The organism is Pseudoalteromonas sp. MBR-15 (assembly GCF_053628915.1).
Window position 1 is genome coordinate 403701 of sequence record NZ_JBRJHH010000001.1, and the last position, 115343, is coordinate 519043.

The 115343-nt window shown below is 40.8% G+C and carries 106 protein-coding genes (2 of these 106 cut by a window edge); 78 read left to right on the plus strand and 28 right to left on the minus strand.

The genetic code is table 11. From position 1 onward, the window contains the following. From ACSSVW_RS01655 to asd, 20 genes are all read left to right on the plus strand, one after another. A protein-coding gene (locus ACSSVW_RS01655; protein WP_454178698.1) for a methyl-accepting chemotaxis protein crosses the window boundary here: on the plus strand, positions 1 to 1264 show its 3' portion. Its footprint begins 626 nt before the window's first position; 1264 of the gene's 1890 nt are visible here — the last part of the coding sequence; its start codon lies off the left edge, out of view; its stop codon occupies positions 1262 to 1264. A 14-nt stretch (positions 1265 to 1278) separates the two neighbouring features. Next, positions 1279 to 2358 carry a GGDEF domain-containing protein gene (locus ACSSVW_RS01660; RefSeq protein WP_454178699.1) on the plus strand — a complete coding sequence of 360 codons (1080 nt, stop codon included), beginning with the start codon at positions 1279 to 1281 and terminating at the stop codon, positions 2356 to 2358. Further along, positions 2359 to 2964 carry a DsbA family protein gene (locus tag ACSSVW_RS01665; RefSeq protein WP_454178700.1) on the plus strand — a complete coding sequence of 202 codons (606 nt, stop codon included), beginning with the start codon at positions 2359 to 2361 and terminating at the stop codon, positions 2962 to 2964. It begins immediately after the preceding gene. Between the two features lie 347 nt (positions 2965 to 3311). Then, positions 3312 to 3674, plus strand: coding sequence for a GFA family protein (locus tag ACSSVW_RS01670; protein WP_083422900.1), 363 nt, complete (start codon positions 3312 to 3314; stop codon positions 3672 to 3674). Between the two features lie 126 nt (positions 3675 to 3800). Further along, positions 3801 to 4718 carry a DUF5700 domain-containing putative Zn-dependent protease gene (locus ACSSVW_RS01675; RefSeq protein ID WP_454178701.1) on the plus strand — a complete coding sequence of 306 codons (918 nt, stop codon included), beginning with the start codon at positions 3801 to 3803 and terminating at the stop codon, positions 4716 to 4718. Between the two features lie 568 nt (positions 4719 to 5286). After that, on the plus strand, positions 5287 to 5577 hold the full coding sequence (locus tag ACSSVW_RS01680; RefSeq protein WP_421420404.1) for a hypothetical protein: 291 nt from the start codon (positions 5287 to 5289) through the stop codon (positions 5575 to 5577). A gap of 119 nt (positions 5578 to 5696) precedes the next feature. After that, a complete protein-coding gene (locus ACSSVW_RS01685) occupies positions 5697 to 6236 on the plus strand; it encodes a hypothetical protein (protein ID WP_454178702.1) in 540 nt (179 codons plus the stop codon). Between the two features lie 93 nt (positions 6237 to 6329). Continuing rightward, the gene (locus ACSSVW_RS01690) at positions 6330 to 6902 is read left to right on the plus strand and encodes a hypothetical protein (RefSeq protein ID WP_421420408.1); all 573 of its coding nucleotides are present in this window, start codon (positions 6330 to 6332) and stop codon (positions 6900 to 6902) included. Then, positions 6889 to 7272, plus strand: a complete 384-nt coding sequence (locus ACSSVW_RS01695; protein WP_421420409.1) for a hypothetical protein — start codon at positions 6889 to 6891, stop codon at positions 7270 to 7272. The genes ACSSVW_RS01690 and ACSSVW_RS01695 overlap by 14 nt, the downstream gene beginning before the upstream one ends. A gap of 247 nt (positions 7273 to 7519) precedes the next feature. Further along, a complete protein-coding gene (locus ACSSVW_RS01700) occupies positions 7520 to 8224 on the plus strand; it encodes a hypothetical protein (RefSeq protein WP_421420411.1) in 705 nt (234 codons plus the stop codon). A 496-nt stretch (positions 8225 to 8720) separates the two neighbouring features. Then, entirely contained in the window at positions 8721 to 9473 is a 753-nt protein-coding gene (locus tag ACSSVW_RS01705) for a DUF3450 domain-containing protein (protein WP_036971874.1), read from the plus strand. Between the two features lie 10 nt (positions 9474 to 9483). Next, a complete protein-coding gene (locus tag ACSSVW_RS01710) occupies positions 9484 to 10851 on the plus strand; it encodes a MotA/TolQ/ExbB proton channel family protein (RefSeq protein WP_036971873.1) in 1368 nt (455 codons plus the stop codon). Between the two features lie 3 nt (positions 10852 to 10854). After that, complete coding sequence (locus tag ACSSVW_RS01715) at positions 10855 to 11382, plus strand: MotA/TolQ/ExbB proton channel family protein (RefSeq protein ID WP_065979084.1); 528 nt, start codon at positions 10855 to 10857, stop codon at positions 11380 to 11382. 46 nt (positions 11383 to 11428) lie between these two features. Beyond that, positions 11429 to 11842, plus strand: a complete 414-nt coding sequence (locus tag ACSSVW_RS01720; protein WP_063707380.1) for an ExbD/TolR family protein — start codon at positions 11429 to 11431, stop codon at positions 11840 to 11842. A gap of 12 nt (positions 11843 to 11854) precedes the next feature. Next, positions 11855 to 12460, plus strand: a complete 606-nt coding sequence (locus tag ACSSVW_RS01725) for an energy transducer TonB (RefSeq protein ID WP_054552071.1) — start codon at positions 11855 to 11857, stop codon at positions 12458 to 12460. Between the two features lie 17 nt (positions 12461 to 12477). Continuing rightward, positions 12478 to 13785 carry a tetratricopeptide repeat protein gene (locus tag ACSSVW_RS01730; RefSeq protein WP_454178703.1) on the plus strand — a complete coding sequence of 436 codons (1308 nt, stop codon included), beginning with the start codon at positions 12478 to 12480 and terminating at the stop codon, positions 13783 to 13785. A 291-nt stretch (positions 13786 to 14076) separates the two neighbouring features. Further along, positions 14077 to 18177 (plus strand): hypothetical protein, encoded by a 4101-nt coding sequence (locus ACSSVW_RS01735; RefSeq protein ID WP_454178704.1) that lies wholly within the window; start codon positions 14077 to 14079, stop codon positions 18175 to 18177. A 66-nt stretch (positions 18178 to 18243) separates the two neighbouring features. Further along, positions 18244 to 20934, plus strand: coding sequence for a TonB-dependent receptor plug domain-containing protein (locus ACSSVW_RS01740; protein ID WP_036971859.1), 2691 nt, complete (start codon positions 18244 to 18246; stop codon positions 20932 to 20934). Positions 20935 to 21073: 139 nt separating this feature from the next. After that, positions 21074 to 21970, plus strand: a complete 897-nt coding sequence (gene yegS, locus ACSSVW_RS01745) for a lipid kinase YegS (RefSeq protein WP_454178705.1) — start codon at positions 21074 to 21076, stop codon at positions 21968 to 21970. 129 nt (positions 21971 to 22099) lie between these two features. Then, positions 22100 to 23236, plus strand: coding sequence for an aspartate-semialdehyde dehydrogenase (gene asd / locus ACSSVW_RS01750; RefSeq protein WP_118844918.1), 1137 nt, complete (start codon positions 22100 to 22102; stop codon positions 23234 to 23236). Positions 23237 to 23306: 70 nt separating this feature from the next. Here asd and fhuF read toward each other — a convergent pair whose 3' ends face one another. The 6 genes from fhuF to ACSSVW_RS01780 all read right to left on the minus strand — a co-directional run bounded on the left by fhuF (position 23307) and on the right by ACSSVW_RS01780 (position 31784). After that, positions 23307 to 24092 (minus strand): siderophore-iron reductase FhuF, encoded by a 786-nt coding sequence (fhuF, locus tag ACSSVW_RS01755; protein WP_454178706.1) that lies wholly within the window; start codon positions 24090 to 24092, stop codon positions 23307 to 23309. Positions 24093 to 24216: 124 nt separating this feature from the next. Continuing rightward, the gene (locus tag ACSSVW_RS01760; RefSeq protein WP_454178810.1) at positions 24217 to 26265 is read right to left on the minus strand and encodes a TonB-dependent siderophore receptor; all 2049 of its coding nucleotides are present in this window, start codon (positions 26263 to 26265) and stop codon (positions 24217 to 24219) included. A 144-nt stretch (positions 26266 to 26409) separates the two neighbouring features. Then, the gene (locus ACSSVW_RS01765; protein ID WP_454178707.1) at positions 26410 to 28272 is read right to left on the minus strand and encodes an IucA/IucC family protein; all 1863 of its coding nucleotides are present in this window, start codon (positions 28270 to 28272) and stop codon (positions 26410 to 26412) included. A 2-nt stretch (positions 28273 to 28274) separates the two neighbouring features. Continuing rightward, on the minus strand, positions 28275 to 28880 hold the full coding sequence (locus tag ACSSVW_RS01770; protein ID WP_454178708.1) for a GNAT family N-acetyltransferase: 606 nt from the start codon (positions 28878 to 28880) through the stop codon (positions 28275 to 28277). Then, entirely contained in the window at positions 28877 to 30214 is a 1338-nt protein-coding gene (locus ACSSVW_RS01775; RefSeq protein WP_454178709.1) for a lysine N(6)-hydroxylase/L-ornithine N(5)-oxygenase family protein, read from the minus strand. The genes ACSSVW_RS01770 and ACSSVW_RS01775 overlap by 4 nt, the downstream gene beginning before the upstream one ends. Before the next feature lie 10 nt (positions 30215 to 30224). Next, the gene (locus ACSSVW_RS01780) at positions 30225 to 31784 is read right to left on the minus strand and encodes a pyridoxal phosphate-dependent decarboxylase family protein (RefSeq protein ID WP_454178710.1); all 1560 of its coding nucleotides are present in this window, start codon (positions 31782 to 31784) and stop codon (positions 30225 to 30227) included. A gap of 313 nt (positions 31785 to 32097) precedes the next feature. Here ACSSVW_RS01780 and ACSSVW_RS01785 point away from each other — a divergent pair, with 313 nt between their 5' ends. The 4 genes from ACSSVW_RS01785 to ACSSVW_RS01800 all read left to right on the plus strand — a co-directional run bounded on the left by ACSSVW_RS01785 (position 32098) and on the right by ACSSVW_RS01800 (position 37282). Then, positions 32098 to 32709, plus strand: coding sequence for an FMN-binding negative transcriptional regulator (locus ACSSVW_RS01785; protein ID WP_454178711.1), 612 nt, complete (start codon positions 32098 to 32100; stop codon positions 32707 to 32709). 250 nt (positions 32710 to 32959) lie between these two features. Next, on the plus strand, positions 32960 to 34918 hold the full coding sequence (locus tag ACSSVW_RS01790; protein ID WP_454178712.1) for a methyl-accepting chemotaxis protein: 1959 nt from the start codon (positions 32960 to 32962) through the stop codon (positions 34916 to 34918). A 150-nt stretch (positions 34919 to 35068) separates the two neighbouring features. Continuing rightward, entirely contained in the window at positions 35069 to 36610 is a 1542-nt protein-coding gene (locus ACSSVW_RS01795) for an EAL domain-containing protein (protein ID WP_051501845.1), read from the plus strand. Positions 36611 to 36901: 291 nt separating this feature from the next. After that, positions 36902 to 37282, plus strand: a complete 381-nt coding sequence (locus ACSSVW_RS01800) for a VOC family protein (protein ID WP_454178713.1) — start codon at positions 36902 to 36904, stop codon at positions 37280 to 37282. A gap of 61 nt (positions 37283 to 37343) precedes the next feature. Here ACSSVW_RS01800 and ACSSVW_RS01805 read toward each other — a convergent pair whose 3' ends face one another. After that, positions 37344 to 38150 carry an ion transporter gene (locus ACSSVW_RS01805; RefSeq protein WP_454178811.1) on the minus strand — a complete coding sequence of 269 codons (807 nt, stop codon included), beginning with the start codon at positions 38148 to 38150 and terminating at the stop codon, positions 37344 to 37346. Positions 38151 to 38239: 89 nt separating this feature from the next. On the opposite strand from ACSSVW_RS01805, the gene ACSSVW_RS01810 reads away from it, so the two are divergent. From ACSSVW_RS01810 to ACSSVW_RS01840, 7 genes are all read left to right on the plus strand, one after another. Further along, complete coding sequence (locus ACSSVW_RS01810; RefSeq protein WP_454178714.1) at positions 38240 to 38446, plus strand: hypothetical protein; 207 nt, start codon at positions 38240 to 38242, stop codon at positions 38444 to 38446. Beyond that, complete coding sequence (locus ACSSVW_RS01815) at positions 38439 to 38711, plus strand: hypothetical protein (protein ID WP_454178715.1); 273 nt, start codon at positions 38439 to 38441, stop codon at positions 38709 to 38711. Before ACSSVW_RS01810 ends, ACSSVW_RS01815 begins: the two co-directional genes overlap by 8 nt. 2 nt (positions 38712 to 38713) lie before the next feature. Continuing rightward, complete coding sequence (locus ACSSVW_RS01820; RefSeq protein WP_454178716.1) at positions 38714 to 39163, plus strand: hypothetical protein; 450 nt, start codon at positions 38714 to 38716, stop codon at positions 39161 to 39163. A 59-nt stretch (positions 39164 to 39222) separates the two neighbouring features. Continuing rightward, positions 39223 to 39417 (plus strand): YwbE family protein, encoded by a 195-nt coding sequence (locus ACSSVW_RS01825; RefSeq protein ID WP_036971837.1) that lies wholly within the window; start codon positions 39223 to 39225, stop codon positions 39415 to 39417. Further along, positions 39414 to 39941, plus strand: a complete 528-nt coding sequence (locus ACSSVW_RS01830) for a DUF4240 domain-containing protein (protein ID WP_454178717.1) — start codon at positions 39414 to 39416, stop codon at positions 39939 to 39941. The genes ACSSVW_RS01825 and ACSSVW_RS01830 overlap by 4 nt, the downstream gene beginning before the upstream one ends. A gap of 539 nt (positions 39942 to 40480) precedes the next feature. Next, the gene (locus ACSSVW_RS01835; protein ID WP_217195047.1) at positions 40481 to 40897 is read left to right on the plus strand and encodes a DUF805 domain-containing protein; all 417 of its coding nucleotides are present in this window, start codon (positions 40481 to 40483) and stop codon (positions 40895 to 40897) included. A gap of 51 nt (positions 40898 to 40948) precedes the next feature. After that, positions 40949 to 41335 carry a DoxX-like family protein gene (locus tag ACSSVW_RS01840; RefSeq protein WP_454178718.1) on the plus strand — a complete coding sequence of 129 codons (387 nt, stop codon included), beginning with the start codon at positions 40949 to 40951 and terminating at the stop codon, positions 41333 to 41335. Between the two features lie 8 nt (positions 41336 to 41343). Here the strand turns inward: ACSSVW_RS01840 and ACSSVW_RS01845 are convergent, their stop codons facing one another. Continuing rightward, positions 41344 to 42240 carry a LysR family transcriptional regulator gene (locus tag ACSSVW_RS01845; RefSeq protein WP_065979096.1) on the minus strand — a complete coding sequence of 299 codons (897 nt, stop codon included), beginning with the start codon at positions 42238 to 42240 and terminating at the stop codon, positions 41344 to 41346. Between the two features lie 119 nt (positions 42241 to 42359). Between ACSSVW_RS01845 and hutH the strand changes: the two genes are divergently transcribed. The 5 genes from hutH (at position 42360) to ACSSVW_RS01870 (ending at position 48195) form a co-directional block, all read left to right on the plus strand. Beyond that, entirely contained in the window at positions 42360 to 43853 is a 1494-nt protein-coding gene (hutH, locus tag ACSSVW_RS01850) for a histidine ammonia-lyase (protein ID WP_065979097.1), read from the plus strand. 11 nt (positions 43854 to 43864) lie between these two features. Further along, complete coding sequence (locus ACSSVW_RS01855; RefSeq protein ID WP_230236264.1) at positions 43865 to 45865, plus strand: urocanate hydratase; 2001 nt, start codon at positions 43865 to 43867, stop codon at positions 45863 to 45865. A 317-nt stretch (positions 45866 to 46182) separates the two neighbouring features. Beyond that, on the plus strand, positions 46183 to 46593 hold the full coding sequence (locus ACSSVW_RS01860; RefSeq protein ID WP_036971822.1) for a GFA family protein: 411 nt from the start codon (positions 46183 to 46185) through the stop codon (positions 46591 to 46593). 156 nt (positions 46594 to 46749) lie between these two features. Beyond that, on the plus strand, positions 46750 to 47562 hold the full coding sequence (locus ACSSVW_RS01865) for a helix-turn-helix transcriptional regulator (RefSeq protein ID WP_454178719.1): 813 nt from the start codon (positions 46750 to 46752) through the stop codon (positions 47560 to 47562). Between the two features lie 75 nt (positions 47563 to 47637). Next, positions 47638 to 48195, plus strand: a complete 558-nt coding sequence (locus ACSSVW_RS01870) for a YbhB/YbcL family Raf kinase inhibitor-like protein (protein ID WP_454178720.1) — start codon at positions 47638 to 47640, stop codon at positions 48193 to 48195. Between the two features lie 693 nt (positions 48196 to 48888). On the opposite strand, the gene ACSSVW_RS01875 is transcribed toward ACSSVW_RS01870, so the two are convergent. Further along, positions 48889 to 49320 (minus strand): hypothetical protein, encoded by a 432-nt coding sequence (locus tag ACSSVW_RS01875; RefSeq protein WP_036972851.1) that lies wholly within the window; start codon positions 49318 to 49320, stop codon positions 48889 to 48891. 185 nt (positions 49321 to 49505) lie between these two features. Between ACSSVW_RS01875 and ACSSVW_RS01880 the strand changes: the two genes are divergently transcribed. Then, entirely contained in the window at positions 49506 to 49961 is a 456-nt protein-coding gene (locus ACSSVW_RS01880; RefSeq protein ID WP_454178721.1) for a hypothetical protein, read from the plus strand. A gap of 62 nt (positions 49962 to 50023) precedes the next feature. After that, positions 50024 to 50500 carry a mechanosensitive ion channel family protein gene (locus ACSSVW_RS01885; RefSeq protein WP_454178722.1) on the plus strand — a complete coding sequence of 159 codons (477 nt, stop codon included), beginning with the start codon at positions 50024 to 50026 and terminating at the stop codon, positions 50498 to 50500. Between the two features lie 42 nt (positions 50501 to 50542). Here ACSSVW_RS01885 and ACSSVW_RS01890 read toward each other — a convergent pair whose 3' ends face one another. The 6 genes from ACSSVW_RS01890 to ACSSVW_RS01915 all read right to left on the minus strand — a co-directional run bounded on the left by ACSSVW_RS01890 (position 50543) and on the right by ACSSVW_RS01915 (position 57285). Next, the gene (locus ACSSVW_RS01890) at positions 50543 to 50968 is read right to left on the minus strand and encodes a helix-turn-helix domain-containing protein (RefSeq protein WP_036972845.1); all 426 of its coding nucleotides are present in this window, start codon (positions 50966 to 50968) and stop codon (positions 50543 to 50545) included. A 468-nt stretch (positions 50969 to 51436) separates the two neighbouring features. Further along, on the minus strand, positions 51437 to 51901 hold the full coding sequence (gene bfr / locus ACSSVW_RS01895) for a bacterioferritin (RefSeq protein WP_036972843.1): 465 nt from the start codon (positions 51899 to 51901) through the stop codon (positions 51437 to 51439). A gap of 12 nt (positions 51902 to 51913) precedes the next feature. Then, a complete protein-coding gene (gene bfr / locus ACSSVW_RS01900; protein ID WP_036972840.1) occupies positions 51914 to 52387 on the minus strand; it encodes a bacterioferritin in 474 nt (157 codons plus the stop codon). Between the two features lie 206 nt (positions 52388 to 52593). Continuing rightward, entirely contained in the window at positions 52594 to 54729 is a 2136-nt protein-coding gene (locus ACSSVW_RS01905) for a TonB-dependent receptor (RefSeq protein ID WP_454178723.1), read from the minus strand. Between the two features lie 563 nt (positions 54730 to 55292). After that, the gene (locus ACSSVW_RS01910; RefSeq protein WP_454178724.1) at positions 55293 to 56363 is read right to left on the minus strand and encodes a PepSY-associated TM helix domain-containing protein; all 1071 of its coding nucleotides are present in this window, start codon (positions 56361 to 56363) and stop codon (positions 55293 to 55295) included. A gap of 61 nt (positions 56364 to 56424) precedes the next feature. Continuing rightward, positions 56425 to 57285 (minus strand): cation diffusion facilitator family transporter, encoded by an 861-nt coding sequence (locus ACSSVW_RS01915; protein WP_454178725.1) that lies wholly within the window; start codon positions 57283 to 57285, stop codon positions 56425 to 56427. A gap of 166 nt (positions 57286 to 57451) precedes the next feature. Here ACSSVW_RS01915 and ACSSVW_RS01920 point away from each other — a divergent pair, with 166 nt between their 5' ends. The 10 genes from ACSSVW_RS01920 (at position 57452) to ACSSVW_RS01965 (ending at position 67459) form a co-directional block, all read left to right on the plus strand. Next, positions 57452 to 57829: a hypothetical protein gene (locus ACSSVW_RS01920; RefSeq protein WP_036972834.1), complete on the plus strand. Its 378-nt coding sequence runs from the start codon at positions 57452 to 57454 to the stop codon at positions 57827 to 57829. Positions 57830 to 57905: 76 nt separating this feature from the next. Further along, entirely contained in the window at positions 57906 to 59033 is a 1128-nt protein-coding gene (locus ACSSVW_RS01925; RefSeq protein ID WP_454178726.1) for an efflux RND transporter periplasmic adaptor subunit, read from the plus strand. Between the two features lie 9 nt (positions 59034 to 59042). Continuing rightward, on the plus strand, positions 59043 to 62156 hold the full coding sequence (locus ACSSVW_RS01930) for an efflux RND transporter permease subunit (protein ID WP_454178727.1): 3114 nt from the start codon (positions 59043 to 59045) through the stop codon (positions 62154 to 62156). A 126-nt stretch (positions 62157 to 62282) separates the two neighbouring features. Further along, positions 62283 to 62780 carry a GNAT family N-acetyltransferase gene (locus ACSSVW_RS01935; protein WP_268260732.1) on the plus strand — a complete coding sequence of 166 codons (498 nt, stop codon included), beginning with the start codon at positions 62283 to 62285 and terminating at the stop codon, positions 62778 to 62780. A gap of 103 nt (positions 62781 to 62883) precedes the next feature. Beyond that, positions 62884 to 63390 (plus strand): hypothetical protein, encoded by a 507-nt coding sequence (locus ACSSVW_RS01940; protein ID WP_454178728.1) that lies wholly within the window; start codon positions 62884 to 62886, stop codon positions 63388 to 63390. Between the two features lie 15 nt (positions 63391 to 63405). Beyond that, on the plus strand, positions 63406 to 64017 hold the full coding sequence (locus ACSSVW_RS01945; protein ID WP_454178729.1) for a superoxide dismutase: 612 nt from the start codon (positions 63406 to 63408) through the stop codon (positions 64015 to 64017). A gap of 75 nt (positions 64018 to 64092) precedes the next feature. Beyond that, positions 64093 to 65442 carry a DNA-3-methyladenine glycosylase 2 family protein gene (locus ACSSVW_RS01950; RefSeq protein ID WP_304634131.1) on the plus strand — a complete coding sequence of 450 codons (1350 nt, stop codon included), beginning with the start codon at positions 64093 to 64095 and terminating at the stop codon, positions 65440 to 65442. After that, on the plus strand, positions 65439 to 65912 hold the full coding sequence (locus ACSSVW_RS01955) for a methylated-DNA--[protein]-cysteine S-methyltransferase (protein WP_118844936.1): 474 nt from the start codon (positions 65439 to 65441) through the stop codon (positions 65910 to 65912). The genes ACSSVW_RS01950 and ACSSVW_RS01955 overlap by 4 nt, the downstream gene beginning before the upstream one ends. A gap of 54 nt (positions 65913 to 65966) precedes the next feature. Next, entirely contained in the window at positions 65967 to 66809 is an 843-nt protein-coding gene (locus ACSSVW_RS01960) for a transporter substrate-binding domain-containing protein (RefSeq protein ID WP_182396585.1), read from the plus strand. A gap of 65 nt (positions 66810 to 66874) precedes the next feature. Further along, positions 66875 to 67459 carry a thymidine kinase gene (locus tag ACSSVW_RS01965; RefSeq protein ID WP_065979110.1) on the plus strand — a complete coding sequence of 195 codons (585 nt, stop codon included), beginning with the start codon at positions 66875 to 66877 and terminating at the stop codon, positions 67457 to 67459. Here ACSSVW_RS01965 and ltaE read toward each other — a convergent pair. Next, positions 67442 to 68449, minus strand: coding sequence for a low-specificity L-threonine aldolase (gene ltaE, locus ACSSVW_RS01970; RefSeq protein ID WP_065979111.1), 1008 nt, complete (start codon positions 68447 to 68449; stop codon positions 67442 to 67444). The genes ACSSVW_RS01965 and ltaE overlap by 18 nt on opposite strands. A gap of 10 nt (positions 68450 to 68459) precedes the next feature. Then, a complete protein-coding gene (rlmF, locus tag ACSSVW_RS01975) occupies positions 68460 to 69365 on the minus strand; it encodes a 23S rRNA (adenine(1618)-N(6))-methyltransferase RlmF (protein ID WP_074989116.1) in 906 nt (301 codons plus the stop codon). Between the two features lie 355 nt (positions 69366 to 69720). Between rlmF and ACSSVW_RS01980 the strand changes: the two genes are divergently transcribed. From ACSSVW_RS01980 to ACSSVW_RS01990, 3 genes are all read left to right on the plus strand, one after another. Next, the gene (locus tag ACSSVW_RS01980) at positions 69721 to 70179 is read left to right on the plus strand and encodes a hypothetical protein (RefSeq protein ID WP_454178730.1); all 459 of its coding nucleotides are present in this window, start codon (positions 69721 to 69723) and stop codon (positions 70177 to 70179) included. Positions 70180 to 70322: 143 nt separating this feature from the next. Further along, positions 70323 to 70493 carry a hypothetical protein gene (locus ACSSVW_RS01985; protein ID WP_454178731.1) on the plus strand — a complete coding sequence of 57 codons (171 nt, stop codon included), beginning with the start codon at positions 70323 to 70325 and terminating at the stop codon, positions 70491 to 70493. 294 nt (positions 70494 to 70787) lie between these two features. Beyond that, a complete protein-coding gene (locus ACSSVW_RS01990) occupies positions 70788 to 71702 on the plus strand; it encodes an alpha/beta fold hydrolase (RefSeq protein ID WP_036972821.1) in 915 nt (304 codons plus the stop codon). Here ACSSVW_RS01990 and ACSSVW_RS01995 read toward each other — a convergent pair. From ACSSVW_RS01995 to ACSSVW_RS02005, 3 genes are all read right to left on the minus strand, one after another. Beyond that, on the minus strand, positions 71623 to 73107 hold the full coding sequence (locus tag ACSSVW_RS01995; protein WP_454178732.1) for a tetratricopeptide repeat-containing sulfotransferase family protein: 1485 nt from the start codon (positions 73105 to 73107) through the stop codon (positions 71623 to 71625). The two genes, ACSSVW_RS01990 and ACSSVW_RS01995, sit on opposite strands and share 80 nt — an antisense overlap. 132 nt (positions 73108 to 73239) lie before the next feature. Next, on the minus strand, positions 73240 to 75825 hold the full coding sequence (locus tag ACSSVW_RS02000; RefSeq protein WP_182396590.1) for a TonB-dependent receptor plug domain-containing protein: 2586 nt from the start codon (positions 75823 to 75825) through the stop codon (positions 73240 to 73242). A gap of 292 nt (positions 75826 to 76117) precedes the next feature. Further along, a complete protein-coding gene (locus ACSSVW_RS02005) occupies positions 76118 to 76273 on the minus strand; it encodes an oxidoreductase-like domain-containing protein (RefSeq protein ID WP_454178733.1) in 156 nt (51 codons plus the stop codon). Positions 76274 to 76377: 104 nt separating this feature from the next. On the opposite strand from ACSSVW_RS02005, the gene ACSSVW_RS02010 reads away from it, so the two are divergent. Both ACSSVW_RS02010 and ACSSVW_RS02015 read left to right on the plus strand, forming a co-directional pair. Beyond that, entirely contained in the window at positions 76378 to 76788 is a 411-nt protein-coding gene (locus ACSSVW_RS02010) for a hypothetical protein (RefSeq protein WP_036972817.1), read from the plus strand. 88 nt (positions 76789 to 76876) lie between these two features. After that, positions 76877 to 78238: a leucyl aminopeptidase family protein gene (locus ACSSVW_RS02015; protein ID WP_065979117.1), complete on the plus strand. Its 1362-nt coding sequence runs from the start codon at positions 76877 to 76879 to the stop codon at positions 78236 to 78238. 3 nt (positions 78239 to 78241) lie between these two features. Here the strand turns inward: ACSSVW_RS02015 and gloA2 are convergent, their stop codons facing one another. Then, positions 78242 to 78628, minus strand: coding sequence for an SMU1112c/YaeR family gloxylase I-like metalloprotein (gene gloA2, locus ACSSVW_RS02020; RefSeq protein ID WP_454178812.1), 387 nt, complete (start codon positions 78626 to 78628; stop codon positions 78242 to 78244). 78 nt (positions 78629 to 78706) lie between these two features. Further along, positions 78707 to 79780 (minus strand): ketoacyl-ACP synthase III, encoded by a 1074-nt coding sequence (locus tag ACSSVW_RS02025; RefSeq protein WP_065979118.1) that lies wholly within the window; start codon positions 79778 to 79780, stop codon positions 78707 to 78709. A gap of 152 nt (positions 79781 to 79932) precedes the next feature. Here ACSSVW_RS02025 and ACSSVW_RS02030 point away from each other — a divergent pair, with 152 nt between their 5' ends. The 13 genes from ACSSVW_RS02030 (at position 79933) to ACSSVW_RS02090 (ending at position 94207) form a co-directional block, all read left to right on the plus strand. Beyond that, positions 79933 to 81240, plus strand: coding sequence for a metal-dependent hydrolase family protein (locus ACSSVW_RS02030; RefSeq protein WP_036972814.1), 1308 nt, complete (start codon positions 79933 to 79935; stop codon positions 81238 to 81240). An 11-nt stretch (positions 81241 to 81251) separates the two neighbouring features. Continuing rightward, positions 81252 to 81656 (plus strand): nuclear transport factor 2 family protein, encoded by a 405-nt coding sequence (locus ACSSVW_RS02035; RefSeq protein ID WP_036972813.1) that lies wholly within the window; start codon positions 81252 to 81254, stop codon positions 81654 to 81656. 17 nt (positions 81657 to 81673) lie between these two features. Beyond that, complete coding sequence (locus ACSSVW_RS02040) at positions 81674 to 82882, plus strand: ATP-binding protein (RefSeq protein WP_454178734.1); 1209 nt, start codon at positions 81674 to 81676, stop codon at positions 82880 to 82882. Then, the gene (locus ACSSVW_RS02045) at positions 82879 to 83412 is read left to right on the plus strand and encodes a response regulator transcription factor (protein ID WP_454178735.1); all 534 of its coding nucleotides are present in this window, start codon (positions 82879 to 82881) and stop codon (positions 83410 to 83412) included. Before ACSSVW_RS02040 ends, ACSSVW_RS02045 begins: the two co-directional genes overlap by 4 nt. Positions 83413 to 83563: 151 nt before the next feature. After that, the gene (locus tag ACSSVW_RS02050; protein ID WP_036972810.1) at positions 83564 to 83968 is read left to right on the plus strand and encodes a DUF1761 domain-containing protein; all 405 of its coding nucleotides are present in this window, start codon (positions 83564 to 83566) and stop codon (positions 83966 to 83968) included. Between the two features lie 43 nt (positions 83969 to 84011). Continuing rightward, the gene (locus ACSSVW_RS02055; protein ID WP_036972993.1) at positions 84012 to 84263 is read left to right on the plus strand and encodes a hypothetical protein; all 252 of its coding nucleotides are present in this window, start codon (positions 84012 to 84014) and stop codon (positions 84261 to 84263) included. A 152-nt stretch (positions 84264 to 84415) separates the two neighbouring features. Next, a complete protein-coding gene (locus ACSSVW_RS02060) occupies positions 84416 to 84688 on the plus strand; it encodes a CBU_0592 family membrane protein (protein ID WP_036972808.1) in 273 nt (90 codons plus the stop codon). A 204-nt stretch (positions 84689 to 84892) separates the two neighbouring features. Next, positions 84893 to 86875, plus strand: coding sequence for a TonB-dependent receptor plug domain-containing protein (locus ACSSVW_RS02065; RefSeq protein ID WP_454178736.1), 1983 nt, complete (start codon positions 84893 to 84895; stop codon positions 86873 to 86875). 22 nt (positions 86876 to 86897) lie between these two features. Continuing rightward, the gene (locus tag ACSSVW_RS02070; RefSeq protein WP_454178737.1) at positions 86898 to 88637 is read left to right on the plus strand and encodes a sensor histidine kinase; all 1740 of its coding nucleotides are present in this window, start codon (positions 86898 to 86900) and stop codon (positions 88635 to 88637) included. Beyond that, a complete protein-coding gene (locus ACSSVW_RS02075; RefSeq protein WP_454178738.1) occupies positions 88634 to 90004 on the plus strand; it encodes a sigma-54-dependent transcriptional regulator in 1371 nt (456 codons plus the stop codon). The genes ACSSVW_RS02070 and ACSSVW_RS02075 overlap by 4 nt, the downstream gene beginning before the upstream one ends. 205 nt (positions 90005 to 90209) lie before the next feature. Next, positions 90210 to 91169 carry a porin gene (locus ACSSVW_RS02080; RefSeq protein ID WP_421420525.1) on the plus strand — a complete coding sequence of 320 codons (960 nt, stop codon included), beginning with the start codon at positions 90210 to 90212 and terminating at the stop codon, positions 91167 to 91169. A gap of 57 nt (positions 91170 to 91226) precedes the next feature. After that, positions 91227 to 92657 (plus strand): SLC13 family permease, encoded by a 1431-nt coding sequence (locus ACSSVW_RS02085; RefSeq protein ID WP_227006889.1) that lies wholly within the window; start codon positions 91227 to 91229, stop codon positions 92655 to 92657. 134 nt (positions 92658 to 92791) lie between these two features. Further along, complete coding sequence (locus ACSSVW_RS02090; RefSeq protein ID WP_454178813.1) at positions 92792 to 94207, plus strand: coniferyl aldehyde dehydrogenase; 1416 nt, start codon at positions 92792 to 92794, stop codon at positions 94205 to 94207. A 19-nt stretch (positions 94208 to 94226) separates the two neighbouring features. Here the strand turns inward: ACSSVW_RS02090 and ACSSVW_RS02095 are convergent, their stop codons facing one another. Beyond that, the gene (locus ACSSVW_RS02095) at positions 94227 to 94949 is read right to left on the minus strand and encodes a tetratricopeptide repeat protein (RefSeq protein WP_036972801.1); all 723 of its coding nucleotides are present in this window, start codon (positions 94947 to 94949) and stop codon (positions 94227 to 94229) included. A 545-nt stretch (positions 94950 to 95494) separates the two neighbouring features. Between ACSSVW_RS02095 and ACSSVW_RS02100 the strand changes: the two genes are divergently transcribed. The 3 genes from ACSSVW_RS02100 (at position 95495) to ACSSVW_RS02110 (ending at position 99681) form a co-directional block, all read left to right on the plus strand. Next, positions 95495 to 96343: a DUF6279 family lipoprotein gene (locus tag ACSSVW_RS02100; protein WP_454178739.1), complete on the plus strand. Its 849-nt coding sequence runs from the start codon at positions 95495 to 95497 to the stop codon at positions 96341 to 96343. Positions 96344 to 96547: 204 nt separating this feature from the next. Beyond that, positions 96548 to 98380 (plus strand): serine hydrolase domain-containing protein, encoded by a 1833-nt coding sequence (locus tag ACSSVW_RS02105; protein WP_454178740.1) that lies wholly within the window; start codon positions 96548 to 96550, stop codon positions 98378 to 98380. A 251-nt stretch (positions 98381 to 98631) separates the two neighbouring features. Continuing rightward, positions 98632 to 99681: a GGDEF domain-containing protein gene (locus ACSSVW_RS02110; protein WP_065979125.1), complete on the plus strand. Its 1050-nt coding sequence runs from the start codon at positions 98632 to 98634 to the stop codon at positions 99679 to 99681. On the opposite strand, the gene ACSSVW_RS02115 is transcribed toward ACSSVW_RS02110, so the two are convergent. Next, positions 99678 to 100628: a LysR substrate-binding domain-containing protein gene (locus tag ACSSVW_RS02115; RefSeq protein ID WP_454178741.1), complete on the minus strand. Its 951-nt coding sequence runs from the start codon at positions 100626 to 100628 to the stop codon at positions 99678 to 99680. The two genes, ACSSVW_RS02110 and ACSSVW_RS02115, sit on opposite strands and share 4 nt — an antisense overlap. 118 nt (positions 100629 to 100746) lie before the next feature. On the opposite strand from ACSSVW_RS02115, the gene ACSSVW_RS02120 reads away from it, so the two are divergent. The 8 genes from ACSSVW_RS02120 to ACSSVW_RS02155 all read left to right on the plus strand — a co-directional run bounded on the left by ACSSVW_RS02120 (position 100747) and on the right by ACSSVW_RS02155 (position 110030). After that, positions 100747 to 101913, plus strand: a complete 1167-nt coding sequence (locus ACSSVW_RS02120) for an efflux RND transporter periplasmic adaptor subunit (protein ID WP_454178742.1) — start codon at positions 100747 to 100749, stop codon at positions 101911 to 101913. A gap of 6 nt (positions 101914 to 101919) precedes the next feature. Continuing rightward, entirely contained in the window at positions 101920 to 105066 is a 3147-nt protein-coding gene (locus ACSSVW_RS02125) for an efflux RND transporter permease subunit (protein WP_454178743.1), read from the plus strand. Further along, complete coding sequence (locus tag ACSSVW_RS02130) at positions 105059 to 106465, plus strand: TolC family protein (protein WP_454178744.1); 1407 nt, start codon at positions 105059 to 105061, stop codon at positions 106463 to 106465. The genes ACSSVW_RS02125 and ACSSVW_RS02130 overlap by 8 nt, the downstream gene beginning before the upstream one ends. Positions 106466 to 106478: 13 nt before the next feature. Beyond that, positions 106479 to 107501 (plus strand): zinc-binding dehydrogenase, encoded by a 1023-nt coding sequence (locus ACSSVW_RS02135; protein ID WP_454178745.1) that lies wholly within the window; start codon positions 106479 to 106481, stop codon positions 107499 to 107501. A 26-nt stretch (positions 107502 to 107527) separates the two neighbouring features. Further along, complete coding sequence (locus tag ACSSVW_RS02140) at positions 107528 to 107902, plus strand: thiol-disulfide oxidoreductase DCC family protein (RefSeq protein WP_454178814.1); 375 nt, start codon at positions 107528 to 107530, stop codon at positions 107900 to 107902. Positions 107903 to 107960: 58 nt separating this feature from the next. After that, on the plus strand, positions 107961 to 108593 hold the full coding sequence (locus ACSSVW_RS02145) for a lysoplasmalogenase (RefSeq protein ID WP_454178746.1): 633 nt from the start codon (positions 107961 to 107963) through the stop codon (positions 108591 to 108593). Positions 108594 to 108656: 63 nt separating this feature from the next. Continuing rightward, complete coding sequence (ppiC, locus tag ACSSVW_RS02150; RefSeq protein ID WP_054552145.1) at positions 108657 to 108935, plus strand: peptidylprolyl isomerase PpiC; 279 nt, start codon at positions 108657 to 108659, stop codon at positions 108933 to 108935. A 333-nt stretch (positions 108936 to 109268) separates the two neighbouring features. Continuing rightward, positions 109269 to 110030 carry a hypothetical protein gene (locus ACSSVW_RS02155; protein WP_454178747.1) on the plus strand — a complete coding sequence of 254 codons (762 nt, stop codon included), beginning with the start codon at positions 109269 to 109271 and terminating at the stop codon, positions 110028 to 110030. Between the two features lie 115 nt (positions 110031 to 110145). Here ACSSVW_RS02155 and ACSSVW_RS02160 read toward each other — a convergent pair whose 3' ends face one another. Together ACSSVW_RS02160 and ACSSVW_RS02165 are read right to left on the minus strand one after the other, a co-directional pair. Continuing rightward, a complete protein-coding gene (locus ACSSVW_RS02160) occupies positions 110146 to 111552 on the minus strand; it encodes a YfcC family protein (RefSeq protein ID WP_454178748.1) in 1407 nt (468 codons plus the stop codon). A gap of 161 nt (positions 111553 to 111713) precedes the next feature. Then, complete coding sequence (locus ACSSVW_RS02165) at positions 111714 to 112934, minus strand: M24 family metallopeptidase (RefSeq protein WP_454178749.1); 1221 nt, start codon at positions 112932 to 112934, stop codon at positions 111714 to 111716. Positions 112935 to 113063: 129 nt separating this feature from the next. On the opposite strand from ACSSVW_RS02165, the gene ACSSVW_RS02170 reads away from it, so the two are divergent. Next, positions 113064 to 114143, plus strand: a complete 1080-nt coding sequence (locus tag ACSSVW_RS02170) for a M24 family metallopeptidase (RefSeq protein ID WP_454178815.1) — start codon at positions 113064 to 113066, stop codon at positions 114141 to 114143. 4 nt (positions 114144 to 114147) lie between these two features. Here the strand turns inward: ACSSVW_RS02170 and ACSSVW_RS02175 are convergent, their stop codons facing one another. Together ACSSVW_RS02175 and ACSSVW_RS02180 are read right to left on the minus strand one after the other, a co-directional pair. Then, positions 114148 to 114756 carry a flavin reductase family protein gene (locus ACSSVW_RS02175; RefSeq protein WP_065979136.1) on the minus strand — a complete coding sequence of 203 codons (609 nt, stop codon included), beginning with the start codon at positions 114754 to 114756 and terminating at the stop codon, positions 114148 to 114150. An 11-nt stretch (positions 114757 to 114767) separates the two neighbouring features. Beyond that, positions 114768 to 115343, minus strand: partial view of an SDR family NAD(P)-dependent oxidoreductase gene (locus tag ACSSVW_RS02180; protein WP_454178750.1) — the 3' portion only. Its footprint extends 171 nt past the window's final position; the window shows 576 of its 747 coding nt (coding positions 172–747); its start codon lies off the right edge, out of view — the gene reads right to left on this strand; its stop codon occupies positions 114768 to 114770.

The following is a 115343-nucleotide window of genomic DNA, read 5'->3' on the forward strand; positions in this document are numbered from 1 at the left end:
CACGAAATATAATGATAAAAATATGCGTGACCTGTTTGGCAAAAATCTGTCTTTACAGTCAGAGTTTGTTGAAGTGCAAGTTGCGGGCTCAGATAAGCTAGTCTCGTTTACTAAAATAAAAGGCATAAAGAATGTTGATTGGTATTTAGGTGTGGTGATCAACGAAGAGATAGCGTATTCGTCAGTGGCGTCATTTAGAAACATGGCCGCTGTTTACATGCTTATTGGGATTGTTGCGATTGTACTGATGATGCAATTTTTATTGCGTTATTTAATGCGCCCAATGCAGCGCTTAAGCGATGCAATTAAAGACATTGCTCAAGGCGAGGGCGATTTAACACGTCGTCTTGAAATCGAGAATAATGATGAATTTGGTGAATTGAGTCATTACTTCAATGCCTTTATAGAAAAAATTCATAGCTCAATTGAACAAGTAAAAAGTACCACGGTTGAGCTGGAGCGATTAGTTGAAAGCTTAGTAAATCAAACTCAAGGCACACTCGCTATGTACGCTGATCAAACAAAGCGTACAGATAATGTGGCTACGGCAATTAATGAGTTAACTTCAAGTGCAGTCGAGATATCAAACAGTGCTAGTAATGCCTCTAAATTAGCGACAAGTGCAAATAGCCAGTCGCTGCAAAGTCAGTCTGCACTCGCGGACAACTTAAATGCAATTAATGCACTGTCACGTAATATGGAGCAAGCACAAAAAACCATTAACAGCTTAGATGCCCACACGGTCAGTATCGGCCAAGTACTCGAAGTGATTAAAGGGGTAAGCGAGCAAACAAATCTACTTGCTTTAAATGCCGCAATAGAGGCTGCCCGAGCCGGTGAAGCGGGTCGAGGGTTTGCTGTTGTCGCAGACGAAGTACGTCAGCTTGCTCATCGTACACAACAATCAACACAAGAGATCGAAGACACCATAACGCAGTTACAACAGGGCTCGGCGTCAGCAGTTGAAGTAATGACTGCCAGTATTAAAGACAGCTCGAAAAGCGTTGAACAAGCGCATATTGCGGGTGACAAAATGGCCGAGGTTACACAGGCAATCGAGTCAATAGATGAAGTAAATCACAGTGTTGCAAACGCAACAACCGAGCAAAATCATGTTATTCAAAGCTTAGATAGTGATATTCATTCAATAAGTGAGTTGTCTAACCAAGGGCAAAGTAACTTAAACAATACCCTCAATGAGTGCACTAAACTTAAAGCGCAGTTTTATGAACTTGAAAAGCTCGTTCTGAAGTTTAAAGTATAAAGGTATTCTCACTTTTGGATCAAAACTGGCTTAGTGCCATTACCTTAAAAAGTGTTGACACGGCGGACAAACAACGCCGTGCCTTCACGTTATTTACCATGGCCTTTTTTGCCATAGCATTAATTACCACATTACTCATTTTAAACTATCAGGTGTATGCCTTACCGCTTACAGTGATGCTGCTAATAAGCGATATAGCCATCGTCGGGTGTTTACTTTATTACTTTCGAACGGGAAATCTTACTGCAATCGCCTGCATTATCTTATTAATTATTATGCTGTTGTGTATCTCACTGGTGTATACCGGAGGTAAAGAAAATACAGCATTGTATTGGCTAATGTTTTATCCGGTTGTTGCCTATGTAACGCTAGGGCTTAAAGTGGGTAGTGTATTTGTGGCCATTATGTACTTAAGCACTACACTTTTGTTGTTTGGTGCTGGTGTTGGTCAGGTAAGCTATGGTCATGTTGAAATGACACGATTTTTGGCCTCGTTCACATTGGTTATTTTGTTCTCTGGGATCAGTGAATTTTTCCGTCAAAAAAGCCATCAAAAAATTGCTGATATTACCCTTATTGAAAAACGTGACGCTTTAACCGACCCACTCACTGGGCTTGCCAATCGTCGCTATATTTATGAGCATATTTGTCCACGCTTAGACTCGGATGCACAAAGTCATTTACCCATGTCGATATTGTTAATTGATCTAGATAACTTTAAATTAGTTAATGATACCTACGGCCATGATTTTGGCGATCAGGTTTTGATTGCCTTTACGTCTATGCTTTTCGATAAGCTACGCACGACCGATATAAAAGCACGCTATGGGGGAGAAGAATTTATAATTTTATTACCCAATACCGAGCTCAAAACAGCCCATCGCGTTGCTGAAAAATTATGTGCCTATGTTGCCGATAAGCGCATAGCTTATGATGTGGGAATGGCCGTGTCTATTACCTGTAGTATTGGTATCGCGAGCTTAAATCACGCCAGTCAGTTTAGTAAGGCTGTTAAGCAAGCCGATGATAATCTTTACAAGGCTAAAATAGCAGGGCGCAATACTGTTGTATCCAATAAACAAGAAGACGAGTAAATGGCCAGATTAATATATGTTTACGACCCAATGTGCAGTTGGTGTTGGGGGTACAGAGAAACGTGGTTAAAACTGCAGGCTGCGTTAACCGATAAACTCAGCATTGAGTATAAAGTAGGGGGGCTTGCACCTGATAGCGATGAGCCAATGCCCTTAGACATGCAGCAATTTTTACAGCAAACATGGCATCGAATTGAGCAGCAGCTTGGTACGAAGTTTAATCATGATTTTTGGCATACAGCTCAACCACGCCGCTCTACCTATCCAGCATGTCGTGCGGTGCTTGTTGCAAGGCAACTTGATAAAGAGCCCGAAATGCTCTATGCCATTCAAAAAGCCTACTACTTAAACGCACAAAACCCATCTGACATAAGCACCCTTGCTAATCTCGCAGAGCAAATAGGCTTAGATAAAACAGTCTTTATTAAAGATATTCAAAGTGACGCGATAAATGCGTTATTAATGGCTGAAATAAACGCAGCGCGTTCACTGCCAATCCAAGGCTTTCCTTCTTTAGTGCTCGAAAATAAAGGGGAGTACCATGTAATCCCAGTTAATTATCACGATTGGGAAGCCAGTTATCAGCAGATCCTTTCGCTTATATAGTCTCAAAGCCAGCTCTTTTGTTTTTTAAGAGGGGGGTCATTTAACGAGGGGGAGTAGGAAAATTTCATATCACTTTTTTGACTAATTATTTATTAGAGTAATCATTTATTTGAGTAATATTGAAACATTCTTCTATTGTTATGGTTTGAGCGCTTGCATAGTTAAAATAACGACCCAATCACTCGTTTTGTGAGTATGGAAAAAGAAGAGCAACCAACTTTTTATATATAGTAATTGGTTAATAACTTTGTTAATAATAAGTCTTTAAGATAATTGAGCTTCAGCGTGGTATAAAAATGACCGACTAGCTCGATATATACCTGTTAGGTATTTAGGAGAATCACGGAATGATCGAAGCAAGTTGTCATTGTGGCAACATTAAAATAGCGGTTCCTGAAATCACGGATACGGTTACAAGTTGTAATTGTTCTGCTTGCAGTAAGTATGCATCATTATGGGCTTACTTTTCACCCAAAGACGTTAAATTTACTACGATAGATAATTCTATTGCTTCATATTCTTGGGGTGATAAAACCATTGAATTCCATCACTGTAATAACTGCGGTTGTTTAACTCATTACACACCTACAGAACTTGGCAATAAAGATAAAATGGCTGTCAATTTTCGTTTAGTAAATGCAAATATTCTTAGCGCTCTTAAAATTAGATATTTTGACGGCGCAGACACATGGAAAGAAATAAAGCAGTAAATGCCTAACAAGGCATTCTAAGTTGGACAAATTGTCGTGAACTTTTTGTTCGTGTCTTGCCTATTTTAGCTAACAGCAATTTGCCGCTTAAATGGCGTTAACCTTATCAATAATATGTATTAGATTATGCGAAATTTTTATAAAACCCATCTGCTAACAACACTTTTATTTGGAGTGTTATCATTCAAAACACTTGGCCAAGACCAATCAGCTACCTACGAAATAATTAATCTTGCTGATGATTTTTATTCTGTATATCAGTCAAGCAAAACGTTATCCCCTGAAAAGAGAGCAGAGCAGTTTTCACAATATTTCACCTCTCAGTTTGAGCCTTTCTATAGTAATAAGAGCTTTGTTAAATCTATTGAAAGTTTCAGTGAGATAGAAGAGGTATACATATTAAAAAACAGAGAGTTATCTAAAAATTTAAATGGTAGCATGGACTCGTTTATTGCTACTTTTGAAGATTTTAAATCTGAAACACCAATATATATACTCCATTCGCTCGGTGGCTTTAATGGGGCAACACGTGATTTGAATGGCAAATCTTACTTAATGTTTGGTGTAGATCTGATGGCTAAATACCATAACTGGAAGAATGACACCCCATTTTTTCATCATGAGCTATTTCATGTTTACCATGAAAACTTTTTTCAATGTAATGATGAACTCTGGTGCTCGCTATGGACTGAGGGCTTAGCAACGTACGTGTCACACCAGTTGAATTCGTCTGCGAGTAATGATGAATTGATGCTAAACATACCTGAAAATATGATTAAAAATGTCCGTTCTAGACTGCGTTATTCGCTGACTGATCTTAAGGGAAAATTTTACTCGAAAAATCCTGAAACATACTCTTCATTCTTCAGTTTCAGAAAAGATGAGACAAATTTGCCATACCGCAGAGGTTATTACCTAGGCTACATTTTAGCTAAAGAAATAGGCAAAGATTACAGTTTAGAAGAGTTGGCTAAAATGGAGAAAAAGGCCGTAGAGCTATTATTACTAAAAGAACTTGATTCATTAATCGAATTGCAAGGCTAACAAATAGTTAAACTGGGTCTTAAAACAGTTTATTTTGAGTGTCTTACTATTCTAGCAAATTATTTTAAGCCCGTTAATGTTGGGTTATTGATTATAGACTCAACGCGTTCCTGACCTTTGACGAGATATATTACTCGTCTTTGCCCCTAAATGAGCTAATGTAAATGCTCTAAAGATCTGCTTTGAGCGAACTACGGGAGTTACTCAAAGCAGAGCAAGTGAGGTGCTAGGTAGTTGATTTAAATAAATTAGTTAACCAGCTTAATTGCTCAGGCTAGCAACTTTCGTACGCGTAAAAAAGATAATTGCTTATTAAGGCAAATTTAGGTGTAATGAATACATAATAAGCGCTGAGCAATGCAGGGAAAGCTTACATAACACTAGCTAAGCTGATTAAACTAGCTAGGAAACTGAGAGCCTCCCAAAGCCTATTTTTTATAAGTAAAGCCATAGCATAAACAACACCAACTCTGATACACCGAGCAGGTAACGGCTCAGTCCAAAAAGCGATTATGCAACACAAACTGCGTGTTGCATAAATACTAAAATGTTATATGCCAAGGAAAGCATGAAGTATCTATTCACAATTTTATTAAGCCTTACCCTTATTGCTTGTAGTGATGATGGATATCTCCGAGGCCAAGTTGAATCTTCGCTAGACGGTAAAACATATTTTGGTGTTATTGATAATAACGGTGGTAAATGCGGTCCTTTACTCTTAGATGGCAAACCTTGGGAATTGCTACTCGGTGAAGTAGCAGAAATAGTGCCTGGTGAGCATATTATCCATTGTGGAGCATCTATTAGTTTCGTTGTTCCCAAGGGCGTGGTTTTCAAATTTGATTACTGGGGGCCATAGGCATATAACAAACGCATTAATGAATGGACGGCTAAATCTTGGCTGACGCTCGTTCCTCGCTGATTTTAGCCAAGTTTAATCCGCCCATTATGCGGGCGTTATAACTACAAGGAAGCAATATGCAACAAAAGTACGATAAGCGACTAATTGCTGCTGATATGCTAGAAGAAGCAATAAGTAAATTTAAGACGGCAACAAGTGACTTAGATTATATCCAATCAATACTATTAGCTGGGGCATCTATAGGTATTACCAACCCGTTGCTCTCTGAAAACCAGAAGCAAACTTCCCATGAAAAGTCAGCTGAGAATGTTATACGAATACGCGAATATGGCTTGGGTCGTCAACTCAGTCCGCAAGAGCGAAAAGATGTATTTAGCGGAGCAATGAGGTTCAATAAGCAAGCTTACAATTCTTTGAAACATGCAGGTAAAGGGAAACAGCTGGCTGCATCAGATGACTTGGAGATTGAAACTGATTTTGCGGTAGAAGCCGAGGAGTTGCTTTGGGCTGCTATTGAGGATTTTAAAGGTCTACCTATTTCACCTGAATTTCTAATTGATAATGGTAAAAATGACCTTCGATTACTTATTGGGCGAAGTGACCCACTTGGCACAATACCAGAGATGTACAGTAAACCAAGAAGTAACACGCAATAGCAGTTATAACAAAGCATTTAAGACTGATTCGCAACGCTTGGCAGTTTCGCTTCGCTCACACCTTAATACGGCGTTATACATTTAGGAGAAATTATGGAAATACAATTTGGAATAGATGACGAAGTCTTTGAGCAAGAGCAAAAAGAGTTGCTCAAGAAAACTCTGAAAATCGAAGAAGCTAATGTCCAATCAGCTGTTAGCAAAATAGCGAAGGCTGCTTTGAACGAATATTTAAACATGTTGGTTGAAGGAGGAATGCCCAATCGTGCAGATGAAGCAAAGCAAGACCGCTTGCTATATCTCATTCAAAGCTACTTTGAGAATGAGCTACCAACAGAATCTCAAATATCTACGATCTTCCAGTTAACTCAGAGCCAAAGTAAAACCCTCTTGAAAAACACAGTATCAAGATTCCGGCATAAACTGGATGATGTTCTCCTTAACACAATGAAAAACGTCATCGAGTCTGCATCTCACTCGGAGCCAATCTATTTAGTTGTCATAAACTCAGACGTTGTCAAAGATGAGCTAAATATGCTCATAACTCAAAATGAACCCACATTTAAACCTATCACCAAGAAGAAAGGTAGCGCTGGACAATATGAAATTAGTGAGGACTCTCATGATCTTTTATGTAGGGAGCTAGGTTTAAATGAAGTTGAATGATGTAGTTGCTGTATCTGGTCTTTTATTAACTCTGGTGACATTTTTATTTAACTTAGCCTGGCCAAGAATCAGTGCTGCACTAGACATTGATGAAAACACCTCAGGAGGAAAGGCAAGAAAACGCGAGAGGGAATCAATAGCATATGTTGCTTGGTTAGTGGTATTCCCGATTTTTATATCGTTTTTTGCACTATTTTATGTAAACCTCCCCTCAGCTGTAGAAATAATCTCGACTAGTCAGTTAACCCTGTGGAACTTTGATGTTGATGATACTTTGTATGTCATGGTTGTTTGGGCTCTGTTAGCGTTCGTGATCTTTAACTTATTCACATTTATCAGGTTGCTTCGTAAAAAGAATCGCCTGAAATAAATGTATACAAACTGTTTAAGATTGATTCGCAACGTGTGGCATTTACCATGCGTTGCGTTTAGTGTTTAAGGTGGTATGCGGTAGCGTCGGTATTGCGTTGCTCAAGCCTTAACAGGGCGTTACTAAATAAATACTCTAACTCATTTCTGTCCAGTGATGAGTTAACATCAATCTAGCAGCATTTAAGCTTTAAAGAATTATTAAGATAGGCCGATACAAAACCATATCACTGAAACAGGGACGTGTTATGAAGGTTATTTCTGAAAATTTACCGCAGCCACTAAATAATCAAAATGTGACATTAGAATCACCCAAAGATGGGGAGGCTCTTTTAAATACTGAGCTGAAAAAGTTGGCGGATGACATATATCACAAAAGCGAGCCACCTGAACTAGAGCAAACATATAGCAAGCCACTGACAATGACCGCGAGCAAAATAGACATGACTAAAACGGTTGATGACTTTATGTATGAACTTGCTGTTGCGACTGGCGAATTATATATGCCTGGTGGGAGTGTACCGAAGGCTGTGGAAAAAATGCTTTCTCCTTACGATGCATTACTCTCAGATATAAATAATCAAGCGCCTTCATTGGCCTATAAAAATTGGGGAATATCAATAAACCAATCTGGTACTTTAGAAGCGACTGGTTCGATTACAGACCTTGAAAAAGAGTACTTAGAAGAAAAACTAAATGGTTCGGAGGAATTAGTAAGTGCTATAAAGGATTTTAAATCTAATTATTTGAAATATATCGGGCCTGAATCCCGGGGCTATGGAAGGTATGATGTTACGAATGATAATTTTGCCGATGTCTTCGATTTTAGAGAAATGCTTGAAAGCTCAAGGAGCAATGACGACTTTAAAAGGACGTGGGAGTATGAAACAAATTGGTTAAAGTTGACTGATAACATCTTGTCACAGTTAAAACGCAGCGCTGCGAGATATTAGTTACTTAAAAGGTTTATTTGGCATTGTAATTGGGCTACGCAGCGATCATTTAAAAATGTCATATTAGGCTCGCTTTAACTATCAAGTTTGGCACTGAGACATATCCAACGATTAAACCTTAATTGGTGAATAACTAACATTATTTATTTGCCTTTGTTATGTGTAATGCAAACTTATTTTTTATTGGCGAGTACCGATTAACGCATCTTTGTGCAAAAACGCGCTGCCGTGAGTTTTTCTAAAAGCTTAAATTTAATGTCATTTTTTTTAACTGAAATTTCAAAATAATTGCCCCACATGTTTATAAATGCCTAACTTATAAGGCACATCCTCGAGATTTCCCCTTTATTTTTTCCTAACATAAACGAATTGTTACAGCTGTCATATTTTTGTATTTTTTACGCAACACGCTTGTCATTTTTCATCGTTAGACTTTCGCTCATTAAAACAAACCCACTAGCAAATTAAGCTAATTTAACGAGTAAAGGTGTATGCGATGAAAGGCGTTAAACCACTGATTTTAGCAGGTATTGTAGCGGCATCTGCAGCAGTACATGCAAACGATCTAGATAAAGTAATTGATAAAAGTAGTGAGATAAACAAATCTGCTGCGCAATCACAAACTAAAATCGACAAGATTGCAGATTCAATGCAAGGTCGTTTACAACAGTTCAAAGCCCTAAACAAAGAAATTGACGGTTTAACTGTTTATAACGCACAACTTACTAAGCAATTAAATAACCAGATTGCTGAAATGGACGCGTTAAACGAGTCTATGGATCAGGTATCGGTTATCGAGCGTCAAATCACGCCGTTAATGATGCGCATGATCACAGGCCTTGACCAATTTGTTGCACTCGACGTGCCTTTCTTAACTGAAGAACGTAGCAAGCGTATTGCCTCATTAAAAGCAATGATGGACCGCGCAGACATCACATCAAGTGAAAAATTCCGCCGCTTACTGGAAGCCTACCAAGTAGAAGTTGATTACGGTCGTACTATCGAAGCGTACACCGCATTACTTGATGTTGATGGTCAAGAGCGCGAAGTTGACTTTTTACGTATCGGCCGTTTAGAGCTTATTTATTTAACACGCGACGGCAAAAAAGCAGGTAGCTGGGATAAAGAAACAAAATCGTTTGTTGAATTACCCGATTCTGCAATCAGTCAAATTAGTAAAGGTTTACGTATCGCGCGTAAGCAACTTGCCCCAGATATGTTAACACTGCCAGTCCACGCTGCTGAATAAGAGGTTTGAGATGAAATTATTAACGACAATGACAAAAATGGCCGTGTTTGCAGCTGGCCTTGGTTTTGCGGGTAGTAGCTTTGCTGCTGAGCCAATGGATTTAGACTCATTACTAAAAACATTAGAGCAAGGTAAAGCACAACAAAGCGCTGAGAATAAACAACGTGAACAAGCGTTCATGGCGCGCCAAAACGAACAAGTGCAAATGCTTAAAGATACACAAGCAAAGCGTAATGCCATGCTTAACGAGTCGGAGCGTTTAGAAACGCAGTTTGAAGAAAATGAAGTAAAACTAGCTAACTTAACCGAGACACTTTCAAACCGTATGGGTTCACTTAAAGAGCTATTCGGTGTGTTACAGCAAGTTGCGGGTGACTCAAGCAACAAATTCATGACATCTGTTGTATCTGCTGAGCTACCTGGTCGTAGTAACTTTATGGATGAGCTTGCTCAAAAAATGGGGTCAACGTCGAAGCTTGCTTCAATCGATGATATTGAAAAAGTATGGTTTGAATTACAACGCGAAATGACTGAGCAAGGTAAAGTATCTCGCTTTACGACGGATGTTATTGTTGAAGGTGGCAGCAAAGCACAAAAAGAAGTGGTGCGTGTTGGTGCATTTAACTTAATCGCGGATGGTAAATACCTAGAGTACACGCCAGCGACCAACACAATCAGCCAGCTTACTCGCCAACCAAGCAGCCGATACACTGCAACAGCATCGGATCTTCAACAAGCTAACTCAGGTGTTGTGCCGTTTGCACTTGACCCAACAGGTGGTTCAATCTTAGGTCTTTTAGTTCAAGCTCCAGACACCGAAGAGCAAGTTCACCAAGGTGGTACTGTCGGTTACATCATTTTAGGTGTTGGTTTAATTGCCTTATTAATCGCACTTGAGCGTTTTGTATCACTGATGATTATGGGTGGCAAAATCCGTCGTCAGCTTAAAGACACGGTTGCACGTGATGACAACCCACTTGGCCGTGTAATGAAAGTGAAAGATCAATATCCAAATGTAGCGTACGACACACTTGAGCTTAAATTAAGCGAAGCAATCATTCGTGAAATGCCAAAAATTACCCGTAACCTAACGCTCATTAAGATTATTTCTGTGGTAGCTCCGTTATTGGGTCTACTTGGTACGGTAACCGGTATGATTAATACCTTCCAGGCTATTACTTTGTTCGGTACAGGTGACCCTAAACTAATGGCTGGTGGTATTTCTCAGGCACTTGTAACAACAGTACTGGGTCTGGTTGTGGCTATTCCAACGGTATTTTTATACACACTTCTTAACACGCGCTCTAAAAACATGCTGTTAATTTTACAAGAGCAAAGCGCAGGTATCATTGCAGAGCGAAGCGAGAAAGGAGCGTAAATCATGGTGCTATTGATTGATGCAATCAATGCTCTACGTGATTTCCTCGACACGGGTGGCCAAGTTCTCTTGGTCATCGGGGTCCTCATCTTCGCGATGTGGTTATTGATACTTGAGCGTTTTATGTATTTCTTTGGTGGCTTTAAACGCTACAAGAAAGACGTAAAAAGCACTTGGAACAATCGAGCAGAGCGTAACAGTTGGAACGCAGAGCAAATTCGCCAAGCGATGATTTCACGCGCTGGCATGCAACTAAATAATAACCTTGCGCTAATCAACGTAATGGTTGCGTTATGTCCACTTTTAGGTCTGTTAGGTACTGTTACCGGCATGATCGAAGTATTTGATGTAATGGCAATCACAGGCACAGGCAGTGCGCGTTCGATGGCGTCAGGGGTGTCTAAAGCCACTATCCCAACAATGGCGGGCATGGTGGGTGCACTTTCAGGGGTGTTTGCATCAACGTATTTACAACGTCGAGCAAAACGCGAAGTGCAATTACTTGAAGACAATATGGTCTTAGACCACTAAATGAATTTTAGGGTGATGTAAAACACCACCCACTAGGAGACAAATAATGAGAGCGCCACTAGGTAACTTATTTCAAGAAGACGATGCAGAAGAAATCAACATGACACCAATGCTAGACGTTGTTTTTATCATGCTTATTTTCTTCATCGTAACAGCATCATTCGTAAAAGAAGCCGGTATTGATGTTAACCGCCCTGAAGCGGCAACCGCTGTGAAAAAAGAGCGTGCCAACATTTTAGTTGCTATTTCAGACAAGGGTGAAATTTGGATTAACAAACGCCAAGTAGATATCCGTGCGGTACAAGCAAATATCGAGCGCTTAAAAGCTGAAAACCCTCAAGGTAGCGTGGTTATTCAAGCTGATAAAAAAGCCACAACCGATGTACTGATTAAAGTTATGGATGCATCGCGAGCTGCAGGCGCATTTGATGTGTCGATTGCTGCGCAAGAAGCATCATAAGGAATGTGAGCGATGCGTTATATAGTTGCATTAATCATCGCTGGTATCGTGACTGTTATGCTGTTTTTAGGCATGCAGGCGCTGATCACCGGCGGTGAAGGGGCCATGTCTGAGCCCGTAAAAGGGAACGTACTTGATTTTGTTCGTCTTAAAAAAGAAGAGACAGTGCAAAAGAAAGAGCGCAAACCACAAAAGCCACCAACGCCAAAAGAGCCACCACCGCCAATGGAATCACCGCAAATGCAAAACAGTGATCCCAATGCAAGCAATGCAAACTTTGACTTTGGTGCAAGCGTTGAAGCAGACGTTAACCTAGCTGGCGGCCTGGCACTTGAATCAAGCGACGGTGAATACTTACCCATAGTAAAGGTAGCGCCTGTATATCCGCGCCGAGCTTTATCGCGTGGTATCGAAGGTTATGTAATTGTTGAGTTTACAGTAACCAAGCAAGGCACCGTGCGTGACCCTAAAGTGATTAAAGCGGAACCTGAGTCACTGTTTGACCGCGCTGCAATGGATGCTGCACTTAAATTTAAATATAAACCGCGCGTTGTTAACGGTGAAGCCGTTGAAGTAGCGGGCGTACAGAACAAAATTTCTTTCCAGATTAACGGTTAGAGAAGAGGAATGCGATTATGAAACCTTTAAAAGTTGCCGTGATTTGCGCGGCTGCTTTCACAAGCAGCCTTGTAGTACCAAGCGTTGTTAGTATGTTACCAGGGGTAACATTGGCTACAGCTTATGCCGAAGATCAAAAAACCAAACGCGTACCTGCACTGCGTGAAAAAGTGTATAGCCAATTGGCGCGTGCTCAAAAGCTGGCTGATGATGGTGATGCAAAAGCGGGTCTTGCTGCCTTAGATAGCATAAAAGAGCGTTCATCAAGTATGAACTCGTATGAAATTGCTATGATGCATAATTTCTACGGCTTTATTTACTACAACGAAAACGATCTTGGTAAAGCAATTTCGTCGTTCGAAAAAGTAGTGGCAGAAGAAGAAATCCCTGAAACATTGCGCGTAAGCACCACGTTTAGTTTAGCGCAATTAGCGATGGCAAATAGTGACTACGATAAAGTAATTACGTATTTGGAACAGTGGGAGAAAATCAATGATAAGCCAAAAACAGATGCGTATTACGTATTAAAATCTCAAGCCTATTATCAGCTTAAAGATTATCAAAAAGGCATTGAAAACATTAACCTTGCTATTGCAGAAGCCGACAGCAAAGGTGAAATGCCAAAAGAAAACTGGCTAATTTTACAACGTGCTATGTACTACTCTCTCAATCAATCTGACAAAGTGGTTGAAGTGCTAGAGCGATTAGTGAAGCTATACAATAAACCTGAGTACTGGGTTCAATTAGGTGGTATGTATGGTGAAACAGGCGCAGAGAAAAAGCAGTTAGCAGTGTTAGAAGCCGCGTATCAGCAAGGCTTTTTAAAGTCTAAATCTGATTTACGCCAATTATCACAAGTGTATTTATACAACGGCCTTGCTTATAAAGCGGCGAATGTGATGAGTAAAGCCATGAAAGACGGTGTCGTTGAACAATCTGCTAAAAACTATGCTTTTGTTGCAGAAGCCATGGTGCAAGCAAAGGAAGACGAAAAATCATTGCCGTATTTTGCTAAAGCTGCTGACTTAGTGCCGCACGGTCAGTACGACCAGCGTATCGCAGAGGTGAGCATTAACCTTGAAAAATACGACGAAGCAGCAGATGCAGCCCGTAAAGCACTTGATAAAGGCGGCTTAGAGTTTGAATCGAATGTGTATGTAGCCTTAGGAATGGCGCAGTACAATTTACAAAACTTTGATGCCTCTATTTTAGCGTTTGAGCAAGCGGAAAAGCACAAAAAGTCACAGCGTTTAGCTGAGCAATGGATCAAGTACGTGAAGCGTGAAAAAGTACACGCCGAAACGTTACGTACCGCATTGCTCTAATTTGTATTCAACAGGCAAGCGTACAAAATAACTTAATTATAATCGCAACACCAAAGCTGCCTTCGGGCGGCTTTTTTCCGTTGTTTAATTTAAGTTAACCCTCTAATTTTAAAGTCAATTACATTGTCATTTTATGTTTATTAAAATGTAACCACTTTGTCATACAGCTCCCGTAAGGTAGTCGCAGTTTAAAACTCAAGTGACCCAAAAGCATTACTTTACAGTGCTTTTTGGTGACTTGAGTTTATGCGCTAACACAATAATTAAATATCTATCTTAACGGAGTGAACAATGAAATTATCTGACTTATTTAAAGTTAGTCTGGTAGCTGCTGCAGTTTCTTTAGCTGGTTGTGGTGGTGATTTAGTCGTTAAAGAAGGCGACACCACTGTAAATGAAGGCGATAACATCACTAATATCATCGATAACGGTGGTGACAATGGTGATAACGGCGGCGATCAGTCAGGCCGTGATGATTCTCAAAATGCGACAACAGGTTTTCCAACTGACATCGAAAATGCCTTAACACAAGGGTTAGCGACAGATGTTTCTTCAGAATTCCCAACGATCACTGATAAGCCTGTTTACCGTTTGAAAGCAGATACTACTTTTACTGCAGATGTAACGTTAACAAATGACGCTCACTGGATTTTAAATGGTCGCACAGCGGTTGGTAACGATCGTGCAGATAATGCTGTTCTTTATATCCAACAAGGTACTACATTAATTGGCGAATCGGGTGATGATTTCTTAGTTGTTCGTCGTGGTTCACAAATCGAATCGGTAGGTACTGTAAGCCAGCCAATCACAATGACTTCGATTCAAGATGTGACTAATGTTGAAACGTCTATCGGTCAGTGGGGTGGTTTAGTTCTTCTTGGTAATGCACCAGCAAACTCATGTGGTGACCAAGAAGGCGAAGCAACGGCAGACGAACTTGCAAACTGTGGTGTTGCAGCAGAAGGTGATGCAGGCCAGTTCGGTGGTAACGTTGCAGATGATAACTCTGGTACATTGAAATACTTAGTTGTTAAACATGCAGGTAAAACACTGGGTAATGGTGACGAATTAAACGGTATTTCATTTGCCGGTGTTGGTTCTGCAACTACTGTTGATTACATTCAAGTACACGAAAACTTAGATGATGGTATTGAGTTCTTTGGTGGTACAGTAAACGTAAGCAACGTGGTACTTACAAGCATAGGTGATGACTCACTAGATTGGTCATTTGGTTGGACTGGTACTGCGAAAAACGTATACATTCAACAAGCTGCGAACTTAGGTGACAACGCGATTGAAGCGGATAACTCTGAATTTGATTCAGACGCTACACCACTGACTAACCCTACAATTGAAAACGTAACAATCGTGGGTGCTGAAGGTAACAATGGCATTCGTCTACGTGCAGGTACTGCAGGTATGCTTAAAAACGTTTTCATTACAGGCCCTGCAACGTATGAAAACTGTTTACGTGTTGGTTCTGATTCAGTTCCTCGCGCTGAAGATGGTTCACTCACTATCACTAACTCTATTGTTGCTTGTCAAACACCTGCTAATAATTTCGGTAGTGAAACCATTAATGGTGGTACTGTAAAAGCATGGTTTGAAGGCCAAGATGGTAACCAAACTCTAACACCCGCTGATTTAATGCTAGATGATAATGGTTATATGCCTTTAGCTGGTTCACCATTATTAGCAAATGGTCAAATCGGTGCATTTAGCGCAACAAACAACTGGATGGAAGGTTGGACTGTTGCTATCAATGGTGGCTTCCCAACTGATATCGAAAATGCAATGGCGCAAGGTCTTGCGACAGACGTTTCATCTGAATTCCCACAAATCACTGACAAGCCTGTTTATCGTTTAGCTGAAGATGCAACATTCACAGCAGATGTAACATTAACAAATGACGCTCACTGGATCTTAAACGGTCGTACAGCAGTGGGTGGTGACCGTACTGATAGCGCAACATTATATGTTCAAGCAGGTACTACATTAATCGGTGAAACAGGTGATGACTTCTTAGTTGTTCGCCGTGGTTCGCAAATTAACGCTAATGGTAATGCAACAGCACCAATCACTATGACATCTATCCAAGATATGACAGGTGCAGAAACAGGCATCGGTCAATGGGGTGGTTTAGTATTACTTGGTAATGCACCGGCTAACTCATGTGGTGACCAACAAGGCGAAACAACAGCTGAAGAGCTCGCAAACTGTGGTGTTGCAGCTGAAGGTGATGCAGGTCAATTTGGTGGTGACGATGCAGAAGACAACTCGGGTGTTGTTCGTTATGTTGTTGTTAAACACGCAGGTAAAACATTAGGTAATGGCGATGAGCTAAATGGTATTTCATTCGCGGGTGTTGGTTCTAAAACAAAAGTTGAATATATCCAAGTTCACCAAAACCTTGATGATGGTATCGAGTTCTTCGGTGGTACTGTAAACGTTCGTAACGTTGTACTAACTGATATTGGTGATGACGCGTTTGACTGGTCATTTGGTTGGACAGGTCGTGCACAAAACGTATATATCCAACAATCATCAGTTGAAGGTGACAATGCAATCGAAGCTGATAACTCAGAATTCGATTCAAACGCTACACCACTAACTAAGCCATTACTTTCAAACGTAACGATTGTTGGTGCTGACGGTAAAAATGGTGTTCGTCTTCGCGCAGGTACAGCGGGTGTTATCCGTAACATGGTTATCACAGGCCCAGAAGGTTACAAAAATTGTTTACGTGTAGGTTCTGACTCTGTTGCAAATGCTGAGTCTGGTGAGCTTTCTATCGAAAACTCAGTGGTAGCATGTAGTGCAGAGAATAACTTCGGTACTGAAGCAATTGGTTCTGGTAATGTTCAATCTTGGTTCGAAGGTCAAACAGGTAACCAAACACTTACTGCAGCGACACTAAACCTTGCTACAGATGGTTTCACACCTAAATCTAGCTCGCCGCTATTAGGTGCAGGTGTTGATGCGTCAGAGCTTGACCCATTCTTCACTAAAACAAGCTATATTGGTGCATTTGACGGTGACAATAACTGGATGGACGGTTGGACAGTTGCTGTTAACCCTAGCTTTCCAGCAGATATCACAAATGCAATGGAGCAAGGTCTAGCGACTGATGTTTCAGCAAGCTTCCCACAAATTACCGATAAGCCAGTTTATCAGCTAGCACAAGATGTTGTTTTCACATCTGACGTAACTCTAACTAACGATGCTCACTGGATCCTTAAAGGCCGCACAGCAGTGGGTGGTGACCGCACTGATAGCGCAACTCTTTATGTTCAATTTGGTACAACGCTAATCGGTGAAAGCGGTGATGACTTCTTAGTTGTTCGTCGTGACTCTAAGATTGAAGCGGTAGGTACTGCAACTCAACCAATCGTGATGACATCAATCCAAGATATGACAGGCGCTGAAACAGGCATTGGTCAATGGGGTGGTGTGGTACTTCTTGGTAACGCACCAGCTAACTCTTGTGGTGACCAAGTGGGTGAAACAACAGCCGATGAACTAGCAAACTGTGGTGTTGCTGCAGAAGGTGATGCTGGTCAATTCGGTGGTAACCAACCAGAAGATAACTCAGGTACACTTAAGTATGTTGTTGTAAAACAAGCAGGTAAAACACTAGGTAACGGTGATGAGCTTAACGGTATTTCACTTGCAGGTGTTGGTAGCCAAACTGAACTTGATTATATTCACGTTCACGAAAACCTTGATGACGGTGTTGAGTTCTTCGGTGGTACTGCAAGCATCAGCCACTTAGTACTGACAAACATCGGTGATGACTCGCTAGATTGGTCATTCGGTTGGACTGGTAATGCACAATACGTATTGATCAAGCAGTCTTCTTCAGAAGGTGATAATGCAATTGAAGCTGATAACTCAGAGTTTGACTCAAATGCATCACCTTTAACTACACCTACTATCTCTAACGTAACTATCATCGGTGCAGATGGTGTAAACGGTATCCGTTTACGTGCAGGTGCTGCGGGTATGCTGAAAAACGTAGTAGTAACAGGTGGTGAAGGTTATAAAAACTGCTTACGAGTGGGTGCAGATTCAGCTCCTCGCGCTGAAGATGGTTCACTTACTATTAGCCACTCAGTAGTTGCATGTACAGCAGATAATAACTTCTCAAGCCAAGCGATTGGTTCGGGTAATGTTCAATCTTGGTTCGAAGGCCAAGAAGGTAACTCTATCATGGACGCAGCTATGTTAGGTCTTAGCGACAACGGTTATCAACCAAGTGCAGAATCAGCACTACTTGGTAGTGGTTTCGATTCTTCAAGCCTAAATAGCTTCTTCGATAAAGTAGATTACATCGGTGCAATGGACGCGCAAACAGACTGGACAGCAGGTTGGGTAAAAGTAGGTCTTAACTAAGCCCTTCTAATCCATGGTCGGGGGAATACCCCGGCCAGCTTCTAGTTTTGTTTTCGGAGTATAATAATGAAATCTTTTACCCCCTCTAAACTTGTGCGTTCAAAGATAAATCATGCAGTGCTTGCAGCATTAGTAGGCTTATCGATGAATACTGCCTACGCAGCGGATGAAGCACAAGAAATTGAAGAAGTGGTTGCTGTAGGACAGCGTTTAAAAGGGAGTGCTGGCGCGGTTCTTCAAGAGCGTCAAAATCAAGCGTTTGTTGCTGATATCATGGGTGCAGAGCAAATCTCTCGTACTGGTGATGGCGATGCTGCATCGGCACTTCGTCGTGTAACAGGTTTGACACTGGTTGATGGCAAGTTCATTTATGTTCGTGGTTTAGGTGAGCGATATTCGAGTACTCAGCTCAATAGTATGTATGTGCCAAGTCCAGATCCAACTCGCTCTGTTGTACCGCTTGACTTATTCCCATCAGATATTATTGAAAGTTTAAGCGTTCAAAAATCGTTTTCACCCGATATGCCTGCGCATTTTGGTGGTGGTAACGTAAATATTAGAACAAAATCAATCCCGACTGATTTTTTGTTTAAAGTCGACATTGGTACTTCTTACAACACCAATAACAGTGATACGGGCTACTTTTATGAAGGTGGCGATGATGACTGGATGGGCCGTGATGATGGAACTCGTGCGTTACCTACTGAAATAATTAATGCCTTTTATGGCACTGGCCTAGAAGGTGATATCAATACAACATTGGCTGAGCGCCAAGCATTGATGTCGTCACTTGATTGGAATATTTCGGCAACAGAAAAAGACGTTGACCCTGAAATGAGCTTTTCAGTTTCGCTAGGCGATCGCTTTGAAAGTGAAATGGGTACATTTGGTGTACTTGCCGCTGTTTCTTACGAAAATGAGTGGGAAGTAGCACAAGAAAAAAGTGGTACTAACCTTGGCAGCTTAGGTTGTGAAGACAAGTGTTTTGCTCAGTATTACGATGGCACATCAACTGAGCAAAATGTGCGTTGGAGTGGTACATTCAATATTGGTTATGAGTTTAATTCAAACCATAAAATTGAGATGACAAACATTGCACTGCATGACATGCGTGACCGTGTTCGTAATCGTAATTTCTATGATGCCAACGAAACTGAAGAAGGTGTTCGTGACCTTCGTCGCGTTGATGTTGTGTACGAAGAGCGTGAAATGTTCTCTAGCCAATTAAAAGGCACACACAACTTTATCGACTTTAACAACTTGTTTGTTGATTGGTATGCCGGTACCAGCCGTGCAAACCGTGATGCACCAGGTGGTGTAGACGCTGTTTTCCAACGTAACTACGACGATGGTTCGTTTGTTTCTGAGCAATTACAAGATGTTTCAGCTACTAACGTAACCCGTGAATTCCAAGTTCTTCATGACGAAGTTGATACTTGGGGTTGGAACATGGGCATGCCATTTTATGGTGAAGGCTATGAGCTTGAGCTAAAAGTGGGTGGCGATTTCTCAGAGAAAACACGTACTGCAAATAATACGACATTTGGTATTACGCACCGTGGTATTGCTGATGATTTTACCTATGGCTCACGTTTGGATGAAATTTTTGCTTACGATAACATCAACAATGATGCTTTTTACGCAAGTTCAACCGGTTCTGGCATTTTTGATGACAGAACTACAGACGGTGATAAATACAGTGCGGCGCATAAGTTAGATGCTTATTACTTTATGGCTGATTATTTCATCAATAATACTTGGCGTATTACTGGTGGTGTTCGCTGGGAAGACTTTGCCCAAGTATCGGTTCCTTTTAAGGCTCACAGTAATTTATTTGATGCGACAACAGAAGAGCTAGCTGAAGTTGCGATCAAAGAAGATGATTTTTATCCATCTTTAGCTGTGACTTATATTATGGATGAAGAAATGCAATTTCGTTTAAATCTAAGCGAAACAACCATTCGTCCAGATATGCGTGATGTAAGCTCAACGTTCTTCGTTGATCCGTTAACGGAATTCCTAGTTCGTGGTTCACCGACATTACAAAGCTCAAAACTTAAAAATGCAGATTTCCGTTTTGAATGGTATATGGCATCGGGTAATAACTTATCAGTTGCATTGTTCTACAAAGACATTACAAACCCTATCGAAATGGTAGAGCTTGCAGGTGTAGGTGGTGCTGCGCCACAACTATTAACTGCAAACGCTGAATCGGGTGAGTTAACGGGTATTGAAGTTGATTTCTTGACTGATTTTAGTTTTATCAGTGCCGATTGGTCGAGTGTGTTCTTGTCGGGTAACGTTACGCTATCTGACTCAAGTGTGAAACTAGGTATTGATGATTCTGACGGCGTTGATTCGTTGTTTGAGCAGCAATTAAAAGATGCACTTGATGCTGATACCGTGTCTAACATTGTCACTAATGATGAGCGCCGTTTAGTAGGGCATTCTGAGTGGGTAGCAAACTTGCAGATGGGTTATGACTCTGCTGATGGTTTCCACTCGACATCACTAGTATATAACGTGTTTGGTCCGCGTATTATTGTACCGGGTACTCGCGGTAATGAAGATGCAGAAGAGAAGCCATTCCATTCGCTTGATTTAGTTTATTCTTACTTCCCGAACTTTAACACGAAAGTGAAGTTCAAAATTGAAAACATCCTTGGTCAAGATAAAGAAATTGAGCAAGAAGGTTTATCACTTTGGAAGAAAGAAGAAGGCACTAAGTTTAGCTTAGGCTTCAGCTACGAGTTTTAACTAAACTCCCCAAGGAAGGATACAATAATAAATCCTAACATTGATTTAGCCCTGCAATAGCAGGGCTTTTTTGTATCCGTATTGAGTAAACAGCATTGCATGTTATGGTAGAGCTTAGTTGTCATAACAGGGATTAAGAATGAGCCTACGATTAATTTTAAATGGTAAAAAAGCAGGCAATGAGCAATTACGCGAAGCTGTCTCTAAATTTCGACAAACAACCCCGTTAGAGGTTCGAGTAACCTATGAAGGAGGCGATGTTGAGCGACTGATTAACGAGGCAAATAAAGAGGGCGTAAAACGGGTTATTGTTGCTGGTGGTGACGGCACGGTCAACGAAGCTGTGAACGCCTTAATGAAAATTGAGCAATCTCAAAGACCAGTACTTGCCATACTCCCAATGGGGACGGCAAATGACTTTGCTTGCTCTGCAAACATTCCGGCTGAATACTTGTCGGCGCTCACGTTGGCTTTTGAGGGACATACTCAAGAAGTGGATGTTGTTGAAGTCGATAAACGATTTTTTATTAATGTTGCCAGTGCAGGCTTTGGGGCAAAAATTACCGCCACCACACCGCCAGCACTTAAAAATTTGCTTGGCGGCGGTGCATATACACTCGCTGGGCTTGTTCAAGCACTGAGCTTTGTTCCTTACAGTGGTCAACTTTCTTTGCCCGATGGTCAGCACAGTTCCGGTGAGATTATTGCCGCTGCCGTGTGTAATGGCCGACAAGCCGGTGGCGGGCAGTTACTCGCACCCGATGCGTATATTAATGATGGTATGGTTGATCTTGTTGCTTTCACCTCATTTGCAATTTCAGATGTGCCTGCGGTTATCGAAGAGTTAAGCAACTACCCCAATTCTTCACAAAAGTGGGTGAAACGCTATCAAGTGCCTTGGCTTGAATGGCAAACGCAAACTAAAATGCCAATTAACCTCGATGGCGAGCCAATTACCTCAAAACAACAAACATTTAAAGTCTGTGCTAATGCAGTAAACCTTGTATTGCCAACAGACTGCCCATTAATTAAATAAAATAATATGAAATAATTTTAAGTTCCATTATCTGCGCTGGTTTTGTGCCATTCACAATGCTAGATTAGCTCTGTAAAAATTAAACTCTTACGCAATGGATTTTAATTTTTAACAGCTTAGGTACTTGGAATGAATCAAACAGTGGAACAAACAATGAAAAAAGTAGGATTAGTCGGTTGGCGGGGCATGGTTGGCTCTGTGTTATTGGATCGTATGCAGCAAGAAAATGATTTTTCTCAAATCGACACGACTTTTTTCACCACCTCACAAACCGGTCAATTAGGCCCTGATATTGCGGGCCCAGCAAAACCACTTCTTGATGCAAACGACATTACTGCGCTTTCGCAAATGGATATTATCGTTACCTGCCAAGGCGGCGATTACACAAAAGCCGTTTACCCGCAGTTACGCGAGTCTGGTTGGCAAGGTTATTGGATTGATGCTGCGTCGGCACTGCGTATGAGTGACGACAGTATTATCGTGCTTGACCCTGTAAACAAAGATGTGATTGAACAAGGGTTAGAGCAGGGGGTTAAAACCTATGTTGGCGGCAACTGCACTGTATCACTTATGTTACTCGCGCTTGGTGGATTATTTGAGCAAGACTTGATTGAATGGGTCAGCCCAATGACATATCAAGCGGCTTCAGGCGCCGGTGCTCGCAACATGAAAGAGTTAATTGCACAAATGGGCGCAATTCACGAAACGGTTGCTGACAAACTGGCTGATCCTAATGCCGCTATTCTTGAAATTGACAAATTAGTCACCGAAAAAATTGCATCAAGCGATTTACCACAAGACCAATTTGGCGTGCCTTTAGCGGGTAGCCTTATCCCTTGGATTGATGTGCCAATGCCAAGCGGTCAAAGTAAAGAAGAGTGGAAAGCGCAAGTCGAAGCCAATAAAATTTTGGGCACCAGCAAGCAGCCTGTCCCGGTTGATGGCTTGTGTGTTCGTATTGGCGCAATGCGATGCCACTCGCAAGCAATGACCATTAAATTGCGTAAAGATATCAGCGTAGAAAAAATCGAAGAAATTCTGGCGTCTCACAATGAATGGGTCAAAGTTATTCCAAACGACCGAGACATTACAGCAACAGACCTAACACCTGTTAAAGTGACTGGCACGTTGTCTATTCCGGTAGGCCGTATTCGTAAATTAGCTATGGGCCCAGAATATATCAGTGCATTTACGGTTGGTGACCAACTGTTATGGGGTGCTGCTGAACCACTTCGTCGTATGCTACGCATAATTGTTGATGGCTAAATGAGGCTATGTTTGAGCAAAAAACGTTGCTCAAAACATTCTATTCTATAAAGGCTCTGTTACAGAGCCTTCACATCATTGTTTTACAGACCTTGCGTTTATTTTTGTTTAATGGGCAAATAGTACACATTGGAGTGCTAGGTAATTTATGCCGTAAACAGCACATAATACGCGGGTACTCACTGTTTTTAAGTCTAATTTTACGACATAAAGGGTGTGGCAAAGTAGAGTCTTTAGCGAGTAATAATACGTCTTTACTAAATAACTGGGTTAGTAAATTAAGTTTACATTCTTCTGCTAGTGGCATTTCTGATAAATACCAATAAAAACAGTACGCAACATGACTATAAAATAGCTTTTCTGACACTGGCGACAGCTTACTTAGTTGTTTTATAATAGGCGTTATCAGCTTAATAAGTAACCGTTCTAGTAAGGTGATGGGTAACTCAGCTGGGATCGGAGTCTGTTCTTTTTTAAGTACTAAATAGAAGCATTCTACTCGTGCCGTTTGATGATAAGTCCAATGCCAGTTTTTAAGGTTCATTGCAGCATGCAATACATTCGTTTGGCTTTTTAATGCGTACTCTAATAGTGGCGGAAGTAAAAAGCCGAAAAACCATTGGCTCCACATAGAATGTAAAGCGCTAAGGTCGATTGGTTCTTGCTGCTGTCGTTGATAGCTCTTGGAAAAAGTAACGAGCGCTTCTGTATAAAACGGTCTATTTAATCGTTGTGATAATGGTTGGCAGTTTTTGGGGAGAGGTTGATGTTGCTCAATAATTTTAAAATGCTGGCCATAAAATGGAGCTTGCCGCTCCAGTAAAGAGTTTAGCTCAGTGCTATCGTGTAACGCCATGTATGTTTGTGCTTTCATTGTGATGAGGTGGAAGTATCTTCATTAAATTGGGTCTTTTAATGTGTATTTTATGCCGCCTCATACCGAGGCAGCATAATAGCAATTCGCGATAATCTCGAGTTACTTAAAAACTATATTGAGCAGTGATGCTAAAGTTTCGTGGTGCGCCATATTGATATTGGTTATAAAACCCTAATTGGCTGTAATAACGTTTATCAAATGCGTTGTCCAAGTTAGCGCGCAATGTTAGTTGATCGTTTACATTGTATCTTGCCATTAATCGAACAAGCCCATAACTTTGCTGACTAACCTCCACTGAGCTTCTATCTGGCTTAGTGACATCTCTGCGGATCTCACTTTGCCAATTAATGCCAGCACCCAGTTGTAGACCATTTACCAAACCATCTAATTCATAGGTAGTGAAGAGTTTTACTTGATGTTTTGGGCTGGTGGTCGTTACTTTTTCACCATCTGGGTCTTCTGTTTCAAATTGACTATAACCAAAAGAGACATTCCATTGTTGATTGATTGCCCCATTGGCTTCAAATTCGAATCCTTGCGTTTTGGTGCCATCAATGCCGCGGTATATAGGAACCGTTGTCCCTGGTAATGTTTCTCCCGTTGTTTCACCAACGTTATCTTGACGGATCTCAAACACCGAGAGTGAGGTGTCTAACGCTTCTTCAAATAAGCTGGCTTTAATACCTGCTTCATAGTTTTTTCCTTTAACAGGATCTAGGTAACTGCCATCAGCTTGCACTCTACTTTGTGGTGTAAATATATCTGTGTAATTGGCATACAGTGATACATTTTGCCCAATAGTATAGGTGGCGCCGACATAGCTGGTAAACTCATTATCAACTTCGTAATCATGAACGGTGCCAAAATTGTCTTGGTCAGTTTCCCAATTATCAATACGCCCACCTATTACCATAGAAAGTGCGTCGGTTAACTCAATATCGGAAGCTAGGTATATTGCTTGTTGCTTTGTTTCCCCCCATGAGCCATACAGAACTTCATCGCTCCATCTAGGGGTTGGATATGTAAAATCTTTATCTCTAAAATCGCCTAGAGGGGGAGCTTCATCTAAAGAGCCGTAATATGGATTAGCAAATTCTTGTTTCTGTTGGTTTGCGCCAATTAGAATTTGTTGTGAGCGATCAAAGAGGGTAAAGCGACCCGTTAATTTTAAGTCGAATGTATTTTGGGTTCGATTACCATCAATAAATGCCAGTGAGCCAGGTATCATCCCTTCGTTGGTGATTGGGTCTGGGTTACCTGTAGCCCATAACACATCATATTCTAAATCGTTATCGCCATAGATGTAGCTTGCTTTGAGCTGCCAGTCATTACTAAAGTTATGTTCAATCGTGGCAAAGCTATTCAACGCTTTGGTTTTAGATGACGCCCAGCGTGGGGCAGTTGATGTATGATGGCTATAGTTAGTTCTATTACCTTGGTTGTCGAATAACGGTAATCCGCCTGACATAGAGCCTTCGGGTTTGGTATCTTGATAGTCAGCACCTAACGTCAGTAGTGTATTACGGCCTATATCTGCTTCGATAATACCGTAAAGTGTTTGTCTTTGCTGCTCGTAACGATGCTGATAACTTTCACGATCTTGATACGCTACGACCACTCGACCCCGAACGCTTGCATCTTGATTTAAGCCTCCCGATAAGTCAAAAATACCGCGCAACTGTTGCCATGAACCTGTACTTAGGCTTACGCTTGCTTGAAATTTTTCTGTCGGTCGTTTACGAACTAAATTGATAGCAGCCGACGGGCTTCCGGCTCCCAACATCAAACCTGTTGCACCACGAACAACTTCTATGCGCTGATAAATTGCGCTATCCATCAAGTTGTCACCATAGTTAAAGCGTGTATCGTAGGTTGTTGCCACACCGTCATACAAAATACTGCTTACGCCAATACCGCGGGCACTGACTGAGTAGCGGTCGTTGTCAGAAGGGCGGGTATTAATCCCTGTTACGCTGTTCATCACTTCAATAACTGAGTTTAGTTGTTGATCTTTTATGGCTTGCTCAGTCACGACTGTGGTTGATTGTGGTGTTTCCAGAAATGATAATTCTAAACCCGTTGCGGTACTCATTTGCTCAACTTTATAGCCTTGAGCACTGTTTTGTTCACCAACGACTGTGAGTACTTCCATATCGTGATGCTTTTTTTGCTCGGCCTGTAAAGATTGGCTAAATATCGCTAAACAAGAAAGTGCGACAGGCGTGAGTTTAAAGTAGTTAGTCTTTTTCATTTTTATCCGTAGTCCTATTACGTATATAAATAGTGAGGCCTATACTTAGGCCATTGTTGTGTCATGCAGAAAGTCATGACTGGTAGCAAAATCATGCAGTGGGTTTTTGATATCCCCAGCAAAACGGAGATTTTTCTCTCTATCTTCAAGGTCAATCATCTGCTGATTATTATTCAATTGAATGCGGTTCAAGCAGGTACGCGTAAAGCGAGCCTTAAATAAGTTGTAACGTGTATATTTTTCGGAAAATTGCGGGTTTTCATGCTGATACTGATAAACTTTTTCAGCGACTAATTGCCAAAAATTATGTTCAGTTAAACAATTTTGCGCATCAAGCTGTGGTGCGATAAAGCGGAAAATACAGTCGAAAATATCAAGCAGTATATAGTTTAATTTCATGTCCTCTTCTAGGCTCACAGCTAAGTCAGCGACATGACCCGGTAAAGGTGAATTGCCGTTTAGTATCGCGACTTCTTCTCCAATATCTTTCATCAAAATAGTAACAGGTTGGTGTTCTTCTAAAACGAGGATCAGGTTTTCACCATGGGGCATAAACACTAAATCATACGCAAAAAACGCATGTAACAGAGGTTGTAAATAAAGATCCAGCAATTTGCACACCCACTCACTTGCAGTGAGTTGAGAGGTATTAATGAGTTCAACCAGTAAGCTATTTTGTTGGCTGTCTTGATGTAGCAAGGCGGCTAATGTCAGAAGTTGTTGGTTTTCTTTAACTAACGGTTCTCCCTGAAACGTTAAACTGAAAGGGCTTTCTCGCCAAAGTGCACTGAGCATTTTTTTATAAGGCGTGTCTTTTTCTAAAGCTTGCTCGTAATATTTATGGTGATAACCAATTGCTACGGTCTCTCTTAAAACGACAAAGCGGTTTTTAGCGAAGTATGGGTCGCTGTTCACAAGCTCAGCAACAAAGGTGTTTATTTCGGGCGTTCGGCTCATGTAATAAGGAGATAATCCGCGCATAAAGCCCATGTTCAATATAGACAACGCCGTTTTCACATAGCAACGCTTGTTGTTATCTAAGTTGAAGAATGTACGAATTGACTGTTGTACCTGATAGTCATCTTCACTGTGACCAAGGTAAATAAGTTGCTTACGAGCAAGATCGGCAGCAAAAATTCGGCTAATTTTTTCACGCCATTGCCAAGGATGCACAGGCATAAAGTAGTAGTCCTCAGCTTTTTTACCATGCTCTGCAATTATTTTGTTAAAAGCTGCAACTTGTTTGCTGCCTAATTCGCTTTCGATAAAACGCTCGTAATTAAGCTCTTCAATCATTGCTAGGCTTGTGTTTACACGCGCAACAGCTAACCAGGCTAATTTCATTGGCTGACCACTTTCAGGTGTAAAAGCGTGGCAGTCATCCATATCAAAGCCAATACGTCCATTGTTAGCAACAAATACAGGGTGGCCTTCGGTCATGGCCGCTTCTATTTGTTGATAATCGCAATTTACCAGCTCTGAAACGGGTTTATTTTGGTAACGCAATTTAAATGCTTTACTGTATAAAGTGCTGGTGATTTCCTCTAAATAAGTTGGTAATAGGCTATCGGTAATACTTAAGCGATCTTTTAGGGCAATAATGAGCGTTACTGCATCTAAATCTTGGACAATGCCATCTAGTTTGCAGACTATTGATTCTGGCTGAATATGTAGGTGATCTAGTTGATAGTGGCGGGCACTAAAGTCATAACTTAACAGTCCTTGATTGCTTTCTAATAATAACTGAAATTGCTGTACTGTTTGTTTTTTATCTTCTTTTGCAGCAATAGGTTTTATTAGTTTTTCATGGCTAAACTCACACAGTATTTTGGCGACTAAATGTTGATTAGCACCTTGCCATAAAGATTCAGATAAATGTTGAGGGAATGAGCTTTTAATGATTTCCATAATTAATCTCCTTGTGTTGTAGCTGCTTCAAAGCTTGCTAGGTAAGCAAAACCTAGCCATGCATCTTTGTTTGTAAGGCGAACGATATGACTGCTCTGAATACCTATTTTTTTATTTAGCTTATGTATTTTTTGATTGTTAATATCGGGTTCGACCACTAATCGAGTAAAACCTAATTTAGATAAGATGAGTTTTGCTGTTGCTGTAATAGCACGCCGACTAAAACCACTTTGCGGGGTGATTACGGGGGCAAGTAAAAGGTGCATCCCACAATCACCAGGGTGGTTTTCAAAATGTTCACCGATTTCGTCAAACTGCGGGTCATACAACTCAATAAAAAAAGCAGGGGTCGCATCTTGGTAAGCTATAAGCGCGAGTTTATGAGGTGCAGGAGCAAGCTCACTTTGGCGTTGCTCTGCATTCATGTTTTGCATTCCCCAAAAATGGGCATAATCTTGAGCAAGCCAGTTATTTAACAAGGAAAAGTGCTTTTGTGCTTGGTAAATGTAAAAACGAAAGCCATCAATAACGAAGGCATCCGTGTTTATTATTGTTTGGCACTGGCTAGCGAAACTTTTGCTGACCTTTGCGTGGTTACAACTGCTCACATAGCCTCCTGTGACACTGAAGTCGTTTTACTACGTGAAGACGTTGAGATTTCTTTTTTTGGGATGCCAAACCGCTGGAACGCAATGCGTTCTTCAATACTATAAGGCGCTTTACCTAATACTTGTTTTAATATAATGGCATTGCGATAACACACCATTCCGAGATCTGGCACTGTTAATCCATGGCTGTTGAGGCCTAGGTTTTGTGCAAAAATACGACACTGCTCATCAATGTTATAGTTACGTTTTACTTGTAACTCGCCGTTCTCATCGACGTTTAATTTATGACGTAACGGTTCAATGAAGGTGGGTAACTGATATTGATAGCCTGTCGCCATTACAAGTGCATTAGTGTTAAAACTAAAATCTTGCTCTAGCTCGTTATGTAAGCATGAGAGGGCAAGTTTTTGGCCTTCTTGCTCAATGTTCGTTAATGAGGTGTTCGTTAAAAGCTCGGCTGAGAAATCGCAATTTAGTTTCTTTTGATAGAGCAAATCGTAAATATCGTTAATGAGCTCTGAATTAATTCCTTTATAAAGCGACTTTTGCGAGTGGATAAGTTGTTGTCGCTTCGCACTTGGTAAGTTATGGAAGTAATCAATATACTCAGGGGATGTCATTTCGAGAGTAAGCTTGGTGTACTCTAAAGGAAAAAACCGCGGTGAACGCGTCAACCAGCGTAATTGGTAGCCAAATTTATCAATATCTAGCAGTAAATCATGGAAAATCTCTGCTGCACTCTGACCACTGCCAACAATAGTAATGTCAGATTTGCTTTGTAACATTGCTTTGTTATTAAGGTACTGTGAAGAGTGAGTTACATGCTTATCGGTCGGGCAAAATTCAGGTAGCCAAGGTTGAGTACCGGTACCAAGCACTAAGTGTTTACAATAAAAATCTTGTACTTTACTAGTCACCTTATCTTTGCCAGAGACTCGATAACAGTCGAGGTGTTGCTCGTATTCGATATTTTCTACGTGATAATTAAACTTAAGATTATTTAACTGGCGACACACCCACTGACAATACTGATTATATTCTTGGCGCAGTAAAAAGAAGTTTTCGCGAATATAAAACGAATACAATTTACCAGTCTGCTTAGCAAAATTTAAGTAACTAAATTGACTTGTCGGATCGGCCATTGTCACTAAATCTGACATAAAAGGGGTTTGCAGACTCGCAGAGTCTAATAACATACCTGGATGCCAATCGAATTTAGGGCGACTGTCAACAAATAGAGTCTTCAAGCCTGAAAGTGGCGAAGAAAGCGCTGCTAAGCTTAAATTAAAAGGGCCTACACCTATTCCGATTAAATCATAAATTTCAGGTTTCATTGTCATTTCCTTAAGCTGTGCACAATTGTTTACTTTTGCAGTCGACCACATATTGTTCGCCAATTTTGCAAATTTCATTCAATACGTCGTCTATGCTGTCTATCGATGCGTGAGGGTTCAATAAAGTGAATTTTAAATACTGAATATTGTTCACTTTTGTTGCTGCAATCATGGCACGGCTACTCTGAGCTAAGGTCGCGCGAATAGTGCGGTTGCATTTATCAAGCTGAGTTTGGCTCAAGACGTTATCGTTAAATCGAAATACGAGTGTAGTGAGTGATGGAGCTTGCGCAGCGTGTAACAGGTTATAACGAGTTAAGCGTTGGTATACCTGTTGTGTTTTTTCAAGCAAGGTATCGAACATGGCACCAATCGCATCAGGCCCTTCTGTTCTTAAGCTTAACCAGAGCTTTAACGCATCGAATCGGCGCGTTGTTTGTAAGCTTTTGTTTATTAAATCAGGAACGCCGGCTTGTGCTTGTGCCTTTGGATTGAGGTAATCGGCATGGTAAGTTAGAAAACGCAATAACCGCTTGTCTTTAACCAATAGGGCAGAGCAGCATACTGGCTGGAAAAACGTTTTGTGAAAATCAATACTTACAGAGTCAGCTAAATCAATGCCTAACAAACGTTCGTTATGGCGTTGTGATACTAACAAAGCGCCGCCATAAGCCGCATCTACATGTAAATAGCAGTTATGCTTTTTACATAAATGAGCAATGCTTGCTATAGGGTCTATTGCACCAAAATCTGTTGTACCAGCCGTGGCGATTACCGCAATTGGTAATAAATTTGCTATTTGGAGTTCATTTAAAGTGTTTTCGAGGCTATGGGTGTCAATACAGCGATTTTCATCACACGCGACACTGATGACAGCATCATGACCAAGGCCCAATAATGCAGCTGCTTTTTGAATACTAAAATGGCTATACTCAGAGCAAAGAATTCGATAACGATGTGCATTGCTGCTTAAGCCGGAGGTAATATTTGTATGGCTTTGTGGTTCTAATTTGCCTGCCAACTCACGTGCAAGTAATAATGCCATTAAATTTGACTGGGTTCCTCCAGTGGTAAACACGCCGTCTGCGCTCTCATCGTAACCGATTCTTTGGCATGTCCAATCAATCACTTTTTGTTCTATAAGTGTAGCGCCTGCACTTTGATCCCATGTTTCAACAGCCGTGTTTATCGAAGTGCTAAACAACTCAGCCAGCAGAGATGTAAGCATTACTGGGCAATTTAGGTGGGCAAGATAATCTGGATGATGAAAGTATATTGCGTGTTTTAAATAAAGGTGATCTAGCTCTTCTAGGACTTGATTTATGTCATTCAAAGGCGTGTTTAGATCAATGGCTGCAAATTCTTCTTGTAACTGTGCAGGTTGTATACCGCTGGTAGGAGAATTAACTTTTTTAATTCGCTCGCTTAGAATGCTTATACCCAATTGCATTAACTGTGAGTAATCCTGCATTGGCGAAACACCAAAAAGCGGGGCATCAGTTTGTTTGGTTTTAGTTTGATAGTTAGAATCATTAATCCATTGATATTGCGGCGGTTTAAAATTTTCCATACGTATATCCTTTAACATTGATTTAGTAACCAAGAGACAAGAAGAGCTATCCTCTCGTCTCTAATTAATTAAAATCCGCAACACCCTGTACCGATAAATAGGAAAGTATCATTTATTAAATATTAATGCAAATGGTTATCATTTGTGATTGGTTTAGGTTGAAGGTCTTTTGATTTGTTTATTTTTCGGGCGGATTAAAGAACATGGCATTATTTGTCATTTAAGTAGCGAGTAAAGGCTAGTAGAAAATTCTTTATCAATTACAATGATAGGCGCAAACAATCGGAGCAATTTTAATGATGTGAGGAAAGTAATGCACACACCCAGCAAGTGGAAAATGACACCGGAGCGAGTCTCACAATTTATAAAAACCTATAGCTTTGCGCTGATGGTAGACAGTGAATTTGAAGCCACACATTTGCCTTTAGTATACAAAGCTGATGAGGGGGAATTGGGTACCTTGTATGGTCATGTATCACGGGCAAATCGTCATGGTAAGGGCTTAGATAAAACCCGCGTATTAGTGGTTTTTAGTGGTCCTCATAGCTATATATCTCCAACCTGGTATGCAGAAAAACCCGCTGTGTCGACGTGGAACTATGCTGCGGTCCATGTTCAAGGTGAGGTTGAATATCTTGATGATGAGAATACCTTAGCCTGCTTAGATGAGTTAATTTGCCAGTATGAACCGAGTATTTTACACGATACCGACTTGCTACCTGTTGATTACCAAGCAAAACTACTGCGCGGTATTGTCGGAGTTAAAATCAATGTTCAGTCAATACAAGCAAAAGAAAAACTTGGCCAACACAAGTCAGCAGCGGATCAACAAGGTGTTGTTGCAGGGTTACAAGCTGATACACACCCAGATGCACAGGCTTTATTGCGCTATATGCTTAAACACGAAATTGGAATAGGCAGCTAATTTGCGTCCTGCAAAAGTTGCCAATTGGTTGGAAGGTCATTAGCGCTTGGTTTGTTAAATATTTGTTTCATTACTAGAGGTAAAGCTAGTCTACAATGTATATCTGTCAACCTATTGTCATATCATAAATAAATTAAAGACTTGAACGACTTGCCTACCCAACTTTGTGCCTAATAAATTTCCAACTATTTATTTGCTCAATTGCAACCACCTCACTATATTTTCGTAAGTACTTAGTTGGAAGTCTACAATGAACATCTCAAAAAAATTAAAACTCTCCTTTGCATCAGCAATTGCACTTCCCTTAATCATTATTTCTCTATTAGTTATTACTGAAATACGCCAACAGGCGCTAGACAACTTTGCTCAATTGAGTGTGCGTGAAGCGCGGCAAGTAGATAACGGTATCAGTTTATTTTTCGCTGAAATTGAAAAAAATGTTGATTACTTGGCGTCTCATTCTGCGACTTTAAATGCAAAAACCGACGTAATGACGCATATGCAATCATCAAATCCAGTCAAGCTAGATCACCAGAATGGCAGTTTGGTAGAGCAAACAGTGTTTAACTTGTTTGATCACTTTGCTACAACGCACCCAGGCCTTGCATACATTTATATGGGGAACGAGCAAGGTGGTTATGTTCAATGGCCAGCAAGTGAAGTACCCGCTAATTACGATCCGAGAGTAAGGCCTTGGTACAAAACTGCAAAAGCCGCTAACGGTGAAACATTAAGAACGCATGCCTATTATTGGGCTGCTGATGATATGGTAATAGTGTCAACTGTTAAGGCTATCAAAGAAAATGGCAACTTAATTGGTGTACAAGGCATGGATGTTTCACTGCAAGGTCTAACAGATATTATTGCGAACATTAAATTGGGTGAGACTGGCTACTTAATGCTGATAGAAGACAGCGGCAATGTTTTGGTCGATGTCAAAAATGCGGATTATCGTTTTAAACAGCTAAACGAAATCAATGGCGGTAAATACCGGGAGCTTGCTAACAACGATCGCGGCCAGTTTGAAATTGAAATAAATGGCAAAGATTATTTAGCAAATATTTACACTTCGCAAAAGCTTGGTTGGAAGTTCGTTGCTTTAGTCGAAAAATCTGAAGTAATGAGCGCAGCTAACACAATCACAATTACTATACTTGTTATTAGTACGGTGCTGATTGCTGTGTTTATTCTAGTGGCAAGTTATATTTCTAAACTTATTTCAGCCCCCATTGTTGAAGTGAGTGATGGGTTGACAGAAATATCACAAGGCGGCGGTGATTTAACGAAGCGGCTTGTTATTAAAACGCGAGATGAAACAGCAAAATTAGCGAATAGCTTTAATTTGTTTTTGAATTTAATTTCAGAGTTAGTGACGCAAATAAATGATTGTTCTCAAAATGTGAGTGAAACATCAGCGAACACTTCGTCACAAGCCTCACAACTATCTGATTCTACAACACAGCAACAACAAGCTCTTGAAATGGCTGCGACTGCAATTAATGAAATGGCTGCGACTGCCAATGAGGTCTCCGCAAGTTGTGCGAATGCAGCAGAGCTTGCAACGCAAACACAGCATGCTTCTGAGCTTGGACAAAATGTCATTTCAGAAACTGTAGAGAGTGTTGTGTCGCTTTCTACTGTGATAACAAAAGCGACTCAAGATATCACTCAGCTTGATGCTGAAAGTGAAAATATCATGTCGATTCTCAGTGTCATAAGAGGCATTGCTGAGCAAACAAACTTATTAGCACTGAATGCTGCAATAGAGGCTGCTCGAGCGGGCGATCACGGTCGTGGATTTGCTGTGGTTGCTGATGAGGTTCGTGCGCTGTCGCAAAGAACGTCTGAGTCAACGGAGGAAATAGCAACCCAACTTAGTACGCTTCGCAAAATGTCTGACCAAGTATCTAAAGAAATGGCTGCAAGTTTAAACCGCACTCATAAAACTGTTGAGCTTGCACATTCTGCGCAACAGCAGTTTAGCGAGATCACATCGTCTATTGTCAATATTAGTGACCTTAACACACAAATAGCGACTGCAGCCGAGGAGCAGCAGCATGTAGCAGAAGACATAAACCGCAATGTTGTCGAAATTAAAAATGCGGCAGACGATGTAAGTGACATTGCACAGAGTGCGCGTCAAAATGGTGAAAGACTTAATCAGCTGTCTCATTTACTTACAGACTTAGTGGGTAAATTTAAGGTATGAGGTGCAACAGCCTAATGTTGTCTTTTCTAATTCATCTCGGGGTTTAGTAGGTAGTTACACTTACTCTGTTTCCATTTTATTACTTTTTATTGATTTGGTAATACATAAAGGCTAATTTGAGGTTTAGACTGTAAAGCGTATAAGTTAAATATGACGAGAAAAACACTAAAATCAGCTCAAAATAATCAAGCACTCTATATTATTTGTTTAATGCTTTTTCTCGTTGTTGCTTTTCACCTTCTGGTTAGTTATCTGCAAGTCAGCTATCAAAAGGAATTTTCGCAATCTTTGTTATCAAAAGCTGAAGACATATCAAGCGATTTAGGCTCTTCTATTCAGGAGGCTTCATCATTATCTCCTCTTGAGTGTGATGCTCAGACAATCAATGAGTTGCGCATTATTCTTTCTAAACATGAATATACGCATGACTTAGGTTTGATTTTTAATAATAAAGTTAATTGCTCAGCAAATTGGGGACTTCTTGCTGATTCAACGCCACTTGACGGTGTTTTGTATCATTCTCCATCGGGCTACTATTTTGCTTCTCAAGTTGCGAATATTTTTCCTGTTGCAGCGAAATATGACATTACAAATAAAGGGAGTGTAATTGCTTTTACAATTAATGCCCCTTTTAAAAACTTTGATCAATTAAATAAAAATTTTTCATATAAAATTATTTCAAAGAATAGAAAATACACCTTTCATAACTATGCGGCACACTACCAGTTTAAAACAGATACACTGCTTAAACCGCAAGTGGTAGAAACTTGTAGCACTCAATTCCAATACTGCATTGAGACATACAATAACCGGCCTGGTTTACTGTATTTCCCTTTTTACATTTCTGCTCTATTAATCGGTTTAATTGGGTTTATTAGCTTTTTAATTGCTTATTCAATTTGTTCATACTTAGATAAAAGCCACTCAATGGAATTTAGGTTTCGTAAAGCCATTGAAAACGAAGAATTATATTTGGAGTATCAGCCAATACTCGAGCTAAAAAGTAACAAAATTATTGGTGTAGAAAGTTTGATAAGGTGGAAAGATTCTGTTTACGGTAATGTTTCGCCAGAGCTTTTTTTAGGTATTGCAGAGCAGCTAAGTTTGTATCCAACTCTTGCGTATAACTCGGTCAAAAAAGCGCTTAATGAACTTTCTCCTGTTTTACGTGCTGATTCTGATTTCAGCGTGGCAATCAACATTAACGCTTATGAAATTCAAACAAAAGAGTATTTAGATTATTTATATGATTTATGCACTGAAAATAAAATAAAACCACAGCAAATCAAAATTGAAATCACCGAGCGAATAGAGCTTCCATTGGACGAATTGTCATGTTTTGCTTCAAAAGCTAAAACATACGGCTTCTCTATTTCTCTTGATGATTTTGGAACAGGAGTTTCAAACCTAGTGTGGTTAACCGAAATCAATTTTGATGTGATCAAAATAGACAAGGTTTTCACTCAATCAATATCTGATGAGTTGAAGCAAGAAATGTTGTTAGCCATTATGTCATTAATAACAAACCTAAACCGCACTGTTATTTTTGAGGGGGTTGAGACAGTTGAAGAATATAACTTTATTAAAAATTACAATGACGACTATCAGGTTCAAGGTCAAGGTTGGTACTTTTACAAGTCGTTGCCTTTAACTGAGTTATTGCATGTATTAGGCCAGCAAGGTGGCGATTAAAATACGTATAAAAATACATATAATCATCATTGCCCTTGTTGGTTATCACTTATGGCGGCTGCACGGCCCTTTTTGTATAAACAAAAATAGAACGTTTATTCAGTTTTAAATGGCAAGGGGAAACCCTTTGAGCAGTGCATGATGCCTTACAGTATGACTCACAGTTGCCCACTCGAATATGCAAGCTGTGAGCTTATCAGTTATTTAATACGTTATTCACGCTTATCTTTTGCTTATTTAATTATTCGGGATATGCTGGCACAACGAAATCTAATTAATCAGAAGTAGCAAATGAAGCTTAATCAAGTCACGTTACCTGTAAAAAATATGAATGAGGCAGTGGCTTTTTATTTAACTCTTGGTTTTATTCAAATTGTAGATACACCTCACTACGCGCGTTTTCAATGTACCAATGGAGACGCGACATTTTCGCTGTCGTTAGAAAGCGAGGACTTTAAGAGTCATGCTGTTATCTATTTTGAAGAAGAACATCTTGATGCTCTTTACACGAGCCTTGTTAAAAAGGGGATTACTTTTGAACAACCGCCAACAGCGCAGCGCTACTTATGGACAGAAGCTATTTTGAAAGACCCTTCAGGTAACAAAATCAAACTGTATTGGGCAGGTGAAAACCGCTTGAATCCACCATGGAAAGTGGAAAAACGTGGATAAAATAAAGGCGCTAGGTTTTGTACTCTAGCGCCTTATAACTAAAAACTATTAAACAAAAAAGTTATTTTCTTTCTTTAAGTAATTGTTTTAGCTCTGCCATTTCAGCTTGTAATTGAATAATTTGGCCTTTTGTGGCGGGCATGTCATCGTCGCTCGTTTGTTCTTCACGTGCATTACGGTGCTCTTCAGACATAACTTCTAATATGGCACCGACCATCATGTTTAAGAACACGAATGCAGTTAAGAATATAAACGTTAAGTAGAAAATCCAGCTTAGTTTATACACCGCCATGGTTTCATACATTACGTCGGTCCAGTCTTCAAAGGTGGCAATACGAAATAGAGTTAGCATTGAAATTGACACATCGCCCCACAATACAGGGTTAATATCGGCAAATAACATGCTACCCATTGCGGCATATATGTAGAAGATAACGAACATTAACAAGGCGATATAGCCCATTTGCGGTATGGCTTTTAATAGCGAATTAACCAACAATCGCAGCTCTGGGATCATCGACACTAATCGCAATACGCGGAAAATACGTAACAGCCTTGCGATGAAAATAGTTGACCCCGCAGCAGGGTAAAGGCTTCCGACGACGATGATAAAATCGAAAATATTCCAGCCTTTTGTAAAAAAGTCTTTTATGCCACGGCTGGCAATAAAGCGGATCACAAGCTCAATCAGAAAGAAGACAGTGATCCCCATGTCCATCCAGTGCAAGGCAATTTCTGCGGTTGGATGTAACGAGTACGTGTGCGCGCCAACAGTTAACGCCGAAATAACAATGACCGCGATAACAAATGATTGAAAAATTTTACTTTTATCGATACGCTGAAACAGCTCTTGTAACTGCGACAACATCATAGATGACCCTTTGGTAATAAGATTTTAAACCCACGCAATATACAGTAAAACACAGTGCCAATGTATAACTTAAGAAAGGAAATTTAATGTTTTTTAACGCTTTAAAGTTTGTGGCTTTAGCAGCCTTATTCGTTATGCTGAGTGCATGTAGCTCTGATGCACGGTATCACGAAATTCAATCGGCCCGTTTAAATGAATGCAATTACTTAGCAGATAAAGAGTATCACGAGTGTGTAAAACGCCAAGAAGACGGTTACGAAGAATTTAAAAAACAACAAGTTGAAAATGACTAAAACCGAAAAACGCCTTGATAAAGCCATTCGTGTTGCGTTAACTCACGCGTGTGAGCAAGCTAAAGAGACAGTCAGTGAGTTTTTATGGCTAACTCATACCGCTGACTTAAAAAAACTGCCTCAATCACTTAAAATAAAGTGTTTTTTCAATACGTTGCCAATTAACGAAAATCAAAAGCAACTGATAGTAAACTTAATTATTAATGAACTTAATACGATAGATATAACTATAAACGCGAAGGCAATTTCATTTTTAAAGGAATAAATATGTTTTTGAATTTAACGGCGAAGCACATGTTATCTTTGAATTCAGCACTGTCTGTGTTGTTTTTAGGCGTGGGTGTTTATGGCATACTGTCTGACGACGCGTTGCCGTTTCCATCATTTAGCGCTTTTGTTGCTGCCGTTTTTTTTGCTCTGCAAGCCGTTCGCTCAACAGATAAATTTGCTGCAAAAACCGCACTGAGTAATACGCTAATTGCAACAAATACTCACCTTAAAGTAACGCAGTTTTATTACAGCTCGAAAGAGCAGTTGCTTGAATTAAACCGAATTACTGAGTTTAAAGTCGCCGATAATTACTTAGCGGTCATTCTGGATAAAAATGGTCAAGGCTATGATTTTCAAATTAAAGGAAAATCAGACGCTATAATCGAAAGACTTAACGATATCATTCCCCATCAAGCGCTTAAAAACACGTCAATCACACGGGTTTAGTTTGGTAACTGCGCCACAAATAGCTATAATCGGCAAAAATTAATGAAAGAGACTTTGCTATGGCAGTGCCTACGCGTTCACAAATTTCTATTGGTTGTGAAGTGAATATTGTATTAAAGCAAGATCAACGAACAGGTCAGTTAACCCAAGGTGTGGTATCACGTATTTTGACAAAATCACCTAACCATCCACACGGCATAAAAGTGCAGTTAGACGATGGTCAAGTAGGTCGTGTAAAAGAGATTTTATCATGAGTGTGTTAACAGAAGCTGAGTTTTGGCAGTTAGTTACCGCAGAAGATAAAACCGCGGAGCCTGAGTCTGTATGTAATGCATTAAAAGAAAAGCTAACTGACTTATCTGATGAACAGCTGATGGAATTTGATAAGCAGTTTAGTCTTCGCATGCGTAAAGCCTACACATGGGACTTATTCGGTGCTGCCTTTGTAATGGCAGGTTGTAACGACGATTACGGATTTTCAGAGTTTTTATGTTGGCTGATTTCACGTGGCGAGCAGGTATTTATAAATGCCCTTGAAAACCCGGATTCAATCGCTGACTGTACACCGGTTTATCATTTAAATGAGCAACCTTACCCTTATTTAGATGAGTATGATCTTATCGCAGGTATGCTGTACGAAGAGCGAAATGATGATGAACTGCCGTTTATTCCGTCGGGGCTTGAACAGCCAAAAGGCAAGCGCTTTAAAGATAAAGCCAAGTTTTTAAAACAAACCTACCCAAATCTATACGCCAAATACTGGCAACAACCAAGTTAATATAAAGCACCGTTCAGGTGCTTTTTAATGCTTCACATTTTATTGTTTCAAAGGTCACTTGCTTTTACTCCAACGCTTCAATAAGTTATTAAGTATTCGTAATAAAGAGATTGCTGCTGTGCGACAAGCGTTTATTGAGCTGAAAAAGTAGTTAGTTGAGAAACGAGTTAGCACCGGTGCTTACGCTATTGGTACTTTGCCAAAGTGTGAAGGTTATTGTATTTACGATGCTAAAACCCACTTTGAGGTTTTTTACTTTGAAAGAGGCTTAAAGTTTCAGCAAAAAACATTTATCGATGTTGAAGATGCTGTGGCATATTTTAAGGCAGAGTTAGTTTTAGACCCATTTTCGAAACGTTAATTAAATACCGTGCCTGCGGTAAAAGCTAAGAGCGAATAGCTAGTTGTAATTTTTTAGTACCTAAATAACCTAAATTTATGTTATGTTATTCGCGCTGAGTCTCGCTTAGTTAATGATTATAAATCAGCAGGGTAACCGTCGTGTTAGTTTGCTAAAACACAATTCAAAGGAAATGACAGTGTCAGAAAATGTTTATCAAGCCCCAGAATCAAACCTTGTTTCAACCTCTACAGAATCAACAACGTTAAGCATAAAAGAAATTTTATTCTCTTTTAGTGGTCGAATTCCGCGTAAAACGTATTGGTATGCGTTCTTAGGAGTAGTGGCTGCTACGTTTGTGATTATGTTTATTGCTGCACTACTTTCTGGTGCTAGTGAATCGGCCATAATGGTTATTTCGTTCATTATGTACATTCCCCTAATGTGGGTTTCACTCGCGATTCAAGTAAAACGTTGGCATGACCGTAATAAGTCAGGTTGGTGGGTCTTAATTGGTTTTATTCCGTTGATTGGACCAATTTGGGCACTCATTGAGAATGGCTTTTTAGCCGGTGATGAAACAGAAAACCGTTTTGGTAAGCCAACTGTTTTATAAGTCTTTGCAGTGTGCTCTAATGGCTAGAGCACACATAATTCAGCCTTTACGATGAACCATTTAACGACACTTCAAATTGCCCGCTTTATTATCAGCTTTAGTTGGTTTTACCATGGGTTGATGCCAAAACTTGTGCATATTTCGCCTCTTGAGCAGCAGATGACAGGTAGTTTTGGTTTTAATCCTGAAATTTCAAGTTTGATTACACGTGCAGCAGGTGTTGGTGAAATCATCTTTGCTGTGCTTTTTTTTATTTTCTATCGCTCTATTTTAATCAATGTATTAAACATATTGGCGCTAATTGGCTTAATGTTATTTGTTGCCATTTTACAGCCCTCGCTTTTAATTGAAGCCTTTAATCCGGTAACCACAAACCTCGCAATTATCGCGTTTAGTGTTGTATTAATAAATGAGCTTAAAGGTACTCAACGTCAGTAATATTGTTATTAAGCTGTATAACAGTGTTTTATTTCTTCAATCATGGCGTTTGCAAGTGGCGAATTAGCGTTTGTTTTTGAGGTGATCAACACCACCGGAATATCATAATGGTACTTGGCTGGTTGAATAGCCTTAAACATACCTTTATCTACCCAAAACTGCGCATAGTGATCGGGTAAATAACCAATAAACTCACCCGATAGAATCAAGTGGGCAATGCCTTCATCGTGATACGCCACCGCACTGTTTTGATAATTCAAACCGTCGTTACGGCTTTCTTTATCGCGCATATAGTTACTTGTGATTACTTCAGCTTCTTTTATTAGTTTATTAATGTGCCCGTCTTCGCAATCAAATAATGGGTGGCCTTTCGCACAATATAAAAAGTTGGTTTCGTTATGCAGGGGAGTGTAGTGTAAACCGCGAATATGATGGCGGCTCACGCCAATGCCAACGAGTGAGCGGCCATTAGCTACCGATGTTTCGACTTCTCGGGCTTCACATACATTAATATCAAACTGAATATTGTTACTCTTTCTTTTTAGTGTGGCTATGACGCGGGGGATCACACAGCGTGGGTCACTCACCATGGTATCTATCATGGCGATGCTTAAACGCCCCGATAACTCATTTTTAGAACTGGCGACTGTATTGGCGAATGCTTCACATTGTTGTAAAAGCTCAATTGAAGCTTGATAAGTAATGGCGCCAGCATCGGTAATTTCAAACCCACTGCGGCCACGCTTACATAATTTAATGCCAAGCCTAACTTCTAAATCTGATAAATGAGCACTGATAGTTGAGCGGCCAATATTTAATCGCGACTCAGCCGCCGACAGCCCCCCACACTCTACAATTGCTACAAAAACGCGCAATAAGCGCAGGTCTACATCATGAACTTGCATGGTGATTCTTATAGTTCGATAAATCTGGAATGAATAACGATAATTATGCATTTGTAAAACATCTAGAGCAAGTTAGCATTGCATTAAATAAAACTAATCCTGTTCTTTAGGAGTTATAAATGACATTTAAGTACGGTATTGACCAGTTAACGTTAGACAGCGTTAATGCTATTGCAGCGGGTACGTTACAGGCAGAGCTTTGCCAAGAAGCGATTGATAAAATTAATAAAAGCCGCCAAAACGTAGATAAAATGGCTGCCTCTGATAAAGCCATTTATGGCATTAACACAGGTTTTGGCCCGTTATGTGATACGCAAATATCTCCAGAAGAAACTAACCTGTTACAAAAGAACTTATTAATCACTCATGCTGTCGGCGTGGGTGAGCCCATTGCTAAACCTATTTCAAAGCTAATGCTTATCACTAAAGTGCACGCACTAAGCCAAGGTTATTCAGGTATTCGTTTAGCGGTTGTAGAGCGCATGCTTAAGTTTATTGAGCTTGATATTATCCCGGTTGTGCCAGAACAAGGCTCAGTGGGCGCATCAGGCGATTTAGCTCCGTTATCACACTTATTTTTACCCTTATTAGGCGAAGGTGAGTTTTGGATTGATGGTGATATTAAGCCGGCTGCAGAAGTACTCAAAGAGCATGGTTTAGAGCCAATGGAGTTACATGCTAAAGAAGGCTTAGCGCTTATCAATGGCACACAATTTATTTTATCGCATGCGATCACGGCACTCACAAAAATGGGTTACTTACTAGACCTTGCCGATATTGCAGGGGCGATGAGTATCGAAGGTATGCAGGGTAGCCAATCACCGTTTCGTGAAGAGCTTCATGCAATTCGTGCCTTTAAAGGCAATGTTGAAGTGGCAGCGCGTATGCGTCGCTTTTTCGAAGGCTCTGAAAACATGGCGTCACACACTAATTGTGACCGTGTTCAAGACCCATATTCATTGCGTTGTATTCCACAAGTGCATGGTGCTTCGCGCAACGCATACAACCACTTAAAAGAACTTGCTGAAACAGAAATGAACTCAGTAACTGATAACCCAATAGTTATCAGCGAAGAAGAGGCTATTTCGGGTGGCGGTTTCCACGGTCAACCCCTTGCTATGGTATTAGATTACGCTTCAATTGCGGCGGCTGAGCTTGGTAATATTGCTGACCGTCGTTGTTATTTATTACTTGAGGGTTTACACGGTTTACCGCGCTTATTAACCTCATCTGGTGGTTTGAACTCAGGCATGATGATCCCACAATACGTGACAGCGGCATTGGTAACAGAAAACAAATCACTGTGTTTCCCACCATCAGCAGACAGTGTGCCAACATCAATGGGCCAAGAAGACCACGTATCAATGGGCAGTATCTCGGGTCGTAAACTAAACCAGATTTTAGGTAACCTTGATAAAATTTTTGCAATTGAGCTGATGTATGCAGCACAAGCAATCGAATTTAGACGCCCTAATAAGTGCTCAGATATCATAGAAGAAAACGTTGCAATTATTCGCAACAAAGTGGCTAAGTTAGAAGAAGATCGTTTACTTAAGCCTGATATTGATGCCATGGTTACACTGGTTAAATCGCAAGCGTTTAAAGTAAACTAAGGGAGCAGATAATGACTTTCCAAGAACAAATTAAACAAGGGATCCCACGCGTTTTACCTGAGCCTAAAGCTTATCCAAGCGATGCTAACCGCGCCCCAAAACGTAAAGACATTTTATCAGCAGATGAAAAGCAATTGGCTATTCGTAATGCATTGCGTTATTTCCCGAAAGAGTGGCACCAAGAGCTCGCCACTGAATTTGCACAAGAGCTAAAGCAATTTGGTCGCATTTATATGTATCGCTTTAAGCCTAATTATGAACTTAAAGCACGTTCAATTAGCGATTACCCAGCAAAGTGTGAACAAGCTGCCGCGATTATGCTTATGATCGATAATAACCTCGATCCTGCGGTTGCACAGCATCCAGAAGAGCTGATCACTTATGGTGGTAACGGTGCGGTATTCCAAAACTGGGCTCAGTACTTATTAACCATGAAGTACTTAAGCGAGATGGAAGAAGACCAAACGCTTCACATGTACTCAGGTCATCCGATGGGGTTATTCCCGTCTTCGGTTGAAGCACCGCGTGTTGTTGTTACCAACGGTATGATGATCCCGAACTATTCAAAACCTGATGATTGGGAAAAATTCAATGCACTGGGTGTAACGCAATATGGTCAAATGACCGCTGGTTCATTCATGTACATTGGCCCGCAAGGTATCGTTCACGGTACAACTATTACGGTGATGAATGCGTTCCGTAAAGTACTTGAAAAAGGCGAGTCACCAAAAGGTAAAATTTTCTTAACTGCTGGCTTAGGCGGCATGAGTGGTGCGCAGCCAAAAGCGGGTAATATTGCAAACTGTATTACAGTGTGTGCAGAGGTGAACCCGAAAGCGGCTACAAAACGTCACCAACAAGGTTGGGTTGATGAGCTAATCGATAACATGCCAGAACTTGTTGAACGCGTTCGCAGCGCGCAACAAAACGAAGAAGTAGTTTCAATTGCGTTCATTGGTAATATCGTTGATGTCTGGGAAAGCTTCTTAGCTGAAGATATTTTTGTTCACTTAGGCTCAGACCAAACATCACTGCATAACCCGTGGTCAGGCGGTTATTACCCAGTAGATATCAGCTACGAAGAATCAAACCGTTTAATTCGTGAAGAACCAGATGTATTTAAAGAAAAAGTACAAGCGACGCTTAAACGCCATGCTGATGCTATAAACAAACACACAGCAAAAGGCACATATTTCTTCGATTACGGTAATGCATTCTTGCTTGAGGCATCTCGTGCTGGTGGCGATGTGATGGCTGAAAATGGTATTGATTTTAAATACCCATCGTATGTACAAGATATCCTTGGTCCAATGTGTTTTGACTATGGTTTTGGTCCATTCCGTTGGGTATGTACCTCTGGTAAGCCAGAAGATTTAGATAAAACCGATGCCATTGCTGCACAAGTCCTTGAAAAAATCATGGCTGAGTCACCAGAAGAAATTCAGCAGCAAATGCAAGACAACATCACTTGGATTAAAGACGCGAAGCAAAACAAACTTGTTGTTGGCTCGCAAGCGCGTATCTTGTATGCGGATGCACAAGGCCGCGCAGATATTGCCAAAGCTTTTAACGATGCAATAAATCGTGGAGAAATTGGTCCTGTAGTTCTTGGCCGCGACCACCATGACGTAAGTGGTACTGATTCACCATTCCGTGAAACATCAAACATTTATGATGGTAGCCGCTTCACAGCCGACATGGCCATTCATAACGTGATTGGTGATGGTTTCCGTGGTGCAACATGGGTATCAATCCATAATGGTGGCGGTGTAGGTTGGGGTGAAGTGATCAACGGTGGCTTTGGTATGCTACTTGATGGCTCTGAAGCCGCTGAACGTCGTTTAAAATCAATGTTACTGTTTGATGTAAATAACGGTATTGCGCGTCGTAGTTGGGCGCGTAACGAAGAAGCCAACTTTGCGATTAAGCGTGAAATGGCACGTACACCAAAACTGAAGGTGACGTTATCGAATAACGTTGATGACGAGATTTTATCGAACTTAGATTTTTAAGTTGTGTCAATTCAAAAAGGCCATGTTGCACGCGTAACATGGCCTTTTTTATTTTTAAACTGAACGTGTTGTATCTTTCTCGTATGGAAACAGAAGCGTAATAAATTTTAACTTATTCATAAGTTATTAATTAAAATGAATTATATGGTAGGGCTTAGTGAAATTAAGGTGGGTTCCTATTACTAAATATAACATGAAGGTTGTTGAATCTATCAGCCTAGTACATTCAGGCATAATTCGTTTTACTTGTTATTACCATTTAGGCGCATTGTTGAACTCTTTATCTCGGGTTATGCTGAATCAAAAAGGAGGTGACTATGAGTAAAATATTAACGGGTGGCTGTTGCTGCGGTGAAGTAAGTTTTCAGGTAACTGACAATTTTAAGCGTTTTTTCTTTTGCCATTGCGAGCAATGCCGTAAATTATCAGGTACTGCGCATGCTGCAAATTTATTTACCTCACCCGATGCCATCGAATGGCTGAAAGGTGAGCATAATATTACACGTTTTAACTACCCTGGCCGCGCGTTGTCACGTGCATTTTGTAAAACCTGTGGCTCTGCACTGCCATTTGAATCACAAGATAGCAGCTATCTTTTGGTGCCAGCTGGTAGCTTAAACGAAGAGCCAAGCAAAGAGCTCGACGCACAAATATTCTGCGAAGAGCAAACCGAATGGCATAAAAATGGGTTAAATGGTAAAAAGCTGATTGGCTTTGGTCGAGATTAAGCTCATTTGATAAATATATAAAAGCATGTTTACAGGTAAATAGTAAAGTTAGCGAGCTTAAAGGAAATAGCTTGTAGGCAGCGTCTTAACGCCGAATTTTTATCTTAATGGCTGACGCTGTGCCTACGGGTATAAGGAAATAAAACACTTCAAATTATGAATGAATTAATAGAGATAGGTTTAAACACTGTAAAGCAACATCACTCTTTACCATTTTCGGTTTACTGTGCTAACGATGAACAGCATATTGTTAATGTGCCTATCGCTAACCCGTTACTCGTGGTTGTGCTATCTGGCTGCAAAAAGCTGATTGATACAGATGAACTTGATTGTAATGCTGGCAACTTTGTTTTTATGGCAAATACTCCGCATGTAGCGATGCGGAATATCCCGCAAAACGCAGGTTATATCGCTTTATTGATTGAGTTTGATTATGCTGATTTTGCGTGTTTGAAGTATCAAACCGGACCAAAGAAAAAATTTATAACAGGGCACGTCGATTCATTACTTAAAATGTCTTTAAAACAATTTATTGAATGGGCTGCATTAACGCCGCCGGACTTATGGCCAATAAGAAGGCAAGAGCTGTTGCAAATACTATTTTCACAGGGCTTTAAAGACTTAGGTTCAATTATCGAGCCGCCAACACTCACTCATAAAGTACATACTATCATCGCCAGTGATTTAACATGTGATTGGGATGCAAATAGTATTGCTGCAACTTTAGCAATGAGTGAATCAACACTCAGACGAAAGTTAACCGCAGAAGACAGCAATTTTCAGCTAATTAAAGACAAAGCGCGTTTAAGTCACGGACTACACTTGATCCAAAGTAGCTCAGAATCAATAGGTGCTATTGCGCAGCAATGTGGTTTTTCGTCGCAATCTAGATTCACGGATAAATTTAAACTCTTGTTTAATACGACTCCAACCGCACTTCGTAAAACAATATTGAGCGAAGCAGGCTAATAATTGACAGTTTTGGTACTAATTTGATCTATCTTTGCTAGCTATTATGATTATTCTTAATAACTGGAGAATATTATGAAATTATCAACATTGAAAATTGTCACCCCTTTGTTTCTGCTATGTTTATCTGGCATGACATTCGCTGAGTCACTAACCCTAACAAGTAAAGATATTGCTCATGGTGATTTTATGAGTCGTGCGCAAGAGTTTAAAGGGTTTGGTTGTGATGGCGAGAACCTATCACCACAACTTGCTTGGCAAAATGCTCCTCAAGGCACAGAAGCATTCGCATTGACGGTTTATGACCCAGATGCCCCTACAGGCAGTGGTTGGTGGCATTGGCAAGTTGTGAATATTCCTAAATCTGTATCAAGTTTAGCGAGCGGTGCGGGCAGTGCTGACAAAAACGCGATGCCGAAAGGGAGTGTGCAAATAACAAATGATTATGGTTTCAAAGGGTTCGGTGGTGCTTGCCCTCCTGAAGGACATGGAGCTCACCGATATCAATTTACACTGCATGCATTATCACAAAAGATTGAGCTGCCAGAAAACGCATCAGGTGCATTAGCAGGGTATATGATTAATGCCTATTCGCTTGGTTCTGCAACAATTGAGGCGCTTTATAAGCGTTAATTTACAATGTATTGGAGCACAAGATTAAAGTTGCTAGCTACAAGTGAAAAGCTTGTAGGCGGCGTTTTAACGCCGAACATTTAAGGTTCACGGCTGAAGCCGTTCCTACGCAGTTGAGTGTGTAGGTCGGGCTTTAGCGCGATTTATGAGAATAGAGTGCGACACTATGCAGGCTGCTATAAGTATGTAGGCCGCTATAAGTGGTGACCTACAAAGCAGAACACTTTCGATGTAGGAGGCGTTTTAACGCCGAACATTTAAGGTCCACGGCTGAAGCCGTTCCTACGGAGTTGGTGTGTAGCTCGGGCTTTTGCTCAGTTTATGAGAATAGAGTGCGACACTATGTAGGCCGCTGTAAGTGGCGGCGACCTACACAGAAGAACACTTTCGATGTAGGAGGCGTTTTAACGCCGAATTTTTAAAGTTCACGGCTGAAGCCGTTCCTACGGAGTTGGTGTGTAGGCCGGGCTTTAGCGCGATTTATGAGAATAGAGTGCGACACTTTGTAGGCAGCTATAAGTATGTAGGCTGCTATAAGTATATAGGCCGCTGTAAGTGGCGGCGACCTACAAAGCAGAACACTTTCGATGTAGGAGGCGTTTTAACGCCGAATTTTTAAGGTTCACGGCTGAAGCCGTTCCTACATGAAAGCTTACATGTACTCGTTCGAACATGGTTGTCTCGCAAGTTGCACTAATCTTCTTTATTTGCCTTTTTCGCTAGAATTTCAACTTGTGCTTTATCTGTTACACCCGCCATGCTTAGTGCGGCACTGCCAACTGATTCGTAATTAAGCTCTATTTTATCAAGCTTAGCGTCGTTTTTATCGGGCAGACTTAAGCTTCGTGACGACATGCCTTTACTGAGAACACCTAAATTGTCGAACACTTTTTCTTCGCCGTCATTCATGATCACCTTAATACTTTTAAGGTTAACGGTGCCATGCGTGCATTTGACTTTTATATGACTATATCGGCTTTTAGTTAAAGGATTAACAGTGTCGGTTTCACTTTTAAAGCTGACCTTTTTTTCAGCAATTGATTTCCAATCATCGTCGCCTGCAACGCTCTGCAAGCTAAATAAACCGAAGAATAACGCAATAGAAAGTAACTTGATTAGTTTCATTAGAATCCCTCCAAAAATTATTATCACTCAAAGATATAGCACATATTTATTTAAAGTGCCTCCGGTTCATCTATAAAGTAGAGCTATTTTTGATTTTAATTCGTATGAAGCAATACAGTTATATTTTCACCAACCTTACACAGCATGCTATGCTTGTTTAGTGTGCATAAGCTTATGGATTTTCAATGAGATATTACTATTGTTTAGTGTTGTTCCTGTTCTCAAATTCACTTTTAGCAAGTGCGTTACTTGATGTTAAACCCAGTAATAAAACACAGTTTTTGTCATTGATAAAAGCGAAGCAGGGGGACTATGCTCTTGTATCTGGCAGTGATGAAGTATGCAAAAGTGCACCGTTTTCTTTGGTTAAACAGCCCACACAAGGCTTCACTTTAGGAAGCCTAATAGACTTTAGTGATTTACATAACGGTACACAAACGAAGAAAATTCCTGATTTTTGCATCGTCACATCGAAACTCAAGTATTTCGTTAATGGCATAGTAAGAACTAATCGCTACAGTCGCTGTAATGATGAAAATGACGAAGGGACGACAGTTGAAGATTTGCGCTTTGAGGATAACGATAAAATCACCTATACACTCAGCCAGCCTGCGGTTAGTTGTGTATTTGAAAAGCAATAATATGTTTTCTGGTAGGTTATTTAAGCCTATTATAGGCTTTTTGGCTGGAGCTAATTTACTCGATGACTAATCAATTCATTCAGGCATTTTTGGTGTTGGCTGTTTGTTTTATCGCTAGTTTGATTATTGACCGTGCGATAAAGCAGTTTCAACGTCGTTTTGACTCAACAGCACTTGAAACCTTCCGACTGATTTCGAACTCGCAGCGCGCTATTTTACTTTTTGTTGGCATTGTACTGGCTCTTTCTAAGTTAGGCTTCGATGTGGCTGCATTGGTTGCTGGGCTTGGTTTAACAGGTTTTGCACTTGGTTTTGCGCTAAAAGACGCAATTTCTAATTTGGTTGCTGGTGTGATGATTGTCCTTTATAAGCCGGTAAAACTTGGCAATTATATCGAAGTGAGTAATTCAAAAGGCACCGTAGTCGATTTAAATCTTCGTTATATAACTATTAAAGGTGAAGGGGCGATTCATTTAATTCCTAACTCATTAATTTTAAGCAATAAAGTATCTATCATTGAGCAAAAAGACGCTTCATAAATAAACGCACCCATTACTTGGTGCGTAATATATCCTAAGTTTCTAAGCGGCGCTGTTAAGTCGCTTTTCTTTTGAACAATCACATCCTTGTTTAACCCGCTGTTTGTATCTATCAACTCTGTATACCGAGGGGGCTAAGCCAAACTGGCGTTTAAAGGCATTACAGAATGTCGCAGAATTACTAAATCCGCAGGATAGCGCAACTGCTTTGATAGACACTTTTTCCTCACAAAGCATGTTGCAAGCCAGAGTCAGTCTTTTCTTGGCAATGTAATCGCTATAAGTGGTGTTGAGATATCGTTTGAAATCCCGTTCTAACTTTTTCCTGTTAGGGTAATTAAGCGCCTCAGACAGCCAATTCATACTCATTTTATTACCTGCTTTAATACCTGTGTCGATTGTTTGATCTATACATTCCTTAAAATATTCACAAGAAGAAATGACTGCTCGCTTAGTTAAATCATTCATTATTAAACCTAGCTAATTATTCGAAGGGTGAATGTATCCTTTAAAGTGGTGTGCAATACCAATGTGCCGACATACTTGCTCATCTTGAGGGAGTAAATCTGATGATCACCGCGTTAAATATGTCTTATCCATGATTAAATAAATACAAGAAGTAGAGCAAGTTAATCGCAATCGTTGTGAACGCTAAACAACATAATCATTGCGTTTATAAGCAATATGTTATGTTACAAACTCGCTCGATTAATTAAGTAAATTGATATTTTACGTCTAAAGCTCAGTGTCTTTATTGGATACAAGCTAATGTTAATAAAAATCATTATCAAGTTCACTGTTAAGCAGCTTTAAATTGCGACAAACCCAGTGATATCAGAATTTTCTGATAGGATTGCTTTAAATATATGCAACGATTTAGTTAGGGGGGGCTTAAGCAGAAAAAAGCAGCCGAGGCTGCTTTTTGATAGTTGCAAATTACATTTGAGATTGCAGGTAATTCTCAAGCCCTGCGGTTTTGATTAACTGTTGCTGTGTTTCAAGCCAGTCAATTTGCTCTTCTTGCTCATTTAAGATGTGATCAAGCGCTTCACGGCTGATGTAATCTTTTTTCTCTTCAGCAAGTTTAATTGCAGCTTTAAGATCAGGGAGTGAATCAAGCTCGAAGCTCATGTTTGCTTCAATCATTTCTTCAGAGTTTTCACCAATACGCAGACGACCAAGGTCTTGTAGATTTGGTAATCCTTCTAAAAACAAAATACGCTCAATTAAACGGTCGGCGTTTTTCATTTTTTGGATAGACACTTTATAGTCAGCTTTGTCTAATTTTGAAAAGCCAAAATCTTTAAACATACGCGCATGTAAAAAATATTGATTAATACCCACTAACTCATTTGCTAGTACTTTGTTTAGTGCAGCAATAACGCTTTTATCGCCTTTCATACGTGTAAACCTCTATTCGCCCATTTGAGATTGATGGTAGTTCTGGCTACCAATTTTGTCGATTAAACCAAGCTGCTGCTCTAACCAATAAACATGATCTTCTTCAGTATCGAATAATAGTTTTTCAAGTACTTCACGCGATTGATAGTCTTTTTCTTGCTCACAAATAGCAATGGCTTCTTTAACACAATCAACCACTTCAAGTTCAAGAGTGAGATCGTTTTGCATCATGCTTTTAACGTCGGTACCAATTAATAAATCACGACGCTTGGTCATGTTTGGTACGCCTTCTAAAAATAGAATACGTTTGATTAACCAGTCAGCGTGATCTTTCTCTTCTTCCATTTCGTGGTTAAGGCGTTCGTACAGCTTGTTAAGGCCCCAATCATCGTACATACGTGAATGGATAAAGTATTGATCTATAGCGGCTAATTCGTTTGCGAGTAGTTTATTAAAACTATCAATGACTTTCTGGTTACCTTTCATCGTGCTGTCCTCAAAATTCAAGTTGCGATAATTGTAGTATATAAAAATAAGATTGCAAACTTTTTCCTTGTAAATCAGTTGTTTACTATTGATTGTGATTCTCGTTTAAGTTTGCGTTAATGGTTGATAAATGAACAATTTATCGTTTTTATTTAAAAATAAAAAAGCCCTTACGAAGAAGGGCTTAGTGTTTTATTAAGCGGCTGTTAAAAGCGATATGTCGCCCCTAATGTCACTGTTGTACCTAGGCCTTTTATGTTGTAACCACCGTACGTGTATGATTGCGCACGAGCAGGGTAGTAATCGTTATTAAATAGATTTTCAACACCCATGAAGGCTTGCCAGTTATGTGTAAACTTATAGCGGCCGCTCAAGTTGACAATATTGTAACTGCTAATTGGACCTTGATCGCCCACATAATCACCGTCTGCATTAGGTTCAAAGCGCTTACGCGAGCCAACATACAAGTAACTTGCGCTTAATGACAGTTCGTCGTTAGGCGTCCAGTTTAAATTCGCAGTTCCTTTTGGTGGGCTAATTTGACGAGAACCCAGGTAAATATCGTCTTCAGTGTTTTTGCCTTCTACATAGCTGTAGGTTGCAACTAGCTTTAAGGTTGGGCTAATTGTGTAGTCAACAAGCGTTTCGTAACCCCAAATTTCTTGTGGTGCCCGAACGGGCTCATACACTCCGGTTGTCTCATTAAAACTGTTGGTCGTCCCAAACTCCGATGTACTTCGGTAGGCTGCAAATTCAAAACGAACATCATCAAACTGTGAGGTAAAACCAATTTCATAGTTGTCGATGATAGACGCTTCGGTTTGAATTAAACCAATATCATTAACGGTGGCTGCGCGTAACAAGCGGCCAATATCTGAAATGTCAGAACCTTGTGAGTAATTCGCAAAGGGGCTGAAGGCCGCTAGCAAATTATATTTAATACCCACGTTATAGGTTGTTGCGTCATAGTCAATGGTGTCGCCTTTTACACTCAGCGGCACCGAACATTGTGTTGCAGAGCGACAAAGTTTTAATGTTTCGTAGTCATCGACGCTTAAGTCAATGCTTTCTTGACGCACACCGGCTTTAACAACTAAGTCGTTATTGATAACCCATTTAGTCTGTAAAAAGCCTGCAACACTGTTCATGTCCATTTCGGGGACCCAAATGCGGCCATCAACAAGGGGTTGTGATGTCACATCGTTTAAAGCATCTAAACCATAGATAAAGGTTGCTTCAATATTGTCAAAATCAATCAGGGTATTAAATGTCGCACGTGCGCCTTTTTTCTCTGAGCTGATTATTGACTGACCACCATCGTAGCCCTCATCTGGGTTCGCAAGGTTTGGCGAATAGAAGAATATGTTTTCGATATCCTGCATGTAGAGGTCGAGGGTCATTTGGGTATTATCAAACAAGGCGTAATCAGTGTATTTCAAGGTAATATTTTCGTTGCCTTCAGGGCCTTGTGGTTTACCTCGTTTTTGCAACTCTTTTGGCACATGTATCGCGTAGGTTTTTTCGCCATTGTTAATATTACCAACGACATCACCGAGATCTGTTTTTTGCTGAGAACTGAAAAAGTTATAGCTAAATTGCAGTTGTTTCTGATCGTCAAAATCATACCCCAGTTTAGTGAAGTAGTTTTCGGTTACGGCATCAGACAAACCATATTGCAAGCCCAAAATGTCGCCTTCGGCGTCACGTTGTACCCCGTTTTCTTCATAACTGGCAGTAAATAAGTAGCTTAATTTATCAGCGCGGCCATTAATAGCTGCTGAGAGGCGTGCGCCTGTACTTTCTTCTAGTTTTACGGCACTAAAACGTGATGATAGGCTAATTTCACCTTCGGTTTCACCCTCACTTTGCGCTTGCTTGGTAATATAGTTAATTATACCGCCAGAAGCCCCATTGCCATAAATAGAGGTGGCGCCTTTAATAACTTCTATACGGGCTATTGCACTTGGATCAAGCGTTTTTATTCCTAAAGAGCCATTACGCAGAGGTGTTGATTGTGGAACGCCGTCAATCATAACAAGAGGGGCGCGACCACGTAAACTTTGGCCTGTATTGCTTGAACTGCCTGTGTCAGGTGCAAGTCCGGGTACCATTTGTGACAGCAAACTTTGTAATTCTGGATTTACCTTTAAGTGCTCTTCAATTTCTCGTTGATTAATTATAGTTACAGAAGCAGGTACTTCATCAATGCTCTCAAAAACACGGCTACCAGAAACGACAACGTGCTCCATCTCTTCTGCTGTGAGTTTTTTATTGAGTGCATCATCAGCAAATGATTGGCTACTTATCACCAGTGCAATAAGGCTAAGCGATGTTTTTAACATGTTTGTCCTTGTTAAAAAAAGATAAATGAAATGAGTTATGGGGCGGCAGTGTAAATGTAAAGAACTGTAAAGGCAAGCTTAATGATAACTATTTGCAATAGTGTTGGCGGTTTAATCTCTACGATGTATGTAACATATTAGCGATAGAGCTTGTCGAATTAACGCGTATGTTGTCAATTGCTGCAATGAATTAAAGGGTCGTTTTAAGTCATTAGAGAGTAGTATTGGCTTGAATAGATTTACCTTGAATTAACTTACTTGGTGCCGCTGTATTTCTAAGCGGCACCCAAATAAGTAATAAAACAATAGAGGTAGTCATAACTACAATTTGGTCCACTGTTTTGGCCCACTCTTTCTTTTGTATTGTTGGTATTAAAACCTATTTTTCACATGAATCAATAATACTGGGTATGTTGAACTATCATGCTTTGCCCGAGAATATGAGCCATTCAAGGTGGCTAAATACAGTAGTATAATTAGCCAATGTAAACACTTCTTTTTGCTAAAAGCAGTGATATGCTCGGGGGTTCATGTTTTATCAGTTTAAGTTTAATTACGCGTTATTATCTAAAGTGGCGTTTGTACCAAAAGTAAAAACCCGACACAGTAAAAAATAAAGGTGACAGGGCAAACACAAGCCACAGTAACTGCACAATAGGTCCCGCAAAATCGCCAATATGGAATTTGTATTTAAAGTGCCATGTTTGTGTTGTCCACGAGCTTTTGCTGGCGTCGTAACTCGCGACGATATTGGCTGTATACGGGTTGGCCCATACCCAGCTATAGGCATGGCTTTCACCTGGGTTTTCGATGCGAAAACCAATGTTGTCAGTCGGTTTTTTAGGTAAATAAATTCTAAACAGTTTTCCTTCAGGAAAAACAGTGAGTGCATTGTTATAGGCTTTTTGTACTTGATAAGGTGTTGTTTCTGAAGAGGGCAGCACGTCAGGTGGTTTAGGTCTGTCTTCAACCGTGCCTTGCATTACAAACTCTAATACCGCTTTAGTTTCTGTCTTCCAGTTAAACGCCATGCCTGTGTATGCTATTAAAATAAGTGGCAGCAATAAATAGACGCCCAGCACAGTATGAAGTTGGTACATTAATACTCTAAATTTGGCTTTTGGTTTTATAGCTAGTCGCTTTAAACGGTTTTTAGGTTTAATCCAAATGTAAAACCCTAGTAATATTTCTAAAATAAGAATAAGCGCGCATAGTGAAACCCAGTTCCTTAAAGGGTGGTTTTTGTCGCCATCTTCGTAAAGCAACCAACGATGTAGCGCCATGGTAAATCCATACACCGTGCTGTAATAATCGTATTCGTATAAAATATCACCGGTGTAAGGGTTAACGCTCACATAACGATTATTGGCAAGTTGTAGTTGCCAAGCAAGATCATCACGCGCCTCAGGCATTAATAAAGTAACAGGTTGTTTAGTTGTGTTTGATACGCGTGCTATTAGTGGGTCAAAAGCGAGCGGTGAAGCTTGTGGAGTCACCGTCCATTTATCACTTTGTGTAAGGTACTGAATATCTTTTGCGTAAATAAGTAATGCGCCTGTTAAACTCAAGCAAATCAAAAAAAGGCCGCTTACTAAGGCAAGGAGTAAGTGCGTACGGCGTAACCACAACTTCAAGAGGTGTTCCTTTACTTTGTTTTAAATACAAAGGTAAATTGTAAATGATAACAAGTAACATTTACACTAAAACTTGCTCAATAGTACACGCCTTAATAGCAAACTTATCCTGTAAAAATTGACGAATTTCATTGTTGTCGATTGTTTGGTGGGCACAAAACTTTAGTTCGCAATGCACGGTGTGTTCATCAAGCTGCCATGCTTTTATGTATTCAATATTTGAAATAGGAAATGCGCTTATCAGTTGTTCAGATACATGTGTTGATTCGCAGTGACTTGGTGCAACTTGCATTAAAATTTTACTGCTGGCTATTAAGAGCAATACGCCGTGGTATATCACATACACAGAGATAAGAATGGTCGCAATAAGATCGACAATATACCACTGATATAAAATGATCAGAGAGCCGGCAATAATAACGACGACAGAAGCCATAGCATCTGAAAGATTATGAATAAACGCAGCACGAATATTCATACTTTGATTAGCGCCAGCACGGTAGGTAAGGAATGCCGTTACTAGGTCAATAATCAGGGCTAACCCTGCAACCCAAATAACGATCCAGCCATCGATGGGTTCTGGATTTAGGTAACTTTTTATTGCTTCAATGACTAAGTAGCCACCAATTACAATTAAACTCAGGCTATTAAAAAGCGTGGCTAATATTTCGGCGCGTTTATAACCATATTGATATCGATTATTTGCTGGTTTAGCCCCAATTTTGCGTGCTATTAACGCAATAAATAATGATGATGCGTCACTTAAATTGTGCAGTGCATCAGCAATGAGCGATAGGCTTCCAGAAATGAGCCCCCCCACAATTTGTGCAAATGTAAGTAACACATTAATTAATACAGCAAGTAATAATTGCTGTGTACTTTTGCTTTCTGCATCGTGATGGTGGTGATGTCCGTGTCCCATAAGCATACCTAGTTGCTGATTTCTTTATTTTTATATCATGTGAGCATCGCTTTTAAAACACTCGTTAGCAGTATGCATGTATGGGGTGTTTCGTGTTTAGGTTTTACTGTTCAAATAAGTACTAATTTGTTAAGTTAACGCCGTTGTACCAATTATTAGGTGTTACGTGAAAGCAGCATTTGTTATTTTGATTAGTGTGTTATTGCTCCAGCCGTTGCTGGATAGCTTTGACGTGGCTGATCATAATGTTGCATTTAATCACACCTCAGCCCTGCTTTTAGAAGAGCTGGATCTTGAAGCCCACTGCGCAGCTAATGGCGATCATCAACAGCATCAATCTGAACATGCCGAGCTTGCTAAACAGTTATCTGACTCCGCCGAAAAAGGCCATTGTCATGTGTGTCACAGTCCTGCATTTGTTGATTCATTTACCCTTTCTGAACCCGTTTCAGTTTATTTTGCAAAAATTGAACTGTTAGAGCTTAATTTTAAGTCGGCAGATCTAACACCACTTCATCGCCCCCCAATCGCCTCTCTTACTTAACACTTTATTCCCTTGTCTTTGGGATTATTTTTTAAGGCAAGCTTGGGCTTAGCCTATTTTAAGTAAGAGAAAAATTATGTATTTAAGAAATTTTATGCGCTACGCATTGTCGTGCGTATGCTTTATATATGTCGCAAACAGTTTTGCGTCAGAGCAACTGCATGACCATCAAGAAAATGCACAAACACCACACATTAACGAAGTAACCTTAACGCCACAGCAACAGCAATTAGCGAATATTAAGGTCGAACGCCTTGCACTCAAAACACACAGCCAAACCGTGTATGCACCGGGTGAAGTTAAAGCCAATGGCTATGCCAGTTATGTGGTTGCCCCTCGTGTTGATTCTATTGTTGTAAAACGCCACGCTTTACTGGGACAGCATGTTAATAAAGGTGAGCCCTTGGTAACCTTGTTTAGTGGAGAAGTGGCAAGCCGACAAACCGAATTTAGGTTAGCCGAAGCTGAGTGGCAGCGGGTGAGTAAAATGACCCGTGGTACGGTGAGCGAAAAGCAGCTGCTTACTGCTAAAGCCGAGTACGAAGTGGCATACAGTCGCCTTGTCGCGTTTGGATTGTCTAAACACGCAATAGAACAAACACTGACTATCTCGCCTGAAAAACTCGGTGAATATACCTTATTTGCACTTACTTCGGGTGCTGTACTCACCGATAATTTTTCACAAGGTCAACGTGTCGATTCAGGTATTGAATTAATGCTCATTGCAGATGAATCTGCGCTGTGGGTAGAAGCGCAACTTTCCTCAAATCAAGACCGCACGATTGCCAATGGCTCTGTTGCAACGATGCAGGTAAATGGCAACCGTTACCACGCTAAAGTTATTCAAGAGGCGCACACTATTGATGAGCAAACACGCTCACGGACAGTGCGGCTTGAAGTGAAAAATACCCAGCACAGCTTACATCCGGGCATGTTTGCAGATGTGTATTTTCACTTTACAACAGAGCAAGCTGTGCTTGCGGTTCCCGAAAACGCGTTAACACGCAGTGCCGATGGTGATTGGCAAGTTTTTGTGGTTGATGATGATGGTGGGTTTATTGCCAAAGAGGTGAGCGTAGGTCGAAATTTAGCACAATACCGTGAAATATCAGGTATTGAGCAGGGGGTTAACGTTGTTACTCAAGGCGCATTCTTTGTTGCTTCACAGCTCGCAAAAGGCGGGTTTGATCCGCATAACCATTAGAGGTGCCGCATGTTTAATTTATTAATCGAGTCGGTGATAAAAAACCGTTTCATCGTGCTATTAGCTTTACTTGCGACTATTGCTCTGGGTGCATTAATGGTTCCAAAACTGAACTTAGATGCGTTTCCTGATGTGACAAATGTGCAGGTAGCTGTTAACACCGAAGCTCCTGGTCTTGGAGCAGAAGAAGTCGAGCAACTTATCACATACCCAATAGAAGCGGTAATGTACGCATTACCTGACGTTGAACAAGTGCGATCGATTTCAAAAACAGGTTTGTCGGGCGTGACGGTGGTGTTTAAAGAAGGCGTTGATATCTATTTTGCGCGGCAGTTAGTGTTTGAGCGCTTACAATCTGCTAAAGAGCTAATCCCTAACGGACTTGGCATGCCTACCATGGGGCCTAATACCTCTGGTCTTGGGCAAGTTTATCAATACTTACTTGAAGCAAAGCCCGATGCTGACATTGATAGCATGGCGCTGCGAAGCCTAAATGACTGGGTGGTTAAATTATTACTATTACCCATAGATGGTGTTACTGATATTTTATCGTTTGGTGGCGAAGTAAAACAGTATCACGTTAACCTCAACCCTAACAAATTACTTGCCTATGACCTAAGCCAACAAGATGTAAGCAATGCATTGCAAGCAAACAACAGGAATGTTGGCGGTTGGTATATGAACCGCGGTCAAGAGCAATTAGTTATTCGTGGCACTGGCTGGTTTTCGACCGGTGATAAAGGCCTGAGTGAAATTGCGCAAACCCCCATCAAAACGATTGATGGCACCGTAATTAAAGTCACTGATGTTGCAGACGTACAGCTTGGGAGTGAAATACGCCAAGGGGCAGTAACCTTATCGACTCGTGATGAAAATGGTGATGTTGTTAACCGAGGCGAAGTTGTAACTGGCGTGGTATTAAAAAGGATTGGTGCAAATACGAAGCAGACCATCGATGGTATTAACGAGCGTATTACAATGATCAACCGCGCGCTGCCTGAGGGCGTCAAATTCACGCCTATTTATAACCAAGCGGCACTTATTAGCCACGCGGTACAAACCGTTATAGATGCATTATTACTTGCATTTGTATTTATAATCATAGTGTTAGCGCTATTCTTGTTAGACTTAAGAGCAACATTCTTGGTTTTGCTGTCCATTCCAATTTCAATCGGCTTAGCGCTCAGTATTATGGCTTGGTTAGGTCTGTCGGCCAATTTAATGTCATTGGGTGGCATTGCTGTGGCTATTGGTATGCTGGTGGATGGCTCTGTTGTTATGGTTGAAAACATTTTTCGTCATCTAGGACTAAAACATAATCAGGGTAAATCAAGCCGTGAGCTGGTTGCTGTTGCAGCAAAAGAAGTTGCTCGGCCAGTTTTCTTTGCGTCATTGATTATTTTAACGGTATTTTTGCCTTTATTCAGCTTTGAAGGCGTCGAGGCAAAGCTGTTCCAGCCTATGGCCGTCAGTATCATGTTAGCGATAGTAAGTGCCATGATTGTTGCCTTAGTCGTTGTGCCTGCGCTAAGCGTGTACTTATTTGCTAAAGGTGTATCAGTTAAACACAGCAAGCTGCTACAACCCATTGAAAAGTTGTATCAACGAGCGTTACGACAGGCGTTACAAGCAAAACGGCTGGTGCTTGCTATTGCAGCTTTGTTATTGGTTACAGCCGCAATTTTACTTCCAAGGTTGGGGACTGAGTTTGTGCCCGAACTTGAAGAAGGTACGATTAATTTGCGGGTAACGCTTGCACCATCAGCCAGTCTTGAAACGGCAATCTCAGTGGCACCTAAGCTGGAAGCCATGTTACTTGAATTTGCAGAAGTCGATTATGCACTTAGTCGGATTGGTCGAGCAGAAGTCGGTGGCGATCCTGAACCTGTTAACAACATAGAGATATACATTGGTCTTAAATCTCGCGAGCAATGGATAAATGCTAAAACACGTGTTGAACTCCAGCAGTTAATGGAAGAAAAACTTGAGCAGTTTCCTGGGCTCTTATTTAACTTTTCGCAACCCATCGCCACCCGTGTTGATGAACTTTTATCGGGTGTAAAAGCACAGTTAGCAATCAAGTTGTTTGGTAGTGATTTAGCGGTGTTAAGTGAAAAAGGTCAGCAAATTGAGCAGCTAGTTAAGCAAATACCCGGTGCTAAAGATGTGGCCATGGAGCAAATGGGCGGTGAGGCACAGTTAATTGTGAAACCTAACCGCTTAGCGTTATCGCGTTTTGGATTATCGGTTACTGATTTAATGGAGGTTGTACAGCACGGAATTGGTGGACAAAGTGCAGGGCAAATTATCAATGCTAACGAGCGTTACGATATCTATGTTCGCATAGCAGAAAATTACCGGCAGAACCCGCGTGTAATTGCAGACCTTCGTTTACAGACCCCTTCGGGGGCGATTGTGAGAGTAGGTGATGTGGCTCAGGTAGCGATTGAATCGGGAGCATCCCAAGTACGCCGTGATGATGTACAAAGGCGCGTAGTTGTACAAGCGAATGTGCAAGGACGTGATATGGGATCTGTTGTTGCTGACATTCGCGCAATAATAGAGGATAAATTACAGCTACCGAGTGGTTACAGTGTTGCTATAGGTGGTCAGTTTGAAAACCAACAACGGGCACAGCAACGTTTAATGATTGTTGTGCCAGCGGCATTGTTACTGATTGCGCTATTACTTTATTTTGCATTTGGCAATGTATCGCAAGTATTACTTATTTTAGTGAATGTCCCTTTAGCGGTAATAGGGGGGATTGTGGCTCTGTTTGTATCTGGGCAATATTTGTCGGTACCAAGCTCTGTTGGTTTTATTACTTTGTTTGGTGTTGCGGTATTGAATGGTGTGGTCATGGTAGAAAGTATTAATCATCGCCTTAAGGGCAAAGACGAAGTAGATGACGCGGTGTTTGATGGGGCAACCTCAAGGTTACGACCAGTGTTAATGACCGCATTAACTTCAATGTTAGGGCTTATACCCATGCTATTGAGCACGGGAATAGGGGCTGAAATACAAAAGCCACTGGCAACAGTGATTGTTGGCGGTTTGGTCAGCGCAACATTTTTGACCTTATTTGTCCTACCTGTTCTTTATAAGTCGATGAGTAATAAATAACTGCCTAAGTGGCTTATTTACAGAGGGGCGTAATTGCCCCTTTTTTAGTACTGAGTAATTCTGTAAAGGGCGTTTACACAACACGTAAGCCCTTATAAAATGGGCGCTATAATAATGAAGTAACAAATGGAACAGACCGTGAGCAATCAAATTTCAATTCGTCCTGCAGTACCGAGCGACGCAGCAACTATCCTACATTTCATCAATGAACTAGCTATCTACGAAAAAGAACCAGATGCAGTAAAGACTGATGAGAATGCTATTTTAAAAACTTTATTTAGTGAAGGTGCAACCGCTCACAGTGTTATTTGTTTAGAAGGTGACACAGCCATTGGTTTTGCCGTTTATTTTTATAATTATTCTACGTGGCTTGGTAAAAACGGTTTGTATTTAGAAGACTTATACGTCAGTGCTGATAGCCGTGGTAAAGGTGCAGGTAAAAAAATTATGCAATACCTTGCGAAACAAGCGTTAGAAAAAGACTGCGGTCGATTTGAGTGGGTAGTACTTGATTGGAATAAACCAGCGATTGATTTTTATGACAGCATTGGTGCTAAACCACAAAATGAATGGATCATTTATCGACTAACAGGGCAAGAGTTGATCGATTTTGCGAATCAGTAATATCACCAAATCACACAAATACTAAATATAAATAAAAATCATTTGCATTTAGAGCTTTGTCTGTGTAGTTTTAATACACAGGTTTTAAGTGCAGGTGATTTTTATGACACACACAACACATCTCTCGGCCTTAGGTGCTCCAGTTATTGATGATGCATTAGCACCTTGGCAAAACGCTATTTATAACGGGAATCTGGCTTTTGAGTCTGGCGAATTAATCATTGCTCGCGATCACTACACGCAGGCAAGTGGTTGTGCAGAAACATTACTCACGCAATTTGCGAACTTACCATTAACCCCCACGGTTATTGACACATTAGAGCATTGTATTGCGGCCTTTGTAGTGGCGACTTTAAACCTTGCAGATACCTTTAAAGTTATGCAAAAACCTGAGCAAGCCTGTAGTTGGCTTTGCTATGCTCATCAACGGCTTAGTCATCTTTTAATGCACCCAGAGCAGCAAGTTCGCACACACGTATTACATCATCATCACAAAACGTATTTTGAGCTGGTGAAGTTTGCGAAAATGTCATCGGCATTTCCAACCCTCATCAATCGTATAAATCAGCTATTAGCTGAGCATCCCCACAAAACGCAGTTATTACATTAACGATAAGGAATCAGTATGCCTTTTACATTACCCGATTTAGCTTATGACTATGATGCACTCGAGCCTAATATTGATGCAAAAACCATGGAAATCCATCATACATTGCACCACCAAACTTATATTAATAAGGCGAATGCTGCCTTAGAAGGGAGTCATTATAGCGAGCAAGATGCCGAAACACTGTTGCGAACGATTGCTACAATGCCCGAGTCATTACAAAAGGCGGTGCAAGAGCATGTTGGCGGGCACCATAATCACTCATTATTTTGGCAAGTGATGACACCGAATGGGGTTGGCAAACCAAGCGGTGAATTACATACAGCGATCGTTGAAGCATTTGGCAGTTTTGATGAGTTTAAAAAGCAGTTTACTGATGCCGCTGTCAGCCGCTTTGGAAGTGGCTGGGCATGGTTATGTGTTGACGAAAATAATCAACTCGTTGTTGAAAGTAGTTTAAATCAAGACAGCCCGCTGATGCATAACCATACGCCGATTTTGGCTCTCGATGTGTGGGAGCATGCCTATTACTTAAAATATCAAAACCGCCGACCAGAATACATCGCTGCATTTTATAAAGTGATTAATTGGCCCGAAGTTGAGCGACGTTATTTAGCTGCGATTAAATAGTTAAGGTCCGAAACTGGCTAGTCAAAAAAATATATTCGGTTAAGCTATCGGTATTAGCTGATTACGAGAATCATTATGACTAGCCAACAATGGCGTACAGCAAGGCAAAGCCGTGATGCCCGATTTGATGGGGTATTTTTTGTCGCGGTAAAAAGTACCGGTATATATTGTCGGCCAATTTGTCCGGCACCGACAGCGCAAGAGAAAAATGTTGAATACTATCAGTACGCGCATTTAGCGGCACAGGATGGGTTTCGCCCTTGTATTCGGTGTCGACCAGATAGCGCACCGAATAGCCCCGCGTGGTTAGGAACTAAAACCACGGCGCTAAGAGCAAAGCAACTTATTGACAAAGGCGAGGCATATGATTGTGAAGTGCTGGCCGATAGATTAGGTGTGTCGAGTCGTTATTTGCGCCGTTTGTTTAATCAGCACTTTGGTCTTTCAATCACACAATATCGCTTATTCAATCAGTGTAATTTTGCTAAGCAGCTGTTACAAGAAACTGATTTATCGGTTGCTGACATCGCTTTTGCATCTGGTTTTAATAGTATTCGCCGTTTTAACGACGCATTTTTAAAGCAGCTTAATATTGCACCATCAAAATTGCGAAAAACCGATAAAAAACCAAGTGCAACGTTAAATTTAACCTTGGCGTTTCGTCCTCCTTATAACTGGCAGGCTTTACACGGGTTTTTACAGCGCCGCTTAATTAAAGGTCTCGAATGGCTTAGCGAAACAAGCTATGGGCGCACATTTAAAGACTCGCATTGCCAAGGGCAATTTACTGCTCAATTTGTTGAACAAAAAAATCATTTTAAAGTCACGATAGATATTGATAACACCCGCTATTTACAACAAGTGATCCATAACATTCGTCGTGTACTTGATTTAGATGCTGATACGCACACGATTGAAGCCCATTTAAATGCCGAACTTAATAATGCCATGCCATTGACACAAGGCTTACGCTTACCGGGTATTTGGTCGGATTTTGAAGCGGGTATTCGCGCAGTCTTGGGTCAACAAGTGAGTGTGACTGCTGCGCACAACTTGGTAACTAAGCTGGTCGCTGAGTTTAATCAAGCGAGTGATACCGTGTTTTTTCCATCTCCAGAATGGCTTGCCAATTCAGAATTGAGCTTTTTTAAAATGCCTCAATCACGCAAAGACGCTTTAAACCGGTTAAGTGCGTATTGTCATCAACATCCTGATAATCAAGAGCTTGATAATTGGCTGTCACTAAAAGGGATTGGCCCATGGACAGTTAATTACGCTAAGCTGCGAGGTCAAAGTAACCCTGATATTTTACTTGCCGGTGACTTAGGCATTAAAAAGGCTTTAGCAGAGGTCGGTGAATTTGATAGTGAGCGCTGTGCACCTTTCCGTTCTTATTTAACATTTCAACTATGGCAACAATTATGAAAACGCAACAAGTTATTATGCCAAGCCCACTTGGCGATATTACCATTCAAAGCTCCTCAAAGGGCGTCAGTTATGTAGGTTTTTATCCTGTTGTTGCCATGCAAACTGAAACCGTTAACGAGCATACACTAACCCCGATTTTAATATGCATGAGCGAGCTTAACGAATACTTCAAGGGCGAACGTACACATTTTAGTGTGCCGCTTGACACACAAGGGACGGCGTTTCAGCAATCAGTGTGGCGTGCGCTAATGGGGGTTGAATTTGGTAAAACCAAGAGTTACCTAGATATAGCACAGGCTATTAATAACCCAAAAGCGGTGCGTGCCGTGGGCGCAGCCAATGGTAAGAACCCAATTAGTATCATAGTGCCATGTCATCGGGTAATTGGTGCAAGCGGAAAACTAACGGGGTATGCCGGTGGACTAGACCGTAAAGAATGGCTACTTAAACACGAAGGAATTTTGTAATAATCCTGTTTTTACTTCTACACTGTTATCAGTTAACTAAATTCGTAGTTTATTATGACAGTGACGTTGTTTTTTATTAGATTTTTACTTGTTCTTTTTATCGTACTTTCTCTGCATTGTCAGGCGAATAGTAGTGCGCCATTGCCCATGACCTTATGTTATGCAGACCACACACAAGCACCTCTGTTTGTTGGTGCTAAACATGAAATACCCCTTGTTGAACCTACGGCACAATTAGCGGCGCTTGCTAAACTTGATAATGCACTTGAATCCGTGACTTTTAAGTTTGTAAAAATGCCATGGTCGCAGTGCATTACAGCGATTAAGCAGGGTCGAGTCGATGCATTTATAGCGGGATTTAGTCCACAAAAATCCCGTTATGCTGTATTTCCGGTTACTGATAAAGGTGTACCGATTGCTAAATTTGCCTTTGCAAGAATGAGCCAATGCTTAATTGGAAGTCGTCGCTTTCATACCAAATGGCAATCTCGTGAAGTGTTACAATCAAAGGCATTTTCTTTGGCCGTTGCAAATGGGCTTTTTGTGGGAGAAGCGGCCAGCGAAGAGGCGTTTTTTATTGAACACACGTTTACTCAGCAGCAGGCTATAGAGCGTGTATCAGAGGGGCGAGCCGATGCGGCTTTAGTGCTCTGCCAAATCGAAAATAATAAACTTGATTTATCGGTATACCATCGACAGAAGCTGGCACCTGTCTATCCACCTTTAAATACGGTGACAGCGTACTTGGCTTTTTCAAATGAGTTTTATGTTAAGCATCAGAATGAGGCGGTTGTTATTTGGCAGCAACTTTTAAAGCAGAATATCCCATTGACCTTTGCAAAACAGATGCAAAACTCCCCTCATTTAGAGATGAGCAGCTACGGCGCAAAAGAGTAAGGTAATAGATGATGTTATTGCACGATTAGGGTAGCATATTGCGACTTTAAATTTTGGGCAACATCATGGCACAGCTGTACTTTTATTATTCTGCAATGAATGCGGGTAAATCAACCACACTTTTACAATCGGCTTTTAACTACCGCGAACGTGGTATGGAACCAGTGATTTTAACCGCTGCGATTGATGACAGAGCGGGCGTTGGCAAAGTATCGTCACGGATAGGTTTACAAGCTGATGCACATATTTTTGATGCCGACAAAGATGTATTTGAGCTAATCAAATCGTTGAACGATCAGAAAAAGCGTCATTGTATTTTAGTTGATGAGTGTCAGTTTTTATCTAAATTGCAAGTGATGCAATTAACCGATGTGGTCGATGAACTGGGCATTCCTGTTCTTTGTTATGGTCTTCGTAATGATTTTAGAGGTGAGTTATTTAGTGGCTCGCAGTATCTTTTAGCGTGGGCGGATAAGCTTATTGAGCTAAAAACCGTATGCCATTGCGGTCGTAAAGCAAACCACGTTTTACGCACCGATGAGCAGGGCAATGCGATTGCTGATGGTAATCAAGTCGAAATTGGCGGCAACGACCGATATGTATCGGTGTGCCGCAAACATTATAAAGCCGCGTTAAATCTCTGCCGCTAAAGCATCAATAAAGCAGTTAATATCGTGCTTAGTGACCCCTAAATGCGTCACTAAGCGAAGTGGTTTGCCTGCTGAAAAAAGTATATTTTTCTCTTTTAGCTTATTAGCAACAGCTTTTAAATCAATAGCTTCATCGACATTTGCGTACACAATGTTGGTATCGATTTGAAAAGGTGTGGTATCAAAGCCTGATAATGAATTTAATTTTTCAGCGAGATAAGCCGCATTATCGTGATCGTCACTTAGTCGGGTGACGTGATTCTCAAGCGCATATTGCCCCGCTGCGGCAAGCATACCCGCTTGGCGCATACCACCACCAAGCACTTTACGCCAGCGGCGAGCTTTATCAATGAGTGCTTTGTTACCCAATAATAATGAACCCACAGGGGCGCCTAATCCTTTTGATAGACAAATAGACACTGAATCAAAGTATTGGGTGATTTCAGTAATATCGACACCTAACTTAACTGCTGCGTTATACACTCGCGCACCATCAAGGTGAAGTGCAAGGTTGTGTTTATTAACACATTCTCTTGCTTGTTCAAGGTAACTTAATGGCAGTACTTTGCCTCCAATGGTGTTTTCAAGGCTGAGTAGTTTCGTTTTTGCAAAGTGAAAGTCATCCGCTTTAATAGCTGCAACCACCTTGTTTAAATCAATGGTGCCATCGGCGTTATTTTCAATCGGTTGTGGTTGAATCGACCCAAGTACGGCGGCACCGCCACCTTCAAACTTATAGTTATGTGCTTGTTGGCCACAAATGTACTCATCACCACGTTCGCAATGCGCCATTAAAGCAAGTAAATTTGCTTGCGTACCAGAGCTGCAAAAAAGCGCACTTTCGAACCCATGTCGCTCAGCAGCAACGTGTTCTAATTGGTTAACGCTTGGGTCATCACCGTAAACATCATCACCAACGGCAGCATTATTCATGATTGCACGCATATCGGCTGTAGGTTGAGTGACTGTGTCTGAACGAAAGTCGATCATGTTATTACCCTTATACAAGTTGGTTAAGAATGGCTTCGCGGTCTGCTTGGTCAAAGTAACTCCAAGCGATAAAGCGGCTTATTTTTTGGCCTTGTGCCATTTTTATTGTTTTAACGTCTTTGACATCAAGCGATGCGAGTTGTTTTTTGAGTTGTGGGAGTGTTTCTGACTTTGATACTAAAGACGTAAACCAAATACACTGCTCACTGAACTCTTGGCTTTCGGTGATCATTTTACTGATGAACTCGCGCTCGCCACCTTCACACCAAAGTTCGTTTTCTCTGCCCCCAAAGTTGAGTTCTTTTTTAGGGGTTTTATTTAAATTTTTCCACTTACGCTGTGAACCTGTTTGTGCCTGCTGTTCATTGGCATGAAATGGCGGGTTACATAAGGTTAAGTGGAACACATCTTTATCAGTGATAACGCCTGTAAACATTTTATTGCTGTTATCTTGTTGCTTTACTGATATTTTTAAACGATTAAATTGCGCAATTTGCTTGGCAATTTTAACGGATAAGGTATCGATATCAGACCCTGTAAAATGCCAGCCATACTCATGTTGACCAATTAACGGGTAGATCAAATTTGCACCTGTGCCAATATCCAGCACTTTAACTTGCTTACCTGTAGGGATTCTACCTTGGTTATCACTGGCTAATAAGTCTGCTAGATGATGAATATAATCAACCCGACCGGGTACAGGAGGACACAGATAATTGTCGGGCAAATCCCAAAAATCAATTTTGTAGTGGCTTTTTAATAATGCTTGATTAAGGGTTTTCACTGCCATTGCATCTGAAAAATCGAGAGTCTCACTGCCGGTTGGGCTTTGTGTTATAAACTGAGAAAGAGCCGGAGTATCTTTACATAATAAAGTAAAGTCGTAGCCATTGAGGTGGCGATTTCGCGGATGCATTAAATAAACCTATCTGTTAGCAATGTTCAGTACAGATTGTATCAAATTAATCATTACAAAGTGTTGTTTTTAGGTTTTTTTAAACAGGCAGGGTGGTCAGAAATTTTATTGGTTTCTGTTAGCATAAAATGACTAAAAACCAATTTTCATGCATTTAACTTTCTGATTTTAAACGTTAACTGAATTCAGGAAGGTAAGCTAAGTGATAAAGTCATGTGTGTTCTTAAATGCAGTTTATCTGTTTGATAATCGAGGTAAAGTAATCTTTTCATTAATACGAGTCATAAAACGGCTATGAATAATAATTCAAAGCTGGTAAATTTTAATTTCAACTAACTGAAAAGTAATAAAAATAATGATAAAAAAAATACTTAAAGGAATGGGTATAACGCTCTTAGTTATAATTTGCTTGTTTGTAATCCTAGCGGTTTGGACTTCATTTAAAGCCTCAGGATATAAAGAAACAGCGATACCTTATTTAACCCCGGCATTAACTGAAATATCTAAATGGGACGCACAAACATTAAAAAGTTACATGACCCCAACCTCAATTGAGGGTGTTGCAGATGACGACTTGTCAAAAATTATTCGAGCTTTTTCGAAATTAGGCGATTTGAAAGAACTCGGTGAGTATCAATTTATTAATGTCAGCACTAAAGCTGTAACAGGCGATGGATCAGGTACTTTTGTTACTTATAAAATCCCAGCTTCTTTTGAAAATGGTGAAGCACAAATAACAGTGACTTTAAAAGAAGAGGGTGAATCGTTTTCCATTTATCATTTCAATATAAATTCAATGGCAATGATTGAATGATAATTAAAGGTAAACTATAACCGCTGCGAGTAATTAAAGCTTGCGGCTGGTTTGTGCAGAGGGAAAGTGAATTGTTTGCTTGTCTCTTTATGTGTAATATTTAGGTACTAATGTATTGAGTGATCATTTTCAAAGGAGTGTTTATGTCTAAATTTAAAAAGGTTCTTATAGCCTTGGCAATATTGGTAGGGCTTGGGGCCATTGCTAAACAATATAATGAGCAAAATCACATGGAAATGGCCATAGAGCAATGTGGCGACAAAGACAGTATCGCACGGGTGGACTCTAAGGGTTTCGAGTGTAAAAAAACATAGCAAGGAAATCACTTTTCACAGTTGGTTTTCATCCTGAGCTGCATGTTTAGGCAACTGTGAAAAAACGATAATAAGGGAGTTGTCCATGTCCGCTTATCGTCTTTAAGCATGCAACTCAACTCAATTTCATTTGGTTCATTCCGTTATATTTTTATTAAAACTCCCGCTCTTCCGTTTACAAAGTCTTGTTGTATTTAAGGGCTACTTACTTGATCACATCATGCTTGCTTTGCTAGTAATACTGACGTAACGTATTGCTGGTACGATGAGTTTATAATAATAAAAAGGTCAACCGTGACATTAAAACAACAGTCTGTATTTATAAAATTAGCTGAAAATCAAACCCTCCATATGCGCCGTATTTGTAAAACTGATGCAACCGGGCCTGCGGTGTTTTTTATGCATGGTGCAGTCGAGAATGGCAAAATTTTTTACACTCACAGCAATAAAGGTTTGGCACCGTTTTTAGCTGAACAGGGTTATGTGTGCTACGTGGCTGATTTACGGGGCCGTGGTGAAAGTAAACCTGCCATATCAAAATATGCGAGCTACGGGCAAACCGAAGCCATATTAGAAGACATCCCCGCTTTTTTAGCAAAAATAGAACAACTTGAAGGTGCACCTGCACGTTATTGGGTTGCCCATTCATGGGGTGGGGTATTAATGAATAGCGTATTTGCGCGCTTTCCTAATCTAATTAATGATGTAAGGGCTTGTGCGTATTTTGGATCAAAGCGCACGCTTTATAATCATCACCCAAGCAAATACATCCAAGGTAATTTAATTTGGTATGGTTTAGCACCTTTAATGGCGAGAAAACACGGGTTTGTGCCTGCTAAAAAATTGAAATGGGGAAGTGACGATGAAACGCGTAAGTCCCATTATCAAAGTATGCAATGGGCTAAGCGCAAGCCCTGGGTAGACTCAGATGACGGCTTTGACTATGCAAAAGCGCTGCAAGATATAGCTCTGCCCCCTATTTTTCATGTGGCGGGTATAAAAGATAAGGCGCTTTGCCAACCGATTGACATTGAAAAGTTCATGGCTGAGTCAGGTGTAGGTGTGCAAACAATGACGATTTACGGTCGAAAATATGGTCACAAGGTGAATTATGACCATATTAATATGCTTACTCACCCTGAGGCGCGCCACGATCAGTTTGCTGATCTTCTTGAGTGGTTTTCGGCTCATTCACAAGGCGATTCATAGCCGTTTCGTAACGCTTATATTTATCTTTAGCTTTGTCAGTTAATGGTTGTCTGACTGCTGCTTTACTCAGTGTTGCGACTGGCTTATTCGACTTGTAAAACTCTAAAAAGCGATTGCTGTAATTAACGCCTAAAAATTCACACAGATCACTCAACGTTTGTTCAGGTTCTGTGACGAGTTGCTCATATTGTAAGTCAAAAAGTGCATCGGGCATTACGCTATGCCAGTGCGACATAAGTTGCTGATATAAATCGTAATACTGCTTAAATTCAGTCAATGAGCAAAAGTAGGGCTCATTTTCTGCAAAGTAATTACTAAATACTGACCACGCAACAGCCTGATAATCACGTTGTATATTTATAAATTTTGCGTTTGGAAATAATAGATAGATTAATCCAAGTGATTGATAATTTGCTGGCAGCTTATTGATCATATACGGGCGTACATGGGGAGATTGCTTTAATCTTTCTATATAGATATTGCGCGCCGTACTGATCAGCTTTTGATCCAGTTTAGATAGGCACTCGGGGTAAGGTAATTGAGTTTGCTGCTCAATATACGCAACAACCTGATTGCTGATACTGGCATCTTCTCCTAGGCTTGCAAAACTTTCGTGACTAACTAGCATTTGTTCAAGCAAAGTAGAGCCACTTCGTGGCATGCCGATAATAAAAACAGGGGTGATCGTGCCCGTAAAACGTTTATCGCGTGAATCAATTAACGTTGCATCACTTTGGCTGATGATTTGCTGATAAAAAGGGGCGAGTTCATTGGTTTTAAACGTAGTCAGTTGTGACTGCAGTTTATTAGCGAGGGTGGAGTAATTAAATGCTTGCTCGGTATCATCTAATAAATCATAGCTTTTACCTAATGCGTAGTAGCAGACCATTTTTAAACGTAAGTTATTGGTGAGTGTTAAAAAGTGATGCAGTTCATTGAGGTAGTTTTGCTCGTGATTAAAGCGAGAAAATTGCACAAGCTCAAAAAGTATATAGGCCTTAACTGGGTAATCACCCATGGCGAGCGCTTGTTGTAAAATACCATAGGCTTTGTCGAGTTCACCATAGGTTAAATAGTGTTGAGCTAAAAAGTAGTGAGGCTCTGGGTTATGACTTGCGATTGACTTTGCATATTCAAGCACAGTGAGCGCGTCTTGAGGTGAATGCACGCCATTAAACGCATCGGCAAGTGCATGCAACGGCTCAAGCAGATAGGGCAGCCTTTCACACGCGCGCTGCAATAGATATACAGCAGCATCATAGCGCTCTAATCGAAGTGCGATTCTGCCTAAACCAAACAATGCTTCACCATTTTCAGGGTTCGCATCTAACAAGGCTTTAAAATGAAACTCAGCTTCTTTTAGTTTGTTTTCAGCAAGTAATTGATTGGCTTTTTCTAGCAGCATAGCATCGATAAGAATTTATTATTTTTATTCACTATAAAACGAAAAAGGCGAAATGTCTTTCGCCTTTTTAAATCACTATAAATACCCAAGGTATGTGGGTTGTAATGCCACAACCCTCACAATAGCGCAGTTCTAGAACGTGTAAGTTGCTTTCACGTAATAGAAACCACCATTAATCCCATAAGGTGATGTCTCGTAGTATTTGCCACCCCAGTTATTGTTAGGGATGCCTGTACTGTCGAAGAAATCAAGTTTTTCAGCTTCTTGATCAAATAGGTTTTGTGCACCTACCGAGAAACTAATTGACTCAGTTAAGAAGTAGGTAACCTCTGCATCCAGTGTAATAGCTGCGTCAGCTGTTTTAGCTGTTGCATCATAATCAACGTGAACACCTTGGTATTCGCCATAGTAATTTACACGTGTGAAAGCAGAGAAATCTTCCCATTGTTGTGCCCAGCTTAATGTAGCACGGTGATTAGGCAAATCGTTTTCTAAACGGCTTACTTTAAACTCACCTGTAATTGGGCTTGACTTAGTAACTTCAGTATCATTCCAGTTGTACGCTAAACTAAATGTTGAGCTTCCGCCAAGTAGTTCAGTTGAATAGTTAGCAACTAAATCAATACCTTGAGTTGTTGTATCAAAGTCATTAGTGAAAAAGCTTACTTGCGCTAAGTTTTGTACGTTGGGTACACCCGCAGCTTCAAGAGTATCTTTGTCTGCTTGGCTTAGCTCAATTTTATCTGATTGACTGATTCGGTCATCTACTTGAATGTTGTAGTAGTCTACAGTTAAGAATAAGTCACCTAAGGTCCATACGGCACCAAATGTGTAGCTTTGTGATTCTTCAGGTTCAAGCTCGGTACCCCCTAATTGCACTGCAATCGGGTTAGTGGGTGGTAAAAGTGCTGAGTCTACTAATACACCGCTACTTAAGTTTGTTTGCACGTTACTTACATTCGCTTGTCCGACCGTTGGCGCACGGAAACCTGTACTGATTGAACCACGAATATTTAGATCTTCTGTTAAATGGTATTGACCCGTTAACTTATAGTTAGTGGTTGAACCAAATGTGTCATAGTCTTCATAACGAAGTGCTAAGCCCACTAAGAAATCTTCTGTAAAGGGGGCTTCTACGTCTACATACGCTGCGTAGTTACGGCGAGTATACTCACCGGCATCAGACGGTTTGAAACCAGGGAAGCCGTTTGAGCCGATACCAAAGCCTTGCTCTGTTAGTGGACCCGCTGTAAAGGAAGCAACATCACCTGACACAACGGTGAACGTTTCTTCGTGCCATTCAAGACCACCTGCAACGTTTACGTCGTATGCTAAGCCAAAATCATAACCTTTAGATAAATCAGCGTTAAAGTTTTTCTCTAACTGTGAGTATTTACCAGGGCTAAAGTCGCGTGGACTATCAGGACCAAGTGACGCGTTAATTGTATCGTAGATGAAGTAACGAGATTCGTTATAACCTACCGTACCACTTAAATCATAGTAAGCACCATTAAGGAAACCACTGGTTATTTCACCTTTGGTACCAATTGTCAGTGCTGTATCTGTGATATTCCCACCAAAGTTTGGTGTGAAACCACCTGGTAAAATTTCATTGAATGCAAAACAGTCTGGGTTATTTGCCACACCGCTAATGTAGTCAGGGTTATCTAACACATTGTCATCAATCTTTATGTTGGTTGGGCAGTTACCGCTCATATCACCCGTTAAATCACCAACAAGTAAGGTTTCGCCGCCGTCATTTGAATAAACACCAGGGCGAGTATGCGGGTTACGATAATAGAAACCACCACGTACATCTCGCTCAGAATAGTTACCAAACATGTAAAAATCTGACGTATTACTTAATTGAAGACCAATGTTACCGAAGATTGAAATGTCATCATTAACCTCTGGTGCACCCCATACTTGTGCTAGTGGCGACACGTCTGGTACACCCGCAGCAGATAACGCAGCTGCGTCAGGGCGTTGAACTGAACGACTTGTTGCGTCAGCTGTTTTGTATTGGAAACTTAAATTTGCAAAGCCACTGTCTGTAAATGGAAGGCCCACATTACCAGAGATTTGTGTTGTATCTCCATCTCCTTCGTAGTATTCGCCTTGGCGGATTTCAAACGAGCCACCCTCAGACGCATCTTTTAATACGAAGTTCATTACACCTGCGATGGCATCAGAACCATACTGTGCCGCTGCACCATCACGTAAAACTTCAACTTGTTTCAGCGCGATACTTGGGATCACAGAGATATCTGCACCTTGTGCACCATCGTTAATGCCGCCACCAAGGAAGGCAATTACAGAAGCACGATGACGACGTTTACCATTAACAAGCACTAATGTACTGTCAGCAGGAAGGCCACGTAAATTTGCTGGGCGAACCAGTGATGCAGCATCACTAATCGGGTTTTGGTGTACGTTAAAAGAAGGAACTGAGCCTTTTAAAAGCTCAAGCATATCAGTATTACCAGCTTTAGTAAGTTCTTCGCCGCCTATGATATCAATAGGAACAGGTGAGTCACCGATAGAACGCGGCGCTGAACGAGTACCAACTACTGCGATTTTTTCAACATTTTTGTTAACTTTAGTCTCTTCGGTTGACTCATCTGCAGCAACCACAGAACCCGACACAAACAGACCCGCTGTTGTCGTGGCTAAAGCAAACTTAACAGCTTGTTGTAGCATATTATTTCTTAATTTCATTCTGACTTCCCCAGTTAGAATAGTTATGATTATGCCACCAAATAGGTATTTTAATTTGGTGTAACTAACTTATACCTACTGTTAATTTGATTTGCAAATTGTTAATAAGACGTTTTATTTTGAGTGTTTTTGTCGTATTTTTTGCATTTTTAAGGGATATGTCACTGAAAACGCATGTGATAAATTATTCGTTGTTTTCTTAAAGGAGGTCAGAATTTATTGTTGAAGCTAAAAAAAATTAAAATTAGTGATTGTTTGTTCGTATTTTGCACTAAAACTGAGTTGGAACGGTTTAATTATTTTGCTTTGATTCGTTTTTTAATTGCCACTGTCGTAATTTCTCACGATATTCATCCCAAACACACGGGCAACAACTACCGCCTCCACAACATTCGTCAGGCGCAGGCTTTTGTGGCTTAGGTTCATTTAAGTGGCGATCTTGGCACATTTAAAAAATAAAACGAGTTAAGAAAAGTGTGCGAAGGGTAAAGCAAAATCTACTATAAGTAAATTATGCTTTGTGAAGTGAGATGCTTATGTGAAAATAACCGAATGCGATTATATAAAGTTATTCATCGGGCCCCATTTCGAGTGGCTAAAATTACCAAAAAGCGTCAGCAATTACGCTTTAAGCGCGCTATGGTGGCACTTAAAATCGCACTTGCCCAAGAAAAGCAAGAAACCAAAGAAATGCTGCAAATCTATAGACGTTATACACAAGGCCACGCAACTAAAGAAGAGCTGCATACGGCCAATGAACAATTTTTAGATATTCTAAAAGGGATTGGGCTGGGTGTGTTTGCTGTATTGCCTTTTGCACCCATTACGATTCCGCTAGTTGTAAAACTAGGGCAGTGGGTTGGTGTTGATGTTCTTCCGAGTTCATTCAATATCAATAAGTCACTTAAAGAGATAGATCAGCAAGTTGCAAAAGAAGAAGCCGAAGAAAAAGATCACAAGTAAGCTGCGTTTATCAATCTGATTTCGCCTATACCCTTTAGCTCAAGTTATTGGTATGCTTAATTACCTTTTCTTTATATTGAGTCGTTTAATGAGTTCATTAATTCGTCATTCTTCTACGGGTATTCCGCTCTCTTTCATTGAAAAAACGCATTTAGCATCGTGGTTATCTGAACAGCCGCAAGCTTTGCAAAACTGGTTAAGTAATTGCGACTTTAAAAACAAGGGGCTTGCGCTCGTAGCTGACAGTGAATCTGGTGATTTGGTTCATGTGTATTGCCTTGTAAACGATATTAACGATTTTTGGCTTGCAGGTGACTTGTCGACTAAATTGCCGGCTGGTTGTTACCAAATTCAGGGTGACAGTGCCTTTGTCGAACAGGTTGCACTTGGCTTTATGTTAGGTGGTTATGAGTTTAGTGAATATAAAGAAAAACCATCGCCACGAGCACAACTTGCTATCAGTGATGAAAGCCTTGCCAAGCGCTTGACTGAATTCGCAAGCGCAATAAATTTAGTACGCGATCTCGTAAATACACCTGCAGCCGATATGATGCCACAACATTTATCACAAGTGATGGCTGACTTAGCTGATAATTTTGATGGTGAGTTTAGTGAATGGGTTGGCGATGAGTTGCTTGAGCAAAATTATCCCACAATTCACATGGTTGGCCGTGCAAGTGAAAACAAACCACGTTTGTTAGACTTACGCTGGGGCGCAAAAGATGCCCCTCAAATTACCCTTGTGGGTAAAGGGGTGTGCTTTGACTCGGGCGGTTTAGACTTAAAACCAAGCTCGGGCATGCGCAACATGAAAAAAGACATGGGGGGCGCAGCTCATGTCATTGGCTTAGCGCAGCTAATTATGGCAGCGAACTTGCCGATACGTTTACGTGTTTTGGTTCCTGCTGTAGAAAATGCTGTATCGCGTAATGCATTCAGACCGGGTGATGTTATTAAAACCCGAAAAGGTATCACTGTTGAAATTGATAACACGGATGCCGAGGGGCGTTTAGTGTTATGTGATGCGTTAGCAGAAGCACAAAACGACAATCCCGATCTTATTATTGACTTTGCAACGCTTACAGGAGCGTGTCGTATTGCGCTTGGTACTGAACTGCCAGGCTTTTTTGCGAACGATAACGAGGTAGCCAGTAAGTTGATGAGCGCCGGAGAAAAGTGCTTTGATCCCGTTTGGCAGTTGCCTTTATTCAGTCAATACAAAGCGTTATTAAAGAGTGATGTGGCTGATATTGCGAACTGTGCATCAACCCCATTTGGTGGAGCTATCACTGCTGCACTTTACTTAAAAGAGTTTATCGAACCGACTACGCCTTGGGTTCACTTTGACGTTATGGCGTGGAACTTACGCCCATTGCCTGGTCGTCCTGTGGGAGGGGAAGCACTCGGTATTCGTGCTGTATTTAATTACCTACAAGACCGTTTTCAATAAGTGTTATATTTGATACAACTCTAACGGTAAATCATCGGGATCAGCAAAAAACGTAAATTGCTTCCCGGTGATTTCATCGACACGAATATCTTCCACATCTACACCTTGTTGTTCTAAGTACTGTTTAGCTTCCGTTATATTGGCCACTTTAAAAGCTAAATGGCGCAGTCCTTGTGCTTCAGGATAACTTGGTCTTGTGGGCGCATTTACAAATGAAAACAATTCTATTTGACTGCCGTCTGGCAGTGCAAGGTCTAGCTTGTAAGAATCACGTTCTTTTCGGTACTGCTCATGGATAATTGGCAATTTTAAAATTTCAGTGTAAAAGTGTTTTGAATGCTCATAATCACTATAAATAATCGCTACATGGTGAACACCTAATAATCCGATTGTTTTCATATATCAACAGTATCCTTGAAACAAAAAAGCGCGGACAATTGCCGCGCTTAATTCACAATATATAGCTTGTTATTCAGCCGCTTTACATGCTGCAACAGCCGGCGCAACAAGTTCTAAGCCTGTTTTATCGCAGGGTGGAAGGCTTGCGTCTGAAATTGAGATAGGCGTTACGCGCTCGCCCCATTTAATGTAGCTTGCAGCCCACGTTAAACCGGCACCAAATGCCGCAGACATAATATTCGAGTTTGGTTTTATAAGGCCTTGCTCAACAGCTTCGCAAATCGCAATTGCAATTGTTGCAGCTGATGTATTGCCGTAATCAGCAATGTTGACCATTACTTTTTCGTCAGCCACCTTTAAGCGCTGCTGAATAGCTTGAATAATGCGTAAGTTTGCTTGGTGCGGAACAAGTACATCGATGTCATCAAGTTTTAACTGCGCTTGATTAAGCACATCATCACACGCTTCGCTCATTCCTTTAACGGCACGTTTGAAGATTTCACGGCCTTCAAATAATAAGTTAGACGGGCCAATTGGCGCGTACTTATTAAGATCGCTACCAAAATTTTCGATATGCAAAATATCACGATCTTCGCTATCACAGCCTGTTTTAGTTGCCAATAAACCAGATGGAGTATCAGACGCTTCTAATACAACAGCGCCCGCACCATCACCAAATAATACTGCACTGTCACGACGTTCCCAATTGATGTACCAGGTCATGCGCTCTGCTGCGATAACCACCGCTTTTTTGATCATACCAGCACGAATTTGTGCAGTAGCTGCTTGTAGTGCGTATAAAAAGCCTGAACATGCCGCGTTTGTATCCATTGCTGCTGCACCCACCGCACCAATATTCTTTTGTACAAGTGAGGCTGTATTAGCCACCATTGTTGAGGGGGTACATGTTGCGAGTAAAACAAGATCAATGTCTTTCCCATCAACACCTGCGCATGCAAGTGCGTGTTTTGCAGCGACAGTTGCTAAATCAGCAGTGCTAACGTGGCTTACACGACGAGACTTAATACCCGTGCGCGTTGTGATCCATTCATCGTTAGTATCAACGATATTGCTGATTTCGTCGTTGCTAATGCTTGCTGGTGGTATACATTTACCCCAGCCAGTGATTTGGGCATAAGACATAATGTGTTCTCTTTATGTGGTCAGACTTGTTAAAATTTTGCCGAAGTTATATCAAAATTCACTTGTTAAGACTAGCGTAACACACTGCTATGTCGCAAATAATGGCTTTTACTCGGTATTTAAGTTAAACCTAGTATAAAAATGAGGCGAATATGAAAAAAATAAATCTAAAAATAGGCACCTTATCGGTACTGGTTTCTTTGTGCACATTTTCAGTGAATGCTGACACGTTGCTGATCCATGCAGGGAAAATGTTGGTCGGCGTTGAGCAAGCTGTAAAACAACAACAAACCATCGTGATCGAAAACGATAAAATTACAGCAATTGAAGCTGGTTATTTAACTAAAGAGCAATTAAATCTTACAGATGCAACGATTATTGATTTAAAAAATCAGATGGTGCTACCCGGTTTAATCGATATGCATGTGCACTTAACATTTGAACGAGATACTAAGCGAAACCCCCATCAGTGGTTAACTGAGTATGAAGCGGATGATGCACTGCGTTCACTCAAGTATTTAAAGCGCACAGTCGACGCAGGTTTTACCTCAGTGCGTGACTTAGGTAGCCGTTATCAAGTTATTTTTCCATTAAAGCGTGCAATTGAGCGGGGTGATATACCTGGGCCAAGAATTTTTGCGGCAGGCGATATGATTACCCCAACGGGAGGGCATGCCGATATGCACGGGTACCGCCGTGATGTTAGCCAAGCCATTGGCGGTGGGTTAGGCGTGTGTAATGGCGCTGATGATTGTACTCGAGCCGTAAGAGATGTAATAAAAAGTGGGGCCGATGTCATTAAAATCACTGCCACGGGTGGGGTGTTGAGTAATACAGCTGCCGGTGTTAATCAGCAGTTTACCGATGATGAACTTACTGCAATCGTTAATACGGCTCATCATTTAGGTCGCCCAGTTACTGCACATGCACATGGCACAGAAGGTATCAAAGCGGCTTTACGAGCGGGTGTAGACTCAATTGAACATGGCTCTTTTTTAGATAAAGACACTGTGAAGCTATTTAAGAAACAAGATGCGTATTTAATCCCAACATTACTCGCAGGTGCTACAGTCAAACAAGAAGTATTAGAAAACCCCAACATGCCAAAAGCAATTGCTGATAAAGTTGAGTTTGTGGCTCCAAAAATGGAGGCATCGTTTAAATTAGCGTTAAAAAATAAGGTTAAAATAGCATTTGGAACAGATTCAGGCGTATCAAAGCATGGTGATAATGCAAAAGAGTTTGAGCTACTTGTTAATTATGGCATGACACCAAAAGAAGCAATAAAATCAGCCACTGTCGAGGCCGCTAAATTATTAGGGCAAAGCGAGCACCTTGGTGACTTGAGTGTTGGTAAACAAGCAGATATTATCAGTGTTAATATGAATGTACTTGATAACATTAGTGAACTTAGAAATGTACGCTTTGTTATGAAAGGCGGAGACGTGCTCAAACAGTAAGGGTAACTACGATGAGCGGTAAAATTAAAGCAACGTTATTTAATCAGCTCATTGAGGCTGAAAGGCAATTGCTAGAACCTGAGATCCGTCAGTCTGCAGATGCACTCGATGCGTTGCTCGATGATGACTTTATTGAAATTTCAGCTAATGGCACGTCGTTTAATAAGTTTCAGGTTTTAACACGTTTACCGACTGAAGTCGTTCCTCAGTTTTATAATCAACACTTTAAAGGGCGGATGCTGAGTGATGAGATTGCCCAATTGAGTTATCAAGCTGCTTTTAGGCGTTCCGCCCGTGCTGAGTTTAATTATTCAATTCGCATGTCGCTATGGCGCTTTAATGGTCAACAATGGCAAATGGTGTTTCATCAAGGAACACCTTGCGCTCCCTTTACTATTTCTATGGATGACGATTAAGTCTCTTAACGCTTTTTATGCAAACTGATCCGGCGATTAGTCGCTTACTTACTTTAAGAAGTGCAGCTATTGCTGTGCAATTTTTTGCTGTTGTTTCGGTATATTTTTTATTTGATTATCAAGTTGCCATCTTCCCTTTAGTGGCTGTGATTAGTGTAGAAGCACTGTTCCAATTGCTCAGTATTTTAGCGTATCGCAAAGTGAACCACGCGAAACCGATTGCCGTGTTGATGCAGTTGACTGCTGATATCTTATTTTTATCAATATTGTTGTCTTTGAGTGGGGGCGCCACGAACGCATTTGTGTCGCTGTTACTTTTACCAATTATGATTGCTGCCGTGTCGGTTAATGGTAAAGGATTAGCTTATATAGCCGGGCTTGCTATCGCGGCGTATAGCTATTTGCTGTTTAAAATGCCTGATCACAGTATGCATCAAATCGACATGACTCATCACTTTATTGGGATGTGGGTTAACTTCGTGATAAGTGTGATTGTAATTGCATTTATAATCGGTGCGCTAAATCGGACGATTAAAGCACGCGATGCCACTATAGCAAGAGGCCGAGAGCAGCAGCTCAGGCACGAGCAATTGTTAACATTAGATGGTGCAGCTGCACAAATTACCCATCAGTTAGCAAGTCCTATAGCAAACCTGCAATTTCTTTATGAAGAGCTTAAAGAGCAGCAAGCTGACGACCCCATTATACAAGAAATGGCCAAGCCATTGGAGCAGTGCAATGAGCAACTAGCGCATTTTAGAGCGCTATCATCTGCGCTTAGAACAGGTAAAACGCAAACAATAATACCGGTCGATGTGCTGCAAAAAGAAATAGCAGATGCTGCATTATTACATCATCCAGAACACACGCTTGAATGGTTAAATGAACCACCTAAATGCACTATTCTGAGTGATGCAATGTTATTACCCGCTATTTTGAATTTGCTACAAAATGCAGTATTAGCAAACAATCAGCAGCACTCTCACATAGAAGCTAGTTGGCAGTTTAACGCGGATTCGGTTTCTTTATCTTTACGTGATTTTGGTCAAGGTTTAAGTGAGCAACAAATGGCAGTATTAGGGGGTCAACTTATGCCGAGTCAACATGGTATGGGGATGGCAGTAATGCTTTCTAATGTGACTTTGGAACGCTTAGAAGGCTCACTTACAGTGAGTAATCATAAAGAGCAGGGGGCTGTAGCTACGATCACCCTGAAAGTGGTATGAATTTATTAATAATCGAAGACGACATTAATCTAGCCAACACGCTAGCCAGACGCTTTACAAAACATGGTTTTTGTTGTCAGCTTGCCCACAGTTGTCAGCAAGCAATTGACATTTGTAGTGCTTTTTCACCCAGTCATTTTTTAGTCGATTTAAAGTTAAAAGATGAAAATGGCTTAACGTTAATAAAGCCAATGCGCCAGCAATTTCCGCGTTCACGTATTATCCTGCTAACAGGCTTTGCAAGTATTGCCAGTGCGGTTGAAGCGATTCGTCTCGGTGCAGATGATTATTTACCCAAACCCGTCGATTTTGTATCGTTACTGAGAACATTACTTGAGGGCAGTGAGGCAGAGCAATCTACTCATACTCTGCCGCAAACACAAATAATGTCGCCAGAACGACTCGAATGGGAACATATTCAACACGTATTGCATCGTAATCATGGCAATATATCTGAAACAGCAAGGCAGTTGAACATGCACAGGCGAACCTTACAACGTAAACTTCAAAAGAAACCCGCTCAGCAATAAAGATGATATTTAAGTATTGTTAAATTAAGTCACACAACACAAAAAAGGTATTTAGTATTAGAACGAAATACCACTCGTCACATTTGATTTGCTGCATTGGGATTCCTTAACTAAAGTCAAATTAACCCTATTGGTTGTATGAGTCTGGTGTATGGATTTTTCTCAACTGAATTTTTTTGCCGTATTTCTTGCTGCGCTTGCTTCTTTTCTTCTTGGGGCTGTTTGGTATTCTCCGTGGTTTTTTAAACGCATTTGGATGGAGAGCTGCGGTTTAACAGAGCTTGATCTTCAGCAAATCAATCATGTCATGGTGTTTGGTGGCAGTTTTGTGCTGTGCCTATTAATTGCTTTAAGTTTATCTTTATTTATTGGTAGCAATGTTAATGTAGGCGTTGCCGTAGGCACAGGGTTTATAATCGGTTTATGTTGGGTAAGTTGCGCACTTGGCATTGGTTATATTTTTGAGCAACGACCCCTTAAATTGTTTTTAGTGAACGCTGGCTATTCTATTTTACAGTTCTCTTTAACGGGTTTGGTTTTGGGGCTTTGGCCATAGACATGGTAGCATGCGTTTTTTAATCGCGTTTAGTGTGGAGTTTATGGCTAAACCCAATAAAAAAGGCCCGACGAAAACCGTTGATATATTTTGTAGTCAGTGCAAGTGCCAATTATTTAAATACCGCAAAGGCGGCAAAGGTGCATTAGTTAAGTGCTTTGTTGAACGTATAAGCCAAAATTTTACAGCACAGACGGGGGTTTGCCCGCAGTGCCATCGTCATTTTGCCCGCGAAACAATGATAAGAGGCACACCCGCATTAAAAATTATTGGCGGTAAAGTGACGCATAAGTAGCTTATACATAGAATGCGGACATTTATCCTCGTTTAAGTTATCTGCTTTGATACCATTGTTCGGTTTGCTGTTTCAATGAATGAAAACAACCCTCCCCATGGATTGGGCCAGTTGTTTGGGTATAAACAAATGAACAATATGGATTCACGTACGTGATAGCACTTTTATTTGATATTATTGGTATGACGGGTACTTTCTTGGTAGTAGGTGCCTTTTTCATGTTACAACTAAATAAAGCATCCCCGACAGGGCTTGTGTATAACATGATGAACTTAACTGGCGCGGTGCTGCTGTTAATTAGTTTGTGTTATAACTTTAACTTGGCCAGCTTTGTCATTGAAATATTTTGGATTGCGGCATCATTGATTGGCTTATACAAATATCTTAAAACTAAGCGCAGTGAGCGTGTTAAGCAGTTTAGCTAATTGAGACGTTAAACTAATGAGACAGTAGCCCATAACTATAAAGTACATGGGCTTTTTTATTACACCAAGTACAGAGCGTCAAAGACTGTATAAAATTAAGTGAATTGGTATAAAAAGATTGCAAGCTTACCCATCTTTTGTATTAATAGTGTAAACAGAGTGTTGCAGTGCAACATTTAATCATTATTACGGGTGTCTCGCAGCATGAAGTTTTTACTATGTTCAACACTTTTTTTAATCGCAAATTCTCCAACAGCGCTATTCGGCGCTGAAGCTTCTGAAGATGAAGATTTATTTTCATTAAGTTTTGAAGATTTACTCGATGTACACGTTGATATTGCGAGTAAAACAGCGGAAACCCTGTCATCAGTTCCTTCAACAATGAGCGTGTTTAGCCGTCAGCAAATTCAAGCGCTCGGAGTTGATAATGCGTATGAAGTGATGAATTTTGTTGCGGGTATGCAATCAACCCGCGGTGATTGGGTAGGGGCTGTGCCTAAAGATCATGCCCGAGGAGTGTACCTAGATAGTGGTAATGTGTTGGTGATGATCAATGGTGAGCGCGTCAATGAATCATCATTTGGTAAGGCTTCTGTCTACATGCCTTACATACCCATTGAGGTAATAGAAAAAATAGAGTTTATTCGTGGGCCGGGCTCTGCTTTATACGGTAGTAACGCCTTTTTAGGTGTGATGAATATTGTCACGACAAAAGAGCGTAATGCATTACAGGCTGTAGCAGGCAACAATGGTCGTTACGGAGCAACAGCACAGTTTTATAAGCATTTTAGTGACACGGTGTCGGCGTATGCGACGTTATCATACGAAAGTAAATCGGGTGAACGCTACCCACAAGACGTAAAAGACCCTCTAAAAGCGGTGTATATTGAGGCAGGGTTAGATTATAAAAAACTTTCACTTCATACACGTTACAATGAAACGCAACTTGATGAGTTTTTAAATCTTGCCGGTTATTCTAAACAAAACCAACACACCAGTGATAATACGTTTATAGGCATTAAATATAATTGGCTTAATACCGATAAATTCAAGCTAGATAGTCATTACTCTTACAGTAAACATGCAATATCAACGGCTGGGTTGATTGCTGAATTTGACGATATGCCAGACTTTTTATTAGGGCCCGATTGGCAAACCTCTGACAGTAAATTTTCAACGGAATTAAGTTATCAGTTTGATAATCAATGGCAATTAGCTGCAGGCGTTGAATATGCTGAGGCAAAGCAGCAAAAAGCCGATGTACGTACTAACTATTATGATAGTGACTCACAACAAGTTATCCTCGCGCCTGCTTATTATCAAAATGGGATTGTACGTATTAAAGATTTTCCTTTATTTGCGTCATTAAAGTATACCTTTGAAACGGTGAGTGCTTACGGGCAATTAAAGATTCCATTTTCTGACTCGTTCACGTTCTTTATAGGGGCACGCTATGATGATGTTAAAGATATCGACAGTAAATTATCACCTCGATTAGCAAGCATTTACGAAATTAATCAGTCACATACATTAAAGCTTCAATATGGCGAATCGTTCAGAACACCGGTGACGAATGAACTTTTTTCTAATGACTCTGTGACAAAAGGTAATCCATCATTACAATCTGAGTCAGTTAAAACCACTGAACTTGTTTGGCACTATCAAAACGCGACACTTCAAACAAATGCGGTACTTTTCTATAATGAACTTAATGACTTTATTGAGACTGTGCCCTTTCAAGGCAGTGACACACTGTTCACTTTTGAAAACTCACTCAACACTGATAACCATGGTTTAGAGCTGGATGCTACATGGCAATATAATAAAAAATTTGCGCTTATGGGAACCTATACACACTATTTCCATGAGCCGATAAATGCCAGTTTTAAACGCTTTGCCAGCTTAGTAACCCGTTATAACTTAAACGATAGTTGGCAGCTAAGCCTAAACATTTTATGGCGTGACCAAGTGAATGCGGCTTTATTAAACGGTGATGAGTTTAACCAATCGGCTTACAGTTTATTAGGAGGCACGGTTAAATGGCAATTGAATACGCATAGTCATTTAATGTTTAAAGCTGAAAACGTATTGGGTAAAAACTATAACGTGTTTGATCCACGTGTTGAGAATGGCTCTGTCGCTGGTACAACAGAAGAATTATCGCTACACTACCAAATCAATTTCTAGCAGTGTCGTGTTTAAGGTCTGAATGTCATCATTAAGTAAAAAGTTAGTTGCGGCAGGTGCTGTTTTAATTTTGCTGCTTGTATTGGTTTTTTACATTGGTCGACAACACGATTACACAAAAGCCAGTCAATTAAGCCGTGTGCAAGCGGTGCAATTAAGTCACTATTTTTCAAGTGAACTTGAACGGTTTCAAACGATCCCTGCCTTAGTGAGTGCTAATGATTTAGTAAAAACGTTTGTAACTAACCAAGGTGTTGGTGAACAAGCCGTCAATTATTATCTTGAAGATATCCAGCGTGCAAGTGGTGCATCAGATGTTTATTTAATGGACTTATCTGGCTCTGTTGTGGCCAGTAGTAATTGGCAAGTCGATTACACCTTTCTTGGCAGTAACTTTGCGTTTAGGCCGTATTTTTATTTAGCGAAAAAAGGTGAAAAAGTTGCTTACTTTGCACTAGGAATGCGCTCAAGTGAGCGGGGTATATACTTCTCTGAACCGGTTATTGCAGACGGTAAAGTTATTGCCGTCGTGACATTAAAAGTGAATGCAAAAAAGTTTGAGCAAGACAGGCAATTGCTAAATGCGTCAGACAGTACGCACTTTCATATTTCTCTTGAAGACAGTGTTATCGTGATGTCTGATGTGCAAAGCTGGCGTTTAAATTCGTTAAAAGCGCTTAGCGAAAAGCAAATGGAAACGCTTGTAAGTTCAAGGCGATACCTATCACATACGCCAAGTTTATTAGCTTATACTTCTAGGCCTTTAAGTGATAATACGGCTGAGCAAACCATCGAAATAAATAATAAGCGAGTGCGATTTATTAGCGCGTTCGAAACCATCGATATTATTAATGCGAAGGCCAGCGTGCTGGTAGATATAAGCGGTTTAGAAGTTGCACAAATACCACGTTTACTGTGGTTTAGTGTGTTTTATATGATAGTTGTCGTGCTCATACACATGAGTATGGTTCGTTTTGCGGGTTATAAAAAACTCTTATTTTCAAGACACAGTCTTGAGCAAGAAGTGATAGAGCGTACGCATGCACTCGAAAAAGCGCAAAAGGCACTTGTCCAAGCTGCTAAGCTGGCTACGATAGGCCAGTTAAGTGCGGGTATTAATCATGAAATAAACCAGCCATTAAGTGCGATGAACACTTATTTAGTCAGTGCAAAGCGACTGCTTATGAAAGGCAATATTGAACAAGCATCAGAAAACCTCGTATTGGTGCAATCGCTCATTGAGCGTGTGCATAAGATCGTTGCTCAACTTAAGCATTTTAGTAAGCCTGCACAAACGCAACTGCGTGAACAGAGCTTATCGCGGATGCTTAAAAATGCATTAATGATCGCCAGTGCTCAATTAAAGCAAGATGATATTGATGTTAAAACAGCCGACATCTCAGAACTTATCACGGTATGGGTCGACAGTGTAAAGTTTGAACAAGTATTAGTGAATGTAATCACCAATGCCAGCCAAGCGATGGCTGAATGTGAAAAACGCGAATTGAGTTTTGAGCTTGAATTATTTGACGACAGAGTGAAGTTTTCGATACTAGACACAGGCCCAGGCATTGACCAACATGCATTAGGCAGTATTTTTGAGCCATTTTACAGTACCAAAACCAGCAATGGTTTGGGGTTAGGGCTGTCTATTTCCCGACAAATTATCGACTCATTCAATGGTCGATTAAGTGCCCATAACCGCCCTGAAGGGGGCGCACAGTTTATTATTACACTACAAAGCAATAAGGAAACCTCATGAGTTTAGTTGCCAATGCCTGCCAACAGGTGATCGTTATTGATGATGAAGCGGTGATCCGTGATTCATTAAAGCAACTGCTCGAGATTGAAGGCTATCAGGTGCAATGCTTTAGCGAACCAACGGCGGCGTTATCTAAACTAAGTCGTCGTTTTGAGGGGATTGTATTAAGCGATATTAATATGCCTAAGATGGATGGTTTAACCTTTTTAGAACAAGTTAAGGCATTTGATAGTGAACTACCGGTTATTTTTCTAACGGGCTTTGCAGACGTGTCTGTTGCAGTAAAAGCCATGCAATTAGGGGCTTATGACTTATTTGAAAAGCCGCTAACTGAGCAGCTATTAGATTGCATTGCGCGAGCATGCGATAAACGCGCGTTGGTGATGGAAAACCGTGCATTGAAAATTGCTGTCGAAAAAACATCAGCACCAGGTGTGCGAATTTTGGGTGAAACCGAACAAATGCAGCAGATGATGCATTTACTCAATGCCGTGATTGATACGCCAGCAGATGTATTAATTGAAGGCGAAACAGGCACCGGAAAAGAGCTAGTTGCTCGCTACCTCCACGACCAAAGTAATCGTTCATCAGCAAATTTTGTTGCCATAAATTGTGGCGCAATTCCTGAGCAGTTAATTGAGAGTGAGTTATTTGGTGCAGCCAGTGGCGCGTACACGGGGGCAACACAATCACGACAAGGTAAGTTTGAATTTGCTAAAGGGGGAACGGTATTTTTAGATGAAATAGAATCGACCCCAGCAAGTTTGCAGGTTAAGTTATTACGCGTGCTTGAAGAGCGAAAAGTTACTCCCGTTGGTGACAATCATGCTGTTGATCTTGATGTGCGTATTGTTGCAGCAACCAAGGTTGATTTACTTTCTTTAGTCGAAGCGGGTGAGTTTAGAGCCGATCTTTATTATCGACTGAACCTCGTTAAAGTGAGTATCCCTGCGTTACGTGATCGTAAAGCTGATATACCGTTGCTGTTTAAACATTTTAGCTCCATTGCGGCGACTCGATTCCATAAACCACCTGCAACACTGAATAGCGAAGCTAAACAACGTTTGTTAGCCTACGATTGGCCTGGGAACGTGCGTGAACTTAGAAACCAAGCAGAACGCGCTGTTTTGTTGGGCTCTGACTTAGCATTTGCCACTAATAATGATAGTAACAACGAAATCCAACTCGCCCAAGATCTCAGTCTCGCTGAAAAAATGAGTTTTTATGAGCAGTCACTGATTGAAGAAGCACTTGAGCGAAACAATGGCAGTATTAAAAATACCATGCAAACCCTGCAAATCGCCCGTAAAACACTCTATGACAAAATGAGTAAGTACGGTATTAATCGTGAAATGTTCAAGGATTAAGCAATCACAAAGTGGGTGTGGGTGGATTAAGTGACATCGCATCTTAAAAAATGTGTGGAAATCCGCACATAAAAACAATGCCAATAAATTGATTTAATCATAACTATATGTATTTTAAGTTTTTTAAATTTATTGTGTGAGTTGGCAATTAACTTGCCTCTAGTGTTAGGAACAACAATTTGAACCTAATATAAAGGGGCGCATAATGACAACAATAGTAACTTATACAAAAACTCGCGTTGCAGCGGGTATAATTTTAGCGTGTTTTGCAGGCTCATCTATGGCTGCTGATTACGCTGTATATGGAAAAGCCGAAGTTCAAATAGCCAACACCGATACTGGTGTGATGCGCTATGCTGATGAAGGTACGCAAATTGATGCACCTTTTTCTCGTATAGGCATCAAGGGCAGTCATAAACTCACTGAATCATTAAAAGCTGTGTTCAAATACGAAGTACAAGTAAAAGGCTTTGAACACGATGATACTAATGAGCCATTCTCAGCACGTAATACATATTTAGGCTTAGCGGGCGATTTTGGTGAAGTCGTCGTTGGTCGTAATGACACGCGCTTTAAATATTCAGAAGGCAAACTTGACGGTTTTAACGAAACACAAGCTGATATTGCGCAGTTGATCCCAGGGCAAGACCGGATTGGCGACACCATTACCTATAGCTCTAAAACATATGCGGGTGCTTCATTAGCGTTAACATACGCGCCAAAAGACGATAGCAGTAATGATGAGTCAGGGTTTGCTGCAACCGTTATTTATGGTGACCGTGCATTAAAATCAGCTAATTATTATGTTGCAATCAGTCATGTTGATGCCCTTAATAAATTAACGGCAAGTCGCGTTGTCGCAGCGTGGAAACACGAAAATCTTCAGTTAGCCGGTTTAATTCAACGTAGTGAATCAACAGACGGGACTAAAGAAGGCAATGGTTATGCTGTAAGTGCAAGCTATGCAATTGATAAATGGGTCCCTAAATTACAATACGTAAAAGACGACTCTAAAATTCGCCATGCTGAAGAAGGTAAACAATGGACAGCAGGTGTTGACTATGTATTTGATAAACAAACAACTGCATACTTATTCTATACTGATTTAGACCTTGATATTGAATCAGATAACAGCATTGCACTTGGCCTTAAGTACAAGTTTTAAGGAGTCGGTATGTCATTAGTTAATCAAACAAAAGACGGCACAGAGCAACGTCCGTTGATGACCACTGTGATGCTTTTATTGGGTCCATTAGTGATGCTATTAACATGCTTAATAGACCCACCAGCAGGGATGAGTGAACCCGCACTTAGAACAGCAGGCCTTGCATTTTGGATGGCATCTTGGTGGGTGAGTGAGGTTGTGCCAATTCCAGCTACTTCATTATTACCACTGGTTATATCACCTCTTGCTGGTATTGCAGCAATCAAAGGGGTTGCAGCACCGTATGCTCACCCTTTGATCTTTTTATTCTTGGGCGGTTTTTTAATTTCTATCGCGATGGAGCGTTGGGGGCTACATAAACGTATAGCACTTAATACAATGCTTCGTGCGGGAACGAAACCTAGCCTACAAATTTTAGCGATGATGTTGGTGACGGCATTTTTATCAATGTGGATGTCAAATACAGCCACTGCGGTGATGATGCTACCGATTGCTATGTCGATCACGATGTTAGTAAAGCAATCTAATCCTGATAACGACCAATTTGGCAAAGCATTATTACTATCTATCGCGTATGGTGCGAGCATTGGTGGTATTGCCACATTGATTGGTACTCCGCCAAATGCATTAATGGCAGCGTACTTATCAGATAGCTATAAAATTGATATTGGTTTTGCACAGTGGATGAAAGTAGGTGTCCCGCTTGCAACAGTTATGCTTATTTTATGCTGGGTATGGTTAACTAAGTTTGCTTATAAAGTGGATACACCGTGCGCGCAAGATGCGAGCCAAGATACTAAATCATTATTTTCAACCCAGCTTAAAGAGCTTGGCGTAATGCAGCGTGCTGAAAAAGGCGTGGCAATAGTGTTTGTACTTGCTGCAGTGTGTTGGATTTTCAGACCGTTATTGGCTGACTCAACAGGGTTAAAAATATCGGATACAGGCATTGCGATTGCTGCTGCTTTACTGCTGTTTGTGTTACCAGCTAATAAAGGGGATGGCGAGCGTATTCTCGATTGGGAAAGTGCAGCAAAAGTGCCCTGGGGCGTGTTATTACTGTTCGGGGGTGGTTTAACACTTGCTGCGCAAATTAAATCATCAGGCTTAGCAGAGTACATCGCTCACATGATTGAAGGTGCAAGTGTGATTCCGTTAGTACTGAGTGTCTTGGCTGTTGCAACATTGATTACTTTCTTAACTGAGATCACAAGTAATACCGCAACTGCCGCTGGTTTCTTACCGCTATTAGGTCCGGTTGCTGAATCTGTATTTGGAACGCCTTTAGTGTGGGTTATTCCTGCAGCGATTGCATGTAGCTGCGCATTCATGATGCCTGTTGCAACCCCTCCTAATGCCATTGTGTTTGGGTCGGGGCAAATTCAAATGCGTGACATGATCCGATCAGGCTTTGCACTTAATATCATTGCGATTGCGATGATTACGCTAATTACAATGACCATCGCGGCCGCTGTGTTTGGTTTTTAAGATACATTTATAATATCCAACCTATTCCAACCAACAACAGCGCTCACCCTGAGCGCTGTTTTTTTACTTCTATGAAAGTTGCGGCGGTTATTATTGATCGCTATAGTTGAATTTGTCGCTATTCAAGAGATCACATTTTGACAGATATTCAAAGACTTCTACATTCTCAATTCCAGCAACTCAATCGTACTTTTTTGGCTGAACCTTATTTGCCAATCGAGCAGCGTATTAGCATTTTAAAACAGATAAAAAATAGCCTGATTACTAACGAGCAAGCCCTTGTTGCGGCGACGAGTAAAGATTTTGGATATCGCACTGCTTTTGACACCGTACTGGGTGATTTATTACCGACAGTAAAACTCATCAGTGACACAATAAAACGGCTGCCCAAGTGGGCTCGCAATGAGTCGCGTGGTGTGGGTATTAGTTTGTGGCCCTCTAAGGCTCATATTAATTATCAGCCAAAAGGTGTTGTCGGTGTTATTGCGCCGTGGAATTATCCTATACAGCTCGCACTGGTTCCTGTCATTACCGCATTAGCGGCAGGTAATCGAGTGATGCTAAAAGTCAGCGAATTTACACCCCATACCAATGAGATTATAAAGGATATATTTTCTGGTGAGTTAGCATCGCATTGCCATATTGTTGAAGGGCAGAGCGAGGTTGCTGCGGCGTTTAGTGAACTGCCTTTTGCACACATATTATTTACAGGCTCCACAACAGTAGGTCGTAAGGTGATGCAGGCAGCGAGTCAGCATTTAACACCGGTTACTTTAGAACTTGGCGGTAAATCACCGGTTGTGATTCTTGACGATGTGAATATAAAATCAGTGGCGAAAACATTGCTGTTTGGCAAGCTAAATAATGCAGGGCAAATTTGTGTTGCACCTGATTATGTATTCGTACCAAAAAAACATGAGCATCAATTACTGCAGCAGCTATGTGAGCTCTATAAACAGCATTTTAAAGACGGCGTTGAGGGAAAAAACCTAACTTCAATCGTCTCTGACTCTCAATATCAGCGTTTAAAATCATATTTAGTGGATGCTGAAGATAAAGGGGCTCAGATTTTTAAGCCGCTTGAAGAGAATCAATATGACGATTTAAAACATCGTTTGGGTTTGCATATATTGACGCAAGTTAATGATGCGATGAACGTGATGCAAAATGAAATATTTGGCCCATTACTGCCGATAATGAGCTATGAATCATTGCAACAGGTTATTGACTATATAAATAGTCACCCTCATCCCTTAGCATTGTATATTTTTGGCCACGATAAAGAGAGGATTTCGTTTGTGAGTCAGTCGATTCGCAGTGGCACTTTGGCAATAAATGATGTGTTGATGCAAGTGACCGCAGATCAGCTTCCTTTTGGTGGGATTGGTGAATCAGGAATGGGTCACTACCATGGAATAGAAGGGTTTAAAACTTTTAGTCATGCCAGAAATACGTTGGTATCTGGTAAATTTAATCCAAGAACACAGCTATTGCTTAAGCAAAATAAATTGCTTATTACGCTATTAAAATGGATGTACTTGCGTCGATAGACGCAAGTACTCCGTGTCATTATAAACGACCGTCAGGGGCGTACAATCCCGCTTGTATTTTTGCGTAAATAGCGTCGGCTTTTTCTTTTGCAGCTTCAACTTCTGCTGGCATCATGTTTCGCTCGTCAAGTTTACGACTATGACTGGCATCCATATTGCCATTGTATTCAGCAATCGTGTTCCAAATATATGACTTTTCAAGGTTTTTTGGAACGCCCAAACCATCATAATACATTAACGCCATATTATACTGCGCAAGCGTAAAGTTATTTGCAGCAGCCTTTTGATACCAGCTCATTGCTGTGCGGTAGTCCTGTAAAACACCTTCACCATTGGCATACATAACACCCAAATTATATTGTGCTGCAGGGTGGTTTTTTTGCGCTGCCATTTCGTAAAGTGATATTGCTTTCTCTTTGTCTAGTTTTACCCCTTTACCTTCTTGGTAAAGTACACCAAGTGCAAACATTGAATCTGCGTGAACTTGCTTAACGGCTTTTTGGTAAAGCTCTGCTGCTTTACGGTAATCACGCTGAACACCGAACCCACCTTCGTACATTTTAGCTAATTCATAAATAGCGGGTGCATAGCCACGATCTGCAAGGTAATTAAATTCTTGAAGTGCTTCTTCAAAACGTCCTTCATTCGCTGCGAGTTGAGCATCTTCTAGGCTTGCATTGGCAAACGGTGAAAGAAGTAACACGCTGCTTAGCAATAGTGATTTTAAATTAGGCTTGATCATAGTCTGCCTCCAAATGTGTGTTTAAATATCAATAATTAGGGTATTGATAAAAGCCTTGCCGTATCAGCAAATGGGCAAAACATATTGTTAGTTTAGACCCAACTACTGCAAATGCCTAATTTATAGACACCGACACGCTTAGTAATTAACAAGTAGGCTTAAGATACAGATTTTAATAGAAAAACTAAAGAAATAAAAAAAGCCCAGAGTGGGCTTTTTGAGGTCATATCTACCGTCACCGATATGAGCAATGTAGCAAGTAAAGTGTAACGTTTTATGTCGGTGCTCGGGTCGAGGAAGCAACCATCATTCAAGAGTTACGTCTTGAACAAACTTGGTGGAACAGCATCAAACCCTTGTAGGTATTGAAACTGCGGTATAAAAAGTTTAGCGAACCAAGTTGTTGATAACGATTATTACTTAGGTTTAACTGTTCGTCAATAGTTAAATGAGAATTAATTTCATTAAAATGCAGGCATTGCATATTTACACTCTCTATCAACTTGCTAAAGTAATTAGACAGGAACAGGATTTTACAAATACAAATGAAAAAAATAGCAAAGTACCTAATTGCACTTAGCATATTGCTTGGCATTGCAGGATGTTCACCTAGCTTTACCTATAACAACCTTGGCTGGTTGTCTGGGTTTTGGATAGACGACTATGTGGACCTGAATAGCGACCAAGCAGATAAGTTTAAACACATAGTCCAAACTAGCCGTGATTGGCACAGAGAAACGCAATTGCCTTTGTACAAGCGTGATCTCGAACATTTAAAATCATTACTTGATAAAAATGTTAGTCATGATGAATTAAAAACCCATTTCTTAGCTGCAAAACAGCATTGGCAAACATTAGTGACAAAACTTGAACCTGAGTTAATTGCATTAGCAAATACCTTGTCTTACAAGCAGCGTGTTGAGTTTGTGGCTGCGTTACAAGAGAACATTAACGATGAATATGAAGAGCATGAACAAAAAACGCCAGCAGAACATGATAAAGCGCGTTTAGACGACAACCTTGATACCTATAAAGAGTGGCTTGGTACAAAGTTATCAACTGAACAAAAAACATTGGTTGTCGATTTCACTCATCAGCGTGTCGATACTTTTTTGCTCTGGATGCAGTACAAACAAAAACGTTTAGATGCACTTAAAACGTTATTTTTACAAGAAACCAAGCCCGCCGATTTTGATCAACAACTTGCGGTTATTATTAACGACCGAATTGCGTTCATGAGCCAAGCACTTATTAACGCTGACGACAAAAATTTAGAGAATTACGTGAAACTATTGTTAGCACTTAAATCCACATTAACAGAAAAACAGAAAAAAAATGTACGCAATGAATTTAATGATCTGATCGAAGAAGTGACAGCGTTGATCAATGATTAGTTTTTTATTTTCGTCAAATTTTAGCCGTATTACGTGTTGAGAATGAAAGCGTAATATACGTCCAATACCTAAAAATAGGCGCATTATATGTGCCTACTACGCGCATATAATCGTGTCATCTTATTACCCGCTAATTCTAAGGTCAGAAGTGGCTTTTTTAGTGTGAAAAACAAAAACAATAAGATCATATTAAAAAGGAAAAAAATGAATAAACTTTATCAAAGGATACCTATCAGTGGCGTTATTTTGTTAATAATGTCATTTTCGGTGCTATCTAATGAGCCTAATACTAATAACTCTCTTCATCGAAAAATTGAAAACGCCATTAATAATGAGGGGTTAGTGGGCGTTGTTTGGTCAACGACCACACCTGAAAAAATCACCATAGGTGCATCAGGACTTGCAGAGGCGAAAAACCGTAAACCACTTACTGCGCAAAGCAAAGTTCAGACGGCCTCTATTGTTAAAACGTTAATAGCGACAGGAATCCTTCGCTTAGTAACTGAGGGAAAGCTTACGCTTGATACACCTGTTGCAGAAATTCTGCCAAGTATTAACTTTGATAATCAGTGGTCATCACGTGATCCTGTGCGTGTAAGACACTTACTCGACCACACATCTGGACTTGATGATGCACGGCTTTGGCAGATTATGTCTATGAATGCACAGCCGAAAGCCATGCTTAAAGTTGGCTTATCGCAAAATTCACTGTTAGTGCGAAGTCGACCGGGTAGTCGACTTTCATATTCAAATATCGGTTATACATTGGCAGGCATGGTTATTGAGCAAGTCACAGGTCAAAATTACGAAGATTATCTAGATCAACATCTCTTACAGCCATTAGAAATGTACAGCAGTACTTTTAATTTTGTATCCCAAGTAGGCCCATATAAAGATCCTGCGCTGGCGATGGGGCATTTTGAAAATGGCGTATCGCAAGCCGCGTTGCCAATGTATCTTCGCCCAGCGGGGCAGTTCACTACATCAGCTTATGACATGGCCTTGTTTGCTAAGTTTCTGATGGGCAATGGTAAAATAGGTGACAACGTTTTTATTCACCACGAGTTACTTAAAGCAATGGCCACACCAACGACAACAGACGCTGTATCTGCAGGGTTAATCGACGTAGGTTATGGGCTCGGATTAAGTAATAGAGACAGGCACAATGTTGTTGGTAAGTGCCATAGTGGCTCGACGATAGGCTATAAAGCAAACTTCTGTCTTTTTCCTGAGCAACAAAAGGCTTTTTTCATTGCGTTTAATGCAGATGTAGAAACTGCCAATTATAAACAGTTCGATAATCTCCTAATTGAAGCATTAAACATAAATAAAAAGAGGCCAACAACACAGGCTCAGGCTCCCGCTAACATACATGATTGGCAGGGGATATATGTACTGGCCCCTAGTCGATTTGAAAGCTTTGCTTATTTGGATTACGTGCTGCATTTTGTAACCGTAAGTTGGAATGAACAGGCATTGGTGTTTTCACCTTTTCAAAGCGCGACTAAATATTTACACCCCGTTGGAGGAAACCTATTTCGTGCTGAAGATAAGGTGCGAACTTCGCATGTACTCGTTACTCTAGATGATGGAAGACGAGGTATCAGTTATGGTTTTAGAACATATCAACAGCTAAGTGTTTTGCAAATTGTGCCTATTTGGCTGAGCGTAATAGCGGGTTTAAGTGGCCTCGTGTGGATTATTATGTACGGTGTTGTGTGTACGCTTAAACGACAATTAAGCTATTCATCGATGATGTTTGTGCCATTCCTCTCAACGCTGCTCCTGTTTTTGCCGGTTCCTTTTTTCTTTGGACAATCTTTTATGGCATTAGGCGATATGACACTAGCAAGTCTAATACTGACGGTCGTGACTGCTTTGCTACCGATTGCGATGATATTTGGGTTATGGCGCTCATTTTATTCAACTCATACCCCAGTGCTTAAGCTGTTAAACAGGTTTGCTCTGTTTTGTGTTTTACAGTGGTGTTGTGTGTTGGCGATATGGGGGTTAATGCCCATTCGCTTATGGGGTTAAATATGCCCCTAAAATACAGGAAGTAAGTAGTGATTGCTCTGTGTAACAGCAGAGCAATACCTTTATTTTGAACTGAATATTTAAGCCGGTTCTGTTATTAGCGTGTGCTACTAATCCAAAGAGATACTGTGTAGTAATAATAGGGATGTAGTGTAAAGAGCTTACCTTAACGCTGTTCACTGTTAATAAAATGTTCCTAATTAATTTGTTTCACGCTAAAATCAAGTAATCATAACAAAGCGAGAAACTTGATGGATATTGGTGCGCTGAGAGGCACTCAGGCTTTACGAAATAACGTTCTTAAATGGATGAGCTTTTGTTTGGGCGTACTTGCAACAATATTCGCTTTTTATAATTTACTCTATAACGACTTTGCTGTGCTTGGCATACTCGAAGTTTTCTTTGCCGTTTTTTGTTTCCACACCTACTTTTACACACGACAACACTACGGCCATCTGTGGCAATCGCTTACTCTGTGCGTTTTTTTGAGTCTGCTTGTTGTTATTGGTACGCATTTTGGTGATATTAAAAACCTGCTATTTATTTGGACGTGCGCTCTGCCCATTTTGTATTATTTGTTATTAGGCAAGCGATATGGGCTATTTTTCTCGTTTGGAATAGCCATCATCCAAGGCATTACATTACTCAGTAAAGAGACCTTAGTACCGTTAAACTCTGTTAATTCGTTACTCAACCTCTCGTTTGTCTATATCAGCATTTGGGCTGTGTCGCACAGTTTTGAAAATAGCCGTGCAGAATATGGAAAGCGTCTTGAAAATTTAGCCTTGTTAGACCCTCTCACAGGGGCTGGCAATCGACTCGCAATGACTCATTATTTCGAAGTTGAGCTGACTCATAAAAATGGTTTGTTTATGTTAATGCTTGACCTTGATTACTTTAAAAAAATTAATGATCAGTACGGTCATGAAGTAGGCGATAGAGTGTTAATAGAGGTCACCAGTTTCTTTAGGCAACGGCTTAATAAAGGCTATGTGTTTCGTATTGGTGGCGAAGAATTTGCTATCTTTTTACCTGCAAGTGACCCACAGAGTGCGTTTGAATTTGCGGATATGTTGCGTGAGCAATTAGCCACAATTGACTACCAAATAGATGAGCACACAATTAATGTAACCATTAGCATTGGTGTTGCGTGTTATATGCCAAAACAAACCCTTAAAAACTTTATAAAACGGGCTGATGACGCCTTATATCAGGCAAAACAGCAAGGACGTAATCGTGTTGTTACAGCCTATGAGTTAAATATTACTCAACTGTTTTGCGATACAGATAAAGCAAGCTAAGTACTTTTTTGATACATGGCATCGTAATTAGGGATATTTGCTTCCCAAATGGGGATATCTTTACCTATGTATTCACGCATCGCATCAAAAAATAAGCGTGTTCTGACTGGCAGATCTCTGTGCGGATACACAGCATACACCGCACTGTAATCAAGTAATTCAATGTTGGTCAAAATAGGCACTAAATCACCTCGCTTTACTTCATTTTCAAGTATAAAGGCAGGAGCGAGCACGTACGCGTTTCCTGAAATAGCCTTCATAAGAAGTACTTCTGCGTCATTAGCCCTGAATACACTTTTAATATTTTGCTCGATAATATCGCCATTAGCATTGCGATAACGAATACCACTTATACGCTTACTTGGACTGGTGTAGCTGGCTGCTGGCAGTTCTTTTAAATCTTCTACACATGTTGGCATACCGTAGGTTTCAATAAACTCAGGCGAGGCTAAGAGCAACATCCGGTTACGTGCAATTTTACGCGCGATGAACGAGGAGTCTTTTGGTTCGCCAACACGAAACGCAAGATCGTAACCCTCAGACACTAAATCAATTAATCTGTCGTCTAGACGAAGTTCCACTTCTACTTGCGGAAAACGTTTTTGAAAGTCGTTAATGACCGGTTGAATGTAGCGTTTGCCAAGAATACTTGAGGAAGTGATTTTAAGGGTTCCTCGCGGTTCTTGGTGATAGTTTTCAGCTAGTAGCACTGTTTCATTTAAGAGATCTCTGAGTTCAGCGGCTTTTTTGATCATTTCAGCCCCTGCTGCAGTTAATGAAAACGAGCGCGTGGTTCTATTAAGCAAGCGAACGCCTAACTCGTCTTCGAGGCGGCTAATTTGTTTAGAAATAACGGAGCGGTCGATGTTTCTCGATTCAGCGGCTTTTGCAAACGAGCCTCGCTCTATTACCTCAAGTAGCATTAACAGGCGGCTGGTGGTATCCATAGCAGTTCCTAAAACATTATTGATGCCATTTTGGCATTAAAGAATTTAGAAATCTATCATTTTTGTCATCTAATTAGTGCCGTAACATTGTCTCCAATCTATAAACAGGAGAGTCGTGATGAACAAATCTATTCTTGCAGTGGCAGTGGCCATTGCGAGCTTAACGCTTGCAGGGTGTGGCACAGAAGCCAACCAAGCAGCGCAGCAACAGCATTTACAACCTATTGATGTAGCAGAAGTACTCGTTAAGCCAGTACAAAATTGGCACACCTATACAACACGTTTAGAAGCACCGCAAGAAGTTGCGCTCATGCCACGTGTTTCGGGTGTGATCGATAAAATTAACTTTAAAGAAGGTGACAGCGTTAAAGAAGGCGATTTGCTTTTCACGCTTGATGCACGCCCTTTTGCTGCGGTGGTTGATAGCTTAAAAGCGCAAATTGAAAGCGCCAAGGCAGCACTTGAGCAAGCTAAAAGTGAAGCAAAACGAGCTGAGCGCTTAACAGAACGTAAAGCTATTTCAATTGAGCAAGCAGAGTCTCGTAAATCAACCCTTAGACAACGCGAAGCGCAATTGCTAGCTCTTCAGGCAGAACTGAGTGCAGCTAAGCTTGATTTAGCATTTACCCAAGTTCGTTCACCCATTGATGGCGTAGTATCGCGAGCAAATATCACCAAAGGTAACAACGTACTTGCCGGTCAAAGTGTGTTAACACGCATTGTTTCAAACCAGCAAATGTATGCTTACTTTGATATTGATGAGCGCACGTGGAATCAGTCATTTGCTGATGTTACAGCGCAAAGCGAACAAGCGGTCGTGATGCAAAAAGTGGGCGAAACGAGCTTTAACTTTGATGGCAAAATCAATTTTATTGATAATCAAATTAACGAAACTACCGGTACTCTTCGCGTTCGTGCCGTGTTTGAAAACGATGAGCAACAACTGCGTGCGGGGTCATTTGCTCGTATTAAGCTTGCAGCCAATAAAGTAAGTGAAAAAGTTATCGTGCCAGAGCGTGCAATTGGTACAGATTTAAAGAACCGTTTTGTACTCACTGTGGGTGAAGGCAATGTTCTTGAATATAAATTAGTGACGGTGGGCGAGCGTTACGGCAGCCTACGCGCGATTACATCAGGCTTAAATGAAAGTGATGTGATAGCCGTCAATGGCCCTGCTCGTGTAGGTCCTGGTATGCCTATCTCACCAAACACCGTCACCATTAACAGCGACGGAATAGCATTCACTCTTTCAAATAATCAATCAGATTTAGTCGCGAAAAAGTAGGGCAAAATGAAATTTTCACACTTTTTTATTCAGCGACCCATCTTTGCTGCGATGCTGTCGCTTATATTTCTTATCGCAGGGGCCATCTCGTTATTTCAATTGCCAGTGAGTGAGTATCCAGAAGTGGTGCCGCCAACAGTTGTTGTGACGGCAAGTTACCCAGGTGCAAACCCAACGGTGATTGCTGAAACAGTGGCGACTCCGCTTGAGCAAGAAATCAATGGTACCGAAAACATGTTGTATATGTTTTCACAAGCAACCAGTGATGGCCGCATGACATTAACGGTAACGTTTGCGTTAGGCACTGATTTAGACCGTGCACAAGTACAAGTGCAAAATCGTGTAAACAGTGCACTACCGCGATTACCACAAGAAGTTCAGCGTTTAGGTGTCGTAGCCGAAAAATCATCACCCGATTTAACCATGGTGGTGCATTTATACTCGCCTGAAAAAACGCACGATACGACCTACTTAGCGAACTATGCCGACTTGTATATCAAAGATCAAATTGCACGTCTTCCTGGTGTGGGTGACGTACGTATGTTCGGTGGTGGCCAATACTCGATGCGCGTTTGGCTAAATCCAGATGCGCTATCGGCACGCGAATTAACGGCAATGGATGTAGTAAATGCATTGCGTGCGCAAAACCAACAGGTTGCTGCGGGTAGCTTGGGTGCACAACCTACGTCGAAAAGTAACCAATTCCAAATTCTAATGAATGTAAAAGGGCGCTTAAGCTCACAAGAAGAATTTGAAAATGTGATCATTAAAGTCGGTGAACAAGGTCAGCTAACACGCCTAAGTGATGTTGCACGCCTTGAGCTTGGCCAAGATACGTATGCACTAAGAGCGATGCTAGATGGTCAACCAGCCCTTGCTATGCCCGTATTCCAACGCCCCGGTTCTAATGCGATTGAGCTTTCTGATCAAGTGCGTGAAACCATGAAGGTGTTAGCTAAAGACTTTCCATCAGGAGTAGAATACGACATTGTTTATGACCCCACTATTTTTGTACGCGGTTCGATTGATGCTGTAATTAAAACGCTTTTAGAAGCAATCGCGTTAGTTGTTATTGTTGTGGTGGTGTTTTTACAAACATGGCGTGCATCGGTTATCCCACTGATTGCTGTGCCAGTATCTTTGATTGGTACGTTTGCGGTAATGCAATGGTTAGGCGTGTCTATTAATACCTTGTCGTTATTTGGGCTCGTGCTCGCAATTGGTATTGTTGTCGATGATGCCATTGTTGTGGTTGAAAACGTTGAACGAAATATCGAACAGGGCTTATCACCACTAGAAGCAACTCGTGTTGCGATGACAGAAGTAACCGGGCCAATTATCGCTATTGCGTTAGTATTGTGCGCGGTATTTATTCCTACGGCTTTTATTACGGGTTTATCGGGTCAGTTTTATAAGCAATTTGCACTCACTATTACTATTTCGACGGTTATCTCAGCATTTAACTCGTTAACATTATCGCCTGCGTTATCGGCGTTATTATTAAAAGGTCATGATGCAAAACCAGACCGTTTAACTAAGTTATTAAACCGCCTATTTGGCAACTGGCTATTTAAACCCTTTAACCGCGTGTTTGATAAAGGCGCAAATGGCTACGAAAAACTGGTGCAAAAGCTTATTCGTATGAGTGTGATTGTATTAGTTGCTTATGTTGCGCTTGTGGGTGGCACCGTTAAATTGTTTGATGCTGTTCCGGGTGGCTTTATTCCACAGCAAGACAAGCAATATTTAGTGGCTGTTGCACAGTTACCTGATGCGGCAAGCTTAGACAGAACCCAAGAAGTCGTGCAAGAAATGGAAAAAATTGCACTACAAGTCCCCGGTGTTGCAAACACTGTGTCGTTTCCTGGTTTATCTGTAAATGGTTTCACCAATAGCCCAAATAGCGGCATTGTGTTTACTCCGCTTGCACCTTTTGAAGAGCGTCAAGACCCGAGTATGTCTGCAATGGCGATAGCGGCGCAGTTAAATCAAAAATTTGCCGCTATTGATGAAGCGTTTGTCGCGGTGTTCCCGCCACCGCCAATTCAAGGTTTAGGGACTACTGGCGGCTTTAAACTGCAAATTGAAGACCGTGCTAACAAAGGCTTTGAAGTGCTCTTTAACAGTTTACAAGCAACCATTACTAAAGCGCAGCAAGACCCCGCATTAATGGGACTTTACTCTAGCTTTAGAATTCAAGTGCCACAAATGGATATCGACATTGACCGAGAGCAAGCGCTTATCCAAGGCATTCCTCTTGATGAAGTATTTAATGCCTTACAAGTCTATTTAGGTTCTGTGTATGTGAATGACTTTAACTTGTTTGGTCGTACTTATCAGGTAAATGCGCAAGCTGATGCTGATTACCGTCAAGATCCAGAGCAAATTTTGAATCTAAAAGTACGTAACCGTATGGGTAAGATGGTGCCATTAGGTTCTGTATTAACGGTCACACCAACAACAGGCCCAGATCGTGTGATGCACTATAACGGTTATCCTACAGCTGAACTAAATGGTAGCCCAGCACCAGGTTATAGCTCAGGCCAAGCACAGCAAGCTATTGAAGCAATCCTTGCAGACACACTTCCCAATGGGATTGAGTTTGAATGGACAGAAGTAACCTATCAGCAAATATTAGCGGGTAACACTATGGTGTATGTTTTCCCACTTGTTGTATTGCTTGTATTCATGGTACTTGCGGCGCAGTACGAGAGCTTGAGATTACCTCTGGCTATTATTCTGATTGTGCCTATGACTATTTTCTCGGCCTTGTTAGGAGTGTGGTTTGTGGGTGATGACAACAATATCTTCACACAAATCGCACTAATCGTACTGGTTGCGCTAGCAAGTAAAAACGCCATTTTAATGGTTGAGTTTGCACGAGATCAGCATAAAACGGGAATGTCTCATCTTGAAGCCATTATTAAAGCATGTCGCTTACGGCTTCGCCCAATTCTAATGACATCAATTGCTTTTACGGCAGGTGTTGTACCACTAGTTCTTGCCACTGGGGCAGGTGCTGAGATGCGTCATGCTATGGGTAACGCGGTATTCTCAGGCATGATTGGTGTAACCGTGTTTGGCTTATTGTTTACCCCGGTGTTTTATATGTTAGTAACGAAAAAATCGCAGAAGGAGCAACACGATGCATAAGCCTCTTGATGCAATCTTTAAAAAAGGCAAACTTGTAAGTGCAATGCTGTTAGCTGGTGTATTGGCAGGCTGCGCACAAAGCGTAGACATACAAGAGCAGCAAGTTAGCCTGACACAATTTGTCAGTGATACACAAATTGGTGCACAAAACGAAGGTGCGAGCGAGAATAACTGGTGGCGTCGTTTAGATTCAGCGCAGTTAGACAATTTAGTGACTGATGCATTAGCAATGAATCACGACTTAAAAACCAGCCAACTTCAACTTGATGCAGCCATAGCTCGTTTAGGTGCAGCCCGCGCGGATTATTATCCGCAGGGCAGCCTAAGCGTAATCGCAGAACGCAGTAGCTTAGATGGCGCTATTACGCGCCAATCAAACGCGGGTGTTAATGTAAATTGGCAGCTTGACTTATTTGGTCGAATTACAGCTTTAGTGGATGCTGCGAATGCTGGCGCACTAAATCAAGCCGAGCAGTTAAGGGCATTGCAGGTTGAAGTGGTTTCAGCGGTAGTGCAAGGCTATGTAAGCTATCAAGGTAATGTGCAAAAGCAAGCGATTATTGAGATGCAAATCGAGGCGTTAGAGCAAAGTATTGATGTGCTGAGAGCGAGAGTTGAAGAGGGCGTTGCCAATGAGTTGGACCTTAATCGTACCCTTGCTCAGTTAAAGCAGCAACAAGCGCTTATTCCTGAGCTTAGTTACTTGCAATATCGCGACTTAGCAACCCTTGCGGTGCTAACTGGCCGACTTGCAAGCGACATAACGCTGATTGAAGAGCCTGAATTATTGAGCCGCGATTTTAGCGTGTCGTTTTTTAAAGCGAGTGAAGCAATGGCACTCAGACCAGATATTACCAGTGCCTTGTATCAGTTCAGTCAAGCTTATTCACTCAGTGTTGCAGCCTCTAAAGCGCTTCTGCCTGATATTAGCCTGGCAGGGTTTGCAGGTGTGGTGAGTTTAACCAATAATGGTTTAGACGATACCGTGCAACAATGGCAAGTGACGCCAAAAGTTGAATGGTCATTACTCAGCTATCCTGCATTATTGGCTCAACGAGACGCACAACAATTTTTAAGCGAAGCGGCTTACAGCGACTATCAAAGTAAAGTACTAAAAGCGATAAGCGAAAGTGAACTTACCTTGCAACGCTTAGTCAAACAACAGCAACAACTTGATTTTGCTAATCAGCGTTTTAATTATGCGAATAAAGCATTTGAACAAGCTCATGCTATGTATGAAGAAGGACAAATTCCTTACTTAGAGTTGTTAGATGCGAGACAGGATGTTTTAATAGCGCAAGAAAATGCCGTTGATTCAACTATTGCATCTGTCCAGGCCAAGGTAAGCGCATATAACGTGTTTAACGGTCGTTGGAGCTTTGAACTTAACAATCTTTAACCCAGAGTATTAAATGTCACATATTCAACAAACTACAGATCTTCCGTCAACAATGCGCGCGCTAGCAGTGGTTGAGCCCAATGACGCTATTACGTTATCTGAGCTTTCTGTGCCAGTACCGAGTCCTGAAGGGAACGAACTTTTGATTAAAGTTGAATATGTGGGCTTAAACCATGTTGATGCCAATTTTGCAAAACAAGGTTTTTGTAAATGGCATTACCCGCATGTATTAGGCCATGATGCTGTTGGGGTGGTTGTTCAGGCAAATAAAGGTGTATTCCCTGGTGTTGGTGCACGCGTTGTATGGCACGCCAGTCTTGGCGACCAAGGTGTGTTATCTGAATACACAACGGTGCCAAACTATGCTGTATCGGTTGTGCCAGATAACGTATCACCTGCAGACGCTGCAACCTTACCTTGTTCAGGTATGACGGCATTAATTGCCCTTGATAAGTTGCAACTGAGCGAAGGGGATTCACTGTTTATTGATGCTGGTGCTGGCGGGGTTGGCCAATTTGCTATTCAATTTGCTAAGCAACGTGGTGCAACGGTGTTTACCACCGCCAGCAAACACAATCATAAGTTACTTAAGCAATTAGGTGCAGATGTCGTGTTTGATTATAAAGACCCTAAACTTGAAGATAAAATTCGTCGTGAACTAGGGCCGCAAGGCTTTGATGCTGTGCTTGATTGTATTGGTGGCGATACTACCATTCGTAACGTTGAGCTAATGCGCTTTTGTGGCCATATTGCATGCTTAAACGAACTCCCGAAATTCGAACAAGAACTGATGTTCAGACGCGCACCTAATATTGGTATTGTGTCGCTTGGTGGGGCTTGGCTTGCTAATAGCTTATGTGCACAGCAAAAGCTAAGTTTTATGGGCAATTTATTACTCGATAATGCAGCGCGTGGTGAGATAAAACTGCCACAAATCCATGCCGTTGACTTTAGTGCCCACGCGGTTTCTGATGCACTGAATAAACAACTTGCTGGTGGCTTCACTGGGAAACAAGTTGTGCAAATAAGCGGTTAAACTTGCATACTCACTGCCCAGTCATTTTGTTTGATGGTCAGTGTAATCTGTGCCATTTTTGTGTTCGTTTTATTCTTCGCTTTGATAAACAGATAACCTTTAAGTTATGCCCAATGCAAAGCGATAAAGGTGAGCGTTTATTAAAAGCGCATGAAGTAAAAGATCCACTTTCCTCAATGTTAGTGATTGATAAAAACCAGCTATATAAACAAAGTGATGCTGTGTTATTTATCGCAAATGAATTAGGGTTTCCATTCTCAATTGTAAAAGTGTTTTATCTGCTCCCAAAGGGATTTCGCGATCGTATTTATGATTGGGTAGGTCGTAACCGCTATCGTATTCTTGGTAAACAAACTCAGTGTAAGTTACTGAGTGAAAAACAAAAGCAGCATTTTTTATAAACATTTAAAGTAAATTTTGCTATTCTCTTTATTGGGAACAAATAAAAATAATAAGAATATGAACATTCTCTTTCTAATCCTTTGCACCTTTTACATTGCTTTACTGCTATTTATACCTGCATTATCTCAACCCTCTATGGCGGTATTTAAAGCATTACCAATCGGTGTGTTGATTGTGATGGTTTTAAAAGCACGCAATCAGATACAAAATCGCATTTTGATCACGCTATTATTAGCACTTAGCTTTTCGGCACTCGGTGATGTGCTACTAGCCCTTGATACAGGGCAGCTTTTTATAGGCGGTTTAGCGGCATTCTTTGTAAGTCATGCTTTTTATATCATTACCATGTTACCAATTAAACACTGGCGAATAGAAGTCGTATTACTTTATCTCTTTTTTGCAATCATCGTTTTTTGCTTATTCTATCCAAACCTGAATGACATACTCATTCCCGTGCTTTTCTATATGTTGGTGCTCACCATAATGGCAAGCCTTACTTGGATGACGGATAAATCGAACGGTTTTTTAGTCTTAGGTGGGGCAGTGTTTGTTGTATCAGACTCTATTCTTGGCCTTAATCGTTTTTATTTCGAAATTGTGCATGCAGATATCGCAATCATGTGTAGTTATTATTTAGCGCAATTTTGTTTGATTAAAGGGTTCTTACCAGCAATAAGCAAACAGAAATAGCCGCAGTGGCTCAGTTTAGTTTGTCGTGATAAAATATCTGCGTTTTAATTTTCGAGATACCCCATGGCCAATACAGCACATGCATTGCATATTTTAGTTAAACATAAAGAGCAAGCTGAAGATATCATTAAGCAACTTAAAAAAGGGGCTAAGTTCCAAACCCTCGCTAAAAAATATTCAACGTGTCCGTCAGGTAAAAAAGGCGGGGATTTAGGCGAATTTAGACGCGGGCAAATGGTACCGCAGTTTGACAAAGTTGCATTTAGCGGCGAAATCCTTGAACCGCATTTAGTGAAAACCCGCTTTGGTTGGCATGTAATTAAAGTATTGTACCGAACTTGATTCCTAATAAGAACGCCTCCTGCTGTGAGGCAAACTAATTTATATTCAATTTTTAGACATTACTTTAACGTAATTGAGCATTCCATTATCTGGAACTAGTTATAAAGTAAACTTTTTTAATATTTAAGTTTACATTTTGATTGGTCAGACTTCTTCAAATGTCCTTCGAAATAGTGCTTTTAGGTTAATAGCGACTAACGTTAATCGGTCGGTAGAGATAAATCCATCCCTACAATGTTGTGTATTTTAATCCACTAGAATGTGGCTTATGAAGTTTTATGTAAATTTGGATATACCTCTAACGCGATCGCGATCATTAAATGGAGGTATATTATGAATAGTCAATCAAGATTAAAATTAGCCATTTTGGCTGCGAGTACTTTACTCGTTACTCAATTACATGCAGAACCATCCGGAAAAGGTAATGGAGAAACACCAAACGGTGTTCCTTTCAAGCATCTTCAAGAGCAAATAGAGCAAAATAAAGCTGAGTTAGATGCTTTAGCAGCAAGCACAGGCGCATCCATCGCAAGTATTGAAGCTGATATAATGCTTATTCAACAAGATATTAGTGATTTAGCTGCGCGTATAACAGCGAATGAGAATGATATTGCGGCTTTACAAAGTGATGTCGAGGCGAATGCTACACAAATTTCAGCTTTAGAAGCTGAAACTGCAGCACTTCAATCTGACTTAGATAACTTAGAAGCAAGCTTAGCATCTAAACAAGATGTCTTAGATGGCTCTTGCCCTGTTAATTCATCGCTTAGGGTAATTTATCCTGACGGAAGCTTTATTTGCGAACTAGATACGAGCGATACGTTGCAAAGCATACTGATTAGATTTGGCGGATATGTACCTGTTAGCTCGGTTTTTAGTGTGATGAGACGAGCAGTCTCAGGCAATTGCCCTTCAGGCTATTTTGTAGTGAGTGGTGGTCCTGAAATAAGGTATTTAGGTACTGGGCGTAATGTGAATATTTCAAGTAGCAAGATAATAGGCATATCAAGTTGGGAGGTTAATTTCTCAAGGGCTTATGGCAATAGTACTAACTTAGTACGTGTTAAAACAATGTGTTTAAGAAGGTTTAATTAATACAAAAATGAATCAAAGCTAACATAACAAGTCGGTTAATATGAGCAAAAAAAAAAGCGCCAAAGGCGCTTTTTTTATGGCCACATTTTATAACCAAACTTTATACCGAAATAAGTTAGTTTATTTGTGGCTGTACATCTAGCCCATAACCAAACATAACTGCGAGTACCAGTACTATTGATGCGGCAGCCATTAGTTTGATAAGCAGTGGTAAACAAAATCTAAACCAATGGCCGTAGGGTACGCCAGCCATACCTAAAATACCCATAAGTACGGCATTTGTAGGAATGATCATATTTGAGAACCCATCACCAAATTGGTAAGCAAGTACTGCAACCTGGCGTGGCACACCGACTAAATCTCCTAGTGGTGCCATTAGTGGCATCGTGACATAAGCTTGACCAGAACCTGATGGAATAAATGTATTTAATACAGTTTGAATCACTAACATGCCAATCGCTGATATTTCGGCAGATACATAAGACAGCGGTAACGACATGCCATGCACTAAACTATGCAGAATCTGACCATCCTCTAAAATCAGCGCAATACCCCTTGCAACACCAATCAAAATTGCGGTTGTTACTAGGTCTGACACCCCCTCAATAAATTTATTGGCCGCTTCATCAGCAGATAACTTGCCTAAAATGGCTACAACGACACCCCATGCGATAAAAACACCACCTAGCTCATATAAATACCATCCTTTTGATGCGATACCCCAAACAGCAATCGCAAGGGTAATAATAAAACTACCTAAAATAAGTTTATGGCGAAGAGCAAGTGTTGGGTAACTTGCAGCCGTTTGATTTTCAAGCGGGCAAGGTACACCTATCATCATCGACTTAGACGGATCATTGGCCACCATTTTGGTGTATTTCCAAACATGATGAAAACCGATAAGAACAAATGGAATGAAGATGGCTAAACGTAACCATAGGCCAGAGTAAACAGGAATACCTGCAATTTGTTGCGCTATTAATACGGTGAAGGGGTTAAATGCCGATACACCATACCCAATACCATAGCCTGCGACTATCATACCGACTGCGGTCATCGCATCGAGGCGCATTGCTTTACAAAGCGCAACTAAAATAATAACAAACGGAATGTACTCACCTGCTGTACCAATACTGCTCGATGCAAGTGCAAAGCAAAATACCACCATAAATATTAAACGCTGTGGTTTTTCACCGTGGCGCTCAAGTAAGCGACCGATTAGTGCATCAACAGTACCTGTTGCGCGTGCTATGGCTAATACACCCCCGACGATTAATACAAAGAAAATTACATCTTGTGCCGCTGCAAAAGCGCGAGGAATTGCTTGTAATAAATCCCAAGGAGTTAAATAGTGACGTTCTGATACTGTTTGATAAGTACCCGCAACGACCATTTCTCGGCCTGAGTCACTGAGTGTTGTGCTGAAGAAACCCTGTGGTACGAGCCATGTTGCGATTAAAGCAATGACCATCATACTGAGTAGTAAAATTAGCGTGTGGGGAACTTTAAAATGCAAACCCATTTATTCTCCATAATATTTTTATAGGTAAAATTCTTGAAATAATACCATGGCTTAGACAAAAAAGGTGACCGAAAAGTAAGCGTATTGTGAACTAATGTAATATGTGAAGTGCATAAAGACAGGGAAAGAGACAGGCCACAATACAGTGGCCTGAATAAAACTTATTTACCTAAGCCAAACGGGTCATCAATGCTGTGTGCTGGTTCTGTAAACCAACATGGGCCCGATTCCGTCATGTAAAAGTGATCTTCTAATCGAATACCAAATTCGTCAGGAACAACAATCATTGGCTCGTTACTAAAGCACATACCCTTAGCAAGTTTAGTTGTATTACCCCCAACTAAATAAGGCCATTCATGAATATCTAAACCAATGCCATGACCTGTTCTGTGAGGACATCCTGGTGTTTGATAGTCTGGACCCATACCATTAGCTGAGAGATATTGCCGTACAGCATCATCGACCGAGCCGCAACTAGCACCAATTTTAGCGGCGTTGAATGCAGCTAATTGTGCATTTTTTTCATGTTGCCAGAACTCACGTTGGCGTGCAGTTGCATCTCCAAAGACATAAGTACGTGTAATATCAGATAAGTAATCATGTACTTTACAACCTGTATCAATCAACACCACATCCCCTTTTTTAAGGGTTTGTGGATTCTTTACACCATGCGGAAATGAAGACGCTACACCAAATAATACAATGCAGAAATAGTTTCCTGGTGCGCCTACTTTTTGGTGTGCTTTTTTAATAAAGGCTTCGACTTCGGTGGTTGTTATCCCTTCGTAGAGCATACTTGCAGTGGCTTTATGAACTTCAAGAGTCATATCCATAGCACGTTGCATAAGAGCAAGCTCATTCGCTGATTTATGCATACGGCAATGCGCTGTAACACATTGGGCATTAATGATGTTGTAATGGCTATTGGCTTTATTTATCCCATCATAAATAAAGAATTGCGCACTTTCATCTATACCAATCGTAGCATTTTTATCGATACCCATTTCACACAGTACATCAACACACAATTGATACGGGTTTTCATGTTCTTGCCAGCCGCGTATTGGGCCGTCAATCACCATAAAATCATTTAAACTACCAATTTCAAAATAAGGGGCGATGTATTCAACATTGCCTTTCGCAGGTAAAATAGCGCCAACTAAACGTTCACTTGCATACCAACGCATTCCAGTAAAATAAGCAAGGTTGGTTCCTGCATTCAGATAAATTGCGTCTATATTATTGGCTTGCATATAGGCTTGCGCTGCGCTGATGCGGGCTAAAAATTCATTACTTTGTATCGGGGTTAAATCTGTTGTCATATCTGATAAAGAAGCTAAAGCTTGCTCTGGTGACTGAATACCGATGCCATATGTTGTCATTGTTTACTCCTTGGTTTTTTCACATTGTGACCTGAGTGCGTAACTGGATGCAAATTCACTGCGACTAATCGCATCTAATTCGTTTTTAAATCGAGTGCTGCTAGCATGCGCAAAAAATAAGGAGTGATGATGCAAGCAAACTACCTACAAAGACAAGCTGAATTTAAAGCCCGACTTGAACAGCAAGGCTATAGCGCCATGTTAGTTCTTGGTCATGAAAATATTCGTTACTTAAGTGGTTTTAGTGGCAATGCCGCCTACGCATTGATCACAAAGAACGACTGTATACTGATAACCGATTATCGCTACCATCAGCGTGCTATTGCAGAGACTTCGGGGTTTGATGTGGTGTGCCGCGACCGTGATACTGAAAGTCTTGGTGACTGCATCAACCGTCATTTAGCTGCTAAAAGTCATATTGCGTTTGATGCAAGTTATATCACAGTTGCAGTATGGCAAGATGTAGAAAAAGCGCTAAGTAATCACACCTTAGCCCCGGTTACTGGTCTTATAGAACAGCAAAGACGTGTTAAAGATGCTTGGGAAGTTGAGCAGATTAAAGCGGCTGCAGCTATCGCGGATCAGGCTTTGGCAGAGACTTTACCTTACTTCAAAGAAGGGGTTACTGAGCGTGATTTAGCCTTAGAACTTGAATACCGAATGCAAAAGCTAGGATCCGAAGGCATGTCTTTTGCTACTATTATGCTATTTGCTGAACGAACAGCGCTGCCGCATGGTAATCCGTCTTCACAGGTGTTAAAACACGGCGACTTTATCACCCTTGATTTTGGGGCTGTGGTGAACGGCTACCGCTCCGATATGACACGAAGCTATATACTAGGTGAGGCATCTGATAAACAAATATCGATTTACAAAGCTGTCGAAGAAGCGCAACAAGCATCACTTGCGCTTGTTAAGCCCGGTATCAACTGTTTGGCGTTAAATGCGGCATCACAGCAAGTATTGGATGATGCAGGATATGGAGAGTATGCAGGTAAAGGTCTCGGGCATGGGCTAGGGCTTTTCTTACATGAAGTGCCTTTTATTAATACCTTGACTGATTACACCCTTGAGGTTGGTAATGTGATAACCATAGAACCTGGCATTTATATACCAGGTTATGGTGGGGTGCGTTTAGAAGACGATATCGTCGTTACTGACACAGGTTACGAAGTATTAACGCACGCACCCAAGCCATTTATTATCTAAGCCACTATTTTTTAGCGTACGCTAAGCGGGCAAGTCGTTCAGTCGTGTGATAACTGTCGAGCCCGCTTACTGCGACGGTCTCTAACGATTCGATATCGACAAACCCATCGTTGTCTATACTGTGCTCATCAAGGTGAATCGCAGTAATTTCACCAATAATGAGTTCGGTGCCATTGATTTCAAGGTGGTGGTGCTCTTTTAACTCAACGCCATATTTAAGCCGGCTGTCTTTCACGTAAGGGGCTTTGAAGTCAGCGAGATATTCTGCTTCTAAACCCGTCGCAATAAACTCAGATTCCGCTTTATCATAGCGTGCAGATGTTTGGTGTGCCTGTTGATAAATTGTTTTATTAACGTGGTTAATCGTATAAAACCCCGTTTCTAAAATGTTTTCTAATGTATGTCTAGGCACAGAATGTGGACGGATTATCATGCCTACCAACGGCGGGTGTGCGCCTAAATGAAACACTGAGCTGACAATGGCTAAATTTGTATGCCCTTGATTATCTTGTGTGCCAATTAAATTAGCACTTTTGAACCCAGATAAACTATTAATGAAATGGGCTCGGTATCGACTGTCTAAATTTTCAATGGTGTTTTTTGAAAAGTACATAATTTTCCTTGTTACCAATCAATGGTTTTTCCCTGCCAATCAATGTAAGCAGGATTATCTAACTGAGATAAAAAATGAGTATCTGCAACAAACTTATAAAGCTGCTTAGCAACAAATTCTGGAGTAAAAAGCTTATCTGCTGGGACATTGGCTTGAAAAGGTTTAGATAAAGGTGTGTCTGTTGTACCAGGATGAAAGAGCACACAGTGGTTATGTTGAAAACGACGTTTAATCTCAATCGCAGCCGATTTAAACAGCATGTTAAGTGCAGCCTTTGAGGCACGATAACTGTACCAGCCACCCAGTTTATTATCAGAAATGCTGCCGACACGGGCACTCAGTGCACAGATAACACTCGGGGTTTTACGGTTAAGCAAAGGTACAAAAGCATTAACGCAAGCAATCGGTAATAAAGCATTCGTTTTCATGCTGTCGATGAAGTGTGCCTGCGATATGTCTGATAATTTACGCTCTGGAGCATGATCCGAATTATGCAGCATGCCATTGAATATCATCAGTTGCGACAACGGAGTGTCGTAGCGTGCAAGCTCAGTTGCCACAGCGGCTAAACTGGCATCACTGTAATC

Bases quoted from the DNA above. Each gene is read 5' to 3' on its own strand.
- ACSSVW_RS01665 (WP_454178700.1), top strand. From the start codon at position 2,359: ATGGCCAGATTAATATATGTTTACGACCCAATGTGCAGTTGGTGTTGG.
- ACSSVW_RS01670 (WP_083422900.1), top strand. From the start codon at position 3,312: ATGATCGAAGCAAGTTGTCATTGTGGCAACATTAAAATAGCGGTTCCT.
- ACSSVW_RS01675 (WP_454178701.1), top strand. From the start codon at position 3,801: ATGCGAAATTTTTATAAAACCCATCTGCTAACAACACTTTTATTTGGA.
- ACSSVW_RS01680 (WP_421420404.1), top strand. From the start codon at position 5,287: ATGAAGTATCTATTCACAATTTTATTAAGCCTTACCCTTATTGCTTGT.
- ACSSVW_RS01685 (WP_454178702.1), top strand. From the start codon at position 5,697: ATGCAACAAAAGTACGATAAGCGACTAATTGCTGCTGATATGCTAGAA.
- ACSSVW_RS01690 (WP_421420408.1), top strand. From the start codon at position 6,330: ATGGAAATACAATTTGGAATAGATGACGAAGTCTTTGAGCAAGAGCAA.
- ACSSVW_RS01695 (WP_421420409.1), top strand. From the start codon at position 6,889: ATGAAGTTGAATGATGTAGTTGCTGTATCTGGTCTTTTATTAACTCTG.
- ACSSVW_RS01700 (WP_421420411.1), top strand. From the start codon at position 7,520: ATGAAGGTTATTTCTGAAAATTTACCGCAGCCACTAAATAATCAAAAT.
- ACSSVW_RS01705 (WP_036971874.1), top strand. From the start codon at position 8,721: ATGAAAGGCGTTAAACCACTGATTTTAGCAGGTATTGTAGCGGCATCT.
- ACSSVW_RS01710 (WP_036971873.1), top strand. From the start codon at position 9,484: ATGAAATTATTAACGACAATGACAAAAATGGCCGTGTTTGCAGCTGGC.
- ACSSVW_RS01715 (WP_065979084.1), top strand. From the start codon at position 10,855: ATGGTGCTATTGATTGATGCAATCAATGCTCTACGTGATTTCCTCGAC.
- ACSSVW_RS01720 (WP_063707380.1), top strand. From the start codon at position 11,429: ATGAGAGCGCCACTAGGTAACTTATTTCAAGAAGACGATGCAGAAGAA.
- ACSSVW_RS01725 (WP_054552071.1), top strand. From the start codon at position 11,855: ATGCGTTATATAGTTGCATTAATCATCGCTGGTATCGTGACTGTTATG.
- ACSSVW_RS01730 (WP_454178703.1), top strand. From the start codon at position 12,478: ATGAAACCTTTAAAAGTTGCCGTGATTTGCGCGGCTGCTTTCACAAGC.
- ACSSVW_RS01735 (WP_454178704.1), top strand. From the start codon at position 14,077: ATGAAATTATCTGACTTATTTAAAGTTAGTCTGGTAGCTGCTGCAGTT.
- ACSSVW_RS01740 (WP_036971859.1), top strand. From the start codon at position 18,244: ATGAAATCTTTTACCCCCTCTAAACTTGTGCGTTCAAAGATAAATCAT.
- yegS (WP_454178705.1), top strand. From the start codon at position 21,074: ATGAGCCTACGATTAATTTTAAATGGTAAAAAAGCAGGCAATGAGCAA.
- asd (WP_118844918.1), top strand. From the start codon at position 22,100: ATGAATCAAACAGTGGAACAAACAATGAAAAAAGTAGGATTAGTCGGT.
- fhuF (WP_454178706.1), bottom strand. From the start codon at position 24,092: ATGGCGTTACACGATAGCACTGAGCTAAACTCTTTACTGGAGCGGCAA.
- ACSSVW_RS01760 (WP_454178810.1), bottom strand. From the start codon at position 26,265: ATGGAAGTACTCACAGTCGTTGGTGAACAAAACAGTGCTCAAGGCTAT.
- ACSSVW_RS01765 (WP_454178707.1), bottom strand. From the start codon at position 28,272: ATGGAAATCATTAAAAGCTCATTCCCTCAACATTTATCTGAATCTTTA.
- ACSSVW_RS01775 (WP_454178709.1), bottom strand. From the start codon at position 30,214: ATGAAACCTGAAATTTATGATTTAATCGGAATAGGTGTAGGCCCTTTT.
- ACSSVW_RS01780 (WP_454178710.1), bottom strand. From the start codon at position 31,784: ATGGAAAATTTTAAACCGCCGCAATATCAATGGATTAATGATTCTAAC.
- ACSSVW_RS01785 (WP_454178711.1), top strand. From the start codon at position 32,098: ATGCACACACCCAGCAAGTGGAAAATGACACCGGAGCGAGTCTCACAA.
- ACSSVW_RS01790 (WP_454178712.1), top strand. From the start codon at position 32,960: ATGAACATCTCAAAAAAATTAAAACTCTCCTTTGCATCAGCAATTGCA.
- ACSSVW_RS01795 (WP_051501845.1), top strand. From the start codon at position 35,069: ATGACGAGAAAAACACTAAAATCAGCTCAAAATAATCAAGCACTCTAT.
- ACSSVW_RS01800 (WP_454178713.1), top strand. From the start codon at position 36,902: ATGAAGCTTAATCAAGTCACGTTACCTGTAAAAAATATGAATGAGGCA.
- ACSSVW_RS01805 (WP_454178811.1), bottom strand. From the start codon at position 38,150: ATGTTGTCGCAGTTACAAGAGCTGTTTCAGCGTATCGATAAAAGTAAA.
- ACSSVW_RS01810 (WP_454178714.1), top strand. From the start codon at position 38,240: ATGTTTTTTAACGCTTTAAAGTTTGTGGCTTTAGCAGCCTTATTCGTT.
- ACSSVW_RS01815 (WP_454178715.1), top strand. From the start codon at position 38,439: ATGACTAAAACCGAAAAACGCCTTGATAAAGCCATTCGTGTTGCGTTA.
- ACSSVW_RS01820 (WP_454178716.1), top strand. From the start codon at position 38,714: ATGTTTTTGAATTTAACGGCGAAGCACATGTTATCTTTGAATTCAGCA.
- ACSSVW_RS01825 (WP_036971837.1), top strand. From the start codon at position 39,223: ATGGCAGTGCCTACGCGTTCACAAATTTCTATTGGTTGTGAAGTGAAT.
- ACSSVW_RS01830 (WP_454178717.1), top strand. From the start codon at position 39,414: ATGAGTGTGTTAACAGAAGCTGAGTTTTGGCAGTTAGTTACCGCAGAA.
- ACSSVW_RS01840 (WP_454178718.1), top strand. From the start codon at position 40,949: ATGAACCATTTAACGACACTTCAAATTGCCCGCTTTATTATCAGCTTT.
- ACSSVW_RS01845 (WP_065979096.1), bottom strand. From the start codon at position 42,240: ATGCAAGTTCATGATGTAGACCTGCGCTTATTGCGCGTTTTTGTAGCA.
- hutH (WP_065979097.1), top strand. From the start codon at position 42,360: ATGACATTTAAGTACGGTATTGACCAGTTAACGTTAGACAGCGTTAAT.
- ACSSVW_RS01855 (WP_230236264.1), top strand. From the start codon at position 43,865: ATGACTTTCCAAGAACAAATTAAACAAGGGATCCCACGCGTTTTACCT.
- ACSSVW_RS01860 (WP_036971822.1), top strand. From the start codon at position 46,183: ATGAGTAAAATATTAACGGGTGGCTGTTGCTGCGGTGAAGTAAGTTTT.
- ACSSVW_RS01865 (WP_454178719.1), top strand. From the start codon at position 46,750: ATGAATGAATTAATAGAGATAGGTTTAAACACTGTAAAGCAACATCAC.
- ACSSVW_RS01870 (WP_454178720.1), top strand. From the start codon at position 47,638: ATGAAATTATCAACATTGAAAATTGTCACCCCTTTGTTTCTGCTATGT.
- ACSSVW_RS01875 (WP_036972851.1), bottom strand. From the start codon at position 49,320: ATGAAACTAATCAAGTTACTTTCTATTGCGTTATTCTTCGGTTTATTT.
- ACSSVW_RS01880 (WP_454178721.1), top strand. From the start codon at position 49,506: ATGAGATATTACTATTGTTTAGTGTTGTTCCTGTTCTCAAATTCACTT.
- ACSSVW_RS01885 (WP_454178722.1), top strand. From the start codon at position 50,024: ATGACTAATCAATTCATTCAGGCATTTTTGGTGTTGGCTGTTTGTTTT.
- ACSSVW_RS01890 (WP_036972845.1), bottom strand. From the start codon at position 50,968: ATGAATGATTTAACTAAGCGAGCAGTCATTTCTTCTTGTGAATATTTT.
- bfr (WP_036972843.1), bottom strand. From the start codon at position 51,901: ATGAAAGGCGATAAAAGCGTTATTGCTGCACTAAACAAAGTACTAGCA.
- bfr (WP_036972840.1), bottom strand. From the start codon at position 52,387: ATGAAAGGTAACCAGAAAGTCATTGATAGTTTTAATAAACTACTCGCA.
- ACSSVW_RS01905 (WP_454178723.1), bottom strand. From the start codon at position 54,729: ATGTTAAAAACATCGCTTAGCCTTATTGCACTGGTGATAAGTAGCCAA.
- ACSSVW_RS01915 (WP_454178725.1), bottom strand. From the start codon at position 57,285: ATGGGACACGGACATCACCACCATCACGATGCAGAAAGCAAAAGTACA.
- ACSSVW_RS01925 (WP_454178726.1), top strand. From the start codon at position 57,906: ATGTATTTAAGAAATTTTATGCGCTACGCATTGTCGTGCGTATGCTTT.
- ACSSVW_RS01930 (WP_454178727.1), top strand. From the start codon at position 59,043: ATGTTTAATTTATTAATCGAGTCGGTGATAAAAAACCGTTTCATCGTG.
- ACSSVW_RS01935 (WP_268260732.1), top strand. From the start codon at position 62,283: ATGGAACAGACCGTGAGCAATCAAATTTCAATTCGTCCTGCAGTACCG.
- ACSSVW_RS01940 (WP_454178728.1), top strand. From the start codon at position 62,884: ATGACACACACAACACATCTCTCGGCCTTAGGTGCTCCAGTTATTGAT.
- ACSSVW_RS01945 (WP_454178729.1), top strand. From the start codon at position 63,406: ATGCCTTTTACATTACCCGATTTAGCTTATGACTATGATGCACTCGAG.
- ACSSVW_RS01950 (WP_304634131.1), top strand. From the start codon at position 64,093: ATGACTAGCCAACAATGGCGTACAGCAAGGCAAAGCCGTGATGCCCGA.
- ACSSVW_RS01955 (WP_118844936.1), top strand. From the start codon at position 65,439: ATGAAAACGCAACAAGTTATTATGCCAAGCCCACTTGGCGATATTACC.
- ACSSVW_RS01960 (WP_182396585.1), top strand. From the start codon at position 65,967: ATGACAGTGACGTTGTTTTTTATTAGATTTTTACTTGTTCTTTTTATC.
- ACSSVW_RS01965 (WP_065979110.1), top strand. From the start codon at position 66,875: ATGGCACAGCTGTACTTTTATTATTCTGCAATGAATGCGGGTAAATCA.
- ltaE (WP_065979111.1), bottom strand. From the start codon at position 68,449: ATGATCGACTTTCGTTCAGACACAGTCACTCAACCTACAGCCGATATG.
- rlmF (WP_074989116.1), bottom strand. From the start codon at position 69,365: ATGCATCCGCGAAATCGCCACCTCAATGGCTACGACTTTACTTTATTA.
- ACSSVW_RS01980 (WP_454178730.1), top strand. From the start codon at position 69,721: ATGATAAAAAAAATACTTAAAGGAATGGGTATAACGCTCTTAGTTATA.
- ACSSVW_RS01985 (WP_454178731.1), top strand. From the start codon at position 70,323: ATGTCTAAATTTAAAAAGGTTCTTATAGCCTTGGCAATATTGGTAGGG.
- ACSSVW_RS01995 (WP_454178732.1), bottom strand. From the start codon at position 73,107: ATGCTGCTAGAAAAAGCCAATCAATTACTTGCTGAAAACAAACTAAAA.
- ACSSVW_RS02000 (WP_182396590.1), bottom strand. From the start codon at position 75,825: ATGAAATTAAGAAATAATATGCTACAACAAGCTGTTAAGTTTGCTTTA.
- ACSSVW_RS02005 (WP_454178733.1), bottom strand. From the start codon at position 76,273: ATGTGCCAAGATCGCCACTTAAATGAACCTAAGCCACAAAAGCCTGCG.
- ACSSVW_RS02010 (WP_036972817.1), top strand. From the start codon at position 76,378: ATGCGATTATATAAAGTTATTCATCGGGCCCCATTTCGAGTGGCTAAA.
- ACSSVW_RS02015 (WP_065979117.1), top strand. From the start codon at position 76,877: ATGAGTTCATTAATTCGTCATTCTTCTACGGGTATTCCGCTCTCTTTC.
- ACSSVW_RS02025 (WP_065979118.1), bottom strand. From the start codon at position 79,780: ATGTCTTATGCCCAAATCACTGGCTGGGGTAAATGTATACCACCAGCA.
- ACSSVW_RS02030 (WP_036972814.1), top strand. From the start codon at position 79,933: ATGAAAAAAATAAATCTAAAAATAGGCACCTTATCGGTACTGGTTTCT.
- ACSSVW_RS02035 (WP_036972813.1), top strand. From the start codon at position 81,252: ATGAGCGGTAAAATTAAAGCAACGTTATTTAATCAGCTCATTGAGGCT.
- ACSSVW_RS02040 (WP_454178734.1), top strand. From the start codon at position 81,674: ATGCAAACTGATCCGGCGATTAGTCGCTTACTTACTTTAAGAAGTGCA.
- ACSSVW_RS02045 (WP_454178735.1), top strand. From the start codon at position 82,879: ATGAATTTATTAATAATCGAAGACGACATTAATCTAGCCAACACGCTA.
- ACSSVW_RS02050 (WP_036972810.1), top strand. From the start codon at position 83,564: ATGGATTTTTCTCAACTGAATTTTTTTGCCGTATTTCTTGCTGCGCTT.
- ACSSVW_RS02055 (WP_036972993.1), top strand. From the start codon at position 84,012: ATGGCTAAACCCAATAAAAAAGGCCCGACGAAAACCGTTGATATATTT.
- ACSSVW_RS02065 (WP_454178736.1), top strand. From the start codon at position 84,893: ATGAAGTTTTTACTATGTTCAACACTTTTTTTAATCGCAAATTCTCCA.
- ACSSVW_RS02070 (WP_454178737.1), top strand. From the start codon at position 86,898: ATGTCATCATTAAGTAAAAAGTTAGTTGCGGCAGGTGCTGTTTTAATT.
- ACSSVW_RS02075 (WP_454178738.1), top strand. From the start codon at position 88,634: ATGAGTTTAGTTGCCAATGCCTGCCAACAGGTGATCGTTATTGATGAT.
- ACSSVW_RS02080 (WP_421420525.1), top strand. From the start codon at position 90,210: ATGACAACAATAGTAACTTATACAAAAACTCGCGTTGCAGCGGGTATA.
- ACSSVW_RS02085 (WP_227006889.1), top strand. From the start codon at position 91,227: ATGACCACTGTGATGCTTTTATTGGGTCCATTAGTGATGCTATTAACA.
- ACSSVW_RS02095 (WP_036972801.1), bottom strand. From the start codon at position 94,949: ATGATCAAGCCTAATTTAAAATCACTATTGCTAAGCAGCGTGTTACTT.
- ACSSVW_RS02100 (WP_454178739.1), top strand. From the start codon at position 95,495: ATGAAAAAAATAGCAAAGTACCTAATTGCACTTAGCATATTGCTTGGC.
- ACSSVW_RS02105 (WP_454178740.1), top strand. From the start codon at position 96,548: ATGAATAAACTTTATCAAAGGATACCTATCAGTGGCGTTATTTTGTTA.
- ACSSVW_RS02110 (WP_065979125.1), top strand. From the start codon at position 98,632: ATGGATATTGGTGCGCTGAGAGGCACTCAGGCTTTACGAAATAACGTT.
- ACSSVW_RS02115 (WP_454178741.1), bottom strand. From the start codon at position 100,628: ATGGATACCACCAGCCGCCTGTTAATGCTACTTGAGGTAATAGAGCGA.
- ACSSVW_RS02120 (WP_454178742.1), top strand. From the start codon at position 100,747: ATGAACAAATCTATTCTTGCAGTGGCAGTGGCCATTGCGAGCTTAACG.
- ACSSVW_RS02125 (WP_454178743.1), top strand. From the start codon at position 101,920: ATGAAATTTTCACACTTTTTTATTCAGCGACCCATCTTTGCTGCGATG.
- ACSSVW_RS02130 (WP_454178744.1), top strand. From the start codon at position 105,059: ATGCATAAGCCTCTTGATGCAATCTTTAAAAAAGGCAAACTTGTAAGT.
- ACSSVW_RS02135 (WP_454178745.1), top strand. From the start codon at position 106,479: ATGTCACATATTCAACAAACTACAGATCTTCCGTCAACAATGCGCGCG.
- ACSSVW_RS02145 (WP_454178746.1), top strand. From the start codon at position 107,961: ATGAACATTCTCTTTCTAATCCTTTGCACCTTTTACATTGCTTTACTG.
- ppiC (WP_054552145.1), top strand. From the start codon at position 108,657: ATGGCCAATACAGCACATGCATTGCATATTTTAGTTAAACATAAAGAG.
- ACSSVW_RS02155 (WP_454178747.1), top strand. From the start codon at position 109,269: ATGAATAGTCAATCAAGATTAAAATTAGCCATTTTGGCTGCGAGTACT.
- ACSSVW_RS02160 (WP_454178748.1), bottom strand. From the start codon at position 111,552: ATGGGTTTGCATTTTAAAGTTCCCCACACGCTAATTTTACTACTCAGT.
- ACSSVW_RS02165 (WP_454178749.1), bottom strand. From the start codon at position 112,934: ATGACAACATATGGCATCGGTATTCAGTCACCAGAGCAAGCTTTAGCT.
- ACSSVW_RS02170 (WP_454178815.1), top strand. From the start codon at position 113,064: ATGCAAGCAAACTACCTACAAAGACAAGCTGAATTTAAAGCCCGACTT.
- ACSSVW_RS02175 (WP_065979136.1), bottom strand. From the start codon at position 114,756: ATGTACTTTTCAAAAAACACCATTGAAAATTTAGACAGTCGATACCGA.